This is a genomic window from Synechococcus sp. CCAP 1479/10 (assembly GCF_019038515.1).
Taxonomy (GTDB): Bacteria; Cyanobacteriota; Cyanobacteriia; order PCC-6307; family Cyanobiaceae; genus Cyanobium.
This window is the reverse complement of the sequence record NZ_JAFKRJ010000024.1, coordinates 1-83303: the sequence shown is the minus strand read 5'-3', so window position 1 is coordinate 83303 and position 83303 is coordinate 1. Positions and strand designations below refer to the sequence as shown.

72 protein-coding genes and 2 tRNA genes are annotated in these 83303 nt (G+C 69.1%); 53 read left to right on the top strand and 21 right to left on the bottom strand.

The genetic code is table 11. The annotated features are described in order from the left end of the window. From KUG39_RS07700 to KUG39_RS07685, 4 genes are all read right to left on the bottom strand, one after another. The coding region (locus KUG39_RS07700) for an AAA ATPase domain-containing protein (protein WP_502988641.1) at positions 1-1099 on the bottom strand (1099 nt) is incomplete at its 3' end. Between the two features lie 29 nt (positions 1100-1128). After that, positions 1129-2211: a Light dependent period protein LdpA domain-containing protein gene (locus KUG39_RS07695; RefSeq protein WP_216914106.1), complete on the bottom strand. Its 1083-nt coding sequence runs from the start codon at positions 2209-2211 to the stop codon at positions 1129-1131. A 45-nt stretch (positions 2212-2256) separates the two neighbouring features. Further along, complete coding sequence (locus tag KUG39_RS07690; protein ID WP_216914104.1) at positions 2257-3507, bottom strand: cation:proton antiporter; 1251 nt, start codon at positions 3505-3507, stop codon at positions 2257-2259. Between the two features lie 47 nt (positions 3508-3554). Beyond that, the gene (locus tag KUG39_RS07685) at positions 3555-4016 is read right to left on the bottom strand and encodes an NAD(P)H-quinone oxidoreductase subunit N (RefSeq protein WP_216914102.1); all 462 of its coding nucleotides are present in this window, start codon (positions 4014-4016) and stop codon (positions 3555-3557) included. 412 nt (positions 4017-4428) lie between these two features. Here KUG39_RS07685 and rplC point away from each other — a divergent pair, with 412 nt between their 5' ends. The 30 genes from rplC to prfA all read left to right on the top strand — a co-directional run bounded on the left by rplC (position 4429) and on the right by prfA (position 21146). After that, positions 4429-5076 (top strand): 50S ribosomal protein L3, encoded by a 648-nt coding sequence (gene rplC / locus KUG39_RS07680; RefSeq protein ID WP_094586025.1) that lies wholly within the window; start codon positions 4429-4431, stop codon positions 5074-5076. An 11-nt stretch (positions 5077-5087) separates the two neighbouring features. Next, positions 5088-5723, top strand: coding sequence for a 50S ribosomal protein L4 (rplD, locus tag KUG39_RS07675; protein WP_094586024.1), 636 nt, complete (start codon positions 5088-5090; stop codon positions 5721-5723). Next, on the top strand, positions 5716-6018 hold the full coding sequence (locus KUG39_RS07670; RefSeq protein WP_094586023.1) for a 50S ribosomal protein L23: 303 nt from the start codon (positions 5716-5718) through the stop codon (positions 6016-6018). Before rplD ends, KUG39_RS07670 begins: the two co-directional genes overlap by 8 nt. Before the next feature lie 15 nt (positions 6019-6033). Then, positions 6034-6897 carry a 50S ribosomal protein L2 gene (gene rplB, locus KUG39_RS07665; RefSeq protein ID WP_216914100.1) on the top strand — a complete coding sequence of 288 codons (864 nt, stop codon included), beginning with the start codon at positions 6034-6036 and terminating at the stop codon, positions 6895-6897. A gap of 35 nt (positions 6898-6932) precedes the next feature. Beyond that, the gene (gene rpsS, locus KUG39_RS07660) at positions 6933-7208 is read left to right on the top strand and encodes a 30S ribosomal protein S19 (RefSeq protein WP_015109404.1); all 276 of its coding nucleotides are present in this window, start codon (positions 6933-6935) and stop codon (positions 7206-7208) included. A gap of 4 nt (positions 7209-7212) precedes the next feature. Then, positions 7213-7572: a 50S ribosomal protein L22 gene (rplV, locus tag KUG39_RS07655; RefSeq protein ID WP_015109405.1), complete on the top strand. Its 360-nt coding sequence runs from the start codon at positions 7213-7215 to the stop codon at positions 7570-7572. 19 nt (positions 7573-7591) lie between these two features. Continuing rightward, positions 7592-8320: a 30S ribosomal protein S3 gene (gene rpsC, locus KUG39_RS07650; protein ID WP_094586021.1), complete on the top strand. Its 729-nt coding sequence runs from the start codon at positions 7592-7594 to the stop codon at positions 8318-8320. Positions 8321-8336: 16 nt separating this feature from the next. Then, positions 8337-8795, top strand: a complete 459-nt coding sequence (rplP, locus tag KUG39_RS07645) for a 50S ribosomal protein L16 (protein WP_094586020.1) — start codon at positions 8337-8339, stop codon at positions 8793-8795. Between the two features lie 2 nt (positions 8796-8797). Next, positions 8798-9010 (top strand): 50S ribosomal protein L29, encoded by a 213-nt coding sequence (gene rpmC / locus KUG39_RS07640; protein ID WP_094586019.1) that lies wholly within the window; start codon positions 8798-8800, stop codon positions 9008-9010. Between the two features lie 17 nt (positions 9011-9027). After that, positions 9028-9279 carry a 30S ribosomal protein S17 gene (rpsQ, locus tag KUG39_RS07635; protein ID WP_094586018.1) on the top strand — a complete coding sequence of 84 codons (252 nt, stop codon included), beginning with the start codon at positions 9028-9030 and terminating at the stop codon, positions 9277-9279. 10 nt (positions 9280-9289) lie between these two features. Next, a complete protein-coding gene (gene rplN, locus KUG39_RS07630) occupies positions 9290-9655 on the top strand; it encodes a 50S ribosomal protein L14 (protein ID WP_015109410.1) in 366 nt (121 codons plus the stop codon). A gap of 1 nt (position 9656) precedes the next feature. Then, the gene (rplX, locus tag KUG39_RS07625; RefSeq protein WP_190611508.1) at positions 9657-10013 is read left to right on the top strand and encodes a 50S ribosomal protein L24; all 357 of its coding nucleotides are present in this window, start codon (positions 9657-9659) and stop codon (positions 10011-10013) included. Positions 10014-10135: 122 nt separating this feature from the next. Continuing rightward, complete coding sequence (rplE, locus tag KUG39_RS07620) at positions 10136-10675, top strand: 50S ribosomal protein L5 (protein ID WP_094586016.1); 540 nt, start codon at positions 10136-10138, stop codon at positions 10673-10675. 20 nt (positions 10676-10695) lie between these two features. Next, the gene (rpsH, locus tag KUG39_RS07615; protein WP_015109413.1) at positions 10696-11097 is read left to right on the top strand and encodes a 30S ribosomal protein S8; all 402 of its coding nucleotides are present in this window, start codon (positions 10696-10698) and stop codon (positions 11095-11097) included. Positions 11098-11113: 16 nt separating this feature from the next. Beyond that, on the top strand, positions 11114-11653 hold the full coding sequence (gene rplF, locus KUG39_RS07610; RefSeq protein ID WP_094586015.1) for a 50S ribosomal protein L6: 540 nt from the start codon (positions 11114-11116) through the stop codon (positions 11651-11653). Positions 11654-11685: 32 nt separating this feature from the next. Next, positions 11686-12051, top strand: coding sequence for a 50S ribosomal protein L18 (rplR, locus tag KUG39_RS07605; RefSeq protein WP_094586014.1), 366 nt, complete (start codon positions 11686-11688; stop codon positions 12049-12051). Between the two features lie 14 nt (positions 12052-12065). Further along, the gene (rpsE, locus tag KUG39_RS07600) at positions 12066-12731 is read left to right on the top strand and encodes a 30S ribosomal protein S5 (RefSeq protein WP_015109416.1); all 666 of its coding nucleotides are present in this window, start codon (positions 12066-12068) and stop codon (positions 12729-12731) included. Between the two features lie 8 nt (positions 12732-12739). Further along, the gene (rplO, locus tag KUG39_RS07595) at positions 12740-13195 is read left to right on the top strand and encodes a 50S ribosomal protein L15 (RefSeq protein WP_216914098.1); all 456 of its coding nucleotides are present in this window, start codon (positions 12740-12742) and stop codon (positions 13193-13195) included. Between the two features lie 107 nt (positions 13196-13302). Next, on the top strand, positions 13303-14622 hold the full coding sequence (secY, locus tag KUG39_RS07590; protein ID WP_094586012.1) for a preprotein translocase subunit SecY: 1320 nt from the start codon (positions 13303-13305) through the stop codon (positions 14620-14622). A 24-nt stretch (positions 14623-14646) separates the two neighbouring features. After that, entirely contained in the window at positions 14647-15198 is a 552-nt protein-coding gene (locus tag KUG39_RS07585) for an adenylate kinase (RefSeq protein ID WP_216914096.1), read from the top strand. Between the two features lie 43 nt (positions 15199-15241). Beyond that, positions 15242-15355, top strand: coding sequence for a 50S ribosomal protein L36 (gene rpmJ, locus KUG39_RS07580; protein WP_006173336.1), 114 nt, complete (start codon positions 15242-15244; stop codon positions 15353-15355). Between the two features lie 66 nt (positions 15356-15421). After that, the gene (gene rpsM, locus KUG39_RS07575; RefSeq protein ID WP_094586010.1) at positions 15422-15787 is read left to right on the top strand and encodes a 30S ribosomal protein S13; all 366 of its coding nucleotides are present in this window, start codon (positions 15422-15424) and stop codon (positions 15785-15787) included. Positions 15788-15958: 171 nt separating this feature from the next. After that, positions 15959-16351 carry a 30S ribosomal protein S11 gene (rpsK, locus tag KUG39_RS07570; protein ID WP_094586009.1) on the top strand — a complete coding sequence of 131 codons (393 nt, stop codon included), beginning with the start codon at positions 15959-15961 and terminating at the stop codon, positions 16349-16351. 82 nt (positions 16352-16433) lie between these two features. Further along, positions 16434-17372 carry a DNA-directed RNA polymerase subunit alpha gene (locus KUG39_RS07565; protein WP_094586008.1) on the top strand — a complete coding sequence of 313 codons (939 nt, stop codon included), beginning with the start codon at positions 16434-16436 and terminating at the stop codon, positions 17370-17372. A 46-nt stretch (positions 17373-17418) separates the two neighbouring features. Continuing rightward, positions 17419-17769, top strand: a complete 351-nt coding sequence (gene rplQ, locus KUG39_RS07560; protein WP_216914094.1) for a 50S ribosomal protein L17 — start codon at positions 17419-17421, stop codon at positions 17767-17769. After that, positions 17766-18611, top strand: coding sequence for a tRNA pseudouridine(38-40) synthase TruA (truA, locus tag KUG39_RS07555; RefSeq protein ID WP_216914110.1), 846 nt, complete (start codon positions 17766-17768; stop codon positions 18609-18611). The genes rplQ and truA overlap by 4 nt, the downstream gene beginning before the upstream one ends. Positions 18612-18757: 146 nt before the next feature. Next, positions 18758-19210 carry a 50S ribosomal protein L13 gene (gene rplM, locus KUG39_RS07550; RefSeq protein WP_015109425.1) on the top strand — a complete coding sequence of 151 codons (453 nt, stop codon included), beginning with the start codon at positions 18758-18760 and terminating at the stop codon, positions 19208-19210. Further along, positions 19207-19614, top strand: coding sequence for a 30S ribosomal protein S9 (gene rpsI / locus KUG39_RS07545; RefSeq protein WP_015109426.1), 408 nt, complete (start codon positions 19207-19209; stop codon positions 19612-19614). Before rplM ends, rpsI begins: the two co-directional genes overlap by 4 nt. 8 nt (positions 19615-19622) lie before the next feature. Continuing rightward, positions 19623-19919, top strand: coding sequence for a 50S ribosomal protein L31 (rpmE, locus tag KUG39_RS07540; RefSeq protein ID WP_216914092.1), 297 nt, complete (start codon positions 19623-19625; stop codon positions 19917-19919). A 111-nt stretch (positions 19920-20030) separates the two neighbouring features. Then, complete coding sequence (gene prfA, locus KUG39_RS07535) at positions 20031-21146, top strand: peptide chain release factor 1 (RefSeq protein WP_094586005.1); 1116 nt, start codon at positions 20031-20033, stop codon at positions 21144-21146. Positions 21147-21172: 26 nt separating this feature from the next. Here the strand turns inward: prfA and KUG39_RS07530 are convergent, their stop codons facing one another. Beyond that, complete coding sequence (locus tag KUG39_RS07530) at positions 21173-21673, bottom strand: HNH endonuclease (protein ID WP_015109429.1); 501 nt, start codon at positions 21671-21673, stop codon at positions 21173-21175. 74 nt (positions 21674-21747) lie between these two features. On the opposite strand from KUG39_RS07530, the gene alr reads away from it, so the two are divergent. Both alr and KUG39_RS07520 read left to right on the top strand, forming a co-directional pair. Then, positions 21748-22971, top strand: coding sequence for an alanine racemase (gene alr / locus KUG39_RS07525; RefSeq protein WP_216914090.1), 1224 nt, complete (start codon positions 21748-21750; stop codon positions 22969-22971). An 18-nt stretch (positions 22972-22989) separates the two neighbouring features. After that, positions 22990-23078: transfer RNA gene (locus KUG39_RS07520), tRNA-Ser, on the top strand. A gap of 62 nt (positions 23079-23140) precedes the next feature. On the opposite strand, the gene KUG39_RS07515 is transcribed toward KUG39_RS07520, so the two are convergent. Continuing rightward, positions 23141-23791 (bottom strand): GAP family protein, encoded by a 651-nt coding sequence (locus KUG39_RS07515; protein ID WP_216914088.1) that lies wholly within the window; start codon positions 23789-23791, stop codon positions 23141-23143. A 27-nt stretch (positions 23792-23818) separates the two neighbouring features. Continuing rightward, positions 23819-24739, bottom strand: a complete 921-nt coding sequence (locus KUG39_RS07510) for a serine hydrolase (RefSeq protein WP_216914086.1) — start codon at positions 24737-24739, stop codon at positions 23819-23821. 18 nt (positions 24740-24757) lie between these two features. Here KUG39_RS07510 and KUG39_RS07505 point away from each other — a divergent pair, with 18 nt between their 5' ends. The 4 genes from KUG39_RS07505 (at position 24758) to KUG39_RS07490 (ending at position 27324) form a co-directional block, all read left to right on the top strand. Continuing rightward, positions 24758-25492, top strand: coding sequence for a C40 family peptidase (locus KUG39_RS07505; protein WP_216914084.1), 735 nt, complete (start codon positions 24758-24760; stop codon positions 25490-25492). A 34-nt stretch (positions 25493-25526) separates the two neighbouring features. Then, the gene (locus tag KUG39_RS07500) at positions 25527-26531 is read left to right on the top strand and encodes a glycosyltransferase family 2 protein (RefSeq protein WP_216914082.1); all 1005 of its coding nucleotides are present in this window, start codon (positions 25527-25529) and stop codon (positions 26529-26531) included. Between the two features lie 108 nt (positions 26532-26639). Next, the gene (locus KUG39_RS07495) at positions 26640-26756 is read left to right on the top strand and encodes a photosystem I reaction center subunit VIII (RefSeq protein ID WP_015109434.1); all 117 of its coding nucleotides are present in this window, start codon (positions 26640-26642) and stop codon (positions 26754-26756) included. A 76-nt stretch (positions 26757-26832) separates the two neighbouring features. Beyond that, entirely contained in the window at positions 26833-27324 is a 492-nt protein-coding gene (locus KUG39_RS07490; RefSeq protein ID WP_094585999.1) for a photosystem I reaction center subunit XI, read from the top strand. 158 nt (positions 27325-27482) lie between these two features. On the opposite strand, the gene KUG39_RS07485 is transcribed toward KUG39_RS07490, so the two are convergent. The 6 genes from KUG39_RS07485 to psaA form a co-directional block, all read right to left on the bottom strand. After that, on the bottom strand, positions 27483-28736 hold the full coding sequence (locus KUG39_RS07485; protein WP_216914080.1) for a hypothetical protein: 1254 nt from the start codon (positions 28734-28736) through the stop codon (positions 27483-27485). Positions 28737-28803: 67 nt separating this feature from the next. Beyond that, positions 28804-35730, bottom strand: coding sequence for an ExeM/NucH family extracellular endonuclease (locus KUG39_RS07480; RefSeq protein WP_216914078.1), 6927 nt, complete (start codon positions 35728-35730; stop codon positions 28804-28806). A gap of 76 nt (positions 35731-35806) precedes the next feature. Further along, on the bottom strand, positions 35807-39196 hold the full coding sequence (locus tag KUG39_RS07475; protein ID WP_216914076.1) for an alkaline phosphatase: 3390 nt from the start codon (positions 39194-39196) through the stop codon (positions 35807-35809). Between the two features lie 439 nt (positions 39197-39635). Beyond that, the gene (locus KUG39_RS07470; protein ID WP_502988639.1) at positions 39636-45809 is read right to left on the bottom strand and encodes a choice-of-anchor I domain-containing protein; all 6174 of its coding nucleotides are present in this window, start codon (positions 45807-45809) and stop codon (positions 39636-39638) included. A gap of 249 nt (positions 45810-46058) precedes the next feature. Further along, positions 46059-48281, bottom strand: coding sequence for a photosystem I core protein PsaB (psaB, locus tag KUG39_RS07460; RefSeq protein ID WP_216914068.1), 2223 nt, complete (start codon positions 48279-48281; stop codon positions 46059-46061). A 20-nt stretch (positions 48282-48301) separates the two neighbouring features. Then, the gene (psaA, locus tag KUG39_RS07455; protein ID WP_094585993.1) at positions 48302-50605 is read right to left on the bottom strand and encodes a photosystem I core protein PsaA; all 2304 of its coding nucleotides are present in this window, start codon (positions 50603-50605) and stop codon (positions 48302-48304) included. A gap of 424 nt (positions 50606-51029) precedes the next feature. On the opposite strand from psaA, the gene KUG39_RS07450 reads away from it, so the two are divergent. Together KUG39_RS07450 and cobJ are read left to right on the top strand one after the other, a co-directional pair. Beyond that, positions 51030-52316, top strand: a complete 1287-nt coding sequence (locus KUG39_RS07450; RefSeq protein ID WP_353617351.1) for a hypothetical protein — start codon at positions 51030-51032, stop codon at positions 52314-52316. 53 nt (positions 52317-52369) lie between these two features. Then, positions 52370-54157, top strand: a complete 1788-nt coding sequence (gene cobJ / locus KUG39_RS07445; protein ID WP_502988640.1) for a precorrin-3B C(17)-methyltransferase — start codon at positions 52370-52372, stop codon at positions 54155-54157. A 17-nt stretch (positions 54158-54174) separates the two neighbouring features. Here the strand turns inward: cobJ and KUG39_RS07440 are convergent. Next, positions 54175-54248, bottom strand: a tRNA-Pro gene (locus KUG39_RS07440). Between the two features lie 82 nt (positions 54249-54330). On the opposite strand from KUG39_RS07440, the gene lipA reads away from it, so the two are divergent. Beyond that, a complete protein-coding gene (gene lipA / locus KUG39_RS07435) occupies positions 54331-55227 on the top strand; it encodes a lipoyl synthase (protein ID WP_353617637.1) in 897 nt (298 codons plus the stop codon). A gap of 53 nt (positions 55228-55280) precedes the next feature. Beyond that, the gene (locus tag KUG39_RS07430; protein ID WP_216914064.1) at positions 55281-55622 is read left to right on the top strand and encodes a hypothetical protein; all 342 of its coding nucleotides are present in this window, start codon (positions 55281-55283) and stop codon (positions 55620-55622) included. A gap of 19 nt (positions 55623-55641) precedes the next feature. Here the strand turns inward: KUG39_RS07430 and gltB are convergent, their stop codons facing one another. Beyond that, positions 55642-60246: a glutamate synthase large subunit gene (gene gltB, locus KUG39_RS07425; protein WP_216914062.1), complete on the bottom strand. Its 4605-nt coding sequence runs from the start codon at positions 60244-60246 to the stop codon at positions 55642-55644. 231 nt (positions 60247-60477) lie between these two features. On the opposite strand from gltB, the gene KUG39_RS07420 reads away from it, so the two are divergent. The 9 genes from KUG39_RS07420 to KUG39_RS07380 all read left to right on the top strand — a co-directional run bounded on the left by KUG39_RS07420 (position 60478) and on the right by KUG39_RS07380 (position 69451). After that, positions 60478-62331, top strand: coding sequence for a phosphodiester glycosidase family protein (locus KUG39_RS07420; protein WP_216914060.1), 1854 nt, complete (start codon positions 60478-60480; stop codon positions 62329-62331). A 16-nt stretch (positions 62332-62347) separates the two neighbouring features. After that, positions 62348-62737 (top strand): AIR synthase, encoded by a 390-nt coding sequence (locus KUG39_RS07415; RefSeq protein ID WP_199297135.1) that lies wholly within the window; start codon positions 62348-62350, stop codon positions 62735-62737. A 96-nt stretch (positions 62738-62833) separates the two neighbouring features. Next, positions 62834-63208, top strand: a complete 375-nt coding sequence (rpsL, locus tag KUG39_RS07410) for a 30S ribosomal protein S12 (RefSeq protein WP_015109448.1) — start codon at positions 62834-62836, stop codon at positions 63206-63208. A gap of 62 nt (positions 63209-63270) precedes the next feature. Continuing rightward, positions 63271-63741 (top strand): 30S ribosomal protein S7, encoded by a 471-nt coding sequence (gene rpsG / locus KUG39_RS07405; RefSeq protein WP_015109449.1) that lies wholly within the window; start codon positions 63271-63273, stop codon positions 63739-63741. Positions 63742-63853: 112 nt separating this feature from the next. After that, a complete protein-coding gene (fusA, locus tag KUG39_RS07400; protein ID WP_094585986.1) occupies positions 63854-65929 on the top strand; it encodes an elongation factor G in 2076 nt (691 codons plus the stop codon). Positions 65930-65971: 42 nt separating this feature from the next. Next, positions 65972-67201 (top strand): elongation factor Tu, encoded by a 1230-nt coding sequence (tuf, locus tag KUG39_RS07395; protein ID WP_094585985.1) that lies wholly within the window; start codon positions 65972-65974, stop codon positions 67199-67201. Between the two features lie 130 nt (positions 67202-67331). Continuing rightward, complete coding sequence (rpsJ, locus tag KUG39_RS07390) at positions 67332-67652, top strand: 30S ribosomal protein S10 (protein WP_015109452.1); 321 nt, start codon at positions 67332-67334, stop codon at positions 67650-67652. A 140-nt stretch (positions 67653-67792) separates the two neighbouring features. Beyond that, complete coding sequence (locus KUG39_RS07385) at positions 67793-68461, top strand: LON peptidase substrate-binding domain-containing protein (RefSeq protein WP_094585984.1); 669 nt, start codon at positions 67793-67795, stop codon at positions 68459-68461. A gap of 3 nt (positions 68462-68464) precedes the next feature. Next, a complete protein-coding gene (locus KUG39_RS07380; RefSeq protein ID WP_190611487.1) occupies positions 68465-69451 on the top strand; it encodes a methyltransferase domain-containing protein in 987 nt (328 codons plus the stop codon). 1 nt (position 69452) lies between these two features. On the opposite strand, the gene pheA is transcribed toward KUG39_RS07380, so the two are convergent. Further along, positions 69453-70298 (bottom strand): prephenate dehydratase, encoded by an 846-nt coding sequence (pheA, locus tag KUG39_RS07375; protein WP_094585982.1) that lies wholly within the window; start codon positions 70296-70298, stop codon positions 69453-69455. A gap of 56 nt (positions 70299-70354) precedes the next feature. Here pheA and KUG39_RS07370 point away from each other — a divergent pair, with 56 nt between their 5' ends. After that, complete coding sequence (locus tag KUG39_RS07370; RefSeq protein ID WP_216914058.1) at positions 70355-70867, top strand: DUF1997 domain-containing protein; 513 nt, start codon at positions 70355-70357, stop codon at positions 70865-70867. Here the strand turns inward: KUG39_RS07370 and KUG39_RS07365 are convergent. From KUG39_RS07365 to KUG39_RS07355, 3 genes are all read right to left on the bottom strand, one after another. Next, positions 70806-71567, bottom strand: coding sequence for a ribonuclease HII (locus tag KUG39_RS07365; RefSeq protein ID WP_199297134.1), 762 nt, complete (start codon positions 71565-71567; stop codon positions 70806-70808). The two genes, KUG39_RS07370 and KUG39_RS07365, sit on opposite strands and share 62 nt — an antisense overlap. Beyond that, the gene (locus KUG39_RS07360; RefSeq protein ID WP_216914056.1) at positions 71503-73566 is read right to left on the bottom strand and encodes an Rne/Rng family ribonuclease; all 2064 of its coding nucleotides are present in this window, start codon (positions 73564-73566) and stop codon (positions 71503-71505) included. Before KUG39_RS07360 ends, KUG39_RS07365 begins: the two co-directional genes overlap by 65 nt. 377 nt (positions 73567-73943) lie before the next feature. Beyond that, a complete protein-coding gene (locus KUG39_RS07355) occupies positions 73944-76664 on the bottom strand; it encodes a TIGR03960 family B12-binding radical SAM protein (protein ID WP_216914054.1) in 2721 nt (906 codons plus the stop codon). A gap of 99 nt (positions 76665-76763) precedes the next feature. Between KUG39_RS07355 and KUG39_RS07350 the strand changes: the two genes are divergently transcribed. Genes KUG39_RS07350 through KUG39_RS07340 form a run of 3 tightly spaced genes read left to right on the top strand, consistent with a single transcriptional unit; the run spans position 76764 to position 79219 of the window. Then, positions 76764-77990, top strand: coding sequence for an LL-diaminopimelate aminotransferase (locus tag KUG39_RS07350; RefSeq protein WP_216914051.1), 1227 nt, complete (start codon positions 76764-76766; stop codon positions 77988-77990). Between the two features lie 29 nt (positions 77991-78019). Then, positions 78020-78379, top strand: coding sequence for an ATP-dependent Clp protease adapter ClpS (gene clpS, locus KUG39_RS07345; protein ID WP_190611481.1), 360 nt, complete (start codon positions 78020-78022; stop codon positions 78377-78379). Next, positions 78380-79219 carry a CPBP family intramembrane glutamic endopeptidase gene (locus KUG39_RS07340; protein ID WP_216914049.1) on the top strand — a complete coding sequence of 280 codons (840 nt, stop codon included), beginning with the start codon at positions 78380-78382 and terminating at the stop codon, positions 79217-79219. Between the two features lie 44 nt (positions 79220-79263). Here the strand turns inward: KUG39_RS07340 and KUG39_RS07335 are convergent, their stop codons facing one another. Continuing rightward, positions 79264-81225 (bottom strand): beta strand repeat-containing protein, encoded by a 1962-nt coding sequence (locus KUG39_RS07335; RefSeq protein WP_216914047.1) that lies wholly within the window; start codon positions 81223-81225, stop codon positions 79264-79266. A gap of 163 nt (positions 81226-81388) precedes the next feature. Further along, entirely contained in the window at positions 81389-82960 is a 1572-nt protein-coding gene (locus KUG39_RS07330; RefSeq protein ID WP_216914046.1) for a photosystem II high light acclimation radical SAM protein, read from the bottom strand. Positions 82961-83303 lie beyond the last annotated feature (343 nt).

Here is an 83303-nt window from a genome sequence, read left to right as displayed (position 1 = left end):
GGGCGGGGCCGGGGCGCCGGGGGGGCACGGCGGCGGGGGCCCAGGCGGGCGGAGCGGCCGGGCGGACGGGGCCGTCGTCGCGCAGCACCAGGCGGCCGTCGCCGCCCAGCTCCCGCACCTGGGGATGGGTGGGCTGGCCGCGCAGCAGCAGATCCACCGTGCCGGCCACGTCGCGGTGCACCAGCCAGCGGTGCCGGCTGTGCATCTCCACCGCCAGGGGGAAGGTGGGCTCGGCCGCCCGTTCCAGCACGGTCTTCTGGGTGCGCCGGCGGCGGGCCTCCTCGTCCCCCAGGGTCACCGACTGGATCCCCCCCACCAGATCGCTGAGGGTGGGGTTGCGGATCAGGTTGGCCAGTTCGTTGCCGTGGGCGGTGGCCACGAGCATCACGCCCCGCTCGGCGATGGTGCGGGCCGCCTGGGCCTCCAGCTCGGTGCCGATCTCATCGATGACGATGACCTCGGGCATGTGGTTCTCCACCGCCTCGATCATCACCTGGTGCTGCAGCTCCGGGCGCGCCACCTGCATCCGCCGGGCCCGGCCGATGGCGGGGTGGGGGATGTCTCCGTCGCCGGCGATCTCGTTGCTGGTGTCGATCACCACCACCCGGCGCTGCAGGTCGTCAGCGAGCACCCGGGCGATCTCCCGCAGGGCCGTGGTCTTGCCCACCCCGGGGCGGCCCATCAGCAGCAGCGACTGGCCCGTGTCCAGCAGGTCGCGCACCATCGCCACCGTGCCGAACACGGCCCGGCCCACCCGGCAGGTGAGCCCCACCACGTCGCCGGTGCGGTTGCGGATGGCGCTGATGCGGTGCAGGGTGCGCTCGATGCCGGCCCGGTTGTCACCACCGAACGGGCCAAGACGCTGCAGCACCGCCGCCAGATCGGAACGCGCGATCGCGTCGTTGCCCAGAGCAAGAACCCGGCCGGGGTAGCGGGCCTCAGGTACCCGCCCCAGGTCGAGCACCACCTCCAGCAGGCCCTCCCGCCGCTCCGGCCCCGCCAGGGCCCGCTGCACCACAGGCGGCAGCACGGCCAGCAGACGATCCAGGTCGTCGGTGACCCGCTGGGGGGAGAGGGAGGGGGGGGGCGAAGGCTCCAGGGGGCGGCGGGGGGAGCGGTCCGTTCGTTCTAGCCGGGCCCGGGGCCCGCCAGACCCCGGGGGCCGCTGACACCACGGGCCAGCCAGGGGGCCACCAGCGCTTCGGCGATGGCCAGGGCCCGGGGCCAGAGCAGGGGCAGGTCCAGCAGCCGTCGCCCCTCAGCCTGGGCCTCCTGCAGCAGGGGCTGGAGCTGGCGGCGGGCCACCCCCCCAAACGCGACCCCGGCCGCCCGGGGCCGGGCCGCCGGGGAGCGGGCCAGCACCGCAAGGGTGTGGGCATTGGTGCCGCCGGCCAGCTGCAGCGGACCCGGCGGCGCCAGCGGCCCCAGCCGCTCCAGCAGGGCCACCGCCGCATGGGCCGTGCCGGCCCCCACATCACCGCTCATCGGCCGGCCATCCAGCTGCCAGAGCGGCCGGAAGCCGGCCCCACGCAGCAGGCGGAACCGCTGCCAGAGCTCCGCCGCCAGCTCCTCCACCGTGGCCCCTCCCTCCAGGGCCGCGCTCACCGCCACCCGGCGCAGCGGCACCCCGCTGGCGGCCAGCTGGGCCACCCGATCGCCGAAGGCCTCCAGCCGCCCGGGCCGGGTATGCAGCTCCACCGCGTCCGGGGCCAACTGCGCCAGGAGGGCCCCCACGCCGGCGGCCTCCAGCACCTGGCTGCGTTCCTCGATCAGCCCCAGGGGACAGGCCGGCAGGCAGCGGCCGCAGCCGTAGCAGCGCTCCTCCACCACCCCGGTCCCGGCGATGGCCAGGGCGGGGCAGACCCGCTCGCAGGGCCGGGGGCAGGCGGGCGGGCAGCGGTCCGGATCGAACCAGGCCTTGCGGAAGTGGGGGTCGAGGCCGTCACTGAGGCTGACCATCAGCCAGGGACGGACCGCGCCGCGGGCCTCGGCCCAGGCCATGCCCCGCCGGGCCGCGGCCACCACCGCCGGATCGGCGGCCACATCGATGCAGTGCACCCCGGCCAGCGCATGGATGCCGGCCAGGTCCTCGATGGCGGCCAGATCCTGGTTGCTGGCCCCGCCGATCAGCTTCACCCAGCCGCCGGCGGCCAGGGCCTGCTCGGGGTGCTGCCGGAGCAGCGGCGCGGGGCCCCGGAGCAAGGCACCCATGGATGGCGCGCGTGGGGCGAAACGATCCTGCCACCGGCAGGGCCCTCAGCCGGTGCCGGGCAGCTCCGGCGCGATCTCCGGCTGGGCCAGCCCGAGACGCTGCACCAGCCAGGGGGCGGAAAACCCCTGCAGGCCCACGGTCAGCAGGATGGTCAGGAACACCAGCCCCTTGAGGGTGGCGCCGCCGGGGACCTCGGCCCGGTCGAGCTCGAGGGCGAACAGGCTCACCACCGCCGCGGTGACGATGCCCCGCGGCGCGATCCAGCTGAGCAGGGCCTTCTCCTTCCAGTCGAGGCTGGGCAGGCCGAGGCCCGTCAGCTGGATCAGGGGCCAGCGGATCAGCATCAGGCCCAGCACGCAGGCCAGGCCGCCCAGGCCGAGGGGACTCAGCTCGGCCCAGGAGACATCGGCCGCCAGCAGGGGAAACAGCACCGTGATCGCCAGCATGGCCAGCTGGCGGATCAGGGCGTCGAGCTGGGTGGCGGCCGCATCGAGGCGCAGCCCCACCACCACCCCCGCGCTCACCGCCGCCGGCAGGCCCGACTCCGGCAGCAGCGCCTCGCAGCCACTGAACATCAGAAACAGCACCCCAAGGGTGAGCTGCAGCTCCAGGCCACCGGGCTCGGCCGGCCCCGCGCCGCCGCGCGCCGCCGCCACGGCGGCCAGGCGCCGGAGCACCTCCGACAGCAGCAGCCCGGCCAGGCCGCCGAGCACCACCCCGCCCCCCAGGCGCAGCAGCAGTCGGGAGGCCACCTCCTGCCAGCTGCCCAGGTCCCCCAGGATCACCTGGAGCAGCACCAGGCCCAGCACCGCACTGACCGGTTCGAGGATCAGGCCCTCCGCCTCCAGCAGCTGGCCCAGCTTCGGAGCCAGGCGCAGCTGGCGCACCATCGGGGTGACCACCGTGGGACCGGTGGCCAGGGCGATCGCGCCGTAGACCAACGCCAGGGGCCAGGGCAGCCCCGCCAGGCCATGGGCCAGCAGGGCCGCCAGGGGCAGCCCCAGCACCAGGCGCACCAGCACCAGCTGCAGCACCGACCGCTGCAGATCGCGGCCCGCCAGGCGCAGGTTGAGCCCCCCGTCGAAGAGCACCAGACTCACCAGCAGACCGACCAGGGGCTCCAGGCCGGCGCCCAGGTTCTCGGGATGGACCAGGTCGAACCCGGCGTGGCCCGTGATCAGGCCGATCGCCAGCAGCAGCACCACCGCCGGCTGGCCGGTGAGCCAGGCCGTGGCCTGGGCCAGGGAGCCGGCGAAGAAGGCCGAACCCCAGATCAATCCGAGCCGCTCACTCAAGGCCTGGGAGTCCGCGGAACGGACCCAGGCTATGGGGTGAATTCAGCTCAGGCCGGCACGAGCTGTTCGAGCGGCTGCCAGCGCAGGGCCCGGGCGCCGCCCATCTCCACCACCAGCTTCAGGCGCGGTTCGCTGCGGCAGAGCTCGCAGAGGGCGGCCAGTTCGGAGCTGCTCAGCACCTGGCCCTCCAGCAGCCAGAGAAGCACCGGGCCCTCGCCGGCCAGCGCAGGGCCGAGCTGGGGCATCACCCGCTGCACCTCGCCCACGGCGGCCGCCTGGCCGACGCTGTGGTGGCCCAGGTGGGGCGGCCGGATGCCGTGCATCTGGAGCAGGTAGGCCTCCGGATCCCCCAGCCCGCGGGCGGAGGTGAGGTGGGCCCGGTAGCCGGCCGCCCGCAGCCGCCGCAGCAGCCGGGTCTCGGCGCCGCCCTCCAGCGGAACGAACAGGGCGAGGGCACCGCAGCGCTCCAGCTCGGTGCGGAAACCACGGCCGGTCATCAGCAGGGGCATCGGGAGCGGCAGGCGAGTCGGGGCTGAGTCTGGCAGCCGATGAGGGTCCCAGGGGTGGTGGTGCACACCATGGGGTACTGTTGTCTCTTGTGCCGAAGATCTGTGCCCGTCCGCTAGCCGGGCCTCCAGAGAACGGTACGGGGTCCGTCAGTGGTGACGAACCCTTCCCGGCCCGTACGACTCCTGCAGCGCTCGTCGCTGTTCGGACCGTCGGGATACTGCCCGAGGCCTCACCGCTTCCGGCAAGTCCCAGCCCGCTGATTCGCCTCGCTAGCTCCTGACCCTCGGGTCAATCTGCGATTCCACGAATTCAGCCCCCCCGCCGTCCAGCGGGTCCTCCACGGATGTCGGGCCTCGGCCCAGATCCATGGCGGCACGCCTCGGCAGTCCAGCTGGTGTTGTTCTCCCTCCCATGTCCATCGGCATTCTCGGGAAGAAGCTGGGTATGTCCCAGTTCTTCGACGAAGAAGGCAAATCCATTCCGGTCACCCTGATCGAAGCGGGTCCCTGCCGCATCACCCAACTCAAGAGCGAAGCCACCGACGGCTACACCGCGGTGCAGCTCGGCTTCGGCGAGACGCGCGACAAGCTCGTCAACAAGCCGGCCAAGGGCCACCTGGCCAAATCCGGCGAGGCGCCCCTGCGGCACCTCAAGGAGTACCGGCTGGAGGCCATCGACGGCCTCGAGCTCGGGGCCGCCGTCACCGTCGGTGACTTCGCCCCCGGCCAGAAGGTCGACGTCAGCGGCGACACGATCGGTCGTGGTTTCTCGGGCCTCCAGAAGCGCCACGGCTTCAGCCGCGGTCCCATGAGCCACGGCTCCAAGAACCACCGAGAGCCAGGCTCCATCGGCGCCGGCACCACCCCAGGCCGGGTCTACCCCGGCAAGCGGATGGCCGGTCGCTATGGCGGCAAGCAGATCACCACCCGCGGCCTCACCATCCTCAAGGTGGATGCGGAACGCAATCTGCTCGTCGTCAAGGGCTCGGTACCCGGCAAGCCCGGCGCCCTGCTCGACATCCGCCCGGCCCGGCGGGTGGGCGTCCCCGCAGCGAACTGAGGAGAACACCCATGACTGACTGTGTGATTCGCGACTGGCAAGGCAAGGAGAGCGGCAAAGCTCCCCTCGACCTCAAAGTCGCCAAGGAAACATCCGCCAACGGCCTGCTCCACCGCGCCGTCGTGCGCCAGCTGGCCCATACCCGTCAGGGCACCGCCAGCACCCTCACCCGCGCCGAAGTGGCCGGTGGCGGTCGCAAGCCCTACAAGCAGAAAGGCACCGGCCGGGCCCGCCAGGGCTCGATCCGCACCCCCCTGCGGCCCGGCGGTGGCGTGATCTTCGGACCCAAGCCCCGCAGCTATGCCGTGGCGATGAACCGCAAGGAGCGTCGCCTGGCCCTGCGCACCGCCCTGATGAGCCGCGTCGCGGACATCATCGTGGTGAAGGGCTTCGGCGCCGGGCTCGACACCCCCAAAACGAAGGAGATCACCGCCGCCCTGTCCCGCTTCGGCATCGAGGCCGGCGCCAAGGTGCTGCTGATCCTCGATGGCGCTCCCGAGGCGGTGACCCGCTCGGTGCGCAATCTCGAGAAGGTGAAGCTGATCGCCGCCGATCAGCTCAACGTGTTCGATCTGCTCCATGCCAACAAGCTGGTGCTCAGCGAAGAGGCACTGGCGAAGATTCAGGAGGTCTACGGCGATGTCTGAGCGTTTTGCAGGCCGGTTGGCGGACGTGATCCGTCGCCCGCTGATCACCGAGAAGGCCACCCGGGCCATCGAGATCAACCAGTACACCTTCGAGGTGGACCATCGGGCCGCCAAGCCCGACATCAAGGCGGCCGTCGAGCATCTGTTCGACGTCAAGGTCGTCGGCGTCAGCACCATGAATCCCCCCCGCCGCTCCCGTCGGGTGGGGCGCTTCGCCGGCAAACGTGCCCAGGTGAAGAAAGCGGTGGTGCGCCTTGCCGAAGGCAACGCCATCCAGTTGTTCCCTGAGTCCTGAGGGGTCTGAAACGTCATGGCAATCCGCAACTACAGGCCCAACACCCCCGGCACCCGCACGCTGGTCGTCACTGATTTCAGTGACATCACGGGCAAGAACCGGGAACGGGGCCTGGTGGTGTCCAAGCACCGCCACAAGGGCCGCAACAACCGCGGCGTGATCACCTGCCGCCACCGCGGCGGTGGCCACAAGCGCCTCTACCGCATCGTCGACTTCCGTCGCGACAAGCACGGTGTGAGCGCCAAGGTGGCCGCGATCCACTACGACCCACACCGCAACGCCCGTCTGGCGCTGCTCTATTACACCGACGGCGAGAAGCGCTACATCCTTGCCCCCGCCAACGTGGCGGTGGGCCAGAGCGTCATCTCCGGCCCGGACGCCCCGATCGAGAACGGCAACGCCCTGCCCCTCTCGGCCATCCCCCTGGGCTCGAGCGTCCACAACGTGGAGCTCTACGCCGGTCGCGGCGGTCAGATGGTCCGCACCGCCGGGGCCAGCGCCCAGGTGGTGGCCAAGGAAGGGAACTACGTCGCCCTCAAGCTGCCCTCCACCGAGGTGCGGCTGGTGCGCCGCGAGTGCTACGCCACCCTCGGTGAGGTGGGCAACGCCGAGCAGCGCAACACCAGCCTCGGCAAGGCCGGTCGCAAGCGCTGGCTGGGCCGCCGTCCGGAAGTGCGCGGCAGCGTGATGAACCCCTGCGACCACCCCCACGGTGGTGGTGAGGGCCGGGCACCGATCGGCCGTTCCGGTCCGGTCACGCCCTGGGGCAAACCCGCCCTGGGCCTCAAGACCCGCAAGCGCAACAAGCCGAGCAACCGGTTCGTGCTGCGGAAACGACGCCGCACCTCCAAACGGAGCCGTGGCGGACGCGACTCCTGATGACCCACACCGCTCTGCTGTTCGCCTGATCCGCCATGGGACGCTCACTCAAGAAAGGCCCGTTCGTCGCCGACCACCTGCTTCGCAAGGTGGAGAAGCAGAACGCTGCCGACGACAAGACCGTGATCAAGACCTGGTCACGGGCCTCCACCATCCTGCCGATGATGATCGGCCACACCATTGCCGTTCACAACGGCAAGGCCCACGTGCCCGTCTACGTGACGGAGCAGATGGTGGGCCACAAGCTGGGCGAATTCGCCCCCACCCGCACGTTCCGCGGTCACATCAAAGACAAGAAGGGAGGCCGCTGATCCGATGGCAACCACCACACCCGACACCCAGGCCCTGGCTCACGGCCGCTTCATCCGCGGTTCCGTGTCCAAGGTGCGCCGGGTTCTCGATCAGATCCGGGGTCGCACCTACCGCGACGCCCTGATCATGCTCGAGTTCATGCCTTACCGCTCCACGGGCCCGATCACCAAGGTGCTCCGCTCCGCGGTCGCCAATGCCGAGCACAACCTCGGCCTCGATCCGGCCACCCTGGTCATCAGCCAGGCCAGCGCCGACATGGGACCCTCCCTGAAGCGGTTCCGGCCCCGGGCCCAGGGCCGCGCCTACGCCATCAAAAAGCAAACCTGCCACATCAGCATTGCTGTGGCAGCGCCCACCGCCTGACCCCCGAGGACACCGCCCGATGGGACACAAGATCCATCCAACCGGCCTGCGCCTGGGGATCACCCAGGAACACCGCTCCCGCTGGTACGCCCCAAGCAAGACCTACCCCGTCCTCCTTCAGGAGGACGACCGGATCCGGTCGTTCATCAACAAGAAGTACGCCGCCGCCGGCATCAGCGACGTGCTGATCGCCCGTAAGGCCGACCAGCTCGAAGTGGAACTCAAGACCGCCCGTCCGGGCGTTCTCGTGGGCCGCCAGGGCAGCGGCATCGAAGAGCTGCGCACCGGCATCCAGAAGACCCTCGGCGACGCCCACCGTCAGGTGCGCATCAACGTGGTCGAGGTGGAGCGGGTCGACGCCGACGCCTTCCTGCTGGCCGAGTACATCGCCCAGCAGCTGGAGAAGCGGGTGGCCTTCCGGCGCGTCATGCGCATGGCGGTGCAGCGCGCCCAGCGGGCCGGGGTGCTGGGTCTCAAGCTCCAGGTGAGCGGACGCCTCAACGGCGCCGAGATCGCCCGGACGGAGTGGACCCGCGAGGGTCGCGTGCCCCTGCACACGCTCCGCGCCGACATCGACTACGCCACCAAGGTGGCCACCACCACCTATGGGGTCCTGGGCATCAAGGTCTGGGTGTTCAAAGGGGAGGTGCTTCCCGGTCAGCAAGACCAGCTGCCCGTGGGTGGAGCACCGAAACGCCGCGCCAACCGCCGGCCGCAACAGTTCGAAGACCGCTCCAACGAGGAGTGATCAGGAGGCCTGAACCATGCTGAGTCCAAAACGCGTCAAGTTCCGAAAACAGCAGCGAGGCCGCATGCGCGGCATCGCCACGCGCGGCAACACCATCGCCTTCGGCGATTTCGCCCTGCAGGCCCAGGAGTGCGGGTGGATCACCTCCCGTCAGATTGAGGCCAGCCGCCGTGCCATGACCCGCTACGTCAAGCGGGGGGGCAAGATCTGGATCCGGATCTTCCCCGACAAACCCGTCACCATGCGGCCTGCCGAAACCCGCATGGGTTCCGGTAAGGGCAACCCGGAATTCTGGGTGGCCGTGATCAAGCCGGGCCGCATTCTCTTCGAGATGGGTGGCCCCGAGATCACGCCCGAAATCGCCAAGGAAGCCATGCGTCTGGCCCAGTTCAAACTGCCGCTCAAGACGAAGTTCCTCGCCCTGGCCGATCAGGTGGCAGCCGCCCCCGAACCCGCCCTCGCAGTGGAATCCTGACCATGGCCCGTCCCACCATCACCGATGTGCGTTCGCTCAGCGACGCCCAGATCGCCGAACAGATCGATGGCGTCCGTCGCGAACTGTTCGACCTCCGCTTCCAGCAGGCCACCCGCCGTCTGGAGCACCCGCACCGCTTCAAGGAGTCCCGCATCAAGCTGGCCCACCTGCTGACGGTGCAGGAGGAGCGTCAACGCTCCACCGTCGCCTCCTGATTCCCCCCTCGATCCCCATGGCACTCAAGGAAAGGGTCGGCACCGTCGTCAGCGACAAGATGGACAAAACGGTGGTGGTGGCGGTGGAAAACCGCTTCCCCCATCCCATCTATCAGAAGACCGTCCGCCGCACCACCCGCTACAAAGCCCACGACGAAGCCAACAGCTGCCGCGTGGGTGACCGGGTCCGGATCACCGAGACCCGCCCCCTCAGCCGCACCAAACGTTGGGCCGTCGCTGAGGTTCTCTCCCCCACCAGCGCCGGCTGAGGAACTCCCCATGATTCAGCAGGAAACCTTCCTCAACGTCGCTGACAACAGCGGCGCCAAGCGCATCCAGTGCATCCGGGTGCTCGGCACCAACCGTCGCTACGCCCACGTGGGCGATGTGATCGTGGCCGCCGTCAAGGACGCCATGCCCAACATGGGCGTCAAGAAGTCGGATGTGGTCAAGGCCGTGGTGGTGCGCACCCGGGCCACGCTGCGCCGGGACACCGGCAACGCCATCCGCTTCGACGACAACGCCGCGGTGATCCTCGGCAACGACAACAACCCCAAGGGCACCCGCGTCTTCGGCCCGGTCGCCCGTGAGCTGCGCGAGCGCAACTTCACCAAGATCGTGTCCCTCGCCCCGGAGGTGATCTGAGATGGCCACCGCAACCCCCAAAGCCCGGCCCGTCCAGCGCGTCAAGATGCGCATCCGCAAGGGCGACACCGTCCAGGTGATCGCCGGCAAGGATCGGGGCAAGACCGGCGAGGTGCTGCGCACCCTGCCGAACGAGAACCGTGTCGTGGTGCAGGGCATCAACCTGCGCACCCGCCACGTCAAGCCCACCCAGGAGGGCGAGACCGGCCGCATCGTCACCGAAGAGGCGTCCCTGCACGCCTCCAACGTGATGCTGTACTCCACCGCCAACAAGGTGGCCAGCCGGGTGGAAATCGTCGTCCAGGAGGACGGCAGCAAGAAGCGCCGCCTCAAGAAGACAGGGGAGGTGCTCGACTGACCGCCCCCGAACGCGTCGCCGCCCACACCCCCTTCCGCGACGCCCCCCACGCTCCGCGTCCCTGCCTCCCTCCCCCGTCCGCCTTCTGACCACGTCCAGAAGCGCCCCCCCATCCCCCCGTCATGTCACTCAAACAGCGCTACCGGGAGACGATCCAGCCCAAGCTGCTGAAGGATCTCAACCTCTCCAACGTCCACGAGGTTCCCAAGGTGGTCAAGGTCACCGTCAACCGGGGCCTCGGTGAAGCCGCCCAGAACGCCAAGGCCCTCGAGGCCTCGATCACCGAACTGGCGACCATCACCGGTCAGAAGGTGGTGGTGACCCGCGCCAAGAAGGCCATCGCCGCCTTCAAGATCCGCCAGGGCATGCCGATCGGCGTGGCCGTCACCCTGCGGGGCGAGCGGATGTATGCCTTCCTCGAGCGTCTCATCCACCTGGCGCTGCCTCGCATCCGCGACTTCCGCGGTGTGAGCCCGAAGAGCTTCGACGGCCGGGGCAACTACACCCTGGGGATCCGGGAGCAGATCATCTTCCCCGAGATCTCCTTCGACAAGATCGATGCCATCCGGGGGATGGACGTCACGATCGTGACCAACGCCCGTAACGACGAAGAGGGCCGGGCCCTCCTCCGCGAAATGGGAATGCCGTTCCGCAATACCTGAGCCCCCTCCCGGACACGACCATGGCCAACCACGACCCGATCTCAGACATGCTCACTCGCCTTCGCAATGCGAGTGAGAAGCGCCACGAGCGCACCAGGATTCCCGCCTCCCGGCTCTCCCGCAGCATCGCCAACGTGCTGCACCAAGAAGGCTTCATCGGCGCCATCGCCGAGGAAGGTGAAGGTGTGCAGCGCCAGCTGGTGCTCGAGCTGAAGTACAGCGGCAAGCACCGTCAGCCCACCATCCGCTCCGTGCAGCGGGTGAGCAAGCCCGGCCTGCGCATCTACAAGAACACCCGCCAGCTGCCCAAGGTGCTGGGCGGCCTCGGCGTGGCGATCATCTCCACCTCCCGGGGTGTGATGAGCGACCGTGATGCCCGCAAGCAGGGCGTCGGCGGCGAAGTGCTCTGCTACGTCTACTGATCCCAGGAGTTGTTCCATGTCTCGTATCGGTAAAGCCCCGATCCCCATCCCCGACAAGGTCACCGTCAGCCTCGATGGCCTGGCGGTCACCGTGAAGGGCCCCAAGGGGGAACTCAGCCGCGTTCTCCCGGAGGGCGTCAGCGTCAGCCAGGAAGGCGGCACGGTGGTGGTCAGTCCCACCAGCAGCCACCGCCGCTCCCGGGAGCGTCACGGCCTCAGCCGCACCCTCGTCGCCAACATGGTGGAAGGGGTCAGCCAGGGGTTCACCCGCAAGCTCGAGATCGTCGGCGTGGGCTACCGCGCCCAGGTCCAGGGGCGCAAGCTCGTGGTCAGCGCCGGCTACAGCCACCCGGTGGAGATGGTTCCCCCCGAAGGGGTCACCTTCTCGGTCGAGAACAACACCTCGGTCTTCGTCTCCGGCCCCGACAAGGAGCTGGTGGGCAACGAGGCGGCCAAGATCCGCGGCATCCGTCCGCCCGAGCCCTACAAGGGCAAGGGCATCAAGTACGAAGGTGAGCGGATTCTGCGCAAGGCCGGCAAGACCGGCAAGAAATGAGGTCTGCTCGAGCGTCATCCGTCTGATCCCCCATGTCTACCCTCTCCCGCAAACAGCAGACCCAGAAGCGTCACCGCCGCCTGCGTCGTCTGCTCTCCGGCACCGCCGACCGTCCCAGGTTGGCCGTGTTCCGCTCCAACAACCACATCTACGCCCAGGTCATCGACGACGACGCCCAGAGCACCCTCTGTGCCGCGTCCACCCTCGACAAGGACCTGCGCACCAGCGTCACGGTGGGCGCCAACTGCGATGCCTCCATCGCGGTGGGCCAGCTCGTCGCCCAGCGCGCCCTCGCCAAGGGCATCCAGCAGGTGGTCTTCGATCGCGGCGGCAACCTGTACCACGGCAGGGTCAAGGCCCTTGCTGACGCCGCCCGGGAAGCGGGCCTTCAGTTCTGATCCCTGCTCTCACCATGACCGAAACCAACGACCAGATCCAGACCGGTGCCGTGCCTGCGGCCTCCGACGTCCCCGCCGCTGCCGAAGGCCAGCAGGAGCAGCGCCGGGGCGGCGGCGGCGGTGGCCGCGGCGATGCCAAGGGTGACCGCCGCGGTGGCGGCGGCCGTGGCCGCGACAACCGCCGCGGCCAGGAACGCGACTCCGAATGGCAGGAGCGGGTGGTTCAGATCCGCCGCGTCTCCAAGACCGTCAAGGGCGGCAAGAAGATGAGCTTCCGGGCCATCGTCGTTGTCGGCAACGAACGCGGCCAGGTGGGCGTGGGCGTCGGCAAGGCCGGCGATGTCATCGGTGCCGTCCGCAAGGGCGTGGCCGACGGCAAGAAGCATCTGGTCAAGGTGCCCCTCACTCGCACCAGCTCGATCCCCACCCTCAGCAACGGCCGCGACGGCGCCGCCAGCGTGCTGATCCGGCCGGCCGCCCCCGGTACCGGGGTGATCGCGGGCGGTTCGATCCGCACCGTGCTCGAACTGGCCGGCATCAAGAACGTGCTGGCGAAGCGGCTGGGCTCCAAGACCCCGCTCAACAACGCCCGCGCCGCCATGCAGGCCCTCGAAGGCCTGCGCACCCACAAGGAGACCGCCAAGGAGCGGGGCATCTCCCTCGAGCAGATCTACTCCTGAGGCCCGCCATGACGTCCTTCTCTCTCAACAGTCTCCAGCCCCAGACGGGCTCGCGCCGGCGCAAGCTGCGCAAGGGTCGCGGCATCGCCGCCGGCCAGGGCGCCAGCTGCGGCTTCGGCATGCGCGGCCAGAAGTCCCGCTCCGGCCGGCCCACCCGCCCCGGCTTCGAGGGTGGCCAGATGCCCCTCTACCGCCGGATCCCGAAGCTCAAGCACTTCCCGGTCATCAACCCCACCCACTACACCGTGATCAACGTGTCGCGGCTGGGTGAAATGAAGGCCGGCAGCACGGTCAGCCTCGAGTCCCTCGAGCAGGCGGGTCTGGTCACCAGCCCCCGCTATCCGCTGAAGGTGCTCGGCAACGGCGAACTGAAGGTGAAACTCACCGTCCACGCCGCCGCCTTCACCGCCTCGGCCCGCGCCAAGATCGAAGCCGCTGGCGGCACCTGCGAGATCATCGACTGAGGCCGGGCCCTGCCCTGCCCCCAGCCGCGAGCCGCCTGCCCGTAGCCTTGTGCTGCGGCAGGCGGCTCCGGTCGTAGCGCCCCGTTCCCTCCACTCCCGACATCACCATGCTCCTCAGCCGGGGGCGCAATCCGAGCGCCGCTGAAATCCTCGTCCAGCTGGTCCAGTCGAAGGGCCTGCGGGATCGGGTGCTCACCACCCTGGGCCTGCTGCTGCTGGTGCGACTCGGCATCTACATCCCGGTGCCCGGCATCGACCGGGTCGCCTTCCAGGACTTCATCCGCCAGGGGGGCCAGCTGATCGGCTTCCTCGACATCTTCACCGGCGGCGGCCTGTCGACCCTGGGCGTGTTCGCCCTCGGCATCCTGCCCTTCATCAACGCCTCGATCATCATCCAGCTGATGACGGCGGCCCTGCCCCAGCTCGAGGAGCTGCAGAAGAACGAGGGGGAAGCCGGGCGCCGCAAGCTGGCCCAGATCACCCGCTACGTGGCCCTGGGCTGGGGCATCCTCCAGAGCATCGTCTTCGCCCTGATCCTGCGGCAGTACGCCCTGCCGGGCCTGCCGGAATGGCTGTTCGTCGTCCAGACGAGCCTGGCCCTGGTGACCGGATCGATGGTGGTGATGTGGGTCAGCGAGGTGATCACCGAGCGGGGCATCGGCCAGGGGGCTTCCCTGGTGATCTTCATCAACATCGTCGCCACCCTGCCCAAGGCCCTCGGCTCCACCATCCAGCTGGCCCAGAGCGGCGACCGGGCCACGGTGGGCGGCATCGTCGTGCTCGTGCTCGTCTTCCTGGTGACGATCGTGGGGATCATCTTCCTTCAGGAGGGCAGCCGCCGCATCCCGATCGTCAGTGCCAAGCGTCAGGTGGGCGGGGCCAGCACCCTGGCCTCCCGCCAGAGCTACCTGCCCCTGAAGCTCAATGCCGGCGGCGTGATGCCGATCATCTTCGCCTCGGCGGTGGTGTTCCTGCCCCTCACCATCGCCAACCTCACCAAGAGCCCCTGGCTGATCCGGGTGGCGGGCTACCTCAACCCCACCAGCAGCACCCCCTGGGTCTATGCGGTGGTGTACTTCGCCCTGATCTGCGGCTTCGCCTTCTTCTACGCCTCCCTCACCGTCAACCCGGTGGACATCGCCACCAACCTGAAGCGCTCCGGCGTCGCCATCCCCGGGGTGCGGCCGGGCTCGGCCACCGCCGACTACCTCTCGGGCGTGTCCAACCGCCTGACCCTGCTGGGTGGCCTGTTCCTGGGCGCCATCGCGATCATCCCCTCAGCCGTGGAAGGCGCGACCCAGGTGCGCACCTTCCAGGGGCTCGGGGCCACCTCCCTGCTGATCCTGGTGGGCGTGGCCATCGACACCGCCAAGCAGGTCCAGACCTACGTGATCTCCCAGCGCTACGAAGGACTGGTCCGCCAGTAGGCCCCTTCTCCCGTTTCCCTTCCCATGAAACAGCGACTCCTCTTTCTCGGTCCCCCCGGCGCCGGTAAGGGCACCCAGGCCGAGCTCCTGGCTGAACGTCACCAGCTGCTGCATCTCTCCACCGGCGACCTGCTGCGGGGAGAGGTCAAGGCCGGCACCGCCCTGGGCCAGGAGGCCGAGGCGGTGATGGCCCGGGGCGAGCTGGTCAGCGACGCCCTGGTGCTGGCGATCGTGCGCAGCCGCCTCGAGGGCCACACGGGCGGCTGGCTCCTCGACGGCTTCCCCCGCAACCTCGCCCAGGCCGAGGCCCTCGACGACCTGCTGGCGGAGCTCGACCAGCGCATCGAACGGGTGCTGCTGCTGGAGCTGGAGGACGGCGTGCTGATCCAGCGCCTGCTCTCCCGCGGCCGGGCCGACGACAACGAAGCGGTGATCCGCAACCGCCTGGTGGTGTACCAGGAGCAGACCGCCCCCCTGATCGACCACTACCGCCAGCTGGGCTTGCTCTGCAGCGTGGAGGCTTCCGGCACCGTGGAGGCGATCGCGGAGAGGATCGTAGCCAGCTTGACGGACTGATGTGATAAGGTAGCTGTTTGCAAATTCGGAGAGCACAACGCCCATGAAGGTGCGTGCCTCAGTCAAGAAGATGTGCGACAAATGCCGGGTGATCCGTCGCCACGGCCGGGTCATGGTGATCTGCACCAACCCGAAGCACAAGCAGCGTCAGGGTTGACCCCCCACGCTTCCACGGCGGCCGCCATCGGCCGCCACCCCCTTTGCCCTCTGATCGTTTCCTGACGTGGCTCGGATCGCCGGTGTCGATATCCCTCGTGACAAGAGGGTTGAGATCTCACTCACTTACGTGTACGGGATCGGGCTCACCAGGGCCCGCAAGATTCTCGCCAAGTCGGGGGTCAGCCCCGACATCCGGGTGAAGGACCTCAGCGACGGCGACGTGCAGAAGCTGCGCGGCGCCGCCGACTCCTTCGTCCTCGAGGGCGACCTGCGCCGCGAAGAGGGCATGGCCCTCAAGCGCCTGCAGGACATCGGTTGCCTGCGGGGTCGCCGCCACCGCATGGGCCTGCCCGTGCGCGGCCAGCGCACCCGCACCAACGCCCGCACCCGTCGCGGCGCCCGCAAGACCGTCGCCGGCAAGAAGAAGTGAGGTCCGGGCCTCCGGGCCCGCCCTGCCTTTCCTGCCTGCACCATCTCCCGGCCCGTGGCCCCTCGCGGCAGCCACCGGGCCCCAGTCCCGCCGCCCTCCCTTTGCGGAGGTCGTCACCGGGGCTCCCCCCCAGTCCTCCGATCACCTCCCCGCAGCCGCGGGGTCACCGCCATGGCCAAACCAGCCAAGAAGACCGGCCCCAAGAAGGCCAAGCGCAACGTGCCCAACGGCGTCGCGCACATCCAGAGCACCTTCAACAACACGATCGTCTCCATCACCGACACCGCCGGTGAGGTGGTGAGCTGGTCGTCGGCCGGCGCCAGCGGCTTCAAGGGCGCCCGCAAGGGCACCCCCTTCGCCGCCCAGACCGCCGCCGAAGCCGCCGCCCGTCGCGCCCTCGAGCAGGGCATGCGTCAGATCGAAGTGCTGGTGCGCGGCCCCGGCTCCGGCCGTGAAACCGCCATCCGCGCCCTGCAGGTGGCCGGTCTCGAGATCACCCTGATCCGCGACGTCACCCCCCTGCCCCACAACGGCTGCCGCCGGGCCAAGCGCCGCCGGGTCTGAGCCCCCGGAGATCCTCCGGCCTCCTTCCCGCCTTCCCCGGGCCGCCGTCGCGGCCACCGTTCCCTTTTCACCTCCTCAGACCGTGTTGCACTACCAGATCGATCGGGTCGAGCACCAGGTCGCCGACGACCGTTCCCAGACGGGCGTCTTCCTGATCGGCCCCCTGGACCGGGGTCAGGCGACCACCCTCGGCAACGCCCTGCGGCGCGTGCTGATCGGTGGTCTCGAGGGAAGCGCCATCACGGCGGTGCGTCTCTCCGGGGTCAACCACGAGTACGCCACGGTTCCCGGTGTGCGCGAGGACGTGCTCGACATCCTGCTGAACTGCAAGTCGGTGCCGGTCAACAGCCGCAGCCGCGACCTGGAGATCGGCCGCCTGATGGTGAACGGCCCGGCCAGGGTCACCGCCTCGGATCTGCAGTTCTCTCCCCAGGTTCAGGTGATCGACGGCGACCGGGAGATCGCCACCGTGGCCGAGGGCCACAGCCTGGAGATGGAGGTTCACGTCGAGCGCGGCGTCGGCTACCGGCCGGTGGATCGCCACAACGAGGACACCTCCGCCATCGATCTCCTGCAGATCGATGCGGTGTTCATGCCCGTCCGCCGGGTCAACTACACCGTCGATGAGACGGCGGTCGGCGAGGGCGGTTCGGCCCACGAGCGCCTGCGCATCGAGATCGAGACCAACGGCAGCGTCACCCCCGACGACGCCATGGCCCAGGCCGCCAACCAGCTGATCAGCCTGTTCCAGCCCCTGGCCACCCTCACCATGACCGAGGAGCCCGGCTTGGAACCCGAGCCGTCGGCCGAGGCCCAGATCCCCCTGGAGGAGCTGAACCTCTCCGTGCGCGCCTACAACTGCCTCAAGCGCGCCCAGGTCAACTCCGTCTCCGACCTGATGGGCTTCAGCTACGAAGACCTGCTGGAGATCAAGAACTTCGGTTCCAAGTCCGCCGACGAGGTGATCGAGGCTCTCGAGAGGATCGGCATCTCCCTGCCCCAGAGCCGCACCAGCGGCTGAAAGGCGGTTTCCCCTTCCCCGTTTCGCCACCCGCCCCGTCCCCACCATGCGACACCAGTGCCGAGTCCCCCTGCTGGGACGCCCCGCCGACCAACGCAAGGCCATGCTGCGTGGTCTCACCACCCAGCTCATCCGTGAAGGCCGCGTCACCACCACCAAGGCCCGTGCCAAGGCCCTGCGTGAAGAAGCCGAGCGCATGATCACCCTGGCCAAGGACGGCACCCTCGCCGCCCGCCGCCGCGCCATCGGCTACATCTACGACAAGCAGCTGGTGCACGCCCTGTTCGACAAGGCCCAGGACCGCTACGGCGATCGCCAGGGTGGCTACACCCGCATCATCCGCACGGTGCGCCGCCGTGGCGACAACGCCGAGATGGCCATCATCGAGCTGGTCTGAAACGGATCGCCCTCTCGCTGCAGTACGACGGAGCCGCCTTCCACGGCTGGCAGCGGCAGGCCCATCACATCAGCGTCCAGGAAACCCTGGAGGCCGCCATCGAGGCCCTCGACCCGCACCGGCCCGTCCGGGCGGTGGCGGCGGGCCGGACGGATACCGGGGTGCATGCCGCCGCCCAGGTGGTGCACTTCGATGCCGTTGGCCCCATCCCCGTGACCCGCTGGGCCAAGGCCCTCAACGGCCGCCTGCCGCCCACGGTCCGGGTGCGGGCCGCCGCCGAGGTGACCGGCGACTGGCACGCCTGCTTCAGCGCCACCTACCGGCGCTACCGGTACACGATCCACAACGGCCGCACCCCCAACCTCTTCCTGGCCCCCTGGAGCTGGCACCGCTACCAGTGGCGTCTGGATGAGGCCCTGATGGCCCGGTGCCTCGAGGCCCTCCTCGGCGAGCACGATTTCTCCGCCTTCCAGCGGGCGGGCAGCCGCCGCGCCCATGCCCGCACCACCCTCCAGGAGGTGCGCGTGGAGCGCTGCGGCGATCTCCTGGTCACCGAGGTGCAGGCCAGCGGCTTCCTCTACGGCATGGTGCGCCTGCTGATGGGCCAGCTGGTGGCCGTGGGCGAGGGTCGCCTGGCGGCTTCGGAGTTTCTGCACCGCTGGCGCAGCGGCGCCCGCCACGCCGTGAAGGAGGCCGCGCCGCCCCAGGGCCTCTGCCTGCTGCGGGTGGGCTACCCGGAGCCGGTGTTCCCTGAGGCCGCCTGGTATGATTGTCAACCGCGATTTCTGTTGGAATCGCGCGATCCTCCCGCCGATCCCTTCGGCGACGATCCGATCGGTTGAGTGCCCTGCAGGGAGCCCCGTCCGGTGGCCCCAGGCAGCTGGTGCCTCTCCGAATTCGCCGGATCCGGCGACACGGTAGGGTCGAATCTTCCTGTCCCGACCCATCCGGCTGCGATGGGCTCACCCCAAACCGGCCCGCCGGCGCGATGAACAAGACAACCCCACCCTCCATCGATTCGCTCGAGCGCCAGTGGTATCTGGTCGACGCAGCGGACCAGACCCTCGGCCGTCTCGCCAGTGAAGTGGCGCAGGTGCTGCGCGGCAAGAACAAGCCCACCTTCACGCCCCACCTCGACACGGGTGACTTCGTGGTGGTGATCAACGCCGACAAGGTGCGCGTCAGCGGCAACAAGGCCACCCAGAAGATCTACCGGCGCCACTCCGGCCGTCCCGGCGGCATGAAGACCGAAACCTTCGAGCACCTGCAGGCCCGCCTGCCGGAGCGGATCATCGAGAAGGCGATCAAGGGCATGCTTCCCCACAACGCCCTGGGCCGCCAGCTGTTCCGCAAGCTGAAGGTCTACAAGGGTGCCGAGCATCCCCACGCCGCCCAGCAGCCCCAGCCCCTCGCCCTCGATCCCGCCGCCGCCGCCCAATGACCAGCACCTCCAACCGCGTCGTCTACTGGGGCACCGGCCGTCGCAAGACCGCCGTCGCCCGTGTGCGGGTGGTGCCCGGCAGCGGCAGCGTCACCATCAACGGCCGCCCCGGCGACAACTACCTCAACTACAACCCCGTCTACCTGGCGGCGGTCAAGGCTCCCCTGCAGACCCTGGGTCTGGAAGCCCAGTACGACCTCCTGGTCAACGTGCGCGGCGGCGGCCTCACCGGCCAGGCCGATGCCATCAAGCAGGGTGCGGCCCGTGCCCTCTGCGATCTCTCCCCCGACAACCGCAAACCCCTCAAGATCGAAGGCCACCTGAGCCGCGATCCCCGGGCCAAGGAGCGTCGCAAGTACGGCCTCAAGAAAGCCCGCAAGGCTCCCCAGTTCTCCAAGCGCTGATTTCCGTCATGCCGAAAGCCGACATCCATCCCACCTGGTATCCGGACGCCAAGGTGATCTGCAACGGAGAGGTGGTGATGACCACCGGCTCCACCCAGCCCGAGCTCACGGTCGACGTGTGGAGCGGCAACCACCCCTTCTACACGGGCACCCAGAAGATCCTCGACACCGAGGGCCGGGTCGATCGCTTCATGCGCAAGTACGGCATGGGCAGCACCGATTCCGCCTCGGGTGCCAAGAAGGCCGCCAAGGCCACCGAAGCCGCCGCCACCCCGGCCGAAGAGCCGGCCGCCGCCGAAGCCTGACGCGTCTCTCGGCCTGACGCGTCCCTCGGACCCCCGGATCGCGCAACGGTCCGGTTCTGCCTTGGCCGGGTGCCTGACGCACCCGGCCCTTTTTATTGCCGGTGCCGCCCCATGGATTCCGAGCTGCTGCAATCCCGGCTGGACACCGCCTGCCGCACCTTCCAGACACTGGAGCGCCAGCTGGCGGATCCGGCGGTGGCCTCCGATCCGGCCCGGCTGCAGGCGATCGCCCGGGAACGGGCGCGGCTGGAGCCCCTGGTCAACGACTACCAGCGGCTGCGCAAGCTGGAGCAGGAACGGGAGGAGGCCCGCGCCCTGCTGCGGGCCCACCGCGACGACCCCGCCGGCGAGGAACTGGCGGCCCTGGCCACGGAGGAGCTGGTCAGCCTCGAGGGCCTGATCAACGCCCTCAACGACCGCCTCACCCTGAGCCTGCTGCCCTCGGATCCCCGTGACGAGCGCAGCGTGATGCTGGAGATCCGCGCCGGTGCCGGCGGTGATGAGGCCAGCCTCTGGGCGGGGGATCTGGCCCGCATGTACGAGCGCTACGCCCAGGGCCAGGGCTGGCAGGTGCAGCCGGTGAGCGCCTCGGAGGCCGATCTGGGGGGCTACAAGGAGCTGATCCTCGCCATCCGCGGTGAAGCGGTCTACAGCCGGCTCAAGTTCGAGGCGGGCGTGCATCGTGTCCAGCGGGTCCCGGCCACCGAATCCCAGGGGCGGGTGCACACCTCCACCGCCACCGTGGCGGTGATGCCCGAAGCCGATCCGGTGGAGGTGCAGATCGACCCGGGGGATCTGGAGATCAGCACGGCCCGCTCCGGCGGCGCCGGCGGCCAGAACGTCAACAAGGTGGAGACGGCGGTCGACCTGCTGCACAAGCCCACCGGCATCCGGGTGTTCTGCACCCAGGAGCGCTCCCAGCTGCAGAACCGGGAGCGGGCCATGGAGATCCTGCGGGCCAAGCTCTACGAGCGCCAGCTGGCGGAAGCCAACGCCGCCGAGCGTTCCGTGCGCCGCGCCCAGGTGGGCAGCGGCGACCGCAGCGAGAAGATCCGCACCTACAACGCCAAGGACAACCGGGTGACCGACCACCGTCTGGGACGGAACTTCTCCCTCGAGCCCGTGCTGGCCGGCCAGATCGAGGACCTGATCGGCGCCTGCATCGCCGAGGAGCAGCGCCAGGGTCTGGAGGCCCTCGCCCTCGAAGCCACCGGGACCGGCGGCTGAGGGGCCCGGTGACGACGCGAGTCGGATCAGGCGCCGATGACGTACTTGGCCCACTCCTGGTGCTGACCGGAGCGGATGCGGCGGTTGGCCTCGAAGCTCAGGCTGCCCAGGGGGCGGCGGGGCTCCCGGGCCAGGGGCATCCCCGCCTCCCGCGGTGTGCGGTTGCCCTTGCGCACGTTGCAGGGCAGGCAGGCGGTGGTGACGTTCTCCCAGACGTCGGTGCCGCCCCGGCTGCGGGGCACCACATGGTCGATGGAGAGCTGCTCGCCGCTGTAGCCGCAGTACTGGCAGGCGTGGCCGTCACGATGGAAGACGTTGCGGCGGGTGAGGGGGAGCGGCTTGTAGGGCACCCGCACGAACTGGCGCAGCCGGATCACCGTGGGCAGGAAATGGTCCGGACGGATCGTCCGCTCGGGGTCGTGCTCGAGCCCCTCGGCCTTCCCCTTGAGCAGCATCACCATGGCGCGCCGCCACGTGGTGATGTTCAGCGGTTCGTAGGACGCATTCAGAACGAGTACGTGGCCCATTCCCGTCCGCTGGATACGCGGCATGCTAACGGGATTCCCATGATTTCCATGGTCCACCCCCTCAGGCGTCGCCCATGACCACCGCTTCGCTCGCCAGCGCCAGTGCGACGGAGGAGACCCGCCAGTCGCGGCAGCGGGCCTGGGTGGAGGTGAACACCGCGGCCATCCAGGCCAACGTGCGGGCCCTGCGGCGCCACATCGGCCCGGCCACCCAGCTGATGGCGGTGGTCAAGGCCGACGCCTACGGCCACGGCGCCCTGACGGTGGCCCGCGCCTCCCTGGAGGCGGGGGCGTCCTGTTTCGGGGTCGCCACCCTGGGTGAGGGGCTGCAGCTGCGCCGCGCCGGCATCTCCGCTCCGGTGCTGGTGCTCGGCAACCTCACCCAGCCCGAGGAGCTGCGCAGCTGCCTGCGCTGGCAGCTGATGCCGACCCTCAGCAGCATGCGGGAAGCCCTGCTCTGCCAGAACCTGGCCAGCGGCAGCGGCCGCCCCATGACCGTGCAGCTGAAGCTGGACACCGGCATGGCCCGCCTCGGCGCCGACTGGCAGGAGGGACCGCGGCTGGTGGCGGCCCTGCAGGGCATGGAGGCCCTCGAGCTGGCGGGCCTCTACTCCCATCTGGCCTGCGCCGATGCCGCTCCCGGGGAGGACGACGGCCTCAACGCGCTGCAGCAGCAGCGCTTCGAGACGGTCCTCAGCAGCCTGGCCGAACAGGGCCTGGCGGCCGGTTGCCGTCACCTTGCCAATTCGGCGGCCACCCTGCGGGGGCACGCTCAGCACTACGACCTGGTCCGGGTGGGGCTGGCCCTCTACGGCCAGCCTCCGGCGGCCCACCTGGCCGGCGTGGTGCCCCTGCGGCCGGCCCTGCAGATCCACGCCCGCGTCACCCTGCTGCGCCAGGTGGGGGCGGGGGTCGGCGTCAGCTACGGCCACCGCTACCGCACCAGCCGGCCCAGCCGGCTGGCGGTGGTGTCGATCGGCTACGCCGACGGGGTGCCCCGCCAGCTCTCCAACCGCATGGACGTCCTCTTCGAGGGCCGGCGCCTGCCCCAGGTGGGCGCCATCACCATGGACCAGCTGGTGATCGACGCCACCGAGGCCCCCGGCATCGAGGTGGGCAGCATGGTCACCCTGCTGGGCGAGCAGGAGGGGGAGACGATCAGCCCCCTCGACTGGAGCGAGCGCTGCGGCACCATCCCCTGGGAGATCCTCTGCGGCTTCAAGCACCGCCTGCCGCGTCTGGCCGTGCCCCCGGATCCGGGGGCGCCCCTGCCGCCGGGGTCCGAGTCCGAGCCCTGATAAGCTCGCTGGGCCACTGGAGAGGTGGCTGAGTGGTTGAAAGCGGCTCCCTGCTAAGGAGTTACAGGAGGCAACTTCTGTCGAGGGTTCGAATCCCTCCCTCTCCGTTCCAGGCCCTTCCATGGGCCGACCCCAGGGCCCTTCCATGGGCCCCCGTCGCCAGGTCCGCTCAGAGCCTGGCGACACCGCTCCAGCCCAGATAGGCCGCGAACACAAAGCACAGACCGCCATTGATCCGGCCCTGGTGGGCCAGGGTCCAGTGGCAGAGCTGCTCAAGGCGGGCCCGACCCCAGGCCCCCGTGAGCACCAGGACCAGCGGCGGCAGCAGCGAAGGCGCCAGGGTGACCAGGCTCACCAGCAGCACCAGGGCGGCCAGGGGGGCCGCCGCCAGGCCGGAACGGGCCAGGTCCTGCAGTGCCGGCAGGTAGAGCACCAGGGAGGTGAGGTTGCCGGCCATCAGGGCGATCCCCAGCCCGAAGGATCGGCCCAGGGACTGCCCCCCCGGGGCGGTGGAGGCCGATGGCCCCTCACGGTGCAGGGCCCGGGCGCCGATGGCGAGCAGCACGGCGGCCAGAACCAGCCGCAGGCCGGCGGACACCGGATCGGCGCCGGCGGCGGCGCGGGTCGGCAGGGAGCCCCCCGAGCCCAGCCCCACCAGAGCCCAGCCCGCCACCACGACGGCGTTGCCGGCGACGTAGGCCCAGCTCTGACGCACGCCGGACCCCGGCGCGGTGAGGGTGCGCATCTGTCCCACCAGCAGCATCGGGCTCACCGCCGCCCCCAGGGCGAGGGGAACCACATCGAGGGGCGGGGACGTCACTGGGGCGGGGCAGTCAGCGGGGCAGGGTCAGGCGTCCAGCAGGGCGGCGGCGATGGCCGGCAGCAGGGTCTCGTCGGCGGCCCGCACCCGTCCCTCACTGAAGACCACCAGCAGCATCGGCGCCCGCCCCTCCACCTCCACATAGGCGGCGTCATGGCGCGCCTGGCTCATCCAGCCGGCCTTGCTCCACAGCAGGGACCCCTCGGGCAGGCCGGCCCCGAGGAAGCCATCCACCTGGTTCTCGGGATCGGCGGCCCGGGCCTGCGGGTCGAGGGAGCGGTGCAGCAGCGCCGTCATGCGGCGACAGGCCGGGGGGGAGACCGCCGCGCCGGCCATCACGGCGTGCAGCAGGCGGGCCGTGACATCGGTGCTGAGGCGGTTGCGGTTCTCCAGCTCGGCGCCGTAGAAGTCCCGTTCGCGGCCGTAGGGGCCCTCCGCCCAGGTCTTCTGGCAGGCGTTCACCCCCGCCACCTCGCTCCAGCCGAGGCGGGCCAGCCAGTCGTTGACCACCTGACGCTGGCGGCACCAGGCGGCATGGCGCTCCGGCGGCAGGGACGGACCGCTGGTGGTGCCGCTGAGCAGATCCACCACCAGACTGGTGGCATCGTTGCCCGAATCGCGCACCATGTCGGCCAGGGCGCGGCGCAGCTCCGGTCCGTCCTCGATCAGCTGGCGCTGCAGCCAGGCTTCGGCCGCCACCAGATAGACCAGCTTCACGACGCTGGCGGGATAGCGGGGCGTCGGACCCGCCCAGGAGGCGCCGGTGACTGCCCGGCCCCAGAACTCCTCCTGGCCCAGACCCTCGGCCGCGCCCACCAGGGAATCGCCGTAGCGGAGCCAGGTGACGGAGATCTGCTCCCCCAGCCCCGGGCGCCCCTCCTCCTCCAGTCGGCCGATCAGCTGGCGGAGGGCCTCGCCCATGGCCGGATCCGGGCTGTAGAACGCCATCAGCGGCGGCACCTTGCGATGGCGACCTTAGGCACCCTGCCGGCGCCAGGCCGTGTCTGGACCCTGACCCGGCCGCTGCCGGCCTACAGCCGGCCCCAGGGCCCGGGGCTGGCCACCGAGGTCCACGCCGGCCGGAGCCTGAGGGTGCTGGGGGCGGCCCCCGCCGCCGCCGCCGAGACCCGCCTGCGGGTCCGCCTGCACGAGGACGGCTACCCCTGCTGGGTGGAGGCGGCGGCCCTGGCGAGCCACGGGCACCAGGCGGCGGCGCCGCCGCCGCTGCCCCGCCTCGATCGCGCCCGGATCGCCGCCCGCCTGGAGGCGGTGCTCGCCTTCGCCGAGGCCGCCCGCCACCGTCCCAACCGCTACCTCTGGGGGGGCACCCTGGGGCCCGATTTCGACTGCTCGGGGCTGGTGCAGACCGCCTTCGCCCAGGCCGGCATCTGGCTGCCCCGCGATGCCTACCTGCAGGAGCGTTTCTGCCGCCCGGTGGCCGTGGCCAGCGGCGTCACCAGCCTGTTGCGGCCGGGCGACCTGATCTTCTTCGGCACCCCGCGGCGCTGCACCCACGTGGCCCTGCACCTGGGCGGGGGCCGCTATCTGCACAGCTCCGGGCGCCAGCACGGACGCGACGGCATCGGCATCGACGACCTGAACCCCCGCAACCGGGATCCGGTGGCGTGCCACTACCGGGCCGAACTGCGGGGCGCGGGGCGGGTGATGCACAGCCACGACGGCAGCCCCCTGCCGCCCTGAGGTAAGTTCAGGCCACGAGTCCTGGGGAACGGTCATGGCGGGGGCAGCCCTGGCCCACAGTCCGGAACTCTCCGTTCCCGAGCTTTCCCCCGAACTTTCCATTGTCGTCCCCCTCTACAACGAGGAGGAGAGCCTTCCCCACCTGGTGGAGAAACTGCTGGCGGCCCTGCGGCCGCTGGGGCGCACCTTCGAGCTGGTCCTGGTGGATGACGGCTCGAAGGACGGCACCCCGGCGGTCCTGCGGGGTCTGGCCGGCCGGGTGCCCGAGCTGGTGGCGGTGCTGCTGCGGCGCAACTACGGACAGACGGCCGCCATGGCCGCCGGCTTCGATGCCAGCGGCGGCGGGGTGATCGTCACCCTCGACGGCGACCTCCAGAACGATCCCGCCGACATCCCGATGCTCCTGGCCCGGCTGGAGCAGGACGAGCTGGACCTGGTGAGCGGCTGGCGGCACCAGCGCCAGGACGGGGCCCTGGACCGGCTGCTGCCCTCCCTGCTGGCCAACCGCCTGATCGCCCGGGTCACCGGGGTGCGGCTGCACGACTACGGCTGCTCCCTGAAGGCCTACCGGCGCGAGGTGGTCAGCGACATGAACCTCTACGGGGAACTGCACCGCTTTCTGCCGGCCCTGGCCTTCATCGAAGGGGCCCGGATCGGTGAGGTGAGGGTGTCCCACCAGGCCCGCCGCTATGGCCGCAGCAAGTACGGCATCGACCGCACCTTCCGGGTGCTGATGGACCTGCTGACGGTCTGGTTCATGAAGCGGTTCCTGACCCGGCCGATGCACGTGTTCGGCTTCGCCGGCCTCCTGGCCCTGCTGTCGGGGCTGGCCATCGCCGCCTGGCTGGTGGGCGAAAAGCTGCTGCTGGGGGCCGACATCGGCAACCGACCTCTGCTGCTGATGGCGGTACTCGCGATCCTCAGCGGCGTGCAGCTGTTCAGCTTCGGGCTGCTGGCGGAACTGCAGATGCGCACCTATCACGAAAGCCAGGGCCGGCCGATCTACCGGGTGCGGGCGACCCTGCGCGGGGGCGGGTGAGCAGGGCGGCTGGGGGCGGCGGCTGAACTTTTATGTCACCCCCGCTCGCCTGAGAAGCCAGGCAGGGAGGGGTCCTTACAGTACCGGCGGTTCCTATTGGCCCAAGCCATGACTGGTGAATTTGCCGTTGCCTGGATGCCGTCCGTGATGGTTCCCCTGGTGGGAATCCTCGGCGCGGCGGTGGCCATGGCCCTGCTGTTCAACGTGATCGAGGCGACCGACTGACGCCGGCTCCGGCCCCAGCGTCATTCGCCTCCTGATCCGACGACCCCCGATCCGCCGACCCCCCGATCCGCTTCCCATGACCGTGACCCCCGTGGCCGACCCGACCGTCGGCAATCTGGCCACCCCCGTCAACAGCAGCTACTTCACCAAGGCCTTCCTGAACGCCCTGCCGGCCTACCGCCCGTCCCTCTCGCCCAACCGTCGCGGTCTCGAGGTGGGCATGGCCCACGGCTACCTGCTCTACGGCCCCTTCGCCTACACCGGCCCCCTGCGCGCCACTGAGTTCGCCAGCACCGCCGGCCTGCTCGCCGCCATCGGCCTGGTGTCGATCCTCACCATCTGCCTGTCGATCTACGGCACCGCCGGCAGCGGTCCCAACGTCCAGCCCCCCGACGCCACCATCGACAACCCCCCGGCCGACCTGTTCACCAAAGCCGGCTGGGCGGAATTCGCCAGCGGTTTCTGGCTGGGTGGCTGCGGCGGCGCCGCCTTCGCCTGGTTCCTGTGCAGCACCGCCATCCAATCGCCCCTGGCCAACATCGCCGGTGGCGTCTGGAGCGTGGGCTGAGTTCCGCGATGGTCAGCCATCCCCGGGTCAACCCTGGGATGGTCCTCCAATCCTTTCCTTCAAGCCCTGCCTCGGCAGGGCTTTTTCATGGTCCAGCGCCTGACAGCGATCGCCGTGGCTGCCCCCGATCGATCCGGCTGCCGCCCGGTGCCGTGCCCTCAACCAAAGGGCATCAGTGGTGACTCGATGAGGCGCTCGCTGAACACGGCCAGGTTCAGCACAAGGGTCAGCAACGAACAGATCAGAAACGTGATCTTCAGGGACCGTGGCGCCTGGGGGGCTCCGGCAGCCGCGGCGGACAGTACCACCAGCGGAATGAAGACCACGGCGAGATAGCGAGGACTGATGAATCTCAACAGCAGCGGCGGCGTCAGGGCAAGGAAAGCCGCCGCACCGAGAAACCTCAGGCTCAGCCGGGTGGCTGCAGGGAAGACCCCAAGGCGCAACGCCCGGAAAAAGGGGATCAGCATCAATCCCATCGTCTGCAACACGGAAACCACGCCGAAGCCGCCAGCCACCAATACAAAATCAAGATACTTCTTGGGATAGCGAAGCATCACCTCACTCACGGTGCGAGCCCCCGGGAACACCGAACGCATCACATCCTGCCAATTCGCGGAGTTGGCAGCCAGCGATTCGGAGCCAGAAGAAAACTGATGGGGACTGAACATGAACACATAGGACGAGGCAAAGGTTCGCAGTCCCTTGACCGTCCTGACCATGTCCATCCCATAGAGCCTGAAACCGGGAGCCATCAGCAACACCAGCCAGAAGGCCATCCCCAGCGGGACCTGCCATCGCATCCGGTTCTCACGGAAATCCCACCAATACCAGACAGCACCCACCCCCAGGGAGCAGAGGAGCAACTGGATCTTGGAGAGCCCAAACAGGACCAGGAGGCCAGAGGAAATCAGCCGTGGCCACCCCAACCGCACGGACAGCATGAAAAAGGCGAAGAATGCCGCCGCGATGATGTCACTGGAAGGCTCAGCGAACTGAAGTCCGGAACTGGCGATGACGGAGAAGGCCAGAGCCTGGAAGATCCAGTGACGAATGAACAGCCGACAAAGGGAAAATGATGATCCCAGAAACAACAGAGTGGTGATGCACTTGGCGTGCCAGTTGAGTGTCTCCGGAGCTGGAGAGACCACCAACTTGTAGAGGCCGATCAGCAGGCTGGCGGACACCCCGCCGGACCACTTGAAGCGGGGATATTGAAAGACCCAGCCCGTCGGCAGTCGCTCAAGGCGCAGATCTGCCCTCGTCACAAAGGACTGGTCCATGGGCCATTCGGACACCAGACCGCTCTGACTGAGGATCCCGGCAAACGAGACGACGATGGCAATGACAAGCAGTAATGGCAGGCAACTCTTTTTGAACAAGCCCGGAAGATCCTGGGACTTTATTTGCATTTCCAGCCGGCAACCGCAAGAGCGTAGCAGGCAAAAATGCGGCCATCCACACCCTGCAGCGACGGACTCAGACCAGCTGGTTGAAGTTGAAGCCGATCACGTGGTCGTCGAAATCGCGGTCACCACCACCGAATGTGTCCTCCAGGCCGAACAGGTTGGTCCCCAATGTCCGGAAGTGGCTGATGCCGTCGGCATTGGCTCCGGCATAGGCAAAGAAGGTGCGGCCCCTCACCTGGGCAAAGGGTGCCAGGAAGGTGGATTCCGAGATGGTGACCGACGCGGCGCTGGACTGGTTATCGCCCACCCGCAGCCCCTGGAGTTCGGTGACGAGGTTGTCGGCGCGCAGGGCGGCTTGGCGGTAGTTCGCCTCTCCGGGACGCACCAGGTTGCCGGCGGCATCGCGCACGGTGCCCTGGGCATCGAGGGCGCGGTAGAAACCGGTGATGGCATCGAAGTCGGCTTCCCGGCTGAGCACCACGGTGCCCTCGACCGCCTGGGCGGCGGAGAAGGCGGTGAAATCCAGGACCGGGGCCAGGCCCTGCTCCTGACCGATCAGCGCATCGAGCCCCTGGTCGGTGTCGAGCAGATCGAGGGCCATGGTCACGCCGCTGGGGGAGGCGAAACCCACCGAACGCTCGGAGCCGGCCGGGGCGGCGGGGCTGAAGAAACGCAGACGCGTGTCGCCGGCACTGGTGAGGTCCGCGAGACTGGCATCGACCACCTCGAAGAAGCGCACCGACTGGCCGTTGACCAGCAGGATCTCGCGATCGAAGCTGGTGCCCGCCGCCAGGGTGACGTCGCTGCTCTCCAGGGTGGAGAACAGGGTCTGGGCGCGGGAGCGGATGGCGGCCAGATCCGCCAGAAGGGTGTCGGCGCTGGCCAGCTCGCTGGCCTCGAGCACCACGTAGCCGATCTGGTTGGAGCTGGCCGGCCGGCCGGACAGGGTGGCCCGCAGCACGAGACTGGCCGCCGCGTTGCCTTTGGACGGGTCCGCCACCGTGAGGGTGAGTGGATCGACGCGCCGGAAGACGGGCGCCAGATCCACCGTCCCGACCGTCAGCGACTGCAGGATCTCGCCATCGGCCGCTGGACCCTGATCACCGGGGCCGCCATCGGCCAGGGAGAGGTGCAGGAACTCCGCGGCGCCATTGGCGTCGAGGTCATAGAAACGGGCACCGCCGCCCTGGCGCGGGTCGTAGGTCAGCGGTGTGGTCACGCCGGAATCCGCGTCGCTGGAGACGGCAACCCAGCGGCTGGAAGGGGTGTCGGCGAACGGAGCCCCGACGGTCAGGGCAGCAAGCTCGAAGCTGACCGTCGCCCGCTCCAGCCCCGGGTCCAGATCGATGCCGAAATCAACGGCACTGTCGCCGAGGCCAACGGCAGGGGCCGGCGTCGGAACCACCTGGAAGGGGCGGTCGGCCTGGAAGTTCCCGCCGGTGATGTTGACGGCAATCGCTTCGGCATCGCCTCCGGGCGTGATGACCACCACAACCGGGTTGCCGGGATCGGAAGGGGGGACGGCAGCGATCGTCAGCGCCGGCGAGAAGGGCGTGATCGCCGTTCCATCGAAGAAGCCCAGACGCAGGTTGAGGCTGGCCAGGTCGGCGGGGCCGAAGCCGGCGGGGGCCGTGAGGCTGAGGGTCGTGCGGTCGGCACGGATCCAGTCGGGGCCCTCGAGGACCACCAGCTGCAGGCTGTCGCCATCGGCATCGATGCCGAGGGGGCCCAGGTTCTGAAGCACCTGGACACCGGGAATCACGGTGAGGCCCGGAGGGGTCGATGGCGTGGCCAGGTCCGGCGCCGCATTGGCCTGGATGCCGGCCGCAGCCAGGGCCTGCCTGATCTGGCCCCAGCTGCCCTGGAGCTGCTGGCCATCGATGAAGGCCGTGTCCCGGCCCACTTCGAAGTCGTTGATCCGCAGGGGCGCGGCCATCGCCACGGCGGCGGAGCTGTCGATCAGGAACTGATCCGCCTCGCGGTCCGCCAGGGCCGTGGCGGGCGCCAGCCCAGGGGTGGCGGCAGGATCGATCAGGCGGCCGCCGATGGCCACATCCCTGGCCTGGCCCAGGAAGAACTGATCACCGCCGCCGCCGCCCACCAGGACGTTGCCGCCCAGGCTTTCAGTGTTGAAGAACTGGTCGCTGCCGCCCCGGCCCTCGATGCGGGAGCCCACACCCACATAGACGCTGTCCGGCGCCTCGGAGCCGATCACCGTCACGTTGGCGAGCTGGATGCCCTGCTCGGGCACGGCCCCGTAGGCGGCCGGGTCCAGCAGCAGGACGTTGCCGCTGCTGTCCACCGCGGCGCCGAAGACCAGATCGAGTTCCTTCCAGCCGGTCTGCCAGAGGATCGGGCCGCCCCGCTCGGGCGCCAGCGTCAGGCTGAGGTCGGCCGCACCGGTCACCGTCTCGATGGCCCAGGCCGGCTGGTTGGTGATCGGGTCGGTGCCGGAGAGCAGGTGGAAGGCACCGTCGACCTTGTCAGTCGTCACTGTGAGGTCGAGGAAGCCGCGCCGGTTCACATCGGCGTAGGCCAGTCCCTTGATGTAGCCCATGAACAGACCGTCGAGCCCGTCGACGGCGGGGTAGTTCGCCCGGATGTAGGCATCGGCGCCAGGGAGATACTTCTCCAGCCCCGGCGAGGTGACCCCGGGGGTGGCGAACTCCAGGCCGGCCAGGCTGCCGGCGGGGCGGGTGCCCGCCGTCATCGTGTCGAGCACGCCGGCCCAGGCGTTGTGGGTGTCGCCGGCCAGGCTGATCAGCCGCTTGCCCAGGGCCAGGGCGCTCTGCAGGATCGTTTCCCGCTCCACCCCGTAGCCATCCCAGGCGTCGAGGTTGTAGGGGATCTTGCCGGCCTCGGCGAACTGGGCTTGCTCCGCCGGGGAGAGCTGGTTGAAGGGGGTCCCGGTGGCGAGTTTCTGCAGCGGGGCGGCGTACTTGTCGAGCAGGGCGGGGTTGCCGGCATCCAGCAGCAGCTCCGCCGGCACGGCCATCGACTGCATCAGCACCTGCTGGCCCAGCACCTGCCAGGCGGCGGAAGAGCCGGCCATCCGTTGCTGCAGCCAGGCCATCTGGCCGTCGCCGAGCAGATCACGGCCCGGATCACCCCAGGCCTGCTGCACGGTGGCCAGCACCAGTTCCTGGGTGACCCGGGGAGCCAGGGCGGCGGCAAAGGCCGGCACCGCCGCGGGGGAGGCCGGCGGGGTGAGCCCCAGCTGGTTCGCATAGGCGGCCACCAGGGCCGGGTCGGCGAGGATCGCGCCGATGCGGGCCTGCACGGCGGCGGCATCGGGGTACTCCAGCTGCTCATCGCGGGCGGTGAGACGGGTTTCGAGGATGTGCAGCGCCAGCACGTCGCCGAAATCGAAGGAGCGGTAGCCCTGGGTGAGCGGCGTGAGGGCGGTGGCGCCGTCCCCGCTCTGGCGCAGGCCGGGTTCCCGGATCGGCAGCCACTCGTGGTAGGCCTTCAGGGCGGCATCCCGCCGGGCGATCCAGTCGCCCTCGGTGGCGCTCTGGTGGTTCTGGGCGCCACCGGCCCAGCTGTCGTTGGCGGTCTCGTGGTCGTCCCAGATAGCGATCAGTGGCGCCGCGGCCCGCAGCGCCTGAAGATTGACATCGGTGTGGTACTGGGCATAACGGAGCCGGTAGTCGTCGAGGCTGACGATCTCGCGGTTGGGCAGGAAGCCACGGTCGCCGGCGGCATCTTCCGCCTCACCGAAGCCCCCGGGGCCGTACTCGTAGATGTAATCGCCCACATGCACCAGGGCGTCGTAGGGGTTCACCGCGTGGACGGCGGCGGCCCGGCCATAGGCGAGGAATTCCTCGGCGGCGGTGAAGTTGGCGCAGGAGAACACGGCCAGCCGCACCGGGCCGCTGCCCACCGGCAGGGTCTTGGTCTGCCCCACCATCGACTGCGCCGCACCGGCGCGGAAGCGGTAGTGGTACACGGTGTCGGCACTGAGGCCGTCGGCCTCCACCTTCACGGTCCAGTCGCGGGCGACGCTGGTGGTGAACACACCGCTGTCAACGATCGAGCCGGCCTCGAAACCGGCGCTGCGGGACACCTCCCACTGCACGTCCAGCAGTCCGGCGAAACCGGCGGGCGGCGTGATCCGGGTCCAGAGGATCACCGAATCGGCGTAGGGGTCGCCGGAGGCGACGCCGTGGGAGAAGGCGAGTCCGGCCGGCAGCGCCCGGCCCAGATCCAGGTCCAGCAGCAGAGGGTCGTGGTCGGAGGTGCGGTACGGATCGGGCGCGAAGAAATCGCGGGAGGCCGCATTGCCGTTGCTGTTGGTGTCGAGGTTGTAATCGCGGAAGGCACCCTCGGCGGCGTTGATGCTCCAGTCAGTCGCGGCCACCGCCTGGCTGACCAGGGAGGGGGAGATCAGCATGTGATCCAGCGCCCCGCTCATGTCGACCGGGTTGAAGAAGGCGTAGCTGGAGGGCGGCTCGGCGGTGAAGGTGGGCAGGGCGTTGCGGAAGCCCGCCGCTTCCAGCACCCGGATCGGGTCCTCCTTGGCGTAGGCATTGATGTCACCCAGCACCACCCAGTCGCTGTCACCGGTGCCGGTGGGGTCGGTGCCGATCCAGCGCACCAGTTCGCTGGCGGCGGCGGTGCGGGTGGCATTGAAGGCCGACTGGCCATCCCGCTGGTCCAGATCAGGACCGGTGGCACCGCCGCTGCCCTTCGACTTGAGGTGGTTGACGGCCACATTCAGCACCTCGCCGCTGGCCAGTTCCCGGAAGCCCTGGGCCAGGGCCGGGCGGTTGAGCGGGCTGCCGGTGGCGAGGGGATCGGTGAAGCCGGCGCTGTCCAGCACCCGGGCCGCGCCGGTGGGGGCCACCGCCTGGCTGTCGTAGATCAGGCCCACCTTGATGGCGTCGCTGCCGATCAGGCCGGTGGGCACAAAGCTGTACAGGCGCCCCGAGCCACTGGGCTGGGCGGCGTTCAGACGCGCCACGATCACGGCCAGGGTGGCATCGTCGGCGTCGTTCTCCAGCTCCATCAGACCGATCACATCGGCCCGAAGGCCGACGAGGGCGGCGGTGAGCTTGGTGAGCTGGCGCTCCAGCTCCTCGGCCGTGTTGGCCCCGCGGGGGGCCAGACCGGTGTCCGTGAGGGCGCCGCCGGCGTTGAGGGTGGTGAAGGTGTTGAGCACGTTGAAGCTGGCCAGGCGCAGCTGCCCCGCCCCGGCCGGCGCCGGTGCCGGCGGACGGGGGTTGCCGGCCTCGAAGCTGAGGGGCGCCGTGGGCTGCAGCCGGTACTTGCCGAAGTCGAATCCGAGCACCCCCTCCACGTCGGTGATGGTGTCGCCGCGGCGCAGCAGCTGGTCGCGCACGGGCGCCGCCGGGGTGGCCGCCGCCGCGGGCCGGTAGGCGCTGTTGCTGCCGTCGTCGAGCACCAGCTCGCGGCGGGCCGTGGCCTGCTCGGCGGCGAAGGCCGCCGGCCCCGGCTCCATCACGTTGGTGGGCTGGAGCGGCAGTCCTCCGGCGCTGAGCTCCACCTCGCCGAAGCGGAACTGGCCGAACAGACCGTTGACGCTGAGGGTTTCCGGGAAGCGCACCCACATGCCCTCGTAGGGCTCCAGATCCAGAGCGCTGCTGCGCCGGGCCAGCAGGTCGGGAATGTCGACCCTGCGGGTGTCGCCCAGGCGGCCCTGCCCTTCCACCGTCAGGGCGCTGACGGCGGTGATCGCCGTCTGGCCGAAGCGCTCGGCCACCGTGCCGGTGAGCCGCACCCGGTCACCGATCACCACATCCACGTTGGTGCCCGTCAGGGGGTAGGCCACGTACAGCCCCTCGGAGGTCAGGGCGCTGCTGTCCCAGTCGGCGGTCTCCTCCTGCAGGAAGAAGCCACTGAGCTCGCCGGTGGCCTGGAAATCGCCCACCACCACGGCGCTGAGGGTGACGCTCTGGGCCAGGAGGGGGCTGCTGCTGCCGTCGCCCTGCACCGCCGAGATCCTGCTGATGCGGTCGTTGTCGGCGATGGTGACGGTGGCGCTGCCCGCCCCGGCGGCAACCGTGTGGCCGGCCGGTGCGGCCAGCTCGATGCGCAGGGTCTCGGGGCCTTCATCGAGGGCGTCATCGAGCACCGCGATCGCCAGATCAACGCTGGCCGCCCCCGCCGGGATCAGCACCGAAGCCGGCAGGGGGCTGGTGAGGTCGCTGGCCTCGGCCAGCCCGGCGCCCGCAGCCAGGCTGATCGGCACCGTCAGGGCCGCCAGGGTGGAGCCGCTGCGGCTGATGCGCAGGCTGGCCCCATCGCCGGATTCGCTCGCCGCCGCGTCGATGGCAGCGATCGAGACCTCGGGCAGCGCCGGCGGCGTCGCCGCCGACAGACGCAGATCGTCGATGGCCAGGCCGTGGTCGTTGCCGGGATCATTGATCTCCGCCCAGCGCAGCCAGAGGGTGGCGTTGGCCGCCCAGGGAGTGGCCGAAAGGTCGAGGCTGCCGCCCACGCCAGCCACCCGGCCGGCGACGTTGCCATCGACGGCACCGGCCGTGCTGCCGGTCACCGGCGAGGTCCAGTTGAAACTGCCCCCCGGCGTGGACCAGAGGCTCACCTGCTCGAAGCCGGCACCGAAGCCCCACTGCAGCTCCATCGTGTGGGCCGCGGTGTTGCCGCCGTTGCGCCACTGCTCGCCGCTGAAGGAGAGATCGAGGCTGGCGATCGCCGCCCCGGTGGTGTTGCTGAGGGCCAGGGCGAACCAGCCGGCCACCGACCCGCTGGCGGGCGAGCCGAAGAAGGCACCGCCCGAGCCGAGGCCCCCCAGGGCGCGGTCGCCGCTGCCCGTCGCCCCGTAGCTCAGGACGGCGCCGGCATTGCCGGTGCCGCTGTCGGCGTTGTAGGTGGCCAGGGCGACGGGGGCGGCCACCGGCTGGCGGAACAGGTGCCACCCCGGCAGCGTCACGTCGTTCGCCCAGGCGTTCCCGGATCCGGAGGCGGCCAGGGCATCGAAGCTCTGGCTGTACAGGCCTGTGAAGAGGGCTGGCATGGTCCGGGGGGGGGGGAGGGCGAGGGAGGAAGACGAAGACGCAAGGGGGCCCAGGGGATGGGCCCCCAGGACGTGCTCAGACCAGGGCGAAGTTGGCCTGGTTGTTGAGCGCGGAGGCGCTGATGTTCGTGAAGTGGCCCACGTCCACCCCCGACACACGCAGCAGGGTGTCGGCTCCCACCTGGGAGAAGCCGAGGTCGGTGAAGGCCACACCCCGCAGGCCCACCTTGTCCACACCGGCGGTGAAGTCCATCACGAACTGCTTGGCCGCGGGCCGGTCCCCCGGCTCGCTCACCAGCCAGAACTGGTCGGCACCGGCGCCACCGTTGAGGTGGTTGGTGCCGGCCCCGGCCAGCACGGTGAAGATGTCGTTGCCGGCACCTCCCAGGGCCCGGTTGCCCGAGCTGCCGAGGATGAATTCGTCGTCGCCGGCCATGCCGCTGAGGCGGTTCTGACCACCGTCGATCGCCCAGATCTGGTCGCTGCCGCTGCCGCCGGTGATCACATCGCGGCTGCCCGCGTAGACCACGTCGGCATCGGATCCGGTGAAGATCTTGTTATCGAAGCCATTGGTGATCGCCACATCCACCTCGTCATTGCCGGCGCCGGTGAACACGGTGCTGACCCGACCGTCGAAGCCGGGAACCGTGGACTGGCCCGGCAGGGTGGTGTCGTTGGCCTCGGTGCCCACCAGAACCTCGCCGCGCTGGGCCAGGACCAGGGGGTCGATCCCGAACAGGGTCGTGTACATCAGGCCGTAGATGCCCGTGTTGTCGACCGTGGAGGGCAGCAGGCCGGCGTTCATGCCGTAGGTCTTGGCGACGATGCTGCCCGGGAAGTCCGGCGTCCCGGCCCAGGCGATGCCGAAGTTGCCCATGGGGCCATCCGCGCTGTTGACCGAGCCGAAGGCGGTCCAGGGCTGGCCCGGGGTGGCGGTGCTTCCCTCCGGGCCGTCGAGAAAGGCCCTGGAGGTGTTGGTGGTGGTGCGGTTCACATTGATGAACGGCACCTCGGGCTGGGTATCGGCGAGGTTGGGGTTGGAGACGTCGAAGTTGCCGGTCGGCCTGACGTAAGGCGCGAACTGGAACACCTGCATGCCGCCGGCATCGCTGTCGGCCGCGGTGATCACCAGGGTGTTGGGATCCTTCTGATCCACATAGTTCATGGCCACGCCGATGGCCGCGTCCGCCCGTCGGGTCGCCTCAATCGCGCCGATGGCGTTGTTGTTGTTGGCGAAGTTGTCGGTTCCCTCCTCCTCCACCACCACGAAGAAGCCGTCGTCGCTCTTGCCGACGATCTCCAGGGTGGCCGCCAGCATCTCGGCGACCGTGGGGGCCGTGGAGACATACAGGGGCAGGGGAGTGTCCGTGTTCAGGCCAAGGCTCTCCTCCCGGCGATCGTCAAAGGTGTGGTTGGCGGCAAAGATGCCGAGCAGCTTGGTCGCGGGTGTCGAGTTCTGGGCCGCCTCGAGCAGTTGCTCCTTGGTGTAGACGACCTGGTAACCGAGAGACCTGGCCAGTTCGATCAGGTTCTTGGTCGGGCGGTCTTCGGCGTCCGAGAACCGGGCGTCGATCTCGGCGGTGACGTGGAAGCCGAGGGTGCCCTTCGGCAGCAGGTAGACCTCGCCACCGGCCAGGATCACCTGGGTTCCCGAGCGGATCACCTGCTCGGCGATTTCTGCCGTTTTCTCCCGGGCACGAATGGCGTTGCCATCCCGGTTGGTGGTGGCGGCGGCAAAGGCAGCCGTGCCTGGCTCGCCGATGTGGCCCGACTGGATCAGGGCCGTGGCCTTCCCTGATTCAATGGCCTCTTCGAGGATGGTGTAGCCCAGCTTCCCGGAGGCCGAGCGGATGGGCGTGTTGTCCTCCTCGAGGCCGAAGGATTCGTTGAAGACCTTGGTCCCCGTCGCATGGGTGACGGCGCCGGCGTTGGAGGTGCCGGTCAGCTGGTTCTCCATGTGGCCGAGGTAGACACCGGCCTTGGTCATCTTGTCCCAGTTCAGCCGACCATCCGGGCCCTTGTCGAGGTTCCGCAAGGCCATGAAGCTCGAGGGAGTCGAGCCATCGGGATGGATGAAGATCACATTGCCCGTGTTCTTGTTCGCCGCCGGAGCCGTCTTGACCTGATCCGGGAGGCGAGACGCGATCTCTGTGTCAAACAGAGTCTCGTACATCAGTTCGTAGATCTTCGTGTTGTCCAGGGTGGCCGGCAGCCGATCGGCATTGAGGCCGTGGGCCTTGGAGACGATCGAACCACTGAAATCCGGCAGGCCCGCCCAGGCGATGCTGAGGCTGAAGCGATCGCCATTCTGATCAGGAGCCGACAGGAACGGCAGGCTGCCGACACCGGTGACGCCATCGGTGGGGAGATTGCGTCCCGACGTGCCATCGATCGGATTGTTCGTGATGGAGCCCACCGGCCGATCAGAGGCCAGCGGGTCCCGAACCTGCAGGCCGCCGGCATCACTGTCGGCCGCCGTGATCACCAGCGTGTTGGGATGGCGCTCAACAAAATTCAGGGCGACACCGATGGCCGCATCGGCCCGACGCAGGGCCTCAAGGCTGCCGGCGGCGTTGTTGTTGTTGCCGAAATTATCCGTGCCTTCTTCTTCCACGATCGTGATCGACCCCTTGTCAAAGTTGGGGTGGGCCTCCATGAGGCGCTGCGCCGCCGCCAGCATCTCGGCGATCGCAGGAGCCGTGGGGGAATAGAACGGCAGACCTGCGGCGGCGAGCTGCTCTTCGGCGCGATCGTTGAACGTATGAACGGGGGCGAAGACGCCAAGAACCTTCTGGGGCAGGACGGCGCCATTGATGAGGCTGTTGAGCTGATCCTTAGTATAGACAACTGTGTAGCCAAGGCTCTGGGCCAGCTCGATCAGATTCTGGCTCGGCCGAAGACTTGAACTGGTGCTCAGGGCGTCGTACTGGGCGGCGGTGCCATGGAATCCGGCCACGCCGACCGGCAGCAGATTGAGCTCGCCGCCACTGAAGATGAAGTTGACGCCTGACTCGATGACCTGTTTGGCGATCTCAGCCGATTGGGCCCTGGGAACGACGCGCGTTCCATTGGGATTGACGATCTCCTCGGTCTTGGCGACGAAGGCGGCCGTTCCCGGCTCGAAGATGGCTCCGGACTGCACCAGCGCCGTCACCTTGCCGGCCTGGATGGCCGCCTCAACGATCGTGTTGTTGCTGCCATCCAGGGAGGTGATAGGGAGATTCCCCTGCTCATACCCGAAGGATTCGGCATAGACCTTGGCCCCGGTCGCATGGGTGATCGCACCACCATTGGAGGTGCCACCCAGCTGGTCCTCCATGTGCCCGAGATAGACACCGGCGGCTTCCATCTTGTCCCAGTTCAGGCGACCATCGGGACCATGGTCGATGAAGCGGGCAAAGCCGAAGTGCGACGGACTTGCACCATCCGGATGGATGAAGATGACGTGATTTCCAGAGGTCGTCATGGCTCTAAGAGAGAGGGAGTGAGAAGCGGTGTACCCGTACCTGGGGACGATGTCGGGAATCGCCTGGGCGGGAATGGCTCAGACAGGAATGACTCAGACAGAAATGAATCAGACGAGAATCGCTCTGACCTGGAATGCTCAGACCGGCCGTTCACTCAGCCGGACACCTGTATTCTCAAACCACCGGATCGGCCGTGGAGTGATGCGGCCGACACCATCTCTGTAGCCTGGAATGCCTTGTGGAAAGATGTTCTTAACCAGGCAGAAGCTGGCCTGGATGTTGAGAGTCGAAATGCTGAACGTCGTGAAGTGAGCTACGGCCACCCCCGACATATTCAGCTGGGTGTCCGCCCCCACCAGGGGAAAGCTGCCTGGCACGGGCAACAGCCAACGCCTAGGGCGGATCCACGCTGACAGCATCACTCGGGGCCGTCTTGTGTCAGGCCAGCAACTGGATGTCGGCGGCCGGGCTGCCGAGGCTGAGGCCGGTGACTCCCTCAAGCAGTACTCCCTGCAGCGGCCGTCCGGAGAAGGTCAGCAAAGTGCCGTTGCGGTACTCCCTCAGCTCGGTCACGCCGGCTCCGCCGAGCAGGGTGAGCTTGTCGCGGCCGGCTTCAAAGCCGACGACGCGGTCGACGCCGCCGCCCTGAACGTCGTAGACGACCGTGTCGGCGGCCCCGTCCCCGCCGCCGCCAGGGGCGCGCAGGTCGATCAGGTCGCCACCGTTCACCACAACACTGCGCGCGACCCTCCTGCCGGAGAAGCGGAAACTGCCCCCGTCACCGCCTCCGGTGAGGGTGTCCTCGCCCAGCCCACCGATGAGGGTGTCGTTGCGCAGCGAGCCGATCAGGGTGTCGTGCCCCTCGCCGCCATCGGCCTGGAGCCGCACGCTCCCCTGGCTTTCGATTCGGTCGGCACCGGCGCCGCCGAAGGCGATGGCGGTGCTGAAGCGACCGTCGTAGGCGGGATCCCAGCGGGGGCCGTTCCCGGGGCCCCCGGGGTTGTCGGCGAGAAGCGCCTCGTCAACCGACGAACTGTCCACGGCCGCGAAGGTCAGCGTGTCATTGCCGGCTCCGGCCGTGACCGTGGCCGTGTTGACAAGGCTGGGGGCATCGCTGTGGAACAGCCAGGTGAGGGTGTCGTCGCCGGCCCCGAAGTCGACGACGCCGCGTTTGGCCCCCACCACCTGGAGATCGAAGTCCAGGGGCGGCGCCGCGGAGAGATCCCAGCGCACGTCGACGAAATTGGCCACCAGCAGGTTGGTGCCCAGGGCCGGTGTCCAGTAGTTCGCGCCGAGGGTGAGGTTCTTGAGGTCGTTCCAGGAGCCGGTGTTCTCGATCCGTGCCCGAGGGACGCTTTCACCGGGAAGGGTGATCGGGGTGGTTGCCACAGCTCCCAGCGCGCCGGTGGACAGGGCGGGCCCTCCAGGCTGGGATCCCCGAGGTCTGCCGCCCGGCCGCTGGCTGATGGCGAAACCGGGGGCATTGATCACCGCCGGCTGCACGGCGGCCCCTTCCGCCAGATCGCCCACCGTGATGGTGAACGGCTTGTCGAAGCTGTTGCCGGCGCTGTCGGTGGCCCGCAGCATGAGGCTGCGCGTCGCCGACGCCTCGAAATCCAGCGAGGCCGTGGTCAGCAGCCGGTTGCCGTCGAGGCGGAACAGGCCACCCGGGTTGCCGTTCGGTGCAAAGGAGAAGCTGAAGGTCCTGGCGGGGTTCGGGTCGGTCGCCGTCAGCAGGCCAACGAGGGTGTCGGCGGGCAGGTTCTCCAGAACCTCGGCACCCGTGAGGGTGATCACGGGGTCGATCACCCCGTCGCTGCGGACCGCCAGGTTCTGCAGGCGCCGATCGAGGGCGGCCGGGGTGTCGGCCGCCGTGAACGGGTTGGCGGGGGAATGGCTGGCCGCCAGGAATTCGGCCAGGGCATCCTGTTCGGAGCCATTGGCGGCGAAGGTGGCGACGCCGGTACGGGGGGCGGAGCCCGTCTGGGTGATGTTCACCCGGTTGGGGTTGGACAGGCTGGTGAAGGGGTAACCGTCACCGCCGCTGGCCATGAAGTCCAGGGTGACCATGCGGATGCTGCGGGCCGGATTGCCCACCACCTCGCCGTTTCGCACCACGACGTCGAGATCGTTGCCGGCGGCGTCCTGGATCGCCAGGCTCACCACCCGGGAGCCGGCCGGTCGGCTGAGGTCGTAGCTGAAGGCCATGCCGCCCACCTGGGGGAAGCGCCCCTGGTTGATGCCGGCGGCGACGCCGTGCTCGATCAGCGCCTTCAACTCGCCGGGGGTGACGCTGACCAGGGTCAGGCCGTTGTTGAAGCTGAGGGCGTTGGCGATGTCGTTGCGGGAGATGCCGCCCTCCGGCTTCACCACGTTGCCCTGGGCGTCGAACACCGCCGCCGTGGGCAGCAGCTCGGGGACACCGTTCACCGAGCCGGTGGGAACGACCGACTGGCCGATCGAGTTGCGGATGCCGCCGCCGTTCTTCAGCGAGACGACCACGCTGGAGTCAATCTGGCGGGCATAGGCCAGGTTGGCGTCGGCCGTGAGGTTGCCGAGGTTGGTTTCCTCGCTGCGCACGCCCGGGTTGCGGTTGCCATTGAGGAAGACTTCGCTGACGCCGAACCATTCCGACTCCTGGGCGACGATCACCGACCGCAGGTTGTCGACCACCTCCTGCACCCGCGCATCGATGAAGGCCTCGGCGTTCAGGGCCGCCACACCCGCGGCATCGGTGCGGAACGCTCCGCTGATGGTGGGGTCGTAGCTGGCCGGGATGATCACACCGGAGGCATCGAAGTCGAGAACCAGACGGCCCAGGTATTTGTAGTTGCCATCGGTGTTGACCACCGCCACGGGCCGGCCGTCGGCGCCGGTCTTCACGATCGGGTAGGGGCCCTGGACGCTGTCACCGGGGCGGGTGATGTCATCGCTGTCGAAGAGGCGGGTGTTGGAGCCGCCGGCCACGATGATGTCGACGTGGCGCAGGCGCTCGGCCAGGGCCTGCTCGATGCTGATCTGCTGCATGTGGGCCAGCAGGATCACCTTGTTCAGGCCCGGATTGGCGGCGATCAGGGCATCCACATCGGCCTGAATCTCGGCGGCGAGGGCATCCAGTTCGGCGGCCGTCGGGGTGCCGCTGAAGGGGGCCGGGGCCACGCCCACGCCGCCCGGGCTGGAGATGGTGCGCAGCCAGGGGGTGGTGGCGCCCACAACGCCCACCGACGCTCCGTTGACATCAAAGACGACGCTGCTGGTGATGCTGTTGGGCCGCGGCGCCTGGCCGGCGGGCACCACCAGCCCCGCCAGGTTGGCGTCAGTGGCGAAGTTGAGGTTGCCGCTCAGATAGGGGTAGGCCGTGCCCGGGTAACCGGCGGCCGCATTGGGTCGGATCAGGTCCCGCACCACGGCGGTGCCCTGGTCGAACTCGTGGTTGCCGAAGGCGATCGCCTGCACCCCCAGGACGTTCTGGATCAGCACATCACCCCGGCCCACGGCGCCGTAGGCCTGGGCCGAGGCCCCGTAGAAGAGGCCCGGAATCCAGGCGTCGCCGCTGGACAGGGTGAGGGTGTTGACGAAGCCGGGGATGCCATCGAGATCGATGTCCTGGGCCCGCAGGGCATTGAGCACGCCGGACAGGCGGGGGGCGTCGTCCAGGGCAGCGATGCCGCCCTCCTGGTCGGCCAGGTGGAAGAGCTGCAGGCGGAAGGCGCTGCCGGAGGCCAGGGGCGGGGCGCCGGTGACACTCACCGTGTCGTTGCCCTCGCTGCTGGCGATCAGGCCGGCCGGCTGCCCGGCGGGGCTGCGCAGGAAGGTGATGCCCTCGATCCGCTCGGCGCCGGGGAACACCACCGGATCCACCGCCGCCACGTTGTAGGGGTCGGTGACGTCGAACACGGCGGCCACGCTGGTGGTGGTGCGCTCCAGGGCCACGAAGGCATAGGTGCGACCGGCCACGGTGGCGATCTCCACCATCTCGGGCTCGGTGCCCTTGTCGTCGTCACGGTTGCTGGCCATCAGGCCGAGGCTGGCGGCCAGGTCCTCCAGGGCGTCGCTGGAATCGAACACCACGTTGCCCTGCACGTCGTAGATGCGCAGCGAGCGGGAGCCGATGCTGAAGGGCTTGTCGATCAGGCCATCGCCGTTGATGTCGCCGGTGTCGTTGAGCAGGTTGAGGCGGGTGCGGCTGATGCCGGGGGTGGCGGCGGCGAAGGCGGCGTTGAGGGCGCTGACGCCAGGGTGGTTACGGAAGGGGGTGCCGTTGACCGCGGTGCTGGCATCAGCCCGGGTGAGGTCGGTGAAGATGTTGCCCCGGTCCGGTTCGTATTCACGGGAATCACCCTCACCCACCGCCAGCAGGAAGCTGCGGCCCTGGGCATCTGTGAACGCGGCAATGCCGTCCGGCATGGTGAGGCCGTAGAGCGGCAGACCGGAGATCGGCCTGTAAAGATTGGTGTTCGAGGAGCCGTCCCGGTCGGAGCTGTCGAAGCCGGCTCCATCGAAGCTCACCACGGTGAAGGCGTTGCCACGGGCACCCTCGGTGCCGAAGTCGTTGTCGTAGTTGATCACCAGCGCGCCGTCATCGCGGATGGTGAGTCCTTCCGGCTTGTCGTAGGCCAGGCTGCCGCCGATGGAGGGCAGGTTGAACAGTTCGATCTTGTGGGCCAGGCGGATGCCGGCGGCCGCCAGCACGTCGGCGCTGGAGGTGGTGAAGATCGGGGCCGTGGCGGCGTTGCTGTCGTGGTCGACGAGGGTGCGGCGGTTGTCGAGCAGCTCGGGGCTGACCACGCCGATCGCCCCCAGCCAGCCTCCCGTGGCCTGGTTGGCGGCGGTGGTGAGCGGCAGGGTGTCGGTGGCACCGCGCAGATCCACCTCGTAGACGTGCTTGAAGCCGGTGAGGCTGCGGCTGCTGTCCCGTTCCATCACCAGGAACACGCCCCGAGCGGCGTCGAAAGCGACATCGCCGATCTTGTCCTGGCCGGCGCGGCCACTGAGCAGGTAGAGGTGCTCCTTCACCGGGGCGCCTGTGGCCGGGTTGATGGCCAGGATGCGGGTGAGTTCGGAGCGGCTGCGGCCTTCGGTGACCCCGTCGCCGTTGGCATCCACATCCAGGGGGCTCTGCAGGAAGGCATAGAGCAGGCCGTCGGTGGGGTTGAAGGCCATGCCCTCGATGCCGCGGTTGCTCCAGCGGTTGCCGTAGATGGCCGGCAGGCTGTCGATCGTTTCCGCCCCGATCGGCGTCGCACCGCCCACGTTGTGCTGGGCCGCGAGCTGGGCCTTCTGGCCGGCGGGGATGTAGCGCTGGATCAGGTTGCCGCTGAGCGCGTCGAAGATCGAGATCTGGCCGCGGTACTCATCGCCGACGGCGAACACCTGGCGCGTGCTGCCGCCGATGGTGAGGCTGAACAGCGAGACGGTTTCCGAGTCGATGCCGAAGGGGTCGTAGGCCAGCGGCGCATTGGCGGCATTGATCGGCACGTCATCCTTGATCGCCAGCTGGGGCAGGCCGGTGAGTGGGGTGCCATCGGGGCGGTTGAGGCCGAGGCGGCCCAGCTCGGTGACGGCGCCGGTGGCGCGATTCATGCCCAGCTTGTAGATGCTGGGCTGAAAGTCGGGATCCAGGAACTGGCGCTGACCGGCGATCAGAGCGCCGTTGGGGCCGCGATCGGTGATGGAGTAGTAGACATCCAGCTCCGTGCCGTTCAGCGTCTCCTTACCGGCGAAGAACAGGCCGGAAAGGCCGCCGGCCAGCACGCCAGCGGGCTGATTGGCGGCGCCAGCGGCATACTCCAGCTCGTAAGTGAAGTTCTCGGCGCTGGCAACGCCGCGGGACCAGTCCTTGATCCCAGCGGAGAAGATGGTGCTGATCACCGGCGCGGAGCCGCTCAGATCAAGCACGGCGATGGCGTTGTTCTCCTGGAGGGAGATCCAGGCGGTGTTGCCATCGGCACTGATGGCGATGGCCTCCGGCTCGATGTCCTGGGCGACCGTGGTGGTGACACCCAGACGGGTGCCGATCCGGACGCCGCGGTTGATCAGTTCGGCACGGCGGCCCTCCCAGGCTTCGAAGCCCACGGTCTGCACATCGGCGGCGGCGGGAGCCACGGGCGTGCTCGCCAGATAGCCGCTGGTGTTGATCAGGGAGATCGAACCGACGGGATCAATGGTATAGAGGGAATTCGGCTCCCCTTCGTTGGTCACCAGCAGCCTGCGGCCGTCGCTGCTGAACTTCACCATGTCGGGCAGGGCGCCCACGGTCACGGTGCTGAGATGAACGGGGAGGGCGGGATTTCTGAGGTCGTAGAACTGAACGAAGCCTGGATCCGTCTTGACGGCATTCTGCACCGCAACGGCGAGCAGATTGCCGAACACGGCCGCGCTCTGCAGGGTTTCGCCGTTGCCGGTGGACGTGGCGCGCGCAACGGCAAGGGGGCTGCCTGGATCACGGAGATCGGAGACAACGATGGCCCCGGATCCTCCGCCTACGGTATAGAGATATCCACTGTCAGGGTTGTAAGCGGAAATTTCAGCATTGGCCCCGAGATTGGCCAGGGAGATCACTCCGCCTGTCGCTGGAATGAAAGGATCCAGTGCGGAGAAGGTGAGTCCCATTGAGAGCTGCTGCAGTCTTTTTCAACTTGGCAGCAGCCCCCTCACGCAAGGTTAAGCCCAGACAAATGTGTGTTGAAGGGATGGGGGGATCGGCGGCCCCGGCACGTCTCGAGGTGTTCGGGGAGACGTCGATCGAGAACATCACGCCACAACACGGCGGCACAGAAAAGACCCCCGGTGGTAACCGGGGGTCTGGGTGTCCCTCGAAGATTCGAGAAGGGGCGTTGACGGGATTCGGGAGCCGGAGGCTCAGCCGAACTTGCCTGACGTGGACGCGATCAGGAAGGCCGCGTACGTGAGGATGTAGCCGATCGTGAAGTGGGCGAGACCCACCACACGGGCCTGAACGATCGAGAGAGCGACGGGCTTGTCGCGCCAGCCCACCAGGTTGGCGAGGGGCGTGCGCTGATGCGCCCAGACGATGGTCTCGATCAGCTCCTGCCAGTAACCCCGCCAGGAGATCAGGAACATGAAGCCAGTGGCCCACACCAGGTGACCGAAGAGGAACATCCAGGCCCAGACGGCCAGGTTGTTGGACCCCATCGGGTTGTACCCGTTGATCAGCTGGGAGCTGTTGAGCCACAGGTAGTCACGGAACCAGCCCATCAGATAGGTGCTGGATTCGTTGAACTGGGCCACGTTGCCCTGCCAGATGGCGAGGTGCTTCCAGTGCCAGTAGAAGGTGACCCAACCCACGGTGTTCAGGGCCCAGAAGACAGCCAGATAGAAGGCGTCCCAGGCCGAGATGTCGCAGGTGCCGCCACGGCCGGGGCCGTCGCAGGGGAAGGAGTAGCCGAAGTCCTTTTTATCGGGCATCAGCTTGGAACCCCGGGCATCCAGGGCACCCTTCACCAGGATCAGGGTGGTGGTGTGCAGACCCAGCGCGATGGCGTGGTGCACGAGGAAGTCGCCAGGACCGATCTGCAGGAACAGGGAATTGGTTCCCGAGTTGATGGCATCCAGCCAGCCCGGCAGCCAGACGGCGCCGTTGTTGGGCCACGCCGTGGAGGCGATGCTGTCGGCGTTGGCGAGCAGCACATCCATGCCGTAGAGGGCTTTGCCACTGGAGGCCTGGACGAACTGGGCGAACACCGGCTCGATGAGGATCTGCTTCTCGGGGGTACCGAAGGCAACCACCACGTCGTTGTGGACGTAGAGACCCAGGGTGTGGAAGCCGAGGAACAGGGAGACCCAGCTCAGGTGGCTGATGAGGGCTTCCTTGTGCTCAAGCATCCGGGCAAGGACGTTGTCCTTGTTGGCTTCCGGGTCGTAGTCACGGATGAAGAAGATCGCACCGTGGGCGAAGGCACCGCACATCAGGAAGATGGCGATGTACTGGTGGTGCGTGTAGAGGGCCGCCTGGGTGGTGTAGTCCTTGGCGATGAACGCATAGGACGGCAGCGCGTACATGTGCTGCGCCACCAGGCTGGTCACGACTCCCAGGGCAGCCAGGGCGAGGCCCAGCTGGAAGTGGAGGGAGTTGTTGACGGTGTCGTAGAGGCCCTTGTGGCCAGCGCCCAGGTCACCAGGGGTGCCCTTGGGGGGGTTGTGGGCGTCGAGGATCTCGCGGATCGAGTGGCCGATACCGAAGTTCGTCCGGTACATGTGGCCGGCGATCACGAAGATGCAGCCGATGGCCAGGTGGTGGTGGGCGATGTCCGTGAGCCACAGCGCTTCGGTCTGGGGGTGGAAACCACCCAGGAAGGTGAGGATCGCGGTGCCTGCTCCCTCAGAGGTCCCGAACACCTGGTTGGCGGTGTCGGGGTTCTGGGCATAGACGCCCCAGTTGCCGGTGAAGAACGGAGCCAGACCGGCGGGATGGGGAGCGACCGAGAGGAAGTTGTCCCACCCGACGTGCTGTCCCCGGGACTCAGGGATGGCGACGTGGACCAGGTGACCGGTCCAGGCGATGGAGCTGAAGCCGAACAGCACAGCCAGGTGATGGTTGAGCCGCGATTCAGCGTTCTTGAACCAGGCCAGGGAAGGCAGGAACTTGGGCTGGAGATGGAGCCAGCCGGCAAACAGGGCCCATGCCGAAAGGATCAGCATGAAGATGGAACCCTGGTAGAGCTCCATGTTGGTCGTCATACCGATCGTGTACCACCAGTGGTACAGACCGGAGTAGGCGATGTTCACCGGAGAGGAGGCGCCCGCCTGGGTGAAGGCGTCGATGGCGCCCTGGCCGAAGTGGGGATCCCAGATCGCGTGAGCGATGGGACGGACGTGCAGCGGATCGGCGACCCACTGCTCGAAGTTGCCCTGCCAGGCGATATGGAACAGGTTGCCCGAAACCCAGAGGCCGATGATCGCCAGGTGACCGAAGTGGGTGGAGAACAGCTTTTGGTAAAGCCGCTCCTCCGTCATTCCGTCATGGCTCTCGAAGTCGTGAGCCGTGGCGATGCCGTACCAAATACGGCGGGTTGTCGGGTCCTGTGCCAGACCCTGGCTGAACGAAGGAAATTTCGTTGCCATTGGGAAAGGTCAGGTGGAGGTCAGCCGACCGCGATGAGTCGGGACAGGAAGAAGGCCCAGGTGGTCGCGATACCGCCCAGCAGGTAATGGGCGACACCGACGGCACGGCCTTGGGTGATGGAAAGCGCCCGCGGTTGGATGGCGGGAGCCACCTTCAGCTTGTTGTGAGCCCAGACGATGGACTCGATCAGTTCCTGCCAGTAGCCGCGGCCGCTGAAAAGGAACATGAGGCTGAAGGCCCAGACGAAGTGGGCACCCAGGAACATCAGACCGTAGGCACTGGAGGACGAGCCGTAGCTGTTCAGCACCTGGGCGGCCTGAGCCCAGAGGAAGTCCCGGAGCCAACCATTGATGGTGATGGCGCCCTGGGCGAAGTTGCCGTTGGTGATGTGCTGGACGCTGCCGTCGGCATTGACGGTGCCCCACACGTCGCTCTGCATCTTCCAGCTGAAGTGGAAAATGACGATCGACAGGGAGTTGTACATCCAGAACAGGCCGAGGAACACGTGGTCCCAGGCCGACACCTGACAGGTACCGCCACGGCCGGGGCCGTCGCAGGGGAAGCGGAAGCCCAGGTTCGCCTTGTCGGGGACGAGGCGGGAGCTGCGCGCGTAGAGCACACCCTTCAGCAGGATCAGCACGGTGACGTGGATCGTGAAGGCGTGGATGTGGTGGACCATGAAGTCCGCCGTTCCCAGGGGGATCGGCGCAGCGGCAACCTTGCCGCCGACGGCGACGACAGCGCCGTTGAACACTTCACTCACACCGGCCAGCGCATTGGGTGCGGTGGTGCCGGCGGCAGCGGCGTGCAGGCCCTGGATCCATTGCGCGAAGACGGGCTTCAGCTGGATCGCGGTGTCGCTGAACATGTCCTGGGGACGACCCAGGGCACTCATGGTGTCGTTGTGGATGTAGAGGCCGAAGCTGTGGAAGCCCAGGAAAATGCACACCCAGTTGAGGTGGCTGATCAGGGCGTCACGGGCTTTCAGCACCCGATCCAGCACGTTGTCGATGTTCTTGGCCGGGTCGTAGTCGCGGATGAGTGCGATGGCCGCATGGGCACCGGCTCCGACGATCAGGAAGCCGCCGATCCACATGTGGTGGGTGAACAGCGACAGCTGGGTCGGGTAGTCGATACCGATGTAGGGATACGGAGGCATCGCATACATGTGGTGCGCCACGATGATCGTGAGCGAACCGAACAGCGCCAGGTTGAGACCCAGCTGGGCGTGCCAGGAGGTGGTCAGGAATTCATAGAGCCCATCGTGTCCTTTGGGCGCGGGGAACAGCAGGGGATCGCCCTTCTGGCCCTCGAGAATTTCCTTGATGCTGTGGCCGATGCCCCAGTTGGTGCGGTACATGTGGCCAGCCACGATGAACAGCACCGCGATCGCCAGGTGGTGATGCGCGATGTCGGTCATCCAGAGGCTGCCGGTCACAGGATTCAGACCACCCTTGAAGGTGAGGAAATCGCTGTAGGCGGCCCAGTTGCCGGTGAAGAAGGCGGAGATCCCCGCGCCGAAGCCGGGGAACAACTGGGTCAGCAGATCCTGGTTGAGGAACTCGTGGGGGAGCGGGATGTCGGCCACCGAAGCGATGGTCTTGCCGTTGAGCACCAGCGGATTGCCGGCGTCGATGGCGTCCATCAGCTGGGTGGTGGGCAGCGACACGTGCAGCAGGTGACCTGTCCAGGACAGGGACCCGAGCCCGAGCAGACCGGCCAGGTGGTGGTTGAGCATGGACTCAACGTTCTGGAACCACTCCAGCTTCGGAGCTGCCTTGTGGTAGTGGAAGACCCCTGCATTGAGCATGAGGCCGGCCATCACCAGGGCACCGATGGCGGTGCAGAGGAGCTGGAACTCGTTGGTGAACCCCCAGGCTCTCCACACATGGAAGAGGCCGGAGGTGATCTGAATGCCGTGGAAGCCGGCACCCACATCGCCATTGAGAATTTCCTGGCCGAAGATCGGCCAGACCACCTGGGCACTCGGTTTGACGTGCAGGGGGTCGGCCAGCCAGCCGGTGTAGTTGGAGAAGCGGGCTCCGTGGTAGAAGGCGCCGCTCAGCCAGATGAAGATGACGGCCAGATGGCCGAAGTGAGCGCTGAAGATCTTCCGGGAGACCTCTTCAAGATCGCTCGTGTGGCTGTCGAAATCGTGAGCGTTGGCGTGGAGGTTCCAAATCCAGGTGGTGGTTTTGGGACCTTTGGCGAGGGAGCGGTCGAAGTGCCCGGGCTTGCCGAGAACATCGAAGTCGACGGGAACGGGGTTCCGGTCAACCATGTCCTTCGCCGTTTTCCCACGCTCTGGTGGGCTGATGGTCATCGAGACGTTCCTCGAGGGACGGGGTCGAGGTGGAGGGTCCACCCCTTCGACGGACGCCGGGGACAGGTCATGCGACCGTCCCGGCCCCATCGGTGGGCCCCATGGCCGGGAAGCCCCGACCATGGGCACCAGTCGCGATGGGGGAGAAATCCCTTGCCACGACTGGGGCTTTGGGCCCCGAAAGGGGACCGCTGGCGGAAGTATAGGGGTCGAAAACAAGGCGAATCGGCCGCCAGTTACAAAGGTTTAATCCCGGCGGTTCCAAGGCTGCGACTGCGGTCTGGCGACATGTTGTCAACAACGTAACAATCAGGAAAACCGCGGGGTTTCTATAACCCCTTGCTGCATTTTGCAGCGATTTCAACAGCCGATTACCCCTCTTCGGCCCCCGAAGCAGAATGGCTCCACGAATGACGGAGCGCGCGTGGGCGACAGGGGAGAGGGGCGTGGAGCCGCGGGACGGTCGGTCAGTAGGTACGTCTGCCGAGCCGGCCTGCTGGCGGCCGCCCTGCTGCTGGTGTTCACCCTGGCGCCGCCTGCCGCCCTCGCCTTCTCCCTGCCGGGCCGCCGCCCGAGCGCCGCGGCCCCGGCCACACCCGCCATGGGACGTTCCAGCCAGCAGGAGGTGGCCCCGCCCCTGGCGGTGCAGCAGCTGCAGGAGGCCCTGGAGACGCGGCGCCCCCGGGTGGAGATCGTCTCGCCCACCGACGGCGCCCTGCTGCCGGCCGGTCCCTGGACCCTGAAGCTGCGGGTGGAGGACTGGCCCCTGGTGGATGCCGGCCCCCTCGGCCTCGGCCCCCACCTGGTGGTGCAGCTGGATGGGGATGACCCCCTGCCGCTGACCGCCACCTCCACCACGATGCGGCCGCTGGAACCCGGCAGCCATCGGCTCACGGTCTACGCCGCCAGGCCCTGGGGTGAAGCGGTGAAGGACCCCGGTGCCCAGCGCCAGATCCGGCTGCACAGGGTCGCGGCCAATACCCTCGGCCAACCCGCCCCGGGCAGCCCCCAGCTGATCGCCGTCAGCCCCCGCGGCACGGCGGCCGGCACACCGCTGCTGCTCGACTGGCTGCTGCTGGAGGCCCCGCTGCAGAACCTGCGCAGCGGCGATGCCAGCTGGCGGCTGCGGGTCAGCATCAACGGGGACAGCTTCCTGGTGGATCGCCAGACGCCCCTGTGGCTGGAGGGCTGGCGCACGGGCAGCAATGCGGTCCAGCTCGACCTGCTCGATGGCCTGGGCGAGCCCCTCAACCCTCCCTTCAACAGCCTGGTGGGTGAGGTGATCCTGGAGCCCGGCGCCGAACCGCCCCGCTGGCAGAAGGGGCGGCTCACCGCCTCGGAGCTGGCCATCCTGCTGGGCGAGGCCCCGCCGCCGGCCGCCCCTGAGCCGGAGGCGGAGCCAGAGCCGGAGCAGACGAAGGAATCCGAAGGGACCCTGGAGCCGGAGGCCACGGCGATGCCGGAACCGGCGCAGCCGCAGGAGCCGCAGCCCGAGCCGCTGCCGCCGCTGGCCATGGCCGGTGAGGCTGCGGGCCCGGACAGCGACCCGGGACTCCCGGGCCAGGCGGAGGTGCCGGCCCCGCAGGGAAGCCCGATGGCGGACGGCATCCCAGCAGCTGACAGGGCAGCGGATGGCAGCCCGGAGACCGGCCCAGAGGACTCCCCGGACAGCCAGGACCTGGCCGCCCTCGACGGGGGGGTGACCCCTTGAGCGACACGACGCGGCGACACATCGGCCTCGGCTTCGGCCCGACGGCCGCAGCGATGCTGCAGCGGCTGCGCCAGGCCGGTCTGCTGGCCGTGGTGCGGGGCCCGGAGGAGGAGGCCTCCGCCCCCTGGCTGGCGCGGCACTGGGGGAGCGCTGACGCGGTGGTGGCCGTCGGGGCCTGCGGACTGGTGACCCGGCTGATCGCCCCCCTGATCGGTGACAAGCAGAGCGATCCGGCCGTACTGGTGGTGGACCCCAGGGGCCGCTTCGTGGTGCCCCTGCTGGGGGGCCATGGCGCCGGCGGCGACCGCCTCGCCGAGGAGATCGCCGCCCTGGTCGGTGGCCAGGCCGTGCTCACCGGTGCCGGCGCCGCCCTGGGCCGGCTGCCCCTGGATGCCTTCGGCCAGGCCTGGGGCTGGCGCCTCGGCACCGGCGACTGGAGAGAGCTGATGGTGGAGGCGGCCGGCGGTCGCCGCCCCTTCCTGCGCCAGGAGGGGGGCAGCACGCTGTGGCAGGAGCTGGAGGCCAACGTCAGCGGCGACGACGACAGCAGCCAGGACGAGAGCAGCCAGCAAGGCGGGGCGGCCCTGGTGATCGGGCCCCGCAGCGGCGCGGGCTGCCGCTGGCATCCCCCCAGCCTCTGGCTGGGCATCGGCTGCGAGCGGGACACGAGCCTGCCCGTGCTGGAACGGCTGGTGGCGGAAGGCCTGGAGCAGCAGGGACTGGCCCGGGAGGCCGTGGCGGGCCTGGCCAGCATCGATCGCAAGGGGGATGAGCCAGCCCTGCTGGCCCTGGCGGCGCAGCACGGCTGGCCCCTGCGCCTTTATGACGCCGCCACCCTGGCGGCGGTCGCCGTGCCCCATCCCTCGGAGGCGGTGGCGCGGGAGATGGGCACGCCCAGCGTGGCCGAAGCCGCCGCCCTGCAGGCGGCAGGGGAGGCGGGCCGGCCGCTGACGGAGCTGGCCGGGACGGACCAGGATGGAACCGCGCCCCGGCTGCTGGTGGAGAAGCGGATCGGGCGGGCCGCCAGCGGGGAGCGGGGTGCCGCCACCCTGGCGGTGGCCCTGGCCGATCGCCAGTGGGCCCCGCAGCGGGGCAGCCTGCATCTGGTGGGCAGCGGTCCGGGCCCGATCGATCTGCTCAGCGGCGATGCCCGCCGGGCCCTGGCCTCCACGACGGTGTGGGTGGGCTACGGGCTCTACCTCGATCTGCTGGAACCCCTGCGACGCCCCGACCAGCTGCGCCGAGAAGGCCGTCTGACGGAGGAGCGGGCCCGCTGCGCCGAGGCCCTCGACCTGGCCCGCCAGGGCCTCGACGTGGCCCTGATCTCCTCCGGGGACAGCGGCATCTACGGCATGGCGGGCCTGGCCCTGGAGCTCTGGCTGCAGCTGCCGGTCCTCGACCGTCCTGCCTTCACGGTGCATCCGGGGCTCTCGGCCCTGCAGCTGGCCGCCGCCCGGGCCGGGGCCCCGCTGATGCACGACTTCTGCACCATCAGCCTCAGCGACCGCCTCACCCCCTGGGAGGTGATCGAACGGCGGCTGAAGGGTGCCGCCAGCGGCGATTTCGTCGTGGCCCTCTACAACCCCCGCTCCCTCGGCAGGCCGTGGCAGCTGGGCCGGGCCATCGAACTGCTGGGGGAGGGCCGGCCGGCCAGCACGCCGGTGCTGCTGGCCCGCCAGCTGGGGCGCGCCGAAGAGGCGCTCAGCCTCCACACCCTGGGCACCCTGCCCGAGGACCAGGTGGACATGCTCACCCTGGTGCTGGTGGGCAACAGCTCAACACGCGTTCAGGACGGCCGCATGGTCACCCCGCGGGGCTATCCAGGAGCAGCCCTGGCCTGAGAGTCAGAAGAAAAAAATCGGGATGACAGGATTCGAACCTGCGGCCCCTTCGTCCCGAACGAAGTGCGCTACCAAGCTGCGCCACATCCCGATGGCCAGACTTTAGGGGATGGCCCGCGGCGACCGGACACCGTGACCGGCGTCCCTACAGTCCGCACAGCCCTGCGATGCCCGTGACCGTCAGCGACCCCCGGCCCGCCCCCGCCAAGCCGCCCTGGCTGAGGGTCAAGGCACCGCAGCGGGAGCGGATCGGGGCGGTGGCTGATCTGCTGGTCGACCTCAAGCTCAACACGGTCTGCCAGGAGGCCAGCTGCCCGAACATCGGCGAGTGTTTCGCCGGCGGCACCGCCACCTTCCTGATCATGGGGCCGGGCTGCACCCGGGCCTGCCCCTACTGCGACATCGACTTCGACCGCAGCGTGCGGGCGCTGGACCCCACCGAGCCCGAGCGCCTCGGGGAGGCGGTGCGACGCATGGGCCTGAGCCATGTGGTGATCACCTCGGTCAACCGGGACGACCTGGCCGACGGCGGCGCCAGCCAGTTCGTGGCCTGCATCGAGGCCGTGCGCCGCACGTCCCCCTTCACCACGATCGAGATCCTGCTGCCCGATCTGTGCGGCGCCTGGGAGGCCCTGGCGTCGGTGATGGCGGCGGCGCCGGAGGTGCTCAACCACAACATCGAGACCGTGCCCCGGCTCTACCGGCAGGTGCGGCCCCAGGGGGTCTACGAGCGCTCGCTGGAACTGCTGCGCCGGGTACGGGAGGGCTGGCCGCGCACTTACACCAAGTCAGGGCTGATGGTGGGCCTGGGCGAAAGCGACGACGAGGTCCGCGCCGTGATGGCCGATCTGCGTGCCCACGCCGTCGACATCGTCACCATCGGCCAGTACCTCTCCCCCGGCCCGAAACATCTGCCGGTCCAGCGCTTCGCGTCGCCGGAGGTGTTCGAGAGCTTCCGCCGTCACGGGGAAGGCGACCTCGGCTTCCTCCAGGTGGTGAGCAGTCCGCTCACCCGCAGCAGCTACCACGCCGGCGAGGTGCGCCGCCTGATGCAGGAGCATCCGCGCTGAGCCGAACCGGACTCCGGGGCAGGATGAGAATCCCGCTGCCCCACGGTCCGGTCATGAGCAAACTCGCCTCCTACGGCCTGCTGCTGGCCCTGCTTGCACCGGCTGAGCCGGCCCTGGCGGTGCCGCACGTCTACTCGGACGTGGTGCTGGGCGTGAACGACCTGATGGCCTGCGTGGACACCGCCAAGAAGGTGGCGAGCAAGAACGGCTTCAGCGAGGACGTCCAGGTGGTCGGCACCGGCAAGAGCCGCTCGGTGTACGCCGACCACGCCAGCCTGCCGATGGCCCTGTCGATCAGCTGCAGCACCCACCTGGGTGCCGCGTCGATCGCCGTGGCCGGCATGAACAACGACGACACCTTCGCCGCCTTCCAGAAGGTCTACGACGACTTCTGAGCCTGAGCGGCAGACCCGCTCAGGCCGCCACGGCCTCCCGCTGGGCCAGACCCACCGTGGCCGTCTCGCTGGGGGGCACCAGCACCCGGAAGCGAGCCTTCCATGTGGGCCAGTCGGCCAGGATCGCCGCCGCCCTGGCGCTGCCGGTGGCCTGGAGATGGGCCTCCAGCAGTGGCAGCAGCAGCCCCTCCTGCTCGGGGGTGGTGAGGGACACCAGCGCCACCGACTCAGGATTGAGCCGGGCCGCCAGGCCTCCGGTTTCGTCGAGCAGGAAGGCCACACCGCCGGTCATGCCGGCGGCCACGTTGCGGCCGGTGCTGCCCAGCACCACCACCACGCCGCCGGTCATGTACTCGCAGCAGTGGTCACCGACGCCCTCCACCACGGTGCGGGCGCCGCTGTTGCGCACGGCAAAGCGCTCACCGGCCCGGCCGAGGGCGAACAGCTCCCCGCCCGTGGCGCCGTAGAGGCAGGTGTTGCCGAGGATCACCTGGTTGCCGGGGTCACGGACCGCGGCCGGGGGCACCACGGTGATGCGGCCACCGTTGAGGCCCTTGCCGACGTAGTCGTTGGCCTCGCCCACCAGGCGCAGGTCCATGCCCTGGAGCACGAAGGCGCCGAAGCTCTGGCCGGCGGCGCCGTGGAAGGTGAGGGCGAGGCCCCCCTGGAAGCCGGTGTTGCCGTGCAGAGCAGCGATCTCGCCGGAGAGTCGGGCCCCCACGCTGCGGTCGGTGTTGACGATCGTCAGCTGGCGCGCCACCTGCCCGTGGCTCTCGATCGCCGCCCGCACCTCCGGGTCGGCAAGCAGCCCGTCCTCGAGCACCGGACCATTGCCGTGGGCCACGTCGTCGTGGCGCAGCCAGGCGCGGTCGGCGGCGGCGGGGATCGGGTCGAGCAGGCAGGACAGATCCAGGGCGCTGGTCTTGGTGAGACCGATGGCGCGGGGCGCCAGCAGATCGGTGCGGCCGATCAGATCCTCGAGCCGGGCCACGCCCAGCACGCTCAGCAGCTGGCGCACCTCCTCGGCCACAAAGACGAAGAAGTTGACGACGTGCTCGGGCAGGCCGGTGAAGCGCTTGCGCAGGGCCTCCTTCTGGGTGGCGACGCCCACCGGGCAGTTGTTGGTGTGGCAGACGCGGGCCATGATGCAGCCCTCGGCGATCATGGCCACCGAGCCGAAGCCGTACTCCTCGGCCCCCAGCAGGGCGGCGATCAGGACGTCCCAGCCGCTCTTGAGGCCCCCGTCGGCCCGCAGCAGCACCCGGTCCCGCAGGCCGTTCTCCAGCAGGCTGCGGTGCACCTCCGTGAGCCCCAGCTCCCAGGGGCTGCCGGCATGCTTGATCGAACTCAGCGGCGAGGCTCCGGTGCCGCCGTCATGGCCGGAGATCTGGATCACGTCGGCATTGGCCTTGGCCACACCGGCGGCGATCGTGCCGATGCCGATCTCGGCCACCAGCTTCACCGAGACCCGGGCGGCGGGGTTCACCTGGTGCAGGTCATGGATCAGCTGGGCCAGGTCCTCGATCGAATAGATGTCGTGGTGCGGCGGCGGTGAGATCAGCGCCACGCCGGGCTTGCTGTTGCGCAGCCAGGCGATGTAGGTGTCCACCTTGGGGCCGGGCAGCTGGCCGCCCTCGCCGGGCTTGGCGCCCTGGGCCACCTTGATCTCCAGCTGCTGGCCGCTGCGCAGGTAGGCCGGGGTGACGCCGAAGCGACCCGAAGCGATCTGCTTGATGGCGGAACAGGCGCTGTCACCGTTGCGGAGACCGCGCAGGGTGGGGAGGGTGGGCGAATGGCCCTCACCGTCGACGTCGTGGAGGGGGTGGTAGCGGGCCGGGTCCTCGCCGCCCTCGCCGCAGTTGCTCTTGCCGCCGATGCGGTTCATCGCCACCGCCAGCACCTCGTGGGCCTCCCTGGAGAGGGCCCCCAGGCTCATGCCGCCGGTGCAGAAGCGGCTGCAGATGCTTTCGACGCTCTCCACCTGCTCGATCGGCAGGGGCGTCGGGGCCGGGCGCAGCTCAAGCAGATCCCGCAGCGCCGTGACCGGGCGGTTCTCCAGCAGGGTGCGGTAGGTGGTGAAGTGGTCGTAGCCGGGGCCCGCCGCCACGGCGGCGTGCAGGGCCTTGGACATGTCCGGGTTGTTGAGGTGGAACTCCCCGCCGGTGCGGTACTGCACGAAGCCCATGAACTCCAGCTTGGTGCGGTTCAGCTCCGGGTAGGCCTTGGCGTGGAAGGCCAGGGTTTCGCTGGCCAGATCCTGCAGGCTGAGGCCGGAGACGCGGCTGGTGGTGCCGGTGAAGGCCAGATCGATCAGATCGGCGCCGATGCCGATGGCCTCGAAGATCTGGGCGCCGTGGTAGCTGGCCAGCAGCGAGATGCCGATCTTGGAGAGGATCTTGCGCAGCCCCTCCTCCATGGCCTTGCGCACGTTGGCCTGGGCCGTGTCGGCATCGAGGCGGGGGAGCTTGCCCCGCTCGATCATCGACTGGGTGCGGGGATGGGCCAGCCAGTGGCGGGTGGTCTCCCAGGTGAGCCACGGGCAGACCGCGCTGGCGCCGTAGCCGATCAGGCAGGCGAGGTGGTGGGTGCTCCAGCACTGGGCGGTGTCCACCACCAGGGAGCACTGCAGGCGCAGGCCGAGCCGCAGCAGATGGTGGTGCACAGCCCCCACCCCCAGCAGGGGAGGGATGGCCGTGGTGCCCGCACTGATGCCGCCATCGGCCCGGTCGGAAAGGACCAGGATCTGGGAGCCGCTGCGCACGGCGGCCTCCGCCTCGAAGCAGAGCCGATGCAGGGCCTGCTCCAGCCCCTCGGGTCCGCTGGACACCGTCAGGAGCGTGGAGAGGGTGGTGAGACCGAGGCCGTGGGAGCCGAGATCCTCCAGTTCAGCCTCGTTGAGCACCGGGGTGGTGAGGTGCAGCACGGCGGCGCCGGAGGCATCGGGCCGCAGGGCGGAACCGCGCCGACCCAGGTGCATCTCCAGGCTCATGACCAGCTTCTCGCGCAGCGGGTCGATGGGGGGGTTGGTGACCTGGGCGAAGCGCTGCTTGAAGTAGTCGTAAAGAAGGTGGGGCTTGGCGGAGAGCACCGCCAGGGGGATGTCGTCCCCCATGCAGTAGGTGGGCTCCTTGCCCTGGCCGGCCATGTCTTCGATCACCAGATCCAGGTCCTCGGCGGTGAAGCCGAAGGCGGTCTGCTGCTGGAGAAGCTCCAGCTCACCGAGGGTGCGCTCCTGCTCCCAGACGCCGGGGGACAGGCTGCGGCGGTGGTCGAGCAGCCAGCCGGCGTAGGGGAGGCGCGCCGCCGTCTCCTCCTTCACATCCCAGTTGCGCAGCAGCCGGTGCTGCTCCAGGTCGACGGCCAGCATCTGGCCGGGGCCGAGGCGACCCTTTTCGATGATCCGGGATTCCTCCAGTTCGACCACGCCCGTTTCCGAGCCCATCACCACGTAGCCGTCGCTGGTGATGCAGTAGCGGGCCGGCCGCAGGCCATTGCGGTCGAGGGTGGCCCCCACCATGCGGCCGTCGCTGAAGACCAGCAGGGCCGGACCGTCCCAGGGCTCCTGCAGGCAGGCGCTGTATTCGTAGAAGGCCTTGATCGCGGGCCGTTCGTCGAGTTCGGGCTGGTCGCGGAAGGCCTCCGGCACCAGGGTCAGCAGGCTGTCGGTGATCGGCCGGCCGCTGCGCACCATCAGCTCGAGGGTGGCGTCGAGGTTGGCCGAATCGCTGAAGGCGGCGTTGACCAGGGGCCGCAGGTCCCGGGCGGCATCGCCCCAGACGGCCTCCAGGTGAGATTCGGCGGCCCTGGCCCAGTTGATGTTGCCCAGCAGGGTGTTGATCTCGCCGTTGTGGCCCAGAAGGCGCATCGGCTGGGCCAGGGGCCAGCGGGGCAGGGTGTTGGTGCTGAAGCGGCGGTGGTACACCGCAAAGGCAACGCTGAAGCGCTCGTCGCGGAGGTCGGCGTAGAAGGCGTCGAGCACCTCCGAGCGCACCATGCCCTTGTAGACGACGGTGCGGGCGCTGATCGAGGCGAAATAGAGGTCGGTGGTGTCGGCCCCCCACACCTCCCGCACCCGGTCGACGGCGCGGCGCCGCAGCCGGAACAGCAGGGATTCGAGGGCGTCGACATCGGCCATGACGCCGGGCACCGCATCGGGGGCGGCCAGCAGCCACTGCTCGATGGCCGGGGCGTTCTCCCGCGCCAGGGGACCGAGCACCTCGGGAACCACGGGGACCTGCCGCCAGCCGAGGCTGAGGAGACCGAGGCGTTCGGCCTCCTCGTCGCAGATCCGGCGGGCCTGGTCGCGGCGGTCGGGATCCGCCGGCAGGAACAGCATCCCCAGTCCCCGCACGATCGCCGTGGAGGCGGCCGCCGCCGGCCAGACAGCCTCCAGGTAGCTCCAGGGGATGGCGGTCAGCAGGCCGGCGCCGTCGCCGGAATCACCATCGCCGCCGCAGCCGCCCCGGTGCTCCATGCAGCGGAGGCCCCGCAGGGCCTGCTGGAGAACCCAGTGGTTGGCCACCCCATCGAGGTGGGCCAGGAAGCCCACGCCGCACGCGTCCGTTTCTCCAGGGCCTGGGGACGAGCTGTCGCGATGGGGCCAGAGCGGAACGGAGGAGGACATAGGCCGGGTTGGTGCTGCTGAAACGGAGCTGGAGATGGCTTGAAAACAACAAGCCTAAAGAAGCCGGCAGGAAGGGTCTGCCGAGGAGCTGCCGTGTCACCCGTGCAGCAGCCGTGTCCGCGACGACAGGGCGAGCTATCGATCCTAGGCAGCCGCCCTTCCCCGGAGCGATGGGACTAACTTTTTGCCTCAAGGGGCAGGATTTATGCCTCAAGAGGCAGGACGTCGTCGATGGCCAGGACTCTCCCGATCACCCTGGCCCTGCTGGCCCTGATCGGAGCTCCACCGGTCACCAGGGCAGCCCCGCCGCCGATGCCCCCGCCCCTGCCGGAACCGGCGGCCCCGCGTCCAAGCCGGCCCGTGCCGATGCGCGCGGGCTCCGCCGCGGAGGTCGGCGGCACCGGGCTGACGCTCAACGGCCGCAGCCAGCAGGCCGCCTGGCGCTGGAGCGGCGATGACCCGCGCCGGCCGGTGGCCCTGTGGCTGCCGCTGGAGGTGCTCGAAGGCCAGCTGGGCTTCAGCAGCCGTTCCCGGCCCGATGGCGCCCTGGCCCTGGAATGGTTCGGCCGGGAGCTGCTGGTGCCGCCGGCGCAGCAGCGCTCGCTGGCGGACGAGGTGGCCGTCGACGTGGCCGCCCTCCTGCTGGACGTGGGCGTGACGGTGGAGCGCCGCGGCGAGCGGCTGGATCTGCGCCTGCCGGCGCCCCGGCTGCTCCAGGTGCGCAGCTCGGAGCAGGCCGGGGTCCGGCGGGTGGTGCTCGACCTCGATGGCCCCACCCTGGTGCGCAGCAGCGAGGGCGGCCTGCAGCTGTCCCTGCTGAGCCGGCCCGACCAGCTGGCCCTGCTCACCGCCCGGGGCCTGCGCAGCGGCAGCGACGGGACGGACCTGACCCTGGCGGTGCCCGTTGCTGCCGCGCCCCTGCGCTCGTTCACCCTGGGGGATCCGGCCCGGGTGGTGATCGATCTGCCCCAGGGCGCCGGCAGCGTCGGCACGGCGCCGGAGGCACCGGCTCCGATCGATCCGCGGCTGCTGGCGATGCTGGGCTCCCAGCTGCGCTGGGACCAGCAGGTGCGCAACGTGGGCGGCAGCCGGTTCCTGGTCAACGCCGTCCGGATCGATCCGCGCAGCGGTCCCCTGGAGCTGCGCACCCTCAGCCGCCCCGACGGCATGGCGGGGCTCAGCTCCCTGACGGCCCTGGCCCAGCGCCAGGACGCCCTGGTGGCGATCAACGGCGGCTTCTTCAACCGGGTGCGCCGGCTTCCCCTCGGCGCCCTGCGGGACCAGGGCCGCTGGCTGTCCGGGCCGATCCTCAACCGCGGCGTGGTGGGCTGGGAACCCCGCAGCCTGCCCCGCTTCGGCCGCCTGCGGCTGGAGGAATGGATCAGCGATGACCGCGGCCAGCGCCTGCCACTGCTGACCGTGAACAGCGGCCTGGCCCAGCGGGGCCTGAGCCGCTACACGGGCGAGTGGGGCCGGCTCTACCAGGCCCTGACCGGCTCGGAGACGGGCCTGCTGCTGAGCGGCGGCTCGGTGCAGCGCCGGATCGGCAGCGCCGAGCTGGCGGCCGGGGTGCCGCTGCGGCCGGAGGACACCCTGGTGGTGGCCCGCGGCGGGGCCGACCTGCCCTGGGGCGAGGGGGATCGGCTGCGGATCGAGAGCCGGCCGAGCGATCCGGTGGGCAACGCCTCCTCGGTGATGGGGGGCGGACCGCTGCTGCTCCAGAACGGCCGCATCGTGCTCAACGGCGGCGCCGAGGGGTTCGGGGCCGCCTTCCTCCGCCAGGGTGCGTCCCGCACCGTGGTGGGCAGCGACGGCACCCTGCTGTGGCTGGTGACCCTGGAGGGCGCCGGGGGGGGCGCCGGGCCCACCCTCTCCGAAACCGCCTGGCTGCTGCAGCAGTTGGGGCTGGTGGATGCCCTCAACCTCGACGGGGGCAGTTCCACGGGCCTGGTGATGGGCGGCAGCCACCGGGTCAAGGGGCGCGGCGTGGCCGGCTCCGTGCACAACGGCCTGGGCCTGGTGCCCATCGGGGGCGGGGGAGCGGCCACGAGCCTGGGGCCGGCCGGCCGGCCGCTGGCCGACTGATGGCCTTGACGGACTGATGGCCTGGGCAGATCTCCCCCACTGGCAGACTCACCCCATTCGCCGCCTCGCCGTGCCCAGGGGCCACAGCCTCCGTCTCACCGCCGCCGCCGCCGCCGAGCTCTGCCGGCAGGCGGCCGTGGCGGGCACCCCCGGGCTGATGCACCTGGAGCTGCTGGAGGGCGCCTGTGAGGCCTGGGCCATCCGCCTGCGCCCCGGCCACCTGTCCGGCACCCCCGTGGCCCGGGCCGACGGCATCACCCTCTATTCCCCCGGCGACCAGCTGCCCCTGCTTCAGGGCCTCCAGCTCGACTACCGGGGCGACCTCAGCGGCGGCGGGTTCCTGGTGCGCTCCGGACCGGGGGTGCGCAGCTGCGCCTGCGGCGCCGCCTTCAGCCGTGAGAACTGAGCGGGACGACGACGAAGTAAGGTGTCGGATTGTCGATACGGTCGGACGTCCGACCTGTCCACCCAGAAGTCCCCACCGAGCAGCACCCGGCCCTCGATGCCCACTATTCAGCAGCTGATCCGCACCGAGCGGCAGCGTCTCACCCGCAAGACGAAGTCGCCCGCCCTGCGCGCCTGCCCCGAACGGCGTGGCGTCTGCACCCGGGTGTACACCTCCACCCCGAAGAAGCCCAACTCGGCGCTGAGGAAGGTGGCCCGCGTGCGCCTCACCTCCGGCTTCGAGGTGACGGCCTACATCCCCGGCATCGGCCACAACCTTCAGGAGCACTCGGTGGTTCTGATCCGCGGCGGCCGCGTCAAGGATCTGCCCGGTGTCCGATATCACATCATCCGCGGCACCCTCGACACCTCCGGGGTCAAGGACCGGCGTCAGTCCCGCTCCAAGTACGGCGCCAAGACACCGAAGGCCTGAGCCTTCGCGCCACCGGCTCTCCGCGGCCGACTCCCTCCTCCTGCTTTTTCTCCCTCCGTTCCATGTCCCGCCGCAACGCCGCCGAGAAGCGCCCGGTTCTCCCGGATCCCCAGTTCAACAGCCGTCTGGCCTCGATGATCGTGGCCCGGCTGATGAAGCACGGCAAGAAGTCCACGGCCCAGCGCATCCTTTCCGATGCCTTCACCCTGATCAACGAGCGCACCGGCGCCGATCCCCTCGACCTGTTCGAGACGGCGGTCCGCAATGCCACCCCCCTGGTGGAGGTCCGGGCCCGTCGGGTCGGCGGCGCCACCTATCAGGTGCCGATGGAAGTGCGTCAGGAGCGGGGCACCGCCATGGCGCTGCGCTGGCTGGTCAACTTCTCCCGCGCCCGCAACGGCCGGAGCATGGCCCAGAAACTGGCCGGCGAGCTGATGGACGCGGCCAACGAGGCCGGCAGTGCCGTCCGCAAGCGGGAGGAAACCCACAAGATGGCCGAGGCCAACAAGGCTTTCGCCCACTACCGCTACTGAGCGACCCCGGGAACCGGATGCCTGGGCTGATCCGGTTCCCCCAGACCTGAGCCATCACCGGTCTGTAGAGTTACGCCCGCTTTTCGTCGACCCACCCCCGGAGAACTTTCCCGTGGCCCGCGCCTACCCCCTGGAACGCGTCAGAAATATCGGTATCGCCGCTCACATTGACGCGGGCAAGACCACCACGACCGAACGGATTCTGTTTTATTCCGGCGTGGTCCACAAGATGGGCGAGGTGCACGATGGCGCCGCCGTCACCGACTGGATGGAGCAGGAACGCGAGCGGGGGATCACCATCACCGCCGCCGCCATCTCCACCAGCTGGAAGGACAACCGGATCAACATCATCGACACCCCTGGCCACGTCGATTTCACGATCGAGGTGGAGCGCTCGATGCGCGTCCTCGATGGTGTGGTCGCCGTGTTCTGTGCCGTGGGCGGCGTCCAGCCCCAGTCGGAGACCGTCTGGCGCCAGGCCGATCGCTACAACGTGCCCCGGATCGTGTTCGTCAACAAGATGGACCGGACCGGCGCCAACTTCCTGAAGGTCTACGACCAGATCAAGGATCGCCTCAAGGCCAACGCCGTGCCGATCCAGCTGCCGATCGGTGCCGAGGGCGACCTCAAGGGCATCATCGACCTGGTGCGCAACAAGGCGATCATCTACACCAATGACCTCGGCACCGACATCCTCGAAGAGGAGATCCCCGCCGACATGCAGGACGAGGCTGCGGAGTGGCGCCAGAAGCTGATGGAGTCGGTGGCCGAAACCGACGAAGAGCTGATCGAATCCTTCCTTGAGAACGGAGAGCTCACCCAGGAGCAGCTGATGCGTGGCATCCGCCTCGGGGTGCTGCATCACGGCATGGTCCCGATCCTCTGCGGCTCCGCCTTCAAGAACAAGGGCGTCCAGCTGGTGCTCGATGCGGTTGTCGACTACCTGCCCGCCCCCGTCGATGTGCCGCCGATCCATGGCCTGCTGGCCGACGGCAGCGAAGCCACCCGTGCCTGCGACGACAGCGCTCCCTTCAGTGCCCTGGCCTTCAAGGTCATGGCCGACCCCTACGGCAAGCTCACCTTCGTCCGCATGTACAGCGGCGTGCTGCAGAAGGGCAGCTACGTGCTCAACTCCACCAAGGACAAGAAGGAGCGCATCTCCCGCCTGATCCTGCTCAAGGCCGACGAGCGCGAAGAGGTGGACGAGCTCCGGGCCGGAGACCTGGGCGCCGTGCTCGGCCTCAAGGACACCACCACGGGCGACACCCTCTGCGTCGACTCCGATCCGATCATCCTGGAATCCCTGTTCATCCCCGAACCGGTGATCTCCGTGGCCGTGGAGCCCAAGACCAAGGGCGACATGGAGAAACTCGGCAAGGCGCTCCAGTCCCTCTCTGAGGAAGACCCCACCTTCCGGGTCTCCACCGATCCGGAAACCAACCAGACCGTGATCGCCGGCATGGGCGAACTGCACCTGGAGATCCTGGTCGACCGCATGCTGCGGGAGTTCAAGGTGGAGGCCAACATCGGTGCCCCCCAGGTGTCCTACCGGGAAACCATCCGCGGCAGCGCCAAGGGTGAGGGCAAGTTCGCCCGCCAGACGGGAGGCAAGGGCCAGTACGGCCACGTGGTGATCGAAATGCAGCCCGGCGAGCCGGGTTCAGGGTTCGAGTTCGTCAACAAGATTGTTGGCGGCATCGTTCCCAAGGAGTACATCGGTCCGGCGGAAGCCGGCATGAAGGAAACCTGCCAGTCCGGTGTGATTGCCGGTTTCCCCATGATCGATGTCCGGGTCACCATGGTGGACGGCTCCTATCACGACGTCGACTCTTCGGAGATGGCGTTCAAGATCGCCGGTTCCTTGGCCTTCAAGGACGGCGTCAAGAAGTGCAATCCCGTACTTCTTGAGCCGATGATGAAGGTTGAGGTCGAGGTCCCCGAGGATTACCTCGGTTCGGTCATCGGCGACCTTTCCTCTCGCCGCGGCCAGGTCGAAGGACAGTCCGTCGACAACGGACAGTCCAAAGTCCAGTCCAAGGTGCCTCTGGCCGAGATGTTCGGCTACGCCACCCAGCTCCGATCCATGACCCAGGGTCGGGGTATTTTCTCGATGGAGTTCAGCCATTACGAGGAAGTTCCTCGCAATGTGGCGGAAGCCATCATTTCCAAGAATCAGGGCAATTCCTGATCTTTCTTTACATCCAACCCACCCCCCCGATTCTTTCCTTCCATGGCACGCGAGAAGTTCGAGAGGAACAAGCCTCACGTCAACATCGGCACCATCGGTCACGTTGACCACGGCAAGACCACCCTCACCGCCGCCATCACCAACGTGCTGGCGTCCCAGGGCATGGCCAAGGCCCAGGCCTACGACGAGATCGATGGCGCCCCTGAAGAGAAGGAGCGGGGGATCACCATCAACACGGCCCACGTCGAGTACGAGACCGAGAACCGTCACTACGCCCACGTGGACTGCCCCGGCCACGCGGACTACGTCAAGAACATGATCACCGGTGCCGCCCAGATGGACGGCGCCATCCTGGTGGTGGCCGCCACCGACGGCCCCATGGCCCAGACCAAGGAGCACATCCTCCTGGCCAAGCAGGTGGGCGTGCCCGCCCTGGTGGTGTTCCTCAACAAGAAGGACATGGTCGACGACGAGGAGATCCTCGAGCTCGTCGAACTGGAGATGCGTGAGCTGCTGAGCAGCTACGACTTCCCCGGCGACGACATCCCCGTGATCGCCGGCTCCGCCCTCAAGGCCCTCGAGTACATCCAGGGTGGCAAGAAGGCCGTGCGCGGTGAGGATGAGTGGGTCGACAAGATCCTCGACCTCATGGATGCGGTCGACGAGTCCATCCCCGAGCCCGAGCGTGAGATCGACAAGCCCTTCCTGATGGCCGTCGAAGACGTCTTCTCGATCACCGGTCGGGGCACCGTCGCCACCGGTCGTATCGAGCGCGGCAAGGTGAAGGTGGGCGAGACCGTCCAGATCGTCGGCATCCGCGACACCCGGGAAACCACCGTCACCGGCGTGGAGATGTTCCGCAAGCTGCTCGACGAGGGCATGGCGGGCGACAACGTCGGCCTGCTGCTGCGCGGCATCCAGAAGGAGGACATCGAGCGCGGCATGGTGCTGGTGAAGCCCAACTCCATCAAGCCCCACACCAAGTTCGAGGGTGAGGTCTACGTGCTCAAGAAGGAGGAAGGCGGCCGCCACACCCCCTTCTTCGCCGGCTACCGCCCGCAGTTCTACATCCGCACCACCGACGTGACCGGCCAGATCACGGCCTTCACCGCTGACGACGGCACCAACGTGGAAATGGTGATGCCCGGCGACCGCATCAAGATGTCCGCCGAGCTGATCTGCCCGGTCGCCATTGAGCAGGGCATGCGCTTCGCCATCCGCGAAGGCGGCCGCACCATCGGTGCCGGCGTGGTGTCCAAGATCGTTCTGTGAGGCTGATCTAGCCTTTTCGGGGGAGCCTCACCACGGTGGGGCTCCCCCTTCCGGAACCGTCGGTTCCTCCCGCACCTCGACAACCCGTTTCCACGGCCTACGGCCGCCCTTCGCCCGCGTTTCCCCTCCGATGACCGCCTCCATCCCCCAGCAGAAGATCCGCATCCGCCTGAAGGCCTTCGATCGCCGCATGCTGGATCTGTCCTGCGAAAAGATCATCGAAACCGCCGATCACACCGCTGCCACGGCCATCGGTCCCATCCCCCTGCCCACCAAGCGCAAGATCTACTGCGTGCTGCGCTCGCCTCACGTCGACAAGGATTCCCGTGAGCACTTCGAGACCCGCACCCATCGCCGCATCATCGATATCTACAGCCCCAGTTCCAAGACCATCGACGCCCTGATGAAGCTCGACCTGCCGAGCGGTGTGGACATCGAAGTCAAGCTCTGATGCCGATGGGCTCAACGGGGCTTCGCCGGGCTGGTCGCTCTCTCTAGGATCGCGACACATCCCGAGTTGCCCTGGTTGATCCTTTCGCTGCCGACCTCCGATCGCCCCTTCCCCCCTGCCGCCAGCGGCATCCTGCTCCCGTGACTGATCTGGCCGTCAGGGAGCTGCCCCTGTTCCCCCTCCCCGATGTGGTGCTCTTCCCCCAGGAAGTGCTGCCTCTTCACATCTTCGAGCCGCGCTACCGCATGATGCTGCGCACGGCGATGTCGGAGGACAGGCGCTTCGGGGTGGTGCGCTGGGATCCCCAGAGCAAGAAGATGGCGGAAGTGGGCTGCTGTGCCGAGATCCTCCACTGCCAGGTTCAGGATGACGACCGCAGCAACATCGTCACCATGGGCCAGCAGCGCTTCCGGGTGCTCGACATCGTGCGCGACACCCCGTTCCGGGTCGGCATGGTCAGCTGGATCGAGGACACGGTGAGCGAAAGCCACGAGGAGCTCGAGACCCTCACCAGCGACGTGACCCGGGCCCTGCGCGACGTGGTCGATCTCACCGGCAAGCTGATCGGCAAGCCTTCCTCGCTGCCCGCCGATCTGCCCGATCTGCCGCGGGAGCTCTCCTTCTGGATCGGTGCCCATCTCGGCGGGCCGGTGGCCGACCACCAGCAGGCCCTGCTCGAGATCACCGACACCGGTGAGCGGCTGCGCCAGGAATTCGAACTGCTCGACCAGACCCGGCGCCAGCTGGCGGCCCGCACGGTCCTGAAGGACACCTTCTCCACCCTCGGCGACGGCAGCAGCGAGACCTGAGCCATGCCGAGTCTTCTTCCGGGCGGCGCCCTGCTGCCCCTCCTCCTGACGGGGGGTGCCCTGGCGACCCTCCTGGCTGCCCTGCTGTGGCAGCGCCGCTCCCGGGCCTACCTGTCGCCGGCCAGCGTCGCCGCCGCCTACGACCGCTGGACGGACGACCGTCTGCTGGAGCGGCTCTGGGGCGAGCACGTGCACCTGGGCCACTACGGCGATCCGCCGGGCAGCCGGGATTTCCGCGCCGCCAAGGCCGCCTTCGTCCACGAGCTGGTGCGCTGGAGCGGCCTCGACCGTCTGCCCCCCGGCAGCCGGGTGCTGGACGTGGGCTGCGGCATCGGCGGCAGCGCCCGCATCCTGGCCCGCGACTACGGCTTCGAGGTGCTGGGCATCAGCATCAGCCCGGCCCAGATCGCCCGGGCCCGGGAGCTCACACCGGCCGACCTGCCGAACTGCCGCTTCGCCGTGATGGATGCCCTGGCCCTGGAGCTGCCCGACGGGGGCACCGACACGGGCTTCGATGCGGTCTGGAGCGTCGAAGCCGGCCCCCACATGCCCGACAAGCAGCGCTACGCCGATGAGATGCTGCGCGTGCTCCGGCCCGGTGGCGCTCTGGCGGTGGCCGACTGGAACCGCCGCGACCCGGGCGTCGCCCCGATGAACCGGCTGGAGCGCTGGGTGATGCGCCAGCTGCTCGACCAGTGGGCGCACCCGGAGTTCGCCAGCATCCCCTCCCTGAAGCGGAATCTGGAAACCAGCCCCTGGAACCGGGGCCTGCCGATCAGCACCGGCGACTGGACGGTGGCCACCCTGCCCTCCTGGGTGGATTCGATCCTCGAAGGCGTGCGTCGCCCCGGGGCGGTGCTGGGGCTGGGCCCCCGGGCCGTGATCCAGGGGCTTCGGGAAACGCCGACGCTGCTGCTGATGGACTGGGCCTTCCGCAACGGTCTGATGCAGTTCGGCGTCTTCCGCGGACCGGTGCCCGGGCCGGGCTGACTCAGTCGGCCTTCTCCTCGGCGGCGAGGTTGGTGAGGGGATAGGCCCCGAACAGGGCCAGGTGCTCGCAGAGGGGGGTGAGGTCGGCGATCGCCCCGTCCAGGGGAGCGGCCCCCTCGGGAAGCTCGAGATCGACGAAGAAGATGTATTCGCCCATCTCCCGCTTGGAGGGACGGGATTCGATCCGGCTCATGTTCAGGCCCTGGCCGGCGAAGCAGCCGAGCGACTCCAGCAGGGCACCGGGCTGGTTGGAATGGAGCGAGAACGCCAGGCTGGCGTACGGTCCCTGGTGGGAGCGCTCGCCGCGACGCAGCAGCAGGAAGCGGGTGCAGTTGCCCGGCACATCATTGATCGGGTGGGCCAGCACCTCGAGGCCGTGCTCGGCGGCCGCCTCCAGCGAGGCGATGGCGCCCCGGAAGCGGCTGCCCCGCACCAGCCGGGCCGCTTCAGCGGTGGAGCTGGTGGGCAGCTGCAGGGCCTGGGGCAGGTGTTCCCCCAGCCACAGGCTGCACTGGGCCAGGGCCTGGGGATGGGAGAGCACCTCACTGATGGCGTCGAGGGGGCCGCTGCCCACCAGGGCGTGGCGGATGGGCAGCACCAGGGCCCGGGCCACCGCCAGGTCGGGGTGCTCCCAGAGGGCATCGAGGCAGCTTGTGACGCCCCCCTCGACGGAGTTCTCCACCGGCACCACCGCCAGATCGCAGTCGCCGTCGGCCAGGGCCCGGATCACGGCGCGGATGCCCTGCTGGGGCACGAAGTCCACCGCCTCGAGGCCCTCGAGGGCCGCCAGTCGCTGCGCCGCCTGCTCACCGTAGGTGCCGACGGGACCGAGAAAGGCAAGACGCATGGCGGTGGGACGCTCTGGGGTGATCGGTAGGATCATGGCCTGCCGGCCCGCAGGCCATGTCCCTGGCCTTCAGCGCCAGCCAGCAACTCGACCTTCCGGTGGCCAGCGAGGCGGATCGCTTGCCCGCCTACCTCGACGATGAGCAGCGGGTCGTGCAGGCCCTGCTCGACCCCACCCAGCTCCAACCCCTCGGCCCCGGCCGCTACCGCTACACCGTGAGCCAGGTGCGGGTGTTCCAGCTGAAGATCCAGCCGGTGGTGGAGCTGCAGGTGGTGCGTCGCCATGGCCGGCTGGAGCTGGAGGCCCTCGACTGCCAGCTCGAAGGACTCGGACTGGTGGAGGACTTCCGCCTCGGGCTCTGCTCCTGGCTGGCCGCGGCCGACGGCGGCCTCACCGGTGAGGCCAGCCTCTCGGTGACCGTGAGCCGCCCCACCCTGCTGAAGCTGATCCCGCCCAAGGTGCTGGAGGCCACGGGCCGCTCGGTGCTCGGCGGCATCCTGCTGGGCATCAGGACCCGGGTGAGTCAGCAGCTGCTGGGGGATTTCCAGCACTGGTGCCGATCGACCTGAGAAAGCTGCGGCGGTGCAGGGGTGTGGGTCCCAGCCGCTGGATCGCCTCCCGGTGCTGGCGGGTACCGTAGCCGGCGTGGCGCTCCAGGCCATAGCCGGGGTGGCGCAACGCCAGGCGCCGCAGCAGGGCATCCCGCTCCTGCTTGGCGAGCACGCTGGCGGCGGCGATCGCGGCGCAGCGGCCGTCACCGCCCACCAGGGCGGACTGGGGGCCGGGCCAGCCCCGCAGGGGAAGGACCCCGTCCACCAGCAGCAGCCGGGGGGGGCGGGCCAGCCGTTGCAGGGCCCGAAGCATCGCCCATTCGGTGGCCTGGCGCACCCCCCAGCGATCGATCTCGCCGGCGCTCGCCTGCCCCAGGGCCCAGGCCAGGGCATGGTGGCGCAGCAGGGGAACCAGGGCCTCGCGGCGCCGGGCGCTGAGCTTCTTGCTGTCGTTCAGGCCCGCCGCCGCCAGGGTCGCCAGGGCCGTGGCCGGCAACACCACCGCCGCCGCGAACACCGGTCCGAACAGGCTGCCCCGGCCGACCTCGTCCACTCCGGCACAATCCGCGGGCTCAAGCCCCCCCCAGACATCTGCGTCGGGGTGAGCGAGGACCTCGGGGCCGGGGCGCCCGAGGGCGTTGCGGCCGGGGCGATCAGCCAGCGGCGGAGGAGCGGCGGCGGCGGCGGCGGGGTTCACCCGCGTCGGCGGCAGCGGCATCGGCCGCGGGAATTGCGGCGGCAGAGGCTGCCACCGGGACCGGAGCCGCCGTCGCCACCGGGGCCGCCACCGCCGCCGGTGTGGACCGGCTGGAGGAGCGGCGGCTGGGCACGGCCACCGTCACCAGTTCGGACGGGACGGTGGTGGGCAGGGGTTCGAACGGGGCCGGCGTGATCTCGAAGATGGGGATCGCCTCCGGCACCGGGGAGTCGAAGGATCCGGAGAACACGGGGGATTCGGCCGCTTCGGGCGCGTCGGCCATGCCATTCGCGTCGGCCATGCCGTTGCGGCCCTCACCGCCGCGGCCGCGCCGCCGGCGACGGGAGCCGCTGGCGGCCAGCTGCTGACGGGCTTCCTCCAGGACGGCCTCGGGGTCGGCGTCGGGGCGCACCACACGCACCATCAGGCTGTCGCCGGTGGGGAGCGGATCCAGCAGCAAGGCCGGACTCAGCCCCATCCAGCCGAAGACAAGCTCCTGTTCGGGATCCATCGGCACGGCCAGCACCTCGGGCTCCTGGCGGCGCTGCGGGGCGTCGCTGGCGGGGCTCTCCTGGGCCGCCGGCAGGACGACGGCGCTGCCGTTGCCGCCGCCCTCGCCGTAGCCGCCCAGGACGGGGGTCTCGGCCCCGTCGGAGCCGCGGCCACCGCGGCCGCCACGGCGGCGCCGGCCGCCACCGCCGGACTCACCGGCGCCGGTGGAGGGGCTGGCCACTTCGGCCCGGGCCGAGGCGGCCGAGCGCACCAGGCCGGAGACCGTGGCCAGGGGCTGGAGGGTGTCCTTGCCGGGCAGCACGGCCACGTGGCCGAGGCCGCCACAGCTGGGGCAGGCCCGGCCGAACAGTTCGTAGATGTTCTGGCCCTGGCGTTTGCGGGTCAGCTCCACCAGACCGAGCTCGGTGAGCTGGGCGATCTGGGGGCGGGCCGTGTCGTCCCGGGAGGCCTGGGTGAAGTGCTCCAGCAGCTGCAGCTGGTCGCGCCGGGACTCCATGTCGATGAAGTCGATGATCACGACGCCGCCGATGTTGCGCAGCTTCAGCTGGCGGGCGATCTCCACCGCCGCCTCGCAGTTGGTCCAGAGCACCGTCTCGCGGGCGTTGGCCGAGCGGGTGAACGAGCCGGAGTTGACATCGATCACCGTGAGCGCCTCGGTGGGCTCGATGATCACGTAGCCGCCGGAGGGGAGATCCACCCGAGGCTTGAGGGCATCGCGGATGGCGGCGTTGACCCGGTAGTGCTCAAGGATTTCGGTGGGTTCACCGTGGTGCTCCACCAGGAGGTTGGCCTGGTCGGCGCCGAGGAAGGCGTTGACGCGGGCCACCGCATCGGCGCTGTCGACCACCACCCGCAGCACGTCAGGGCTGTAGAGGTCGCGCAGCACCCGATGGATGAAGTCCTCATCGCGGTTGAGGAGCACCGGCGGCGAGGCCGTCTCGGCCGCCTGCTGGATCGATTCCCACTGGCGCAGCAGGGCCTCGAGGTCGTCGATCAGCATCTCCTCGCTGACGTCCTCGGCCTCGGTGCGGATCAGCAGGCCGGCGCCGGGGGGCTTGATCAGCACGCCGAGGGCCCGCAGCCGGTTGCGCTCGTTCTCGCCGTTGATGCGCCGGGAGATGCTGACCCCCTGGCCGTGGGGCTGGAGCACCAGGAAACGTCCCGGCAGGGAGAGGTTGCCGGTGAGGCGCGGCCCCTTGGTGCCAGTGGGCTCCTTCATCACCTGGACAAGCACCTTCTGGCGGGGCTCGAGCAGCTCGGTGATGCCGGCGCCCCCCTTCTTCAGGCGCAGGGGACCCAGATCGGTGATGTGGATGAAGCCGTTCTTCTCGCTTTCACCGATGTTGACGAAGGCGGCATCGATCCCGGGCAACACGTTCTCGACGGTTCCGAGGTAGACGTCACCGATCTGATAACGACCCTGGGCGACGATCAGTTCATCGACGCGTTCGTCGTTGAGCACTGCGGCGATCCGCAACTGCTCAGCGATGACGATCTGCTGGGGCATGGAAGAGATGGTGGGCTCAGTGGAGCCCTGCCGGGGGGCAGGTGGGGGAAGGAATCGGGCGGCGACCGTGGCGGTCGCTCAGCCACTGGAGAGAATCAGGCCGGACCCCGGAAACAAGGGAAACGGCTGGCTGCCTGGTCTGGCCCCCAGAAGCCAAGGGGCCCGGAGGGGAGCAGGGATGTCGTCGGGCCGGCAGCGTGACGGAAGGAATGACGTTCCTTCCCGATGCAAAGCAACGAAGACCGAACCAAGCAATGTTGACTTTGATAGCGCTTTCGCCGAGGAGCTTCTAGAAAGCGTCCCTGATGCAGAAGCGTCTGGGCGGGGGAGGAAGAAGGGAGGGAACCCCGCTATTCCTGTCTCCGTCTAGGGCGAACTTAGCATGCGTCCAGCCGGAGGCAACGGCGCTGGACCGGACCGAGCACCAGTGGCTGGCCGAGGCCGGTGCTCAGCCAGTGGCGCAGATGGTCCGGACGCAGGCTGCGGCCCTGGGGATCCACGGCGGCCTCCAGATCCAGCACCTGGTCCGCCCCGGACGGGCCCTCACCGGGCACCAGGCGGAGGTCGAGCAGGTAGGGGCGACACTCCCGCTCCCTTGGGCGCCCCTTCTTGTCCTGGTCCTGCCAGGGCAGGCTGGTGGCCGCCAGCAGCGCCGCGACCGCCGCCGCCCAGCGCTCCTGGGTCAGTGAAGCCGGAGCCGGTGCCGCCGGATCGGGGGCCGCCGGATCGGGGGCGGGCCGCAGGGTGAACCGCCACTCGGCGGAACGGATCTGCTGGGCCAGACCGGGGGTCGCCAGGGGCACCGCCTGCACCGACAGGAGGAGCAGTTCAGGGCTGAGCTCCGCCTGCAGACGCTCCCGGGCCGTCTCGGGGTCGACCGGGGCGGCGAAGTCCAGGTCGAGCCACTCGTGCAGGCCCTCCACCCCCAGGGGCAAAGGGAGCGCCACCTGCAGCCGCGGCAGGGGATGGAAGCCGCCCGTGAAGCTCACCGGCAGGCCGCTGCGGCGCAGGGCCCGCTCCATCAGCCGCAGGATGTCGAGATGGCTGATCAGGGCCAGGGAGCCGGTCTTGGCGAAGGCGAAGCGCAGCCGGCAGACCCGCTCGCTGGCCGGCGCCCGCGGCGGCAGCGGCGACGGCACGGGGGGCGGCGGGATCACCACGTTGTGCCCCAGCTCCGGACCGCAGACGCCGCAGCTGCTGCAGCCCTCGAAGGAGCAGTCAGGCACCACGGCGGCCGCCAGGGCCCGACCCAGGTCCTCCGCCAGCCAGGCCTTGTCGACCCCGGAATCGATGTGGTCCCAGGGCAGGGGCTGGCGGCAGAAGGCCTCCAGGTCGCCGGTGGCGAAGGCCTCCGCCGCACTCCAGCCGCCCATCTCCAGGGCCCGGTAGGAGCCCCCCAGGCCAGCCGCCTCGATGGCGCCGGTCCAGGCGGCATGGGTGCGCTCGGCCGATTCGAACCAGGCATCCAGCCCCGCCCCGGCCCGCCAGGCCGCCTCGATCACCGGCGCCAGCCTCCGGTCGCCGCGGCCGACAAAGTCCTCCACCGCCGACAGCCGCACGTCGGTGTAATTGGTCTTGATGCCCCGCAGGGGCCGCAGGGCGTCGCGCAGCAGCTGCTGCCGGCGCCGGAACTCCGCCGTCGACACGCTGTGCCACTGGAACGGCGTGTGGGGCTTGGGGGTGAAATTGCTGATCGTCAGGTTGAGCTGCAACCGACCCAGATCACGGCACTGCTGCTGCAGCCCCCGGCAGGTGTCGACGATCCCGAGCACGTCGGCGTCGGTCTCGCCCGGCAGACCGATCATGAAATAGAGCTTCACGCGGTTGTAGCCGTTCTCCATGGCGGTGCGGATGCCGCGCAGCAGCTCCGCGTCCGTGAGGCCCTTGTTGACGATGTCCCGCAGGCGCTGGGTGCCGGCCTCGGGGGCGAAGGTGAGCCCGGCCCGGCGGGTGCCGCCGAGGATGTGGGCAATGGAAGTGTCGAAACGGTCGACCCGCTGGCTGGGCAGGGTGAGGCTGACGTTGTGCTCCGCCAGCCGGTTGCGCAGCTCCACACCCACCGCCGGCAGGGAGAGGTAATCGCTGCAGCTGAGCGACAGCAGCGAGAAGTCGCTGTAGCCGGTGCGCAGCATGCCCTCCTCCACCGCCTCGATGACCGCCTCCGGCTCCACGTCCCGGGCCGGGCGGGTGAGCATCCCCGGCTGGCAGAAGCGGCAGCCGCGGGTGCAGCCGCGGCGGATCTCCACCGTGAGCCGGTCGTGGACCGTCTCGATGTGGGGCACCAGGCCCATGGCGTAGTGGGGCATGGGGGTGGCGGTGCGCCGCTGGATGCGGGGCGCCAGGCCCGGCTCCAGCGGCAGCAGGCTCACCCCGTCGGGCCCGGGGGCGTACAGGGAGGGCACATAGACCCCGGGCACCTCGGCCAGGTCCCGCAGCAGGGCCCGGCGGCCCAGGCCGGCGGCCCGCCCCTCGGCCACCACCAGGCCGATCTCGGGCAGCAGCTCCTCCCCGTCCCCCAGGGCAAGGAAATCGAAGAAGGGCGCGAACGGCTCGGGATTGCCGGTGGCGGTGGGGCCACCGGCAAAGATCAGCGGCGGCGCCGCCGGATCGTCGAGGGGCAGGTCGCCCCGGTCGGCAGCGCGGATCGGGATGCCCGCCAGATCAAGCATCTCCAGGATGTTGGTGCCGCCGAGCTCGTAGCTGAGGCTGAAGCCGAGGATGTCGAAGGCCGTCAGGGGCCGGTGGCTTTCCACCGCGAACAGGGGCGCCCCCCGCTCCCGCAGCCGGGCCGCCAGATCGGGCGACGGCAGGTAGGCCCGGTCGCACAGCTGACCGGGAACGGCATTGAGGATGGAATAAAGCAGCACATGGCCGAGGTTGCTGGCGCCGACCTCGTAGACCTCCGGGTAGGTGAGCGCCCAGCGCACCCGGGCCGCCGACCAGTCGCGGGGCTCCACCCCCCGCTCATTGCCGAGGTAGCGGGCGGGCCGGGCGATGCCGCCGTCAACCAGCTCAGCGAAGGCGACGGGGGCGTCGACCGTCGTGGCGGGGGTGGCGGTGGCGACGGTGGCGACGGTGGCGACGGTGGCGAAGGACACGGCGGCGACCGGCGGGCTGCGACCCGAGCGTAGGCAGGCCGGCCCGCGCCATAGGAAGATGCCGCCTGGCCCCGCCGCCCCGCCTTCCGCTTCCCACCCATGGTTCAGGTCAACGACAGCTACCTCCGGCTCAAGGCGGGCTACCTGTTCCCCGAGATCGCCCGGCGCGTCAAGGCGTTCACGGAGGCCCATCCCGAGGCGGCCGTGATCCGCCTGGGCATCGGCGACGTCACCGAGCCCCTGCCGGCGGCCTGCCGGGAGGCGATGCAGCGGGCGATCGAGGCCATGGGCACCCGGGAGGGCTTCCACGGCTACGGGCCCGAGCAGGGTTACGGCTGGCTGCGGGAGGCTATCGCCCGCCACGACTTCCAGGCCCGCGGCTGCGAGGTGAGCGCCGAGGAGATCTTCATCTCCGACGGCTCCAAGTGCGACAGCAGCAACATCCTCGACATCCTCGGGGCCGGCAACCGCATCGCCGTCACCGATCCGGTCTATCCGGTGTACGTCGACAGCAACGTCATGGCGGGCCGCACCGGCGACGCCGACGGGGGCGGCCGCTACGGGGGCCTCACCTACCTGCCGATCACGGCGGCCAACGGCTTCGTGGCCCCGCTGCCGGCGCAGCCGGTCGACCTCATCTACCTCTGCTTCCCCAACAACCCCACCGGCGCGGTCGCCACCCGGGAGCAGCTGAAGCAGTGGGTCGACTACGCCCTGGCCAACGACGCCCTGATCCTGTTCGACGCCGCCTACGAGGCGTTCATCTCCGATCCGGAGCTGCCCCACTCCATCTACGAGATCGAAGGGGCACGGCGCTGCGCGATCGAGTTCCGCTCCTTCTCCAAGAACGCCGGCTTCACCGGCACCCGCTGCGCCCTCACCGTGGTGCCCCGGGGACTCACCGGCACCACGGCCGCCGGTGAGCCGGTGGAGCTGTGGGGCCTCTGGAACCGGCGCCAGAGCACCAAGTTCAACGGGGTGAGCTACATCGTGCAGCGGGGCGCCGAGGCCGTGTACTCGCCGGAAGGCCAGGAGCAGGTGCGGGCCCTGATCAGCTTCTACATGGAGAACGCGGCCATCATCCGCCGTGAACTGGAGGCCGCCGGCCTGCAGGTGTACGGGGGCCAGCAGGCCCCCTACGTGTGGATCAAGACCCCCGAGGGTCTGGATTCCTGGGGCTTCTTCGACCACCTGCTGAACCAGGCCCATGTGGTGGGCACCCCCGGCAGCGGCTTCGGCGCGGCGGGCGAGGGCTATTTCCGCCTCTCCGCCTTCAACTCCCGCGCCAACGTGGACGAGGCGATGCGTCGGATCCGGGCTCTTTAGAGTTGGCCACTGTCAGGACCGGAGCGGCCATGCCCATGACCATCCCGCCCTTTGCCACCGCCTCCACCACCCCGGCGGCCACCGAAACCCCCTCCCGTTCGCCGGGGGGGGCCGCCGTGATCGAGAAGGCGCCGGAGCGGGTGCGCAAGACCTCACCCCGCTACAAGGTGCTGCTTCACAACGACCCCGTGAACAGCATGGAGTATGTGGTGAACACCCTGCGCCAGGTGGTGCCCTCCCTGAGTGAGCAGGATGCCATCGCCGTGATGCTGGAGGCCCACAACACGGGGGTGGGACTGGTGATCGTCTGCGATCTGGAGCCGGCGGAGTTCTACTGCGAAACCCTCAAGGCCAAGGGCCTGACGAGCACGATCGAGCCGGAGAACTGAGTGGGCCCCCGCTGGAGCGGCACCCTGCTCTACGTGCCGCTGCTCTACGGCCTCGGCTGGCTGCTGGTGCGCCCCCTGGCCGGCCTCGCCCCGGGCCTGCGCCCCGATCAGGTGGATCTGGCCGGCGCGGTGGTGGCCCTGGTGCTGCTGCTGCTGACCCTGCCGCTGCGGTTGCGCCGGGTCTGGGGCGAATCCCAGCCGTGGCGCGCTCTCGGGGTGCTGGCCCCGCTGCCCGTGGCGCTGGGGGCCTTCGGGCGGGGGCTGCTGCGGACCCTGGCGCTGCTGGCCCTGGTGGTGGGTGCCCTGCTGGCCTCGGGAGGCGCCCGCTGGATCGGGCCGGGTGGCCTGGACGGGGGCGAGGTGCTGAACGCCCTGGCCCTGATGGTGGGCGTGGGCTTCGCCGAGGAACTGGTGTTCCGCGGCTGGCTGTGGGGTGAACTGCAGCATCAGATGGCCCCGAGGGGGGCGCTGCTGCTGCAGGCGGCCGTCTTCGCCCTCGTCCACCCCTGGAGTCAGCCCGGCGGACTGGGGGCGGTGGGCCTGCTGGGCGGGCTGCTGCTTCTGGGACTGAATCTGGCCCTGGTGCGCAGGGACGATGGCGGGGTGCTCTGGGGGGCGGTCGGCCTGCACGGCGGCCTGGTGGGGGGCTGGTTCGCCCTGCAGGGGGGCCTGCTGGAGCTGCTGCCGAGCGCCCCCCCATGGCTGGCGGGGCCGGGGGGCAGCCAGCCCAACCCGATCGGGGGCCTGGTGGGGTGGATTGGGCTTGGTGGGCTGCTGGTGCTGCGGGGCTACCTGAAACAGCGGTGTCGAGCTGATGGGATGCCGACGTCCGAGGGTTGAGGCCCCCCTCAGCGCTGATCGCCGCCCACAAAACCCGCCAGGGCCTACAGGGAAAAGTCGGTGGCGATGAAGGTATGCAAGCCATTCACCTGGATGGTGAATTCCGCTCCAGTGGCTCCAGTGGTGTTGGCCTCAACGAAGGTGTTGGTGCCGTCCTGGAAGAAACGCAACTGGCCCACAGCGGTGAAAGCTGCATTGCCGATGAAGGTGAAGTTCTGGTTGCCACCCGCACCGGTGTTCGCGTCAACGTCATTGACATTGATCAGGTCTCCGCCGGCAATGCCAGCTCCTTCAAAGGCCGTGATGACGTCACGGGTTGCAGCCGTCGTGCCCGATTCATCGGTCGAGAAGTAACGGAAGGAGTCATTCCCCGAACCGCCTGTCAAGAGATCGACCCCGAGGCCACCAATCAACGTGTCGTCTCCACCGCCACCATCAATCATATCGTTATTGGTACTACCATCCAGAATATTGGCAGCATTGCTACCCGTTAGAGAATCAGTGCCCGCGCCCGAGCGAACATACTCAATGTCTGCGATTGAGGTAAACCCACTTGCACTTCCGAGGGCAAGATTGACGGTCACAGCAGCCGTTGTTGAATCGTAAGCCAGCAGGTCAGCCGGGCCTCTGCCAAGGTTGGCCGTCACCGACTCCACATTCGTCACGGAACCACCTTCAAAGCCTGTAATGGAGACCCCGTCAAAAACGACTGTGAGAGTCTGATTACCTGAACCTGAGGTGAGCACAAGGGCATCGGTGTCAGCGCCGCCATCCACCGCGTCGACTCCATCGGAATCGACGGTGTGATTGATGGTGTCATTACCAGCGCCACCGCGGATGGTGTCGTTACCGGTGCCACCGGTCAGGGTGTCGTTCCCGGCGCCGCCGAGCAGGACGTCGGCCAGGTCACCGGTGGAAATCGAATCATTGCCGTCATCCCCGCTCACCCAGTCGGTGAAACCGGCGGCAAGGGTGAGGGTGTCGTTGCCCTGCCCACCGGCGGTGAGCTTGGTGAAGGACGCACCGTTGACGATGCTGGTCCCGGTCAGGCTGATGGACTTGTTGTTCCCAGGGTCGACGTATTTCAGGGCAAGGCCCGGTCCGCTGAAGACGTTCGTGCCGGCCAGGACTGGCAGCACCCCGACGGTGGGGCCGTTGATACGAAGGCCGAAGCCATTGGCAATGGTCGAAAACGTGTTCGATGTCAGCGTGATGAGCTTGCTGACGTCATAGAGATCAAGATAGGAGCCATTCTCGAAGGTATTTCCGCTCAGCGTAGCGGTGACATTGCCGAGGATATTGCCCGTGGGGCGCACCACGGTCTGGTTCTCTGAGCGGGTGAAGGTGTTGCCGGAGATCTGAACCGAACCGGTGGCAACGGAACCAGTGAAGTTGAGGATATTGAAGCTGCTCAGGAAGCCGGCTTCATCGAAGAGGCTGTCGCGGATGAGAAGGCTGCCGCTGTTGTTCCAGCTGTGAAGGAAGGCGGAACCTCCAGCCCCGGTCAAGGGGTTGAACCCTCCCTGCCCCTTGATCGTGACCGTGACATCGTCCAGGGTCAGACCCGTCGTGATCGGCGAGGTGGCCGAAAACGAGGTCAACGACATGTAGAGGTTGCCGTTGCCGTTCCAGCCGGTGTGGGTGCCTCGGAAGGTGACATCCTGCACCACGAACGAGGCGGAGGTGGCCCGCAGCAGGGCGTTGCCATCGGCGAGGCCACCGGCGCTGTAGTCCAGGGTCAGGTTCGCGACCGTGCCGGGCCCGTTGGGGCCATCCGTGTTTCGCTGAAAAATGCGGGTGTCCCTGACGATGGCGCCCGCCTCGGAAGTGCCGGTCACGGCATAGCCGGAGGCCTGGACGACCCCAGGGGCAGAGGTCTGCTTGGCCAGGGACCGGACGGAGGCGTAGGTGCCATCCGCCAGAAGGATGATGTCCCCTGCGGCCGCCGCATTGATCACCTCACGGAGGGTGGGGATTCCGGAGGGGGTGACGTTGATGGTGGCCATGCTGGGGAAGCGCTTGGGGGAGCCTTGGTTGGAAGAGGCCTGCAGGGCAGGCGCCTGCGACCGCGGCCATGCCGCTTGATAATGAGTTTACCTTAAATACCTTAAAATTCTCTAATAGCAGCCTCTTTGCGGCAATCATGACAGGTTTCGGGCTGCTCGCTGCTCAGAGCGTCGCCGTGGCCAGGGCCCGGCGCCCCTCCACCGGCGCCCGCAACGCCTGATCCAGGGGAGCCACGCCGTACTCCCTCTCCAGCAGGTCCATCACGGTGCGGCCGAAGTCGGCCGGGTTGCGCTCGAAGGCCTCCAGGCAGATCCGGCCGAACACCCGACCCATCGGTTCCGGGTTCCACAGCAGCTTGCGGGCCGTCCAGGGCATCAGGCTCATGGGGTCGTAGCCCGGCTTGAGCATCCCCTGGTCGAAGGCGTACTGCTCCAGGTGGGTGTGGGGCTGGAGGCCGATGAAGAAGATCGCCGGCTCCACCGACCTGGCGCCGAAGATGATCTCCAGTTCGCGGTGATAGGCGATCGTCTGGCGGATGGTCTCCGGCCGTTCATCGATCACGTTGAACGAGTAGTTCACGGAGACATGCTCACGGAAGCCGGCCGCCGCGAGCATCCGGCAGTTCTCCAGCACCGTGCGCAGGTTGTAGCCCATGCGCATCTTGCGCACGAGCTCCTGGGACCCCGAGGTGATGCCGATCTCGAAGTAGCTCATCCCCGTGGCCACCATCAGCTCAGCCAGCTCGGCATCGAGGTTGTCGGCGCGGATGTAGGCCGCCCAGCGGATGTCCGTGAGGCCCTCCGCCTGAATGGCCCGCAGCAGGTCCTTGGCGTCGTCGATGTAGCGCCTGGCCGGGATGAACTGGGCATCGGTGAACCAGAAGCCCCGCACGCCACGGTCGTAGAGCTGGCGCATCTCCCGCACCACCTCGGCGATGGGGTTGACGCGCACGGCCTTGCCCTCCACCACCGTGTAGACGCAGTAGCAGCAGTTGTGGGGGCAGCCGCGCTTGGTCTGGACCCCGACGTAGAAGTCACCGCCGTCGAGGTACCAGTTCAGCTGGGGCCAGATCGCTTCGATGTAGGCGTAGTTGCAGGCCGTCTTCTCCAGGCCCGCCGGCTGCTCATGGATCAGGCCCGGACGGGGCGCCTCGCCCACCACGTAGCAGCGCTCGCCAGTGAGCGACTGGCCACGGATCAGCTTCTCCAGCAGCCCTTCCCCCTCCCCCACCGACACCACCGAACCGGTGGGCAGGCCGCGGCCCAGCTGCTCGTAGAAGACGCTCACCGCCCCGCCGCCGATGACCACCCGGGCCCCGGGGTTGTGGCGGCGGGCGCGCCGCAGGCCCCGGCGCACCAGCCGCAGGTTGCGCCACAGCTCGCCGTAATAGGAGCCCATCAGCCGCAGCCCGCCGATCGCCCCCCGCAGACGCTTGAGGGGGCTGGCGGAATAGAACACCTCGAAGGAGTTCTGCAGCGGATTGCCGCCCCGGCCATCGACCGGGGCGTAGATCTGGATGTCCCGCCAGGAGAACACCAGCAGGGTGGGGCGGAACTGGTCGACCACCTCCAGGAGCACGCGCTGGACATCGAGCAGGGGCACCGCCGCCAGATCCAGGATCCGCTGGGGCAAGCCTGGAAAGCACTTGTGCAGGTGATCGGCCAGGTAGATCGGGCCGATCGGGAAGATCGGATTGCAGGGCAGCCGCACGAGCAGCACCCGTTGATCGCTCACGGCTGACGCAGCTCGAGGGGGTGTCTGGACGCTAACAAGCGCGCCCGGGCCGCCGGTGGGCGGTTGGCTTACCGGGCCCGGGAGGTACCAGGGGAGGGGGCCGGGAGAGGCGCGCCGGGAAGCAAAGCTTTTCTTCATGAAGGCGGCCCTCACGCTCCGCAACACACTGTTACAGTGCTGCGGGGACGGGATTCCGCCCCCATCTCCTTCCACCGGCCCGGCGTTTCGACGCCAGCGCTCGGTGACTTCCTTCTACGCACTCATGACCGCCACTCTCCAGCAGCGCTCCGGCGCTTCGGTGTGGAACCAGTTCTGTGAGTGGGTCACCTCCACCAACAACCGT

Bases quoted from the DNA above. Each gene is read 5' to 3' on its own strand.
- KUG39_RS07695 (WP_216914106.1), bottom strand. From the start codon at position 2,211: ATGGGTGCCTTGCTCCGGGGCCCCGCGCCGCTGCTCCGGCAGCACCCC.
- KUG39_RS07685 (WP_216914102.1), bottom strand. From the start codon at position 4,016: ATGCCCCTGCTGATGACCGGCCGTGGTTTCCGCACCGAGCTGGAGCGC.
- rplC (WP_094586025.1), top strand. From the start codon at position 4,429: ATGTCCATCGGCATTCTCGGGAAGAAGCTGGGTATGTCCCAGTTCTTC.
- rplD (WP_094586024.1), top strand. From the start codon at position 5,088: ATGACTGACTGTGTGATTCGCGACTGGCAAGGCAAGGAGAGCGGCAAA.
- KUG39_RS07670 (WP_094586023.1), top strand. From the start codon at position 5,716: ATGTCTGAGCGTTTTGCAGGCCGGTTGGCGGACGTGATCCGTCGCCCG.
- rplB (WP_216914100.1), top strand. From the start codon at position 6,034: ATGGCAATCCGCAACTACAGGCCCAACACCCCCGGCACCCGCACGCTG.
- rpsS (WP_015109404.1), top strand. From the start codon at position 6,933: ATGGGACGCTCACTCAAGAAAGGCCCGTTCGTCGCCGACCACCTGCTT.
- rplV (WP_015109405.1), top strand. From the start codon at position 7,213: ATGGCAACCACCACACCCGACACCCAGGCCCTGGCTCACGGCCGCTTC.
- rpsC (WP_094586021.1), top strand. From the start codon at position 7,592: ATGGGACACAAGATCCATCCAACCGGCCTGCGCCTGGGGATCACCCAG.
- rplP (WP_094586020.1), top strand. From the start codon at position 8,337: ATGCTGAGTCCAAAACGCGTCAAGTTCCGAAAACAGCAGCGAGGCCGC.
- rpmC (WP_094586019.1), top strand. From the start codon at position 8,798: ATGGCCCGTCCCACCATCACCGATGTGCGTTCGCTCAGCGACGCCCAG.
- rpsQ (WP_094586018.1), top strand. From the start codon at position 9,028: ATGGCACTCAAGGAAAGGGTCGGCACCGTCGTCAGCGACAAGATGGAC.
- rplN (WP_015109410.1), top strand. From the start codon at position 9,290: ATGATTCAGCAGGAAACCTTCCTCAACGTCGCTGACAACAGCGGCGCC.
- rplX (WP_190611508.1), top strand. From the start codon at position 9,657: ATGGCCACCGCAACCCCCAAAGCCCGGCCCGTCCAGCGCGTCAAGATG.
- rplE (WP_094586016.1), top strand. From the start codon at position 10,136: ATGTCACTCAAACAGCGCTACCGGGAGACGATCCAGCCCAAGCTGCTG.
- rpsH (WP_015109413.1), top strand. From the start codon at position 10,696: ATGGCCAACCACGACCCGATCTCAGACATGCTCACTCGCCTTCGCAAT.
- rplF (WP_094586015.1), top strand. From the start codon at position 11,114: ATGTCTCGTATCGGTAAAGCCCCGATCCCCATCCCCGACAAGGTCACC.
- rplR (WP_094586014.1), top strand. From the start codon at position 11,686: ATGTCTACCCTCTCCCGCAAACAGCAGACCCAGAAGCGTCACCGCCGC.
- rpsE (WP_015109416.1), top strand. From the start codon at position 12,066: ATGACCGAAACCAACGACCAGATCCAGACCGGTGCCGTGCCTGCGGCC.
- rplO (WP_216914098.1), top strand. From the start codon at position 12,740: ATGACGTCCTTCTCTCTCAACAGTCTCCAGCCCCAGACGGGCTCGCGC.
- secY (WP_094586012.1), top strand. From the start codon at position 13,303: ATGCTCCTCAGCCGGGGGCGCAATCCGAGCGCCGCTGAAATCCTCGTC.
- KUG39_RS07585 (WP_216914096.1), top strand. From the start codon at position 14,647: ATGAAACAGCGACTCCTCTTTCTCGGTCCCCCCGGCGCCGGTAAGGGC.
- rpmJ (WP_006173336.1), top strand. From the start codon at position 15,242: ATGAAGGTGCGTGCCTCAGTCAAGAAGATGTGCGACAAATGCCGGGTG.
- rpsK (WP_094586009.1), top strand. From the start codon at position 15,959: ATGGCCAAACCAGCCAAGAAGACCGGCCCCAAGAAGGCCAAGCGCAAC.
- rplQ (WP_216914094.1), top strand. From the start codon at position 17,419: ATGCGACACCAGTGCCGAGTCCCCCTGCTGGGACGCCCCGCCGACCAA.
- rplM (WP_015109425.1), top strand. From the start codon at position 18,758: ATGAACAAGACAACCCCACCCTCCATCGATTCGCTCGAGCGCCAGTGG.
- rpsI (WP_015109426.1), top strand. From the start codon at position 19,207: ATGACCAGCACCTCCAACCGCGTCGTCTACTGGGGCACCGGCCGTCGC.
- rpmE (WP_216914092.1), top strand. From the start codon at position 19,623: ATGCCGAAAGCCGACATCCATCCCACCTGGTATCCGGACGCCAAGGTG.
- prfA (WP_094586005.1), top strand. From the start codon at position 20,031: ATGGATTCCGAGCTGCTGCAATCCCGGCTGGACACCGCCTGCCGCACC.
- KUG39_RS07530 (WP_015109429.1), bottom strand. From the start codon at position 21,673: ATGGGCCACGTACTCGTTCTGAATGCGTCCTACGAACCGCTGAACATC.
- alr (WP_216914090.1), top strand. From the start codon at position 21,748: ATGACCACCGCTTCGCTCGCCAGCGCCAGTGCGACGGAGGAGACCCGC.
- KUG39_RS07510 (WP_216914086.1), bottom strand. From the start codon at position 24,739: ATGGCGTTCTACAGCCCGGATCCGGCCATGGGCGAGGCCCTCCGCCAG.
- KUG39_RS07505 (WP_216914084.1), top strand. From the start codon at position 24,758: ATGGCGACCTTAGGCACCCTGCCGGCGCCAGGCCGTGTCTGGACCCTG.
- KUG39_RS07500 (WP_216914082.1), top strand. From the start codon at position 25,527: ATGGCGGGGGCAGCCCTGGCCCACAGTCCGGAACTCTCCGTTCCCGAG.
- KUG39_RS07495 (WP_015109434.1), top strand. From the start codon at position 26,640: ATGACTGGTGAATTTGCCGTTGCCTGGATGCCGTCCGTGATGGTTCCC.
- KUG39_RS07490 (WP_094585999.1), top strand. From the start codon at position 26,833: ATGACCGTGACCCCCGTGGCCGACCCGACCGTCGGCAATCTGGCCACC.
- KUG39_RS07485 (WP_216914080.1), bottom strand. From the start codon at position 28,736: ATGCAAATAAAGTCCCAGGATCTTCCGGGCTTGTTCAAAAAGAGTTGC.
- KUG39_RS07480 (WP_216914078.1), bottom strand. From the start codon at position 35,730: ATGCCAGCCCTCTTCACAGGCCTGTACAGCCAGAGCTTCGATGCCCTG.
- KUG39_RS07475 (WP_216914076.1), bottom strand. From the start codon at position 39,196: ATGACGACCTCTGGAAATCACGTCATCTTCATCCATCCGGATGGTGCA.
- KUG39_RS07470 (WP_502988639.1), bottom strand. From the start codon at position 45,809: ATGGGACTCACCTTCTCCGCACTGGATCCTTTCATTCCAGCGACAGGC.
- psaB (WP_216914068.1), bottom strand. From the start codon at position 48,281: ATGGCAACGAAATTTCCTTCGTTCAGCCAGGGTCTGGCACAGGACCCG.
- psaA (WP_094585993.1), bottom strand. From the start codon at position 50,605: ATGACCATCAGCCCACCAGAGCGTGGGAAAACGGCGAAGGACATGGTT.
- cobJ (WP_502988640.1), top strand. From the start codon at position 52,370: ATGCTGCAGCGGCTGCGCCAGGCCGGTCTGCTGGCCGTGGTGCGGGGC.
- KUG39_RS07430 (WP_216914064.1), top strand. From the start codon at position 55,281: ATGAGCAAACTCGCCTCCTACGGCCTGCTGCTGGCCCTGCTTGCACCG.
- gltB (WP_216914062.1), bottom strand. From the start codon at position 60,246: ATGTCCTCCTCCGTTCCGCTCTGGCCCCATCGCGACAGCTCGTCCCCA.
- KUG39_RS07420 (WP_216914060.1), top strand. From the start codon at position 60,478: ATGGCCAGGACTCTCCCGATCACCCTGGCCCTGCTGGCCCTGATCGGA.
- KUG39_RS07415 (WP_199297135.1), top strand. From the start codon at position 62,348: ATGGCCTGGGCAGATCTCCCCCACTGGCAGACTCACCCCATTCGCCGC.
- rpsL (WP_015109448.1), top strand. From the start codon at position 62,834: ATGCCCACTATTCAGCAGCTGATCCGCACCGAGCGGCAGCGTCTCACC.
- rpsG (WP_015109449.1), top strand. From the start codon at position 63,271: ATGTCCCGCCGCAACGCCGCCGAGAAGCGCCCGGTTCTCCCGGATCCC.
- tuf (WP_094585985.1), top strand. From the start codon at position 65,972: ATGGCACGCGAGAAGTTCGAGAGGAACAAGCCTCACGTCAACATCGGC.
- rpsJ (WP_015109452.1), top strand. From the start codon at position 67,332: ATGACCGCCTCCATCCCCCAGCAGAAGATCCGCATCCGCCTGAAGGCC.
- KUG39_RS07380 (WP_190611487.1), top strand. From the start codon at position 68,465: ATGCCGAGTCTTCTTCCGGGCGGCGCCCTGCTGCCCCTCCTCCTGACG.
- pheA (WP_094585982.1), bottom strand. From the start codon at position 70,298: ATGCGTCTTGCCTTTCTCGGTCCCGTCGGCACCTACGGTGAGCAGGCG.
- KUG39_RS07370 (WP_216914058.1), top strand. From the start codon at position 70,355: ATGTCCCTGGCCTTCAGCGCCAGCCAGCAACTCGACCTTCCGGTGGCC.
- KUG39_RS07365 (WP_199297134.1), bottom strand. From the start codon at position 71,567: ATGCCGCTGCCGCCGACGCGGGTGAACCCCGCCGCCGCCGCCGCCGCT.
- KUG39_RS07360 (WP_216914056.1), bottom strand. From the start codon at position 73,566: ATGCCCCAGCAGATCGTCATCGCTGAGCAGTTGCGGATCGCCGCAGTG.
- KUG39_RS07350 (WP_216914051.1), top strand. From the start codon at position 76,764: ATGGTTCAGGTCAACGACAGCTACCTCCGGCTCAAGGCGGGCTACCTG.
- clpS (WP_190611481.1), top strand. From the start codon at position 78,020: ATGCCCATGACCATCCCGCCCTTTGCCACCGCCTCCACCACCCCGGCG.
- KUG39_RS07335 (WP_216914047.1), bottom strand. From the start codon at position 81,225: ATGGCCACCATCAACGTCACCCCCTCCGGAATCCCCACCCTCCGTGAG.